This window comes from Bradyrhizobium sp. LHD-71, assembly GCF_031157255.1.
Lineage (GTDB): Bacteria > Pseudomonadota > Alphaproteobacteria > Rhizobiales > Xanthobacteraceae > P52-10.
Window position 1 is genome coordinate 55,403 of record NZ_JAVIFX010000019.1, and the last position, 101,098, is coordinate 156,500.

General features: G+C 62.6%; 80 protein-coding genes (1 of these 80 only partly in view). 43 read left to right on the forward strand and 37 right to left on the reverse strand.

Features of this window, described 5'->3' with window-relative positions:
- The 3 genes from RCO31_RS20910 to RCO31_RS20920 all read right to left on the reverse strand — a co-directional run.
- On the reverse strand, positions 1 to 825 hold the 5' portion of the coding sequence (locus RCO31_RS20910; protein ID WP_308970402.1) for an Ada metal-binding domain-containing protein. 423 nt of this gene lie to the left of the window's left edge; 825 of the gene's 1,248 nt are visible here — the first part of the coding sequence; its start codon is at positions 823 to 825; its stop codon lies off the left edge, out of view.
- 73 nt (positions 826 to 898) lie between these two features.
- On the reverse strand, positions 899 to 1,315 hold the full coding sequence (locus RCO31_RS20915; protein WP_308970403.1) for a hypothetical protein: 417 nt from the start codon (positions 1,313 to 1,315) through the stop codon (positions 899 to 901).
- A gap of 31 nt (positions 1,316 to 1,346) precedes the next feature.
- Positions 1,347 to 2,114 (reverse strand): alpha/beta fold hydrolase, encoded by a 768-nt coding sequence (locus tag RCO31_RS20920; protein ID WP_308970405.1) that lies wholly within the window; start codon positions 2,112 to 2,114, stop codon positions 1,347 to 1,349.
- 264 nt (positions 2,115 to 2,378) lie between these two features.
- Between RCO31_RS20920 and htpX the strand changes: the two genes are divergently transcribed.
- Entirely contained in the window at positions 2,379 to 3,302 is a 924-nt protein-coding gene (gene htpX / locus RCO31_RS20925) for a zinc metalloprotease HtpX (protein ID WP_308970406.1), read from the forward strand.
- 71 nt (positions 3,303 to 3,373) lie between these two features.
- On the opposite strand, the gene RCO31_RS20930 is transcribed toward htpX, so the two are convergent.
- From RCO31_RS20930 to RCO31_RS20935, 3 genes are all read right to left on the reverse strand, one after another.
- Positions 3,374 to 4,405, reverse strand: coding sequence for a molybdopterin-dependent oxidoreductase (locus RCO31_RS20930; RefSeq protein ID WP_308970407.1), 1,032 nt, complete (start codon positions 4,403 to 4,405; stop codon positions 3,374 to 3,376).
- 90 nt (positions 4,406 to 4,495) lie between these two features.
- The gene (locus RCO31_RS34785; protein ID WP_374991516.1) at positions 4,496 to 4,762 is read right to left on the reverse strand and encodes a porin; all 267 of its coding nucleotides are present in this window, start codon (positions 4,760 to 4,762) and stop codon (positions 4,496 to 4,498) included.
- Between the two features lie 41 nt (positions 4,763 to 4,803).
- Positions 4,804 to 5,724, reverse strand: a complete 921-nt coding sequence (locus RCO31_RS20935; RefSeq protein WP_308970409.1) for a helix-turn-helix domain-containing protein — start codon at positions 5,722 to 5,724, stop codon at positions 4,804 to 4,806.
- A 616-nt stretch (positions 5,725 to 6,340) separates the two neighbouring features.
- On the opposite strand from RCO31_RS20935, the gene RCO31_RS20940 reads away from it, so the two are divergent.
- From RCO31_RS20940 to RCO31_RS20950, 3 genes are all read left to right on the forward strand, one after another.
- On the forward strand, positions 6,341 to 7,690 hold the full coding sequence (locus tag RCO31_RS20940) for a DUF3300 domain-containing protein (RefSeq protein WP_308970410.1): 1,350 nt from the start codon (positions 6,341 to 6,343) through the stop codon (positions 7,688 to 7,690).
- Entirely contained in the window at positions 7,687 to 8,658 is a 972-nt protein-coding gene (locus RCO31_RS20945) for a DUF2950 domain-containing protein (RefSeq protein WP_308970411.1), read from the forward strand. The genes RCO31_RS20940 and RCO31_RS20945 overlap by 4 nt, the downstream gene beginning before the upstream one ends.
- A gap of 548 nt (positions 8,659 to 9,206) precedes the next feature.
- Positions 9,207 to 9,485: a hypothetical protein gene (locus tag RCO31_RS20950; protein ID WP_308970412.1), complete on the forward strand. Its 279-nt coding sequence runs from the start codon at positions 9,207 to 9,209 to the stop codon at positions 9,483 to 9,485.
- Positions 9,486 to 9,494: 9 nt separating this feature from the next.
- Here RCO31_RS20950 and RCO31_RS20955 read toward each other — a convergent pair whose 3' ends face one another.
- Positions 9,495 to 10,472 (reverse strand): formylglycine-generating enzyme family protein, encoded by a 978-nt coding sequence (locus tag RCO31_RS20955; protein ID WP_308970413.1) that lies wholly within the window; start codon positions 10,470 to 10,472, stop codon positions 9,495 to 9,497.
- Between the two features lie 246 nt (positions 10,473 to 10,718).
- Positions 10,719 to 12,161, reverse strand: a complete 1,443-nt coding sequence (locus tag RCO31_RS20960; RefSeq protein ID WP_308970414.1) for an HAD family hydrolase — start codon at positions 12,159 to 12,161, stop codon at positions 10,719 to 10,721.
- On the opposite strand from RCO31_RS20960, the gene RCO31_RS20965 reads away from it, so the two are divergent.
- The 3 genes from RCO31_RS20965 to RCO31_RS20975 all read left to right on the forward strand — a co-directional run bounded on the left by RCO31_RS20965 (position 12,130) and on the right by RCO31_RS20975 (position 15,552).
- Positions 12,130 to 12,783, forward strand: coding sequence for a response regulator transcription factor (locus RCO31_RS20965; RefSeq protein WP_308970415.1), 654 nt, complete (start codon positions 12,130 to 12,132; stop codon positions 12,781 to 12,783). The genes RCO31_RS20960 and RCO31_RS20965 overlap by 32 nt on opposite strands.
- Before the next feature lie 247 nt (positions 12,784 to 13,030).
- Positions 13,031 to 14,371: a sensor histidine kinase gene (locus RCO31_RS20970; RefSeq protein WP_308970416.1), complete on the forward strand. Its 1,341-nt coding sequence runs from the start codon at positions 13,031 to 13,033 to the stop codon at positions 14,369 to 14,371.
- Positions 14,372 to 14,448: 77 nt separating this feature from the next.
- Entirely contained in the window at positions 14,449 to 15,552 is a 1,104-nt protein-coding gene (locus RCO31_RS20975; protein ID WP_308970417.1) for a transporter substrate-binding domain-containing protein, read from the forward strand.
- Positions 15,553 to 15,677: 125 nt separating this feature from the next.
- Here RCO31_RS20975 and RCO31_RS20980 read toward each other — a convergent pair whose 3' ends face one another.
- Both RCO31_RS20980 and cobS read right to left on the reverse strand, forming a co-directional pair.
- The gene (locus tag RCO31_RS20980; RefSeq protein ID WP_308970418.1) at positions 15,678 to 16,247 is read right to left on the reverse strand and encodes a histidine phosphatase family protein; all 570 of its coding nucleotides are present in this window, start codon (positions 16,245 to 16,247) and stop codon (positions 15,678 to 15,680) included.
- On the reverse strand, positions 16,244 to 17,020 hold the full coding sequence (gene cobS / locus RCO31_RS20985) for an adenosylcobinamide-GDP ribazoletransferase (RefSeq protein ID WP_308970420.1): 777 nt from the start codon (positions 17,018 to 17,020) through the stop codon (positions 16,244 to 16,246). The genes RCO31_RS20980 and cobS overlap by 4 nt, the downstream gene beginning before the upstream one ends.
- Positions 17,021 to 17,056: 36 nt before the next feature.
- On the opposite strand from cobS, the gene cobT reads away from it, so the two are divergent.
- On the forward strand, positions 17,057 to 18,073 hold the full coding sequence (cobT, locus tag RCO31_RS20990) for a nicotinate-nucleotide--dimethylbenzimidazole phosphoribosyltransferase (protein WP_308970421.1): 1,017 nt from the start codon (positions 17,057 to 17,059) through the stop codon (positions 18,071 to 18,073).
- A 13-nt stretch (positions 18,074 to 18,086) separates the two neighbouring features.
- Here the strand turns inward: cobT and RCO31_RS20995 are convergent, their stop codons facing one another.
- Together RCO31_RS20995 and RCO31_RS21000 are read right to left on the reverse strand one after the other, a co-directional pair.
- The gene (locus RCO31_RS20995) at positions 18,087 to 18,485 is read right to left on the reverse strand and encodes an isoprenylcysteine carboxylmethyltransferase family protein (RefSeq protein WP_308970422.1); all 399 of its coding nucleotides are present in this window, start codon (positions 18,483 to 18,485) and stop codon (positions 18,087 to 18,089) included.
- A 54-nt stretch (positions 18,486 to 18,539) separates the two neighbouring features.
- Positions 18,540 to 18,755, reverse strand: a complete 216-nt coding sequence (locus RCO31_RS21000) for a hypothetical protein (protein ID WP_308970424.1) — start codon at positions 18,753 to 18,755, stop codon at positions 18,540 to 18,542.
- Between the two features lie 154 nt (positions 18,756 to 18,909).
- Here RCO31_RS21000 and RCO31_RS21005 point away from each other — a divergent pair, with 154 nt between their 5' ends.
- Both RCO31_RS21005 and RCO31_RS21010 read left to right on the forward strand, forming a co-directional pair.
- Entirely contained in the window at positions 18,910 to 19,353 is a 444-nt protein-coding gene (locus tag RCO31_RS21005; protein WP_308970425.1) for a hypothetical protein, read from the forward strand.
- A 99-nt stretch (positions 19,354 to 19,452) separates the two neighbouring features.
- A complete protein-coding gene (locus tag RCO31_RS21010; RefSeq protein WP_308970426.1) occupies positions 19,453 to 20,649 on the forward strand; it encodes an FAD-binding domain in 1,197 nt (398 codons plus the stop codon).
- Between the two features lie 47 nt (positions 20,650 to 20,696).
- Here RCO31_RS21010 and RCO31_RS21015 read toward each other — a convergent pair whose 3' ends face one another.
- Positions 20,697 to 22,502, reverse strand: coding sequence for a phospholipase D-like domain-containing protein (locus tag RCO31_RS21015; RefSeq protein WP_308970427.1), 1,806 nt, complete (start codon positions 22,500 to 22,502; stop codon positions 20,697 to 20,699).
- A 140-nt stretch (positions 22,503 to 22,642) separates the two neighbouring features.
- Between RCO31_RS21015 and RCO31_RS21020 the strand changes: the two genes are divergently transcribed.
- Complete coding sequence (locus tag RCO31_RS21020; protein ID WP_308970429.1) at positions 22,643 to 23,626, forward strand: NAD(P)-dependent oxidoreductase; 984 nt, start codon at positions 22,643 to 22,645, stop codon at positions 23,624 to 23,626.
- A gap of 27 nt (positions 23,627 to 23,653) precedes the next feature.
- Here the strand turns inward: RCO31_RS21020 and RCO31_RS21025 are convergent, their stop codons facing one another.
- Together RCO31_RS21025 and RCO31_RS21030 are read right to left on the reverse strand one after the other, a co-directional pair.
- On the reverse strand, positions 23,654 to 24,877 hold the full coding sequence (locus RCO31_RS21025) for an MFS transporter (protein WP_308970431.1): 1,224 nt from the start codon (positions 24,875 to 24,877) through the stop codon (positions 23,654 to 23,656).
- Positions 24,874 to 25,626 (reverse strand): SDR family NAD(P)-dependent oxidoreductase, encoded by a 753-nt coding sequence (locus tag RCO31_RS21030; protein ID WP_374991517.1) that lies wholly within the window; start codon positions 25,624 to 25,626, stop codon positions 24,874 to 24,876. The genes RCO31_RS21025 and RCO31_RS21030 overlap by 4 nt, the downstream gene beginning before the upstream one ends.
- 83 nt (positions 25,627 to 25,709) lie before the next feature.
- Here RCO31_RS21030 and RCO31_RS21035 point away from each other — a divergent pair, with 83 nt between their 5' ends.
- The 9 genes from RCO31_RS21035 to RCO31_RS21075 all read left to right on the forward strand — a co-directional run bounded on the left by RCO31_RS21035 (position 25,710) and on the right by RCO31_RS21075 (position 39,127).
- Entirely contained in the window at positions 25,710 to 26,336 is a 627-nt protein-coding gene (locus tag RCO31_RS21035; RefSeq protein ID WP_308970433.1) for a TetR/AcrR family transcriptional regulator, read from the forward strand.
- 56 nt (positions 26,337 to 26,392) lie between these two features.
- On the forward strand, positions 26,393 to 26,875 hold the full coding sequence (locus RCO31_RS21040; RefSeq protein WP_308970434.1) for a DUF3016 domain-containing protein: 483 nt from the start codon (positions 26,393 to 26,395) through the stop codon (positions 26,873 to 26,875).
- A gap of 297 nt (positions 26,876 to 27,172) precedes the next feature.
- Entirely contained in the window at positions 27,173 to 28,891 is a 1,719-nt protein-coding gene (locus RCO31_RS21045; RefSeq protein ID WP_308970435.1) for an ABC transporter ATP-binding protein, read from the forward strand.
- Positions 28,888 to 30,666, forward strand: a complete 1,779-nt coding sequence (locus tag RCO31_RS21050; RefSeq protein ID WP_308970436.1) for an ABC transporter ATP-binding protein — start codon at positions 28,888 to 28,890, stop codon at positions 30,664 to 30,666. The genes RCO31_RS21045 and RCO31_RS21050 overlap by 4 nt, the downstream gene beginning before the upstream one ends.
- 489 nt (positions 30,667 to 31,155) lie before the next feature.
- A complete protein-coding gene (locus tag RCO31_RS21055) occupies positions 31,156 to 31,758 on the forward strand; it encodes a TetR/AcrR family transcriptional regulator (RefSeq protein ID WP_308970437.1) in 603 nt (200 codons plus the stop codon).
- Between the two features lie 260 nt (positions 31,759 to 32,018).
- Positions 32,019 to 34,358: a TonB-dependent receptor domain-containing protein gene (locus RCO31_RS21060; protein ID WP_308970439.1), complete on the forward strand. Its 2,340-nt coding sequence runs from the start codon at positions 32,019 to 32,021 to the stop codon at positions 34,356 to 34,358.
- Position 34,359: 1 nt separating this feature from the next.
- Complete coding sequence (gene cobN, locus RCO31_RS21065) at positions 34,360 to 38,313, forward strand: cobaltochelatase subunit CobN (RefSeq protein WP_308970440.1); 3,954 nt, start codon at positions 34,360 to 34,362, stop codon at positions 38,311 to 38,313.
- On the forward strand, positions 38,310 to 38,786 hold the full coding sequence (locus RCO31_RS21070) for a MotA/TolQ/ExbB proton channel family protein (RefSeq protein ID WP_308970441.1): 477 nt from the start codon (positions 38,310 to 38,312) through the stop codon (positions 38,784 to 38,786). The genes cobN and RCO31_RS21070 overlap by 4 nt, the downstream gene beginning before the upstream one ends.
- On the forward strand, positions 38,786 to 39,127 hold the full coding sequence (locus RCO31_RS21075; RefSeq protein ID WP_308970442.1) for a DUF2149 domain-containing protein: 342 nt from the start codon (positions 38,786 to 38,788) through the stop codon (positions 39,125 to 39,127). The genes RCO31_RS21070 and RCO31_RS21075 overlap by 1 nt, the downstream gene beginning before the upstream one ends.
- Positions 39,128 to 39,256: 129 nt before the next feature.
- Here the strand turns inward: RCO31_RS21075 and RCO31_RS21080 are convergent, their stop codons facing one another.
- Both RCO31_RS21080 and RCO31_RS21085 read right to left on the reverse strand, forming a co-directional pair.
- The gene (locus tag RCO31_RS21080) at positions 39,257 to 40,087 is read right to left on the reverse strand and encodes an RMD1 family protein (RefSeq protein WP_308970443.1); all 831 of its coding nucleotides are present in this window, start codon (positions 40,085 to 40,087) and stop codon (positions 39,257 to 39,259) included.
- 39 nt (positions 40,088 to 40,126) lie between these two features.
- The gene (locus RCO31_RS21085) at positions 40,127 to 42,217 is read right to left on the reverse strand and encodes a S9 family peptidase (RefSeq protein ID WP_308970444.1); all 2,091 of its coding nucleotides are present in this window, start codon (positions 42,215 to 42,217) and stop codon (positions 40,127 to 40,129) included.
- 540 nt (positions 42,218 to 42,757) lie between these two features.
- On the opposite strand from RCO31_RS21085, the gene RCO31_RS21090 reads away from it, so the two are divergent.
- The gene (locus tag RCO31_RS21090; protein ID WP_308970445.1) at positions 42,758 to 44,065 is read left to right on the forward strand and encodes an MFS transporter; all 1,308 of its coding nucleotides are present in this window, start codon (positions 42,758 to 42,760) and stop codon (positions 44,063 to 44,065) included.
- A 57-nt stretch (positions 44,066 to 44,122) separates the two neighbouring features.
- Positions 44,123 to 44,395 carry a hypothetical protein gene (locus tag RCO31_RS21095; protein WP_308970446.1) on the forward strand — a complete coding sequence of 91 codons (273 nt, stop codon included), beginning with the start codon at positions 44,123 to 44,125 and terminating at the stop codon, positions 44,393 to 44,395.
- 78 nt (positions 44,396 to 44,473) lie between these two features.
- On the opposite strand, the gene RCO31_RS21100 is transcribed toward RCO31_RS21095, so the two are convergent.
- The gene (locus RCO31_RS21100; protein WP_308970447.1) at positions 44,474 to 44,845 is read right to left on the reverse strand and encodes a VOC family protein; all 372 of its coding nucleotides are present in this window, start codon (positions 44,843 to 44,845) and stop codon (positions 44,474 to 44,476) included.
- Between the two features lie 18 nt (positions 44,846 to 44,863).
- Entirely contained in the window at positions 44,864 to 45,268 is a 405-nt protein-coding gene (locus RCO31_RS21105) for an SRPBCC family protein (RefSeq protein ID WP_308970448.1), read from the reverse strand.
- A 406-nt stretch (positions 45,269 to 45,674) separates the two neighbouring features.
- Between RCO31_RS21105 and RCO31_RS21110 the strand changes: the two genes are divergently transcribed.
- From RCO31_RS21110 to RCO31_RS21160, 11 genes are all read left to right on the forward strand, one after another.
- A complete protein-coding gene (locus RCO31_RS21110; RefSeq protein WP_308970449.1) occupies positions 45,675 to 46,544 on the forward strand; it encodes a TauD/TfdA family dioxygenase in 870 nt (289 codons plus the stop codon).
- Between the two features lie 253 nt (positions 46,545 to 46,797).
- On the forward strand, positions 46,798 to 47,784 hold the full coding sequence (locus RCO31_RS21115; RefSeq protein WP_308970451.1) for a TAXI family TRAP transporter solute-binding subunit: 987 nt from the start codon (positions 46,798 to 46,800) through the stop codon (positions 47,782 to 47,784).
- Positions 47,785 to 47,825: 41 nt separating this feature from the next.
- The gene (locus RCO31_RS21120) at positions 47,826 to 49,946 is read left to right on the forward strand and encodes a TRAP transporter fused permease subunit (RefSeq protein ID WP_308970452.1); all 2,121 of its coding nucleotides are present in this window, start codon (positions 47,826 to 47,828) and stop codon (positions 49,944 to 49,946) included.
- 8 nt (positions 49,947 to 49,954) lie between these two features.
- Entirely contained in the window at positions 49,955 to 50,707 is a 753-nt protein-coding gene (gene phnF / locus RCO31_RS21125; protein WP_308970453.1) for a phosphonate metabolism transcriptional regulator PhnF, read from the forward strand.
- Positions 50,708 to 50,790: 83 nt separating this feature from the next.
- The gene (locus RCO31_RS21130; protein ID WP_308970455.1) at positions 50,791 to 51,639 is read left to right on the forward strand and encodes a MipA/OmpV family protein; all 849 of its coding nucleotides are present in this window, start codon (positions 50,791 to 50,793) and stop codon (positions 51,637 to 51,639) included.
- Positions 51,640 to 51,664: 25 nt separating this feature from the next.
- Positions 51,665 to 52,441 (forward strand): DUF3108 domain-containing protein, encoded by a 777-nt coding sequence (locus RCO31_RS21135; protein WP_308970456.1) that lies wholly within the window; start codon positions 51,665 to 51,667, stop codon positions 52,439 to 52,441.
- Between the two features lie 158 nt (positions 52,442 to 52,599).
- Positions 52,600 to 53,199, forward strand: a complete 600-nt coding sequence (locus RCO31_RS21140) for a TetR/AcrR family transcriptional regulator (protein WP_308970458.1) — start codon at positions 52,600 to 52,602, stop codon at positions 53,197 to 53,199.
- A 163-nt stretch (positions 53,200 to 53,362) separates the two neighbouring features.
- Positions 53,363 to 54,553: an efflux RND transporter periplasmic adaptor subunit gene (locus RCO31_RS21145; protein ID WP_308970459.1), complete on the forward strand. Its 1,191-nt coding sequence runs from the start codon at positions 53,363 to 53,365 to the stop codon at positions 54,551 to 54,553.
- Between the two features lie 8 nt (positions 54,554 to 54,561).
- On the forward strand, positions 54,562 to 57,720 hold the full coding sequence (locus RCO31_RS21150; RefSeq protein ID WP_308970461.1) for an efflux RND transporter permease subunit: 3,159 nt from the start codon (positions 54,562 to 54,564) through the stop codon (positions 57,718 to 57,720).
- Between the two features lie 68 nt (positions 57,721 to 57,788).
- On the forward strand, positions 57,789 to 59,063 hold the full coding sequence (locus RCO31_RS21155) for an MFS transporter (RefSeq protein ID WP_308970462.1): 1,275 nt from the start codon (positions 57,789 to 57,791) through the stop codon (positions 59,061 to 59,063).
- A 120-nt stretch (positions 59,064 to 59,183) separates the two neighbouring features.
- The gene (locus tag RCO31_RS21160) at positions 59,184 to 60,206 is read left to right on the forward strand and encodes an alpha/beta fold hydrolase (protein ID WP_308970463.1); all 1,023 of its coding nucleotides are present in this window, start codon (positions 59,184 to 59,186) and stop codon (positions 60,204 to 60,206) included.
- A 30-nt stretch (positions 60,207 to 60,236) separates the two neighbouring features.
- Here RCO31_RS21160 and RCO31_RS21165 read toward each other — a convergent pair whose 3' ends face one another.
- On the reverse strand, positions 60,237 to 61,733 hold the full coding sequence (locus RCO31_RS21165) for an MFS transporter (RefSeq protein ID WP_308970465.1): 1,497 nt from the start codon (positions 61,731 to 61,733) through the stop codon (positions 60,237 to 60,239).
- Between the two features lie 316 nt (positions 61,734 to 62,049).
- On the opposite strand from RCO31_RS21165, the gene RCO31_RS21170 reads away from it, so the two are divergent.
- The 5 genes from RCO31_RS21170 (at position 62,050) to RCO31_RS21190 (ending at position 68,134) form a co-directional block, all read left to right on the forward strand.
- Positions 62,050 to 63,210 (forward strand): alanine--glyoxylate aminotransferase family protein, encoded by a 1,161-nt coding sequence (locus RCO31_RS21170; protein ID WP_308970466.1) that lies wholly within the window; start codon positions 62,050 to 62,052, stop codon positions 63,208 to 63,210.
- A 43-nt stretch (positions 63,211 to 63,253) separates the two neighbouring features.
- The gene (locus RCO31_RS21175; protein WP_308970468.1) at positions 63,254 to 64,258 is read left to right on the forward strand and encodes an extracellular solute-binding protein; all 1,005 of its coding nucleotides are present in this window, start codon (positions 63,254 to 63,256) and stop codon (positions 64,256 to 64,258) included.
- A 112-nt stretch (positions 64,259 to 64,370) separates the two neighbouring features.
- On the forward strand, positions 64,371 to 65,417 hold the full coding sequence (locus RCO31_RS21180; protein WP_308970469.1) for an ABC transporter ATP-binding protein: 1,047 nt from the start codon (positions 64,371 to 64,373) through the stop codon (positions 65,415 to 65,417).
- Positions 65,414 to 67,069 carry an iron ABC transporter permease gene (locus tag RCO31_RS21185; RefSeq protein ID WP_308970470.1) on the forward strand — a complete coding sequence of 552 codons (1,656 nt, stop codon included), beginning with the start codon at positions 65,414 to 65,416 and terminating at the stop codon, positions 67,067 to 67,069. Before RCO31_RS21180 ends, RCO31_RS21185 begins: the two co-directional genes overlap by 4 nt.
- Before the next feature lie 3 nt (positions 67,070 to 67,072).
- On the forward strand, positions 67,073 to 68,134 hold the full coding sequence (locus RCO31_RS21190; RefSeq protein ID WP_308970471.1) for a GntG family PLP-dependent aldolase: 1,062 nt from the start codon (positions 67,073 to 67,075) through the stop codon (positions 68,132 to 68,134).
- Positions 68,135 to 68,309: 175 nt separating this feature from the next.
- Here RCO31_RS21190 and RCO31_RS21195 read toward each other — a convergent pair whose 3' ends face one another.
- On the reverse strand, positions 68,310 to 69,125 hold the full coding sequence (locus RCO31_RS21195) for a helix-turn-helix transcriptional regulator (protein WP_308970472.1): 816 nt from the start codon (positions 69,123 to 69,125) through the stop codon (positions 68,310 to 68,312).
- 143 nt (positions 69,126 to 69,268) lie between these two features.
- Between RCO31_RS21195 and RCO31_RS21200 the strand changes: the two genes are divergently transcribed.
- Positions 69,269 to 70,282 carry a pyridoxamine 5'-phosphate oxidase family protein gene (locus tag RCO31_RS21200; protein WP_308970473.1) on the forward strand — a complete coding sequence of 338 codons (1,014 nt, stop codon included), beginning with the start codon at positions 69,269 to 69,271 and terminating at the stop codon, positions 70,280 to 70,282.
- 59 nt (positions 70,283 to 70,341) lie between these two features.
- On the opposite strand, the gene RCO31_RS21205 is transcribed toward RCO31_RS21200, so the two are convergent.
- The 4 genes from RCO31_RS21205 to RCO31_RS21220 all read right to left on the reverse strand — a co-directional run bounded on the left by RCO31_RS21205 (position 70,342) and on the right by RCO31_RS21220 (position 75,596).
- The gene (locus RCO31_RS21205; protein ID WP_308970474.1) at positions 70,342 to 71,838 is read right to left on the reverse strand and encodes a Na+/H+ antiporter NhaC family protein; all 1,497 of its coding nucleotides are present in this window, start codon (positions 71,836 to 71,838) and stop codon (positions 70,342 to 70,344) included.
- A gap of 19 nt (positions 71,839 to 71,857) precedes the next feature.
- The gene (gene arcA / locus RCO31_RS21210) at positions 71,858 to 73,156 is read right to left on the reverse strand and encodes an arginine deiminase (RefSeq protein WP_308970475.1); all 1,299 of its coding nucleotides are present in this window, start codon (positions 73,154 to 73,156) and stop codon (positions 71,858 to 71,860) included.
- 16 nt (positions 73,157 to 73,172) lie between these two features.
- Complete coding sequence (locus RCO31_RS21215; RefSeq protein WP_308970476.1) at positions 73,173 to 74,612, reverse strand: basic amino acid/polyamine antiporter; 1,440 nt, start codon at positions 74,610 to 74,612, stop codon at positions 73,173 to 73,175.
- 273 nt (positions 74,613 to 74,885) lie between these two features.
- Entirely contained in the window at positions 74,886 to 75,596 is a 711-nt protein-coding gene (locus RCO31_RS21220; RefSeq protein WP_308970477.1) for a cysteine hydrolase, read from the reverse strand.
- Positions 75,597 to 75,833: 237 nt separating this feature from the next.
- Between RCO31_RS21220 and RCO31_RS21225 the strand changes: the two genes are divergently transcribed.
- Positions 75,834 to 76,427 carry a TetR/AcrR family transcriptional regulator gene (locus RCO31_RS21225; protein WP_308970478.1) on the forward strand — a complete coding sequence of 198 codons (594 nt, stop codon included), beginning with the start codon at positions 75,834 to 75,836 and terminating at the stop codon, positions 76,425 to 76,427.
- A 78-nt stretch (positions 76,428 to 76,505) separates the two neighbouring features.
- On the opposite strand, the gene RCO31_RS21230 is transcribed toward RCO31_RS21225, so the two are convergent.
- A complete protein-coding gene (locus RCO31_RS21230; RefSeq protein ID WP_308970480.1) occupies positions 76,506 to 78,209 on the reverse strand; it encodes an ABC transporter ATP-binding protein in 1,704 nt (567 codons plus the stop codon).
- A 192-nt stretch (positions 78,210 to 78,401) separates the two neighbouring features.
- On the opposite strand from RCO31_RS21230, the gene RCO31_RS21235 reads away from it, so the two are divergent.
- Complete coding sequence (locus RCO31_RS21235; protein WP_308970481.1) at positions 78,402 to 79,619, forward strand: alpha/beta hydrolase; 1,218 nt, start codon at positions 78,402 to 78,404, stop codon at positions 79,617 to 79,619.
- Positions 79,620 to 79,722: 103 nt separating this feature from the next.
- On the opposite strand, the gene RCO31_RS21240 is transcribed toward RCO31_RS21235, so the two are convergent.
- The 11 genes from RCO31_RS21240 to RCO31_RS21290 all read right to left on the reverse strand — a co-directional run bounded on the left by RCO31_RS21240 (position 79,723) and on the right by RCO31_RS21290 (position 94,722).
- On the reverse strand, positions 79,723 to 80,091 hold the full coding sequence (locus RCO31_RS21240) for a hypothetical protein (protein ID WP_308970482.1): 369 nt from the start codon (positions 80,089 to 80,091) through the stop codon (positions 79,723 to 79,725).
- Positions 80,092 to 80,380: 289 nt separating this feature from the next.
- Positions 80,381 to 80,887: a hypothetical protein gene (locus RCO31_RS21245; protein WP_308970483.1), complete on the reverse strand. Its 507-nt coding sequence runs from the start codon at positions 80,885 to 80,887 to the stop codon at positions 80,381 to 80,383.
- 157 nt (positions 80,888 to 81,044) lie between these two features.
- Entirely contained in the window at positions 81,045 to 81,623 is a 579-nt protein-coding gene (locus RCO31_RS21250) for a hypothetical protein (RefSeq protein WP_308970484.1), read from the reverse strand.
- A gap of 5 nt (positions 81,624 to 81,628) precedes the next feature.
- Positions 81,629 to 82,213, reverse strand: coding sequence for a hypothetical protein (locus RCO31_RS21255; protein ID WP_308970485.1), 585 nt, complete (start codon positions 82,211 to 82,213; stop codon positions 81,629 to 81,631).
- A 77-nt stretch (positions 82,214 to 82,290) separates the two neighbouring features.
- Positions 82,291 to 83,631 carry a hypothetical protein gene (locus RCO31_RS21260; protein ID WP_308970486.1) on the reverse strand — a complete coding sequence of 447 codons (1,341 nt, stop codon included), beginning with the start codon at positions 83,629 to 83,631 and terminating at the stop codon, positions 82,291 to 82,293.
- Between the two features lie 317 nt (positions 83,632 to 83,948).
- The gene (locus tag RCO31_RS21265) at positions 83,949 to 86,123 is read right to left on the reverse strand and encodes an Ig-like domain-containing protein (RefSeq protein ID WP_308970487.1); all 2,175 of its coding nucleotides are present in this window, start codon (positions 86,121 to 86,123) and stop codon (positions 83,949 to 83,951) included.
- Positions 86,124 to 86,235: 112 nt separating this feature from the next.
- Positions 86,236 to 87,975 carry an Ig-like domain-containing protein gene (locus RCO31_RS21270; RefSeq protein ID WP_308970488.1) on the reverse strand — a complete coding sequence of 580 codons (1,740 nt, stop codon included), beginning with the start codon at positions 87,973 to 87,975 and terminating at the stop codon, positions 86,236 to 86,238.
- Positions 87,976 to 88,066: 91 nt separating this feature from the next.
- The gene (locus tag RCO31_RS21275) at positions 88,067 to 90,118 is read right to left on the reverse strand and encodes an Ig-like domain-containing protein (RefSeq protein WP_308970489.1); all 2,052 of its coding nucleotides are present in this window, start codon (positions 90,116 to 90,118) and stop codon (positions 88,067 to 88,069) included.
- Between the two features lie 454 nt (positions 90,119 to 90,572).
- The gene (locus RCO31_RS21280) at positions 90,573 to 91,007 is read right to left on the reverse strand and encodes a hypothetical protein (RefSeq protein WP_308970490.1); all 435 of its coding nucleotides are present in this window, start codon (positions 91,005 to 91,007) and stop codon (positions 90,573 to 90,575) included.
- A gap of 158 nt (positions 91,008 to 91,165) precedes the next feature.
- Positions 91,166 to 92,902, reverse strand: coding sequence for a hypothetical protein (locus tag RCO31_RS21285; RefSeq protein WP_308970492.1), 1,737 nt, complete (start codon positions 92,900 to 92,902; stop codon positions 91,166 to 91,168).
- Positions 92,903 to 92,991: 89 nt separating this feature from the next.
- A complete protein-coding gene (locus RCO31_RS21290) occupies positions 92,992 to 94,722 on the reverse strand; it encodes a hypothetical protein (RefSeq protein WP_308970493.1) in 1,731 nt (576 codons plus the stop codon).
- 681 nt (positions 94,723 to 95,403) lie between these two features.
- Between RCO31_RS21290 and RCO31_RS21295 the strand changes: the two genes are divergently transcribed.
- Positions 95,404 to 95,853: a transposase gene (locus tag RCO31_RS21295; RefSeq protein WP_308970498.1), complete on the forward strand. Its 450-nt coding sequence runs from the start codon at positions 95,404 to 95,406 to the stop codon at positions 95,851 to 95,853.
- A 756-nt stretch (positions 95,854 to 96,609) separates the two neighbouring features.
- Entirely contained in the window at positions 96,610 to 100,860 is a 4,251-nt protein-coding gene (locus RCO31_RS21300) for an autotransporter outer membrane beta-barrel domain-containing protein (protein ID WP_308970494.1), read from the forward strand.
- Positions 100,861 to 101,098: the final 238 nt, after the last annotated feature.

Consider the following 101,098-nt stretch of genomic DNA (forward strand, 5'->3'; position numbering starts at 1 on the left):
CAATGCCGCAACGGCTGGAAAGCGGATGGTTGCGCGCAGCGCGCCCTGCGGTGCATTGCTCATGCCGACCTCGACCGTCCCGTTGGCGCCGTCCAGCGAGATCCTGCGGCGCCAAATTCCGTTCTCGATCGCGCAGGCTTCGGCGTCAGGGCGCCCGGCAAGCGCATCAAGCATGGCATCCCAATCGTATGGTGGCGCAAACGGCAGCGACAGAACAAGCGCCGAGTCATTCGCCGCAGCATCCGCGTTGGATCGGTCGGATTGCGCTCGTCGGAATTTGCCCGGCGGCCGGCGGTAGAGTTTTTGAAAGAGGGCGTTGAACCGCCGCACGCTGCCGAAACCCGACGCCAGCGCGACATGTGCGAGCGGCATGTCTGTCTCGGCGATCAGCCGTTTGGCGAACAGGACCCGGTTCGTTTGCGCGACCGTGACAGGTGACGCCCCGAGGTGCTGATGGAACAGGCGCCGCAATTGCCGTTCGCCCATGCCGAGCCGCGCTGCAAGACGTTCCACGCTCGCGTCATCCCCGTCGAGCGCGCCCTCGGCGATCAGCGCCAGGGCGCGCGAAACCGTGTTCGACGTGCCACGCCAGATCGCGAGTTGCGGCGAGCACTCGGGACGGCAGCGCAGGCAGGAGCGGAAGCCTGCTTCCTGCGCCGCGGCGGCGGTTGCGAAGAATACGACGTTCTCGCGTTTCGGCGTCCGCGCCGGACAGATCGGGCGGCAGTAAATGCCGGTCGTCTTGACGCCGGTGAAGATGCGGCCGTCGAACCGGGCGTCGCGCGAGGAGACCGCCCGGTAGCAGGCGTCGTGATCGAGATTCATGGTGCGATCCTGCCAGAGACACAGGGCAAAATCTCGCCGTTTTCGGACATGACAGGGGTCGCCCGAGGTGCCGTCAGAAATCCCGGTCGACGATCCGCCGCAGGGCCGGATGGTCCGACCCGAAAAAGACCGCTTCCCCGCCGGTCAGCTCCGCCGAGCGGACCTTGATGGCGCCGATCTTGCCGTCCGTGGAGAAGATCAGCGCCACCTGCTCGTCGCCGCAGGCGTGCGGTTTGCAGCCATAGACGCGGATGAACGGCGTGCCGTCGATCATCATCCCCTCGTCAATGGAGAGCGTCACACCGTCGAGCCGATACAGCCAGGTCGCGTCCGCGAATTCAGCCGGCAGCATAGCCTGATAATTGCGGAATAGCGTCGGATATGCGCGTGCCAGGTCCTGGATGAAATCGATCGCGTGCGCCGACGCGCTGCACCACGCCAACGCAACTGCAAATGGCCACGAATGGGACCATAAGCGGGACCGTGTCATGGCGCTCTCCGGGAGAGCGGCGAATGCTCTCCTAAGCGGCGGGTAGCCTCTCGATGAATCCGACGACGGCGTCGTTGAACGCCTTCGGCTGGTCGATGTTCGAGGCGTGACCGGCATCTTCTATCACGACCTTCTGCGCGCCGGGAATCTTCGAGGCCATGTAGTCGGAGGCCGCGATGAACGGCGTGTCTTTCGAGCCGACCACGACCAGCGACGGTACCTTGATAGCGGGCAGCGAATTGATCACGTCGGCTGTGCGCTGGGTCAGCATGCCGCGCGCCGCCTTGGCAAGGCCCTTCGCATCGCGATGAACCGCATAGGCGCGCTCGGCACTGCCGGATTTCAGCGTCGCCAGGCCATCCTTTTCCAGAGAGACAGCGCGGTTCAGCGCATTCTGGTTCCACGCCTCGCGCGCGTCGTCTTTCTTGAAGCCGGGACCGGTGTCGATGATCAACAGCGAGCGCACGCGCTCGGGATGTTTCCGGTAGAAAGCGAGCGACATGTAGCCGCCGAGTGACAGCCCGCCGACGATGGCTTTCTTCGCGCCGACCTGATCCAGCAGCGCCGCCATGTCGGCCACCGTGTGGTCTTCGCTGTAAGCGGATTGATCGGCCGGATAGTCGCTCTGGCCGTGGCCACGCATGTCCCACAGGATCAGCGTGTGGACCTTCGACAGTGGTTCGATCTGCCCCTTCCACATCTGCGCAGTCGCCGAATAGCCGTGCGTCAGGATCAGCGCCGGGCCGGAGCCGTGCACCTCGTAATAGATATTGACTCCGTCACGGTTGAGTTTTGCCATGGTCGTCGCTCCCTGCTTTTTGGTTTTTGAGGTCATCGGGGACGCGCATCCTAACGGCTTTCAGATGCAAGGGAACCGCCGATCGGCCACGGGTACAGTCTGCCTGCAATGCACGGGCGGCACGCAGAACGATGCCCGGCGGATCAGGTTTCGTGGGCCTGCGCGACGCAGCGCCGCATCGGGCGTTCTTGAAGCCGCCATTGCCGAATAACTATGTCCTGCCGAAGGGCAGCGAGGATTTCCGGCTGCCTTGAGGAGACGACGATGAACTACTTCCGGACTGCCATCCTGCTCGCGGGTCTCACCGGCCTGTTCATGGGCGTTGGCTATCTGATCGGCGGAGCTTCCGGCGCGACCATTGCACTGGTCGTCGCAGCCGGCATGAACCTGTTCGCCTACTGGAATTCCGACCGCATGGTGCTGTCGATGCACGGTGCGCAGGAAGTGGATGCGCGCTCTGCGCCCGATCTCGTGAACCTGGTCGGCCAGCTTGCCCGGAACGCCGGGCTACCGATGCCGCGCGTCTTCATCATGCATGAGGACCAGCCGAACGCATTCGCGACCGGACGGAATCCGCAGAATGCGGCTGTTGCCGTCACGACCGGCCTGGTGAACCAGCTGAGCCGCGAGGAACTCGCCGGCGTGATCGCGCACGAACTCGCGCACATCAAGAATCATGACACGCTGATCATGACGATCACCGCGACGATCGCTGGCGCGATCTCGATGATCGCTCAGTTCGGCATGTTCTTCGGCGGTAATCGCGAGAATGGCCCGGGCATCATCGGCTCGATCGCGATGATGATCCTGGCGCCGCTGGCGGCGATGCTGGTGCAAATGGCAATCAGCCGCACGCGCGAATATGCAGCCGACGACATGGGCGCGCGCATCAGCGGCCAGCCGATGTGGCTGGCCTCGGCGCTGGCCAAGATCTCCAACGCCGCGCACCAGATTCCGAATCCGGAGGCGGAGCGCAATCCGGCGACGGCGCACATGTTCATCATCAATCCGCTGTCGGGGCAGGGGATGGACAACCTTTTTGCCACACATCCCTCGACTGAGAATCGCATCGCCGCGCTGCAGCGCCTCGCTGGTGAATTCGGCGGTCGCGGCGGCTTTACGACGACGGCGCAGGCTGCGCCGCGCGGCCCGTGGAACGGTGGCGGTCGCCGCGGTCCCTGGGGCTGATGCCATAGGCAAGCGTCGCGCAGGCCATTGACGCGGCCTGCGCGCCGACGACTTTTAGAGATGTTGCCGCGTTATCTCACCACCACCTTGACGACATGAATCGCGTTGCGCGCGCCGATGTCCGGCTGCGCGGTGCCGCCGGACTCGATGGCGCGTGCGGATAACCGCGTTTCTCCAGGCGAAGAGGGACGCCACGTCAGCGAGAAACGTTGCCAGGCCCAGCCGCGCCGTTCCTCGAGACTTGCGCGCTGCGTGCTTGCGCCGTCGTCGGTGCTGATTTCGACGCACGCGATGCCGCGGAACGACCATGCCCATCCGGTGATTTCGAAAGGTTCGTTCACCGCAAGCACCGCGTCCGGTGCAGGGGTGACGATGATCGCCTCCGGCGCGATGGCCCACACCGGTCGTTGCGGTGGTTGTCCGGCGGCAACGTCCTCGGCCGAAGCATTGTCGTTGTAGAGCTTCGTGGTGAACAGGCTGTCGGCACGACGGTCTGCAAGGTGCAGCCGCCACAGCCATTTGACACTGTTGGTGCCGTAGTAGCCCGGTACGACAAGGCGGACCGGGAAGCCGTGCTCGGGCGGCAAGGGCGCACCGTTCAACTCATACGCGATCAGGATGTCGCCTGCTGCGAGACGGGCCAGCGGCAGATCTTTGACGAACCAATCGATCGAACTCCCGGCGAATTCGCCGCCATCGAGGCCGTATGACCACAGAAATTTTGCGCGCGGATCGATCCCGAAGTTGTCGAGCAGCTCCGCAAGGTCGACGCCGCCCCAGCGAACGTTGACGGCACGCCGCGTCGCAACTGTCGGTTCAAGAGGACTTCCGCAGCAGTTGTGAACGGCCTCGACGATCTTTCGAGGGCGGCGCTTCAGGTCGACAAGGTCCAGCGTCACTGAGCGTGCGAGCAGGCCGTCGATAGTGAGGCGCCATGCAGCCGGATCCACGTGCGGAATGCCGAGGTGTGCCAGCACGAACACGTCCTTCGTGGCGGTCGCCCTTTCTGTCATCTCGTGCGGCTGAAGCTTGATCTGGCGAACGCCGCCGGCTGGATCCATCGGCGGTCGTGTCGGTTCGGTGCTGCGTTGCGAAGGCGCCATCGGGGAACTCGCGTCCTTTGCAATCTGGCGCAGCGTTGCCCGTGATTTGCTGCGCTCATCCAAACATGCAGGGGTACATCTCTTGCAGAATCAGCGCCTTGTGCCCGAGACGCCGAGATCAGTGCTGACGCCGCCGCTGATGCGGATGCAGGTGTCAGAGCCTGCGAGCCGATAGAAGCCTGCGCCAAATTCTGGACAAGGCTTCATGCCGTCGGCGCGGTCTGCCGGACGTGCGACGGGCGCGTCGCTTTTCTTCTTTACTGCCTTTGCATCCCAAGGCTCTGCATGCGCTCCAGCGATCGGAGCAAGGAGCACAAGCAGGAGGGCGGCGGGAAGGCGGGTCAGGGCGTTCGACATGCTGAACGTATGGCCGCGCCGTGAGGCAATTGTTTGTCGCGTCAACTTGCGCGTTGGAGCGGCATTCCAGCCTTGTACAGTGTTTGCGACGGATATTCCCCGAACAGCGCGGCATAATGATGCGCAAAGCGCCCGTGCTCAAGGAAGCCAAACTCTGTGGCGACGTCAGTTACATGGGTGTTCGACGGGTCACCCTGGCGAAGTCTCGAATGGACCGAGCAAAGGCGATGGTGGCGAAGGAACGCGATTGGGCCGATTCCGAGCACGTCCTGAAAGGCGCGATGGAGGGTCCGGCGGGACGTCTGCAGCATGGCGCAGATCTCGGAAATATGCACCGCTCTGTTCACGTGAAGCTGCAGGTACTCTTCCACCTGGCGCACCAGTCTCAACGCCGACGGGATCGTTTCACCCATCTGGCGGGGCGTCGAACGGACGAAGATCGACGTAAAGGCCTCGATCAGGCACCGCTGCCAGAAGTCCACAGCCGCAGTCGAGAGTCCGGTGTGACGCTCGAGCCACGCGGCGATTTCCAGCACGCGCGTAGCCAGCGTCGCACGGAGGTGCGGCTCGCACGCATAGTGATGGTTCCGTGTCCAGTAGTCGACGTCGGACAAGACAGGTTCGCCGGCAAACATCGACGCGATATCCTGCGGCGAGATGGAAATGCCGGCCATTGCCGACCGCTCTCCCCATACCGCATCGAGATTGTCGCCCGGCGCCGCAACGAACACATCGCCCGACCGCAACTCGCGTGCCCACGATGTCGACCTGCCTTGGCTGTCAAGCAGCATGCAGATTGTCAGGTTGGTCGTGCCTAGAATGCCGGATGTGCGCAGAGGCAGGGAAAAATCGGTTCTGCTGAAGGCCAGCTGAGGAAACGTCGCCTTCGTCAGCGAGCCATCGAGTCGTCCGCGACCAAGCTGGACAATCTCCACCTCGGCATCAGCAATCAGCCGGCGCAAGCCATCAATGCTGTCAATGGCGGCTGTCTGAACTGAAAACGCGTTGTCCGTTGTCGTGTCATCCGGATCAGCCGAATCTTGTTCGTACTCTGGTGGCCGCGCTGCAGTGTCGGGAGCGGAAATATCGTAAGTCGGCGAGGACGTGGGGGCTTCGCGCGCGTTTTGACTAAAATCGGTTTCGTTCAGGAAGGCTGTGCTGGGCCGCATTGGCAGTCAATCCCCCGTTCGATTTGCGTTCTGCCCTCGTCTCGGCGCGCACTTCGGCTCGTCGTCGATGAAGTCACCCCCGCGAATGCGAAAGGCGATGAAGGCGTTTTGCATATGCAATGACCGGCTTCCGGCAGGCCATCGGGCGAAACCCGGAATGTCAGACCGGGATTCTCTGCTTGCCCAGGGGTGATGGCGCTTGCCGAGGGGTGATGACTTGCCGAGCCTTGGCTCGCTGTCCGACGCCGCCTTCCCTTCGAGTTCGGCGCGGCAGCCTGGTCTCGCTTTGCCAAGGGAAGCTGGAATATCCGCAATTGTCCGCAGCGCCTTTCGGGGTCTGCCTCAGTTACCGCGGATCGCCAACACTGCAAGTATCAGGGAGAACGCACGATCTTGGGGGAAGGCAAAAATGGAAGCCTCAACGACGCGTCGGCTGCGTTACGCCACGATGTGTGTGGCCTGCGTCGCATGCCTTGCCCTGCTTGGCATTGCGATCGGCGGGAGCCCTGGGCGCGTGCAAAGCGTGCAGAGCACATCGCTGCCTGTGCCGGCCTCCAGGCAGGTTCTGAACTCTGCCGAGCTCGATCAACTTGTCGCTCCGATAGCGCTCTATCCGGACCCGCTGCTGTCGGAAGTTCTGATGGCGTCCACCTATCCGCTTGAGATCGCCGAAGCGAACCGGTGGTCGAAGTCGAGCGGCGCGCGCGAAGGCGCCGAGCTGAAGGATGCGGCTGCGAACCAAAGATGGGACACTAGTGTAAAGTCGCTGATTGCGGTGCCCGAGGTGCTTGCCATCATGAAAGACAAGCTTCACTGGACGCAGAAGCTTGGTGAGGCCGTTCTGGCAGGGCAGGCCGATGTCATGCAAGCGGTGCAGCGTTTGCGGTGGAGAGCGCAGGACGGTGGCAAGCTGAACTCGAACAGGGAGCAGACGGTGTCTGTCTCCAGGCAGATGGACAAGGACTACATCGCCGTCGCTCCCGCTCAACCGCAGACGATCCATGTCCCCTATTACGATCCGGCCGTCGTCTATGGCGCGTGGCCGCATCCGGCCTATCCGCCTTATGTCTTCGAGCCTCCCGGTGATCTCGCTGCGGCAGTCGGGCGTGGAGTTGCGTTTGCGACCGGCGCGGGGGTCGGCGCCTGGGCCGTTGAAAGCACCCCGTGGGGCGGCAGCTTCAACTGGGGAGGCAACAACATCTATGTCCGCAACAACATCAGCAAAGCCAGTCGCGATACCTGGGTGCACAACCCTGAACATCGCCGCGGCGTGCGCTACGCCAGTAGCACTATGCGGCAGAAATATGCGCATCAGCCCGCGGGCGACGTGAATCAGCGGATGGCGTTTCGCGGGCATGAGAGTCAAGACGCGCTGCAGCAGCGTGACGACGACACCGGGCGGGAGCTGCAGGCGTTCGCACGTTACGATGATCGTCGCGCAAAGCCGGGCAAGGCTGTGAAGAACAGCCGGCCAAAGCAAACGGTGCGTGCTGGCCGTGCGAAAGCCATGAAACGGCCGGCTGCAGGTCGCGTGCAGGCGAGGTTTCCACGCCAAGGTCATGTAGGCGGCGCGTTCACGGGGCTCGAACGCGGCACTCTTAACCCGCTTCAGGCTGGGCCCGGCGCGCCGAGCGCCGAGAGCCATGGGAGTTTTATGGACGCGTTGCGATCGAGCTTCGGCGCAGCCGATCCCGGGATCAACCATCGTCAGCGAGTAAACGGTGGATATGCGTTGCCTGCGGGCAGAAGCAAGCCATGAGCTCTCGGTCAAGCCAATCCGCGCTGTGCGGTTGTTCCAAAACAGCGAGAGCGGCCGCGACCACGGTCCTGGTGTCGCTGACTTTGGCGTCGGCAACAGTTGCGATCGCGCAGGAACGATTCAAGTCGCCTGAGGACGCTGTGGCGGCGCTGGTCTCGGCCGTACGCGCCGGCAAGGCGCGCGACATCGCCCAGGTCCTTGGACCCAGCGGCCGCGAGATCACGCTGTCGGGTGACAAGGTTGCCGGCCGAAAGGCTCGTGCCGCCTTCCTGCTCGCTTTTGGTGTTCGGCATCAGATCGTGAAGGCAGGCAATATGGCTGAACTGCAGGTTGGTCTGCAGGATTGGACGCTGCCGATTCCCATCGTGGCGTCAGATGGAACGTGGCGGTTCGACGCTGATAGAGGCCGCGAGGAAATTCTCCATCGACGGATCGGCCGCAATGAGTCGAATGCGGTCCAGGTGATCCTCGCCTATGTGGACGCGCAAAACGACTACGCAGAAGCCAATCCGCAACGTAGTCGCGTTCCGGGCTACGCTCAGCGAGTCGCGAGTTCGCCGAACAAGAAGGATGGGCTGTATTGGCCGGCGGTCGCGAACGAGCCGCGCAGTCCACTTGGCGAGGCGATGGCCATCGCGACGTTGGAGCGAGAAGGATCCGGTCGGGAACCACGACCGTATCACGGCTACTATTACAAGATACTCACGCGTCAGGGCCCATCAGCTCCCGGCGGCGCGGCCGACTACATCGTTGATGGCAATATGATCGGTGGGTTTGCCCTGCTGGCTCATCCCGCCGAATATGGGATTTCCGGCATCAAGACTTTCCTCGTTAACCACGAGGGAACAGTCTTCCAAAAGGATCTCGGTGCCGAGACCATGTCGCTCGCCTCACGCATGACGTTGTTCGATCCGGATCACACCTGGACGAACGTGGGCCCGCGTGATCTCGCCCACAGCCAACGCTGACGCGCCGAAAACCGCTCTCACGAGTCATTTCATCGCCGCCGTGAGAGGATCTTGCGGCGGACGCAGCTTGTCGTTGCCCGCTCCTCCGCTGCTGCGACCTACCTCTCCACCGAGGTTCGCCCCTTGCGATTTGGAGGATCCTTGAGCCCCGATTGGGGGTTTGGCCCGATAGTCCGGGGGACGCTATCGGGCGAGATTGCAAGCGCGACGGCGACACGTGTCGCCCCTCGCACGATGCCCACCCGGGCGTTTCCTCCCTGCACTTGCCGCTCACCTGACCCCGGTGAGCGGCATTTTTCTTTTTTGGGCGCGTGTCCGGAAAGCGACATGCGGACACGCCCAACGCCCGGTAGATTCGGGGGCTAGCCGATGAGCGCCACCTGCAGCGCCGCGACGCGTGTCAGGATTTGCGGATAGGTGATTGTTTTCACGCTGATTTTGCGGCAAAGGCGCGGGCGCGATGGGGGTGTATGCAACACGCAGGGCTTGTACAGTTGGGAAATTACGCGCATGATTCTTGAGCTGCTTCGAGTCGCAGGAGAACCAGCATGGGGCCCGTCATGCCGATCCCGGTTGCGAAGAAGTCCGTGTCGAACTCAAGATCGCCGGGTCTCGCGCCTCATCTCGATCGGGCGCTTGGTTTGGCGCTTGACCTCCTGCTCGGGCTCGCCATCGCTGCCGGCGCAATGTTGCTGCTGAGCATCGCACTGATCAAACCAGCCAATGCTGCGGCGGGTGGGGCGCCGTTCCATCTCCAGAACTCCACCACGCTGGGCGGGCATGTCGTTGCGAGCACATCGCGGGTGCTGAAGCACGCGAGTGACTGATCGCCGACGTCAATCGTTTGCGCAGCGAAATCCGATGTGACACGTGGACGTATCGACCGGCTGCGCCATACGTGCGGCCGGCCGGTACCGCAGGCAATAGTTCGGGGCGCAGAGATACGAGCCGCCCTTTATCACCCGGCGCGGTATCCGACTGTCGGGGTTGCGAGGATCGCAGCTGTGCTCACGTGAGCCTCCGCGCGGGTCGTCGATGGTGTCGCGGACGCTCTTGATCCGCGCATGGTCCTGATACCAGTCCGACGTCAGCTCCCAGACATTGCCGGCCATATCGTAGAGTCCGTACCCGTTGGCCGGAAACGACCCGACCGGTGAAGTCCAGGCGTGGCCGTCAAACTCAAGATTCTGCCAGGGGAATTCGCCTTGCCAGGTATTCGCCATCTGGCGGCCGTCCGGCGCAAAGATGTCGCCCCACGCATATTCGGCGCCGTCGATGCCGCCGCGTGCCGCGAACTCCCATTCCGCTTCCGTTGGCAGTCGTTTGCCCGCCCATCGTGCATACGCCGACGCATCATCATAGGTGACGTGCACCACCGGATGGTCGTCGAGGCCGTCGATCGAGCTGCCAGGCCCTTGCGGATGCCGCCAATCGGCTCCCTGAACGTAGGTCCACCAGTTGTAGGGGTTGCGGAGGTCGACGCCGTGCATCGCCCTCCTGAACACCGCTGACGACGGCGCAAGCAGTACGGGATTTGCGCCGGGATAATCGTCGGGATTGGCGGGCTTCTCCGCGGATGTGACATAGCCGGTCGTCGCGACGAATTCTGCGAACGCCTGGTTGGTGACCGGACGCCTGTCCATCCAGAAGCCCTTGATCCTGACCAGGTGTGCGGGAGCCTCCTCTCGATAATGGTCGTTCGACCCCATCATGAAAGTCCCGCCTGGAATCCAGACGAGGCCGGGGCGGCATTCTTTGGAGGGTGCGTTGGTCGGCCGAATGTCTGGCTTCTTCAACAGGGCTTCCAGGCTCATCACGTTCTCCGCCCGTTGGGATCAGGGCAATTGCGGCTCGCCGAGACGGTCTCAGCGATATCCGGTCTTCGACATCCGCAACTCGTCTGAAACTTGCCGCGGGAAATACTCTGCCATCGGGCGGCACAGTGAAGCGCGTCGTATGGCAGAGAGTTCGATCGTTCTGCGACGATCCGTGGAGCGAACCGTCGACCGAAGGGGCTCGCTGTGCATTCCCGTCTCGTGCTCATCGCCTCTTCGTCTCAGTCAATGGATTTCCGGTAAGCGACGGGTCGGCTTATCGAGCGGAGCGCCCGCTTCGGGAGCCAGGGGCGCTTCGACGGGCGGAAATCCGTCGTCGAACACGATTCGCCAATCTCGCTTCATGCTGACGATTGTGATGCCGTAATCGCCAGCCTTGTCGAGCGCTTTGGACAGCGGACTTACCTTGAACCGGCGGTCGTAGGCGAACTCGCGATCTGCATCGTCGTGATGGATCAGAAGCGCAAGGCGTGGCCCCGGCCCGGTCCGGGCATAGCGCAGCATCGGCAGGTCGGCATCGGAGTTTCCGAAGGCGAAGATGGGACGCCGGCCGATATGCAACGCGATATTTTGCGGCTTCACCTCCTGGTCGACGAAGTTGTGAATGGCCGCAAGTTTGGCGAGCACCACCCGTTCGTCGCGAACTTCGAAGCGGCTCTTGACGCTGGAGCCTATGACCTGCTCGCGCGGAACGCCGTAGATTTCTTCGGCGAAGGCGCGGATCAGGTCGATATCGCCGCTGGATACGATAAAGGCCTTGAATCCGTTCACGCGCAGAAACGAGAGAAGCTCCTTCTGCGGGCGATAAGTCAGCTCGGTGAACGGTCGGCCGAGTTGCGGATGCGGGGTCGAGGCCAGCCAGTTTCTTGCATGTCGATCGAAGTCCTCTTCTGTCATGCCGGCGTGCGTCGTCGCGGCAACCTCGAAGAAGCCGGCCTTACCGAGCTTGCGGATTGTCCTGATGTCGTGTTCGAGGAATGCCTTGAACGGCTGGCGCTGCCTCAAATCAGGAACCTGCATCGCGAACTGTTCAAGCCGGGCAAGGCCGAAGAAGAACTGCACTTGCATCGGCTGCTCGCACCATAGTGTGCCATCGTTGTCGAAGGTGGCGATGCGCTCGGCCGGGCGGACATAGTCCGGTCCGCCTGCGCGGGTCACGCGGGCGACGAAGTCGATGATCGTCGATTTCGCGGCACAGTCATTCCAGGACGGAAGCGGATCGTGCGCCATTCTTGACCTCTCTTCGCACGCGGCCTCGTAAGCCGAGTGAAGGCGGTCCAGAACGCAATCGGCGCGGAAGCGGTCCTGCGCCCGACATGCGCCGCTAGTGCCTTCCGGCGAAGCTGCGGTGAAACATTGCATGGGCCCCCTGTCGGCAGACTCGTGATCTGTCTGCAGCATGCCCAGGCGGCAATTCCGTACTATCGGGTCTAGACCCGATAGTGAGATGGGCTCATCCCGTGGGTTGAGGCAGGACGGCCAGGGCGACAATTGACGGCTTGAGCTAAAATCTTCCCGAAATTCTTCACGGAGCCCTAGGACTTCACCCTGAATAAGCTGGTCAAACGGGATTGAGCGGTGCACGCCTCGTTCTGTTGGGTTGGCGATAGCATTTTGGAAGGTAGCGGCACCGGCAATGCCAGCGGCGACGACGTCAGCGAAACGCATCTTCATCGCCGACGACCATGAGGTCGTCCGGTCAGGCTTGCGATCGATCCTGGAAAGCCACGAGGGTTGGGACGTCGTCGGCGAAGCGGAAAACGGCAGGGACGCGATCAGCCTCATCATGGACAAGGCGCCGGATGTTGCAATCGTCGACTACTCGCTTCCGCTGATCAACGGCCTCGAAGTGACGCGCAGCGTCAAGGCGCGTCAGCTTGCGACCGAGATCTTGATCTTCACCATGCATGACAATGATGATTTGGTGAAGGAGTCGTTCAAGGCAGGAGCAAAGGCGTTCCTGCTGAAATCCGACGCGAAGCGTTTGCTGCTGACCGCCGTTGAATCGCTTGTGCTTCACAAGCCCTTCTTCACCGGCATCGTTTCGGAGAAGATGCTGGCGAGCTTTTTGTCGACTAATGAAGCACCGAAAGTCGCGATCTCGCCGCGCGAGCGTATGGTCATTCAGTTGATCTCGGAAGGCTACAGCAACAAGGGTATGAGCAAGATTCTCAACCTGAGCATCAAGACCATCGAGACCCATCGCGCGTCCGCGATGCGGAAGCTGGAGGTCAACTCGACTGCGGGACTGGTTCGATATGCCATCCGCAACCGCTTGGTCGAACCCTAAGCGGGACCGGCGCGGTCGACGGCCTTCATCATTTGTTGGCCATGAGCGACGCAAAGTTTTCTTGAAAAACGCTTCGAAAGTGACCCGGCTGCTTAGCTTTTGGTCAGCCATGCGTCGAGTTTGATAGCGACACGCGCCCGCATCTAGGACAAGTTGTAATCACAACTGATGCAACAGTTGAGACGGCGCGGCTGGGGAAGTCTGAAAAAGAAGCAGGGGGAGTGCGAGAAAAAAGTGAGTGCAGGGAATGCAAGACCGCTCGATCTTTCTATACATCGTCGAGGCGATGTCGCAGCCGGGCTGGCGGACCGCAGCGCTCGCGGTGGCCATCGTCACGATTGGGCTCTTCATCAGCACGACGTATCGGATGAAGGCCAGTCAGAGGCCGTCGAAACAACGTCGACCAGCGCCGGTCAATAGCGGGACCACTTACGATTTCACGGCGAACCGCCGGCCGGAGCCGCCGCGGGTCAACAGCAGGTTTCAATACGTCGATTTTCAGGAGTCGCTCGGCCTACTGCATATGATCCTGGAATCGCTGAACGCGCGAACCGCAATTCTCGATAGTTCGGGCCACGTGATCGAAGCCAATGCCGGCTGGCAGAAATTTGCACGCGAGTCACACATTCCGCGCGATGAGACAGCAGAGCTTACAATAACCAGACTGCAGCTGCCGCCCGAGCAGCCGGTGAGCGAGGCGATCCTCGCTGTCGTCAAGCAGGTCGTCGACGGCACGCGCGACAAGTACAAGGTCACATATCATTCGCAGGAGCATGGTCTGGAGAAGGTCTACGAATTCTCCGCGGCGCGGATTGCTGCGCACGGCACGGCGCACATCCTGGTCAGCCACGAAGACGTCACCGATATGCGCGAAGCGACGGTCGCGATCCGCGAGCTATCGAAACATGTCACCGAAATCGAGCAGGAAGAGCGGCAGCGCATCGCCGGCGAATTGCACGACGTCACCGGTCAGCACCTGATCGCCATCAGCCTCAACCTGATGAACTTGCGGCGGGAGATGAAGATCTCGCGCAAGGGCGAGCGGTTGATCGAGGACATCGAGCGCTCCACCGAGGAGGCGCAGCGGGAAATTCGGTTGCTCAGCTACCTTTTGTACCCGCCGCAGCTCGAGCACGACGGCGCGAAGGTGACGATCGAGCACTATATCGACGGCTTCGCGCGCCGGGCGGGCTTGCAGGTCAGGCAGACCATCGCGGAGGAGGTCGACACGCTGCCGATCGAGCTGCAGCGCTCGGTTTTGCGCATCATTCAGGAAGCGATGGCCAACGTGCATCGCCATGCCCAGGCGACGTCGGTGGCGGTCAAGGTCAAGACCGATCCCAGAGGGCTCTATGTCGAGGTCAAGGACAACGGACGCGGCATGCCGCAGTGGGACGCGTCGCGCAGCGATCAGCAGCCCCGGATCGGCGTCGGCATCTCGGGAATGAAAGCCCGCCTCCGGCAGTTCAACGGGACGCTACAGATCGAAAGTTCGAGCGCAGGCACAATCTTGCGGGCGCAGATTCCCTCGGCTGGGACGCCGACCCTCGCCGGCCGGATCGCATCCGGTTCGCGGACGCTGCAGTAGAGGACGCGACGCGACGGCCGACCATTTGAATCACGCATCGGTGCCGCCATTGATCGCCTCCTCTTGACGGGATTCGCTTGAAGCGCGCTGCAACGATACTGGTCGCCTTCGCCATGCTGCTCTTGCCCTCGTTTGCGGGCGCGCAAGCCACGGTCGGCGTCGGTATTTCACCGCAGGGTGTCCTCAATGTCGGTGTGAAGGACGCACCGCCGTTCGCGATGAAGCGGCCGGATGGGGACTGGCAAGGCATCAGCATCGATCTCTGGCGGAAGCTCGCGCAGGATGCCGGCCTCGCGTTTCGCTTCGTGGAAGCGCCGACGGTCAACGGCCTGATCGAAGGAGCAGCTAACGGCAGCTTCGACATTGCGGTCGCCGCATTGACGGTCACTGCCGGTCGGGAGCGTGTCGTCGATTTCACGCACAGCTATTACGTCAGTGGCCTCGGCATCGCCGTTCCAGCGGAAGGCGTGATGAGCTGGACGCCGGTGGTGCGCGCGATCACGTCCTTCGGCTTTATTCAGGCCGTCCTCGCCCTGGTTGGACTGGCACTGGCGACGGGATTCGCCGTCTGGCTTTGCGAGCGGCGCCGGAACGAGAGCTTTTCGGGCGGCGTCGCCAGGGGGCTGACGTCGAGCGTGTGGTGGTCGACGCTGGCGATGACGCAGCGCTCGCCGACAGGTTCAGGACCGATGACCCTGCCGGGCCGATTGATCGCAATCATCTGGATGGTCACCTCGATCGTCGCGCTCGCGGTGTTCACGGCGGGCGTCACCTCGGTGCTGACCACCAGGCAGTTGCAGGGCGCGGTGAACGGCGTCGGCGATCTTGGCTCGGTTCACGTCGGCACGGTGGCGGGGACCGCGGCGGAAGAGACGCTGGCGCGAATGAATGTTGGCAATGTCGGCTTTGCGACGCCGATCGACGGCCTGAAGGCGCTCCGGCGAGGAGAGATCGACGCGTTCGTCTACGACCGACCGTTGCTCGCCTGGCATATCCGCCAGGGGGACGCCGGGTCGGTCAGTGCGATCAGGCTCCTCGATGTGCTGTTCGATCCGCAGAGCTATGCGTTCGCGCTGCCGAACGGCAGTCCCCTGCGCGAGCAGCTCTCGATTGCCATCCTGAGCGATCTGCAAAGCGACTGGTGGACACAGACGCGCTCGCGTTATCTCGGCGCGAATTGAAGTACGTCGGCACCGGCGCAAATCTCTGCGAGCCGCCGAGCGGGATTCCGGGACGCGATCGACGGCATTGAACAGGGGCTCTTCTCGGAGTCCTCTTTACGAGCCTCGTCTTCGGAGTGACTGAGTCATGCCCGGTAGTTGACGGTGTCGATGCGCCAGCCGTCGATGAGCCGGTCGATCCGCGTTATCGACAAGGGATCGATGACGAAGCGCAAGGCGTTTTCGGCGGCGAGATCCAGTGCAATCGCGAGTGCGGCCCGGATCGTGCCCGAGTGAACGATGAGAATCACATCGCCGGCAGGAAGCGCCGCCAGCCCCGCGGCAACCCGTTCGATCTGATCGACGAAGCTCTCGCCGCCCGGCGGCCGGTTGTCGGCGGGCGCACGCCAGAATTCCTCATAGGCGCTGCCAAGCTCGCGTGCGAGTTCGTCGTGGCGACGCCCTGTCCATGTGCCGAAATCCTGTTCGCGAAAGGTCGCGTTCTTGGTGGGACTCAAGCCAAGCGCCAGCGCTGTCTCCCAGGTCCGGCGTGCGGGACTGCAGAACGCCGAACCCGCAGCGGGCAGCTCGCGCCGCACGGCGTCGAAATGCGCGGTGTCGCCAAGGTCTGCCGGTGTGCCAGGGGCATGGATCACGCCGCGTGGTCCTGCCACGGGCGCGTGCCGAACAAGCCAGAGTCTGGACTCCGCGCTCATGCCGGATGCGGCGCCAGCGCCGCCGCCATCAGCAGCAGGATCGCGGTCTCGGCGACTTGTTCCGCGCCGCCGAGCACATCGCCGGTCTGCCCGTTGATCTGTCGTTGCGCCAACATTGCCATGCCGCAAGCGCTCGCGGTTGCGGCAAGCGCAGCCACCACCGCAGCCGGCCACGGCAACACGAGGAAGGCGATCAGGAGTGCGGACGTCACGGCGCCTGCGGCGGTCGCGCGCGTCGGTGTGCCGGCCGTCGCGGCGAGCCCGTCCTGACGTGCATTTGGCAAAGCTCTGACCATGACGGGAAGAATGCCACGCGCCAGCGCGTGGCAGGCTACGAGGACAGGCAAGACGGTTGTCTCGGGCAACGCAGCGAGCGCCGACAACTTGACGGCGAAGCTGACGAGCAGGATCAGCGCGCCATAGGTGCCGAGCCGGCTGTCGCGCATGATCTCGAGCTTCGAGGCCTTGTCGTGGCCGCCGCCGAAGCCGTCCGCGACATCGGCAAGCCCGTCCTCGTGCAAGGCGCCCGTGAGCAGCGCGCTGATTCCCAGCGCAAGCGCGGCGGCTGCCGCTCGCGGCAGATCGAGCGCAACCAACGCGAGGTAGCAGATACCCACCGCAAATCCGATGGCCGCGCCGACGATGGGGAAGACGCGATGCGCGCGCACGAAATTGACGGGCGTCGGCCCGTCCGGATGTGGCATCGGCAGGCGCGTGAGGAAGGCAATTGCCGTGCGAAGATCGCTGAGCAATTCCGTTGTGATAGAGGTCATCAGCCGGCCATTTTGATTCTGCAACAACGGAAAGTCATGCGATTCGATAGTCTAGACGATATTGCCGCGTTTTGTCGTGACTTGCCGCGGGGCAACGCGGCCGCCGCATCGGTTGCCGCTGCGCGTCAGGCGAAGCTGACCAAGCCTCCGGGGAGTCTCGGCCGCCTTGAGAGCCTGGTCGAATGGATGGCGCGCTGGCAGGGCAGCGAAATGCCGCATCTCGAACGTGCCGCGGTCGCAGTGTTTGCCGGCAATCACGGCGTCGTTGCACGCGGCGTTTCCGCCTATCCGCAACAGGTCACCGAGCAGATGGTGCAGAATTTCGCCGCGGGAGGGGCTGCGATCAACCAGATCGCGCGACTGGCCGACGCGGTGCTGCGCGTCGTGCCGATCGATCTTGCGCGGCCGACGAGCGACTTCACCCTTGCTCCGGCGATGGACGTCGACGAGTTCCTGACAGCGGTCGACATCGGCTACTGCACGGTCGAGCCTGACGACGACCTGCTTGCCGTCGGTGAAATGGGGATTGGCAACACGACGGCGGCTTCGGCCTTGTGTGCGGCGCTGCTCGGCGGTGACACGGCGCGCTGGATCGGCCGTGGCACGGGCGTGAATGATGACGGCCTGGAGCGCAAGCGCGCTGCGGTGGCGGCGGCGCTCTCCTGCCACGCGGCCATTCTCGGCAGCCCGCTGCAGGTCGCTGTCGCACTGGGCGGGCGTGAACTGGCCGCGATCGCCGGCGCCGTGCTCGCCGCGCGACAGTACGGCATCCCGGTCCTGCTTGACGGCTTCGTTGCCACCGCAGCGATGCTGCCGCTCGCGCGGCTCGATCCAGGCATTTTGGACCATTGCCGCGCGGCGCATGTCTCAGCTGAGGCCGGCCACCGGTTGCTGTTGCGCGAACTCGGCCTGACGCCTTTGCTCGATCTTGACATGAGGCTGGGCGAAGCGTCGGGCGCCGCCACGGCGATCCTGCTGCTGCGCGCGGCGCTCGCGTGCCACGCGGGCATGGCTACATTTTCGCAGGCCGGCGTTACCGACTCAAATGGATGACGCTTGACGTGCCTTACCAGACGAACGGGATGAACCGGTAGCGCACACGCGCGGCGTAGTCGTCGTAGCCGCTGAGCTCGTTGCGCAGGGTGCGCTCCTCGTGGACAGCGCGCCAGGCGATGCCCAGCATGAACAGCACGGAAAGTGCGACGCCGCGCCACGAGCCGAGCAACAGCGCGATGCCGGGAAAGAGAAACAACGTACCGGCGTACATGGGATGACGCACGATCGCGTATGGACCGGTGTCGATCACTTTCTGGTTCTCCTGCAGCTTCACCACCGGCGCGGCAAAGGCGTTCTCGCGAAACGTCCACCACGTGCAGAATCCATAAAGCAATACCCCAAGGGCGCCCAGGAACTGCAGCCATGGCGGCACCGCGGCGAAGTTCGTGCGCGCTGCGTCCCAACCCATGAACGCCATCCAGCCGCAGAAGGCCAGGATGAAAAGACTGAGCCAGACCCGGTCTCAGGGCTTCTGCGCCCGCTGAATTGGCGATGACATGCGCTCGCGCAACAGGCTCGGGCTATGCTTGGAGAGCCAGAGAGCCATTGCCACGCCGCCCACGGCAAACAGGCCGATGAGTGTCCATGCGCCGGGAAATGCCAGCGTGCCGGCTGGCCAAAAGATCAAGACGGCGAGCAGGGCCGTCCAGATCAGCATCTGTAGCAGAATCAAGATCATCGTGCGCCTTCCCACGAGTTTGCGCGCCTCGTCTGCATCCTGCGTCGGCGCGCAAAGGCAGGCTCCAGTATCGCTCTGCCCGAAGCCGCCCTGAGGTGGACGGCTCGATAATTGGTGTTATATTCGGTATATGCCGAATATGTCAAACAAACGGATGGCCGCATCGGAGGCCCGATTCATCGAAGATATCGCCCGGCTTCTGCTGCCGTGGGGCGTGCCGTCGACCGCGGCGCGCCTCTACGGTTACCTTTTGCTCAGCGCGGAGCCGGCCGACCTGGATCGCATCGCGCGCGACCTTGAGATCGGCAAGAGCAGCGCCAGTGTCGCCGCGCGGCTCCTCGAGAAATACATGCTTGTGCGTCGCCTCGGCGTGCGCGGCAGCAAGCGCGTCCTTTACGAGGTCTCCGACAACTATGTCGACATGCTGGCCGAGCAGAACCGCCTGCTGCAGGCGCTCGCGGACGTGCTGCGGGCGGGCACCCGCGTCACCAGATCCCGTGCGACACGCGATCGTCTTGCCGAGATGGCGGATTTCTATCTGGTCGTGCGTCAGGGCATGGACGCCACGTTCGATCGCTGGCGCGCGAAAAAGCGATAAGCGCTGGGGCGTGCGGGACCGGTCTTTCGTCGTTGCACGCGATGGAGCAAGACCGCGGGCTGTGCGTTGGTCGATTGTGCTTCAGCGGGAGGCTCCGACGTGAAGATTGCCATTAACGGTGCAGGTGTCGCCGGTCCCACGCTTGCCTACTGGCTGCGCCGGTACGGACACGAGCCGGTGCTGATCGAAGTGGCGCCGCGCCTGCGAACGGGCGGCTACGTCATCGACTGCTGGGGTACCGGCTACGACGTCGTCGAAAAGATGGGGTTGCTGCCGATGCTTCGCGAACAGGCCTACAATGTCGGCGAGTGGCGGCTGGTGGATGGCGAAGGCCACAGGACGGGCGGCATTTCCACCTCGACGCTCAATCATCTCACGCACGGCCGAGCCATGACGCTGCAGCGAGGAGCGCTGGCATCGACGATCTACGGCGCGGTGTCGAATGACGTCGAAACGATCTTCGGCGATTCGGTCGCCGCGATCGAGGAAAATGGAGACGGCGTTCGCGTCAGCTTCGATCGCCATCCGGCGCGGGATTTCGATCTCGTCATCGGCGCGGATGGGCTGCATTCCCGCGTCCGCGAGATTGCCTTCGGCCCCGAGAGCGCGTTCGAGATCGGCCTTGGCTACCATGTCGCCGCCTTCGAGGTGACGGGGTATCGGCCGCGCGACGAACTTGCGTATGTCAGCCACAATGTGCCTGGGCGGCAGATATCGCGCTTCGCGCTTCGCAACGACAAAACGATCTTTCTGCTGGTGTTCGACACCGCCTTGATGGGCGGCCGCTCGCCGTCCACGCCCGGCGAACGCAAGGCCGTGCTGCGCGACGTCTTTGGCGGCGTGGCTTGGGAAGCGCCGCAGATCCTCGCCGCGATGGAGGCTGACGATGACATCTATTTCGATCGCGTCAGTCAGATCCGCATGGAGCAATGGTGGAAAGGCCGTGCCGCCCTGATCGGCGATGCCGCGGCGGCCGTCAGTCTGCTGGCTGGTGAGGGCACGGGGCTCGGCATGGCCGAAGCCTACGTGCTCGCCGGCGAGCTGAGCGCAGCTGCCGATGACCACGCCACGGGCTTTCGTCGTTATGCGGAGGTCATCGGCGCCTTCGTCCGTCGCAAGCAGGACAACGCGAAGGCGATGGCCGCGTCGATGGTTCCGAAGAGCGCATTACGGATCAAGCTGCGCGATGTCGCCACGCGCCTGATGGCCATACCGTTTCTCGCCGATTATTTCATCGGTCGCGACATGAGGGAGAGCATCGATCTTCCCGACTATTCGAAATGGCTGGCGAGATGACCGGGCGTCCGTAAAGACGTCCTTTCGCGGGTCTGCGGAAGCCGGGTCTACGAGAGCATCTTTGCATTCGCCATACTCACGAATATCTCAACTCGCTTGCGACGAAGCTTCCCCGGCTTGTACTTGTCCAGCCAATCATCGCTCTCCCTGAGAAACAGGCTGCTTTCCGCGGCAGCGCCTGACGGGCGGCCATCGCCCAAGCTGGCCTGCTGGATAGAGCGGAAGTAGTAGTGAAAGAACAGCCGATTGAATTCAGTGAAGTAGATATCGGCGACGCGCTCATTGCCCCGGATCAGCAACATGTTCTCGTCATTGTCGTTGATGGACGGATCGGAGAAATTGGCAGATCCCGTGATGACGATCGGATCTTCCCCCAGCGGATCCTTCAGCAAGAACTTCGAATGGACATAGCTGACATGGGTGTTGAGGCTCAGTGTCCGCGCATTCGTTTCTCGCGTCCATTGGTAAAGGGCGTCCCGCAGATACGATCCCCACGCCTGATAGACATTGTGGGAAACCTTCAGCTCGATAAACGGGGCTTTTGAGCGGGGATTTGGCTTGTCCTGCTTTTCGAGAAGCAGGAAGCTGACATGGCTGTCGGCGTCGTTGTCGACCAGTTTGTCCTTGAAGCGCTTGTTGACGCCGAATGCGAGCGTGACGCATGCGACGCTGTCCGCTTGATCAAGCGCCGCAGCATACATCTCGAGCACCTCGTCGCCCCTTCGCGGGCTGAAGACGGCTGAGGTGCCCTCCGGGATATCCTGCCACGTCTGGGGCACCTCTCGTAGTTCCATAACGGCTTCGCGAAATTTCGTTTTTCTTGCAGTGGACGTCTTCCGATCATCGCCGTCTTTTGAGCCCGGATCTGTCTGAAGAAGATTCCAGTAGTCACGAAACGCAGCGGCGATCTCGGCATTTCGCACCCAATGACCGACATTGGTCTGTCCGTGAATCCCGCCGACGGAAAGATTGGTCGATCCGGTCCATACTTCCGCAGGTGTCTCGGCCGACCCGCGCAGCAGGATCATGAACTTATTGTGCTGAATGCTGCTTGGATTGTTCTTGCGCCAACGCGCTATTGCGCTCGCCGGCAACTTGGCCGCCTTCACCGTCCGTTTGTTCTCTTCCTTCGGGAAGCTCTCTTTGTGCTTGCCGTCCTTATCGGTCGATTCGTTGTCCTTGGCGTCGAGAATGAGGCGGACGGTGATGCCGCGATCAATCGCCTGCTTCAGCCTCTGTGCGACAGCCAAATAGCGAAACTCGTAGAAGCAGCCGAGGATGGTGTCGCCAGGCCTTGCGCCATCGATGAATCTCAGCAGAGCATCATCCAGGTCGCGGCTCAACCACTGCAATGCCTCTTCACGTTTCTTCGGATCCTCAATTTCATCCGGCGACTTGTTGTCGAATCTGCGACTATAAGCTTGGCTGCTCGCGACGCCGCGATTGAAAAATATGTCGTGCTCCCCATCGGAGAACAACGGCTCGGTCTGCACGGCGATGCGGATGGGCTCTGCACCACGGTCGATATTCTTTGGTTTGCCCTTCAAGGGATGAAAATAATAGACGTAGTCACGACCTTCCTTTGCGGTGAAGTCATCCCAAACGAAGCTTTGGATGGGGTGGTCGTACGTGCTGACGCTCGTCGTCTCGTCCGGCCGTGGGATGACCGATCTGAAAACCTTCATGCCGTAGACGTAGTAGCGCTGATCTTCCTTTGGATCATGACGCTCTACCGCGAATCCCAACAGGCCCTCAGGATCCGCCTCACGGAAATCAATGGCGAATGACACCGTATTGATGCCGGTTACCGCGTAAACGCGATAGCCGCCGGTTTTCTCCGAAACGAAATGCATTGCTCGCCCCTGCTGAGCACGGCGGGAAGCGATTGAAAATGCCGGTTCCGGCCGATATGACAACCGTACCGTCAGGTTGTGACGAACTTATCTCATGATGGACGCTGGCGTTCCCGTCGCTTGTGGAGGAACAGAGCAGGATGAAGGTGCTGGTCACCGGCAGCAGCGGTCACCTCGGCGAGGCGCTGATGCGAACCTTTCGAGCCGAGAACCGATCCGCGCTCGGAGTGGATATCAAGCCGTCGCCGTTCACGGATCGGGTCGGTACCCTCTGCGACCGCGACTTCGTGCGGAGATGCATGGAGGGTGTTGGCGCCGTCATCCATGCCGCGACGTTGCACAAGCCGCATGTGGCGACCCACAGCCGACAGGCCTTTGTCGACACCAACATCACCGCCACGCTGAACCTTCTTGAGGAAGCCGTCACGTCGGGGGTGACGGCCTTCATCTTCACCAGCACCACGAGCGTTTTCGGTTCCGCGCTGACGCCGGCGCCGGACGAGCCCGCCGCTTGGGTGACGGAGGATGTCGCACCGATTCCGAAGAACATCTACGGGGTGACGAAAACCGCGGCCGAAAGCCTCTGCGAGCTGTTTGCACGCAAGCACGGCCTGCCGGCGATCGTGCTGCGGACGTCGCGCTTCTTCCCCGAAGCTGATGACGATGCCGCGATCCGGCAGGCGTACGAAACGGCGAACGTCCAGGCGAACGAGATGCTGAACCGTCGTGTCGACATCAAGGACGTGGTGAGCGCCCACCTGCTGGCACTGGAGAAGGCGGCAAGCATCGGCTTTCGCCGCTACATCATTTCGGCGACAACCCCCTTTACGCACGACGACCTGGCAGAACTTCGTCGGCACGCGCCGGCCGTGGTGTGGCGCTTGTTTCCCAAAGGCGAAGCGCTCTTCAACGCGCGCGGATGGCGGCTTTTTCCGAAGATCGACCGTGTCTACGTCAACGAGCGCGCCAGGAGGGAGCTCGGCTGGCAACCGACCTATGACTTTGGGCAGATGCTGGACTGTCTTCGGGCAGACCAGGACTTTCGCAGCCCTTTGGCGCGAGAGGTGGGCAGCAAGGGCTACCACGAACGCGTCTTCAAGGATGAGCCCTATCCCGTCGCGTAGCTCGTGCGCAGCGCCGGGTGTGCGCGATCAGCGCCGCGCGCACGTTACGCTCGGTGAGCGAAGTCGAGTTGCCGCCTTCAGCCCGACAGCGATGACCAGGGCCGCTGCCGCAGCGGCGGCACCGCCGTAGCCGATGGCTTCGACGCCGGCGTGGTCGACGATATGTCCGCCGACCGACGCGCCGACGCCGATACCCAGATTGCAGACCGAGATGTTCAAGGAGGAAGCGAAGGCTGGCGCCTCGGGGGCGGCCGCCAAGGTGCGGACCTGACTGATGACGAAAGCCGCCATGTGTGCCGTTCCCCACAAGCCGAGAACGAGCGTAAGCAAGCGCGGCTCCTTCGCCGCGGGAGCGATTGCCGCCATGGCCAGCATGAGTGTGAGCGCCACCCACGCCGTGGCGTTGAGTGGATCGCGATCGACGCTGCGTCCAGCGAGCCAGTTCCCGAATATGCCGGCGATGCCAAACCCGATCAGCGCCCAGGCGACTGCCGCCTCGCCGAGGCCGACGACGGTGCCGAGAAAACCGGCGACATAGGTATAGCCGACAAACATCGCTGCAAACAAAGCACCCGACAGCAACAGATGCGTCAGGAAGACCGGCTGCCACAGCAGCGAGGCCTCGGCCAGGATCGATGGCGGCGTTTCCGCGTCCACGCGCGGAAACCAGACGATGATGAGAAACGCCGACGCGACCCCGAGCGATGCGAGGACGGCAAAGCTCGTGGTCCAGCCCGCCATGTCGGCGACGAGCACGCCAGCGGGGACGCCGAGCACCGTCGCGGCGACGACGCCGATATTGACGATCGAGACGGCCCACCCCTCCCGCCCGGTGCCCGCGAGGCGCGCCGCGGCGACGATGGCGACGCTGACGCCTGTGGGCAGCACGCAACCCTGCAAGAGGCGAACGGCAATGACGACGGAATAGTCCGGTATCAGCGCGATTGCGAGATTCCCCACGGCGAACACAATTGCTGCCACGACGAGAACATGGCGCGGATCGCGCCGGCCGGCCAGCATCGTCAGTGGCGGACCGATCAGCGCTCCAGCAAGCGCGAACGATGTGACGAACCAGCCGGTATCGGCGAGCGAGACCTCAAGGTCGCTCGCCATGCCCGGCAGTAGTCCGACGACGGCGAACTCCGTCGTGACAATCACGAAGAGCGCAAACGCGAGCAGCGCCACGGTGCGGCGGAAACCTTGCGCCGGCGGCGCTGCTTCCGCCGAAACTTCGGCGACTTCGCCGCTCATGCGTTGGCGCCGCCGTCGATCGTGAATGCGGCTCCCGTCACCGCACGGCTTTCGTCGCTCGCGAGCCAGGCGACAACGTTTGCGACGTCGCGCGGTTCGCCGAAGCGCGGGATGGCCATCAGGCTCCGCTGCGCGTCGGCATGCTCGCCATTGGCAGGATTCATGTCCGTATCGGTCGATCCCGGATGCACGATGTTGGCGGTGATGCCGCGCGGCCCGAGGTCGCGCGCCATGCCCTTGGTCAGTCCGATGAGCGCGGCCTTGCTGAGGCTGTAGAGGCTGAGGCCCGGTCCGGGCACGCGTTCGGCGAGGTTGCTTCCGATCGAAATGATGCGCGCGCCTTCGCGCATGTGGACGGCTGCGGCCTGGGAGGCGACGAACACCGCGCGCGTGTTGATGGCAACTGTCTGCTCGAAGTCGTCCAACGTCAGGGCGTCGAGCGGTTTGGCGACGAAGATGCCGGCATTGTTGACGAGGATGTCGAGTCGCCCGAACTGGGCGACCGTTCGCTCCACGGCCGCCCGCACCGCGGCGGGATCCGTATTGTCTGCGGCAATTGCAAGACCTCGCCGTCCGGCACGTTCGATCTCGGCGACGGTACTGCGCGCCTTGTCTGGGGTGCTGACGTAGGTCAGCGCGACGTTGGCTCCTTCCTGCGCAAGACGCCTGGCGATCGCTGCGCCCAGCCCGCGGCTGCCGCCCGTCACCAGCGCCACCTTGTCCTTCAATCCAGTCACTGGAACCTCCATTTTGTAATGATCGACACAGAAATAGAGGTCTTGCAGGAGAAGATCAAGCGATTTATTTATCGGACGATACAAAAAGGAATGACATGGCAGAACGAGGCCGCCCGCGCAGCTTTGATCGCGCAGCCGCTTTGCGGCAGGCGATGGAGGTGTTTTGGGCCAAGGGCTATTCCGGCACGTCGATGGCCGACCTGACAGCGGCGATGAAGATCAATTCGCCGAGCATCTATGCCGCCTTCGGCTGCAAGGAGGAATTGTTCCGCGAAGCCGTGGTGCTGTATGGCGCAACGGAAGGTGCGCGAATCTGGGAGCGGATGACGGCCGCGCCGTCGGCGCGGGCGGCGATCGAGACCATGCTGCGCGTCAGCGCCGAGGACTACACGCGACCCGGCAAGCCGCGCGGCTGCCTTGTCGTGCTCGGCGCCATCCATGCCGACGACGGCAATGATGCAGTTCAGCGCGAGTTGCGACAGAAGCGGGTGCATAACGTCGACCTGCTCGCCCGGCGGCTCGAGCGCGCGGTCGCGGAAGGCGAGCTGCCGGAAGGGGTGGACTGCCGCGCCGTCGCGACATTCTACGCAACCGTCCAGCACGGCATGTCAATTCAGGCGCGCGACGGCGTGTCGCGCAAAAGCCTTCTCAACGTCGCTGATTGTGCCATGGTTGCATGGGACGGTCTCGTCGCTGCGCGCGGTAACACGGGCAAATCCTGACGGGCTGGCCACGCGACGGCAGCACGTGGGTGTCCCGCCAGCCTAGGAGGCACACAATGATTCGGACAGCGCTTGTCGGAGCAGCCGTTGCAGCGATCCTGTTTGCGCCGATGCCGAGCCTCGCGAGCGTGAAAGTTCGCTTTGTCAATCCGGAGCGCTACACCGACGCGGGCACCTTCGACGCCGGATCGCGGGAGGCGACGCTCGCGGAGCTGCGCGCGTATCTCGAGCGGCTGGGCGAGAGGTTTCTCGCACCGGGCGAGGCGTTGATGATCGATGTGTTGAACGTCGATCTCGCCGGTCATCGTGAGCCGTGGCGGCGCAGCTTCTCGGACGTGAGGATCATGCGGGACGTCACGCCGCCGAGGATCAAGTTGCGCTACGTGCTGAGCGAGAAGGGAAAGCGCAGGCGGAGCGGCGAGCAGGATCTCACAGACATCAACTACCAGATGAACAGTGCCCGCGCGTCAGGCGATCGTTATGGTTATGAAAAAGCGCTGCTGGCCGATTGGTTTCGGCAAAACTTCGCCAGGCGCTAGTGTCCCGAATCCGAAGTTCGCCGTACCTTGCAGCGAGTTCAGAGCGAACTTCGGATTCGATCAGGACACTAGCAAGTTTATGATTCTAGTGTCGTTTATGGATCGGAAATTCGCGACTCGCGGCAACGATGGTGTGAATTTCTGATCCACGACACTAGCCGCCGCGACACCGGTCACCATTCGGCGGATTGAACTCGTCAGTTAGAGGCAATCTAACATACCAGTCACGCGTGCGAATTGACAATCGACCGACGGTCAGTCGATCCTGCTCCAGGCACCGAACCGGAGGACAGGGTCGTGAACAGACAATTGTTGGGGCTGGCCGGCCCCGTCAGGTGGCGGATCGTGTTGAGCGCCGTCCTCGGCCTTATGGTGACGGCCTGCTATGTGCTGCAGGCTATTTTCCTTAGCTTCGCGCTCGCTGCGTTGTTCGCCGATGCCCACATCGAAACTGTGGTCTGGTGGATCGCGGCGTTTGCGGTCGTGGTCGTGGCCCGGGGCGCGCTCGTGTGGCTCGTCGAGCTTGCGGCGCAAGCCATCGCGCAGCGCACCAAGGAACATCTTCGTCTGCAACTGCTCTCGCGCTTGATCGAGATCGGCCCCGGCATGCTGCTGCGGCGTCAGACGGGAGATCTGCAGGCAACGATCGTTGCCGGCGTCGAAGCGCTTGAGTCCTATTACAGCCGCTACACGCCATCGATCTTCGTGGCGATCTTCGGTTGCCTTGGCGTCGTCGCCTGCCTCGCCTGGGTGGACTGGATGTCCGCCCTGCTGCTCGGCGCCTTCGTCGCCGCCTTTCCGATTGCAGACACGCTCTGGCTGCGCTGGCGTATGCCGACGTCGTCCGGCATCTTTGCCGCCATGGGCGCTTTCGGCGCGTATCTGCTCGACAGCCTGCAGGGCATCGTCACGCTGAAGGCGTTCAACGCCACGGCCGCTCGCCGCGCGAGCCTCGCCCGACGCGCTGCAGACCTGCGCCATGAAGCCATGACGGCGCTGTCGGTGACGCTGATGCGCACGGGCCTCACCGGCTTCATCACGCTGGGCGGCACCGCGCTGGTGCTCTCCGTCAACGCCTGGCGTGTCGCCGCCGGCGAACTCGCTCCGGTCGCGCTGTTCATGACGCTGTTCCTTGCGCGCGAAGCGTTTCGACCGCTCGATCGGCTGGAGAAGGAATTCCACACCGCCTGGGCCGCGAGCGGCGCGGCCGCGCCGATCACGGAGCTGCTCGCCACTGCGCCGGAGGTGGCCGAACCGGCGCGCCCGGTCACCGCGCCCCTGGCCAGCGACATTGCCTTCGAGCAGGTGAGTTTCGCCTACGGTGACGGCGAGCCGCAGGCGCTGTCCGCGGTGTCGCTCGTCGCGCGCGAGAACGAGTTCGTTGCCCTGGTCGGTCCGTCGGGCGCAGGCAAGTCGACGGTGATCGCACTCCTTCTTCGCTTCTTCGATCCGACGTCGGGCTGCATTCGGATCGGTGGCACGGACATCCGCAAACTCTCGCGTGAGACGTTGCGCTCGCGCGTCAGCGTCGTGTCGCAGGACAGCTACCTGTTCCACGGCACCATTGCCGACAACCTGAGGATCGCCAAGGCGGATGCGACAGCCGACGACATTCGTGCGGCTGCCAAGGCGGCGCACATCCACGACTTCATCGAGAGCCTGCCGCGCGGCTACGACACCGAGATAGGCGAACGCGGCGCGCAACTGTCCGGCGGTCAGCGCCAGCGCTTGTCGATTGCGCGGGCGCTGTTAAAGGATGCGCCGATCCTTTTGCTGGACGAAGCGACCTCCAGCGTTGATCCACGCAGCGAGCAAGCGATCAGGGAAGCGCTCGATGTGCTCGTCGGCCGCCGCACCACGCTGGTGATCGCGCACCGCCTCTCCACCATCCGCAAGGCGGACCGCATCCTGGTGTTCGATGCGGGACGGATCGTCGAGGAAGGCAATCACCGCAGCCTTGAAGAGGCCGGTCGGCTCTATTCCAGGCTGATGCAGGCGCAGAGGGAAGCCGCATGACGGACCTATCGATTGAGACAGCATCCGCACCTCCACCGGAGCGCGAGCGCGCGAGCGGACTCCTCGGGCTGATACCGCTGGTGCGCAATCGCCGCATGGTGCTGACGCTCACGATCCTGTCCGGAATCCTCGCACAAGCGGCGACGCTCGCGAGTCTCGCCGTCGGTGCCTGGCTCGTCGGCCGTGCCGTCACCGGTACGGCCGGCGAACACCTCGTGCCGGGCTTCTGGCTGCTGGGCGCACTCGTCGTCGTCGCCGCAGGCGCGCGCTGGTGGCAGGCCTACATCTCGCACGACCTCGCTTTCGCGCTGATCGAGACGCTGCAGGTCGGCATCTATGACGGCCTTGAGCGCGCTGCGCCGGGCTACGTACTCGGACGGCGCACCGGCGAACTGGCGTCAGTCGCAACGAACGATGCGGAGCTGATGGAGTTCTTCTACGCGCATACGCTCGCCGACTATGTCGGTGCCGTGGTCGTGCCGCTGGCAGCACTGGCGGCATTGTATGTCATTCACCCGCTCGTGGCGCTGGCGCTGCTGCCGTTCCTGCCGCTCGTTGCGTCGGTGCCGTTCTGGCTGGCTCGTCGCGCCGGCGAGCAGGGCGCGCGGGTCATGGAGAGGCTCGGCCTTCTCAACGCGGAGACGGTGGAGATGATCCAGGGCCAGCGCGAACTTGCCGTCTTCGGCCGTGCGCGCGATTTCCTTGACCGGTTGATGGCGCGGACGAAGGCGCTGGCCGTAGCGCAACGTCGCTACGGCTCGCGTGCCGGCCTCGAGCACGCCGCCATCGATATTCTGACCGCGCTGGCGGTGCTCGCGGTGGCTCTGGTCGGGGTTGTTCTTGTCGCGCGCGGCGGCCTCGATCGCGCGCTGTTTCCGCTGGTGATCGTACTGGCCGGAGGAGCGCTCGCGCCAGTCGTCGAGGTCACGCAGACTGCGCGCAAGCTCGGGGAATTGCGGGCCGGCGCGGCGCGCGTCCTCGCCATCTTTCACCAGCGGCCAGCGATCGCCGATCGAGGTCGGGACGCGCGTCCGGCGGATACCACCGTCCGCTTTGAAAATGTCGGCTTCGCCTATGCTGACAGCAGTCGCGGCGCTGTCCTCAACGACGTGGATTTCGTCGTGCAACCCGGCGAGACCGTGGCGCTGGTTGGCCGTTCCGGCGCTGGCAAGAGCACTTGCGCGAATCTGCTGCTGCGCTTCTGGGATGTCGGCACCGGCCGCATCAGCATCGGCGGCCACGACATCCGCGAACTGCCGCTGAGCTTACTTCGCAAGCTCGTCGCCTACGTGCCGCAGGACGTGCATCTCTTCAACGAGACGGTCGCAGGCAATATCCGGCTCGGCATGCGCGGGGCATCTTTGGCTGAAGTCGAGCGCGCGGCGCGGCTCGCACAGGCGCATGACTTCATTATCGACCTGCCCGATGGATACGACACCATCTGCAGTGAGCGCGGCGCCCGTCTTTCGGGCGGCCAGCGCCAGCGCGTCGCCATTGCGCGGGCGCTGCTTGTCGAGGCGCCCATCCTCGTGCTCGACGAAGCCTCATCGAGCCTCGACACGGAAAACGAGCGCGCGCTGCAGGCTGCGATGGACGAGTTGCGGCGCGACCGCGCGGTGCTCGTCATCGCCCATCGCCTCTCCACGATCCGCAGTGCAGACCGCATCGTCGTGCTCGACGGCGGCCGCGTCGTGGAGGAGGGCGGTCACGACGACCTTCTGGCCCGCGGCGGCGCCTACGCGGGCCTCGTTGCGTCTTCCGAGGAGTTCCAGTGAACGGTTGACTTATGGTCGGTCACGGAACAATCCGTGGATCCTTGAAAAGAAGGCGTCAGTGGACGCAAGCGAGGCCGGCTAGTGTCCCGAATCCGAAGTTCGCTATACTTTGCAGCGAGCTCAGAGCGAACTTCGGATTCGATCAGGACACTAGCAAGTTTATGATTCTAGTGTCGTTTATGGATCAGAACTTCGCATGACGGACACGCGGCGACGATGGTGCGAATTTCTGATCCACGACACTAGTGTCCCGAATCCGAAGTTCGCCATACTTTGCAGCGAGCTCAGAGCGAACTTCGGATTCGATCAGGACACTAGCAAGTTTATGATTCTAGTGTCGTTTATGGATCAGAAATTCGCACGATGGACTCGCGGCAACGATGGTGCGAACTTCTGATCCACGACACTAGTGTTCCTTACGTTTCCGAAGTTCGCATGTAGAGTGTGCCGTGAAGCGAAGCGAACGTCGGAAGCGGAGCACTAGTCACGATGAGCGTTACGACCCTGAAGCGCCCGCGCACCAAGCCCGCGGAAATCCGCCGCGAAGAGCTGATCGATGCGGCGCAGGCCCTGTTCCTCAGCAAGGGCTTTGACGCGACGAGCGTCGATGAAATCGTCAGGGCGGCGGACGTCGCCAAAGGCACGTTCTACTTTTACTTCAAAACCAAGGACGAGGTCCTGCAGGCGCTGCGGACGCGGTTCATCGAGGGATTCTGCTCGCGCGTCGAGGCGGCGGTCGAGCGTTGCGCAGCGGATGACTGGACCGGGCGCCTCGACGCGTGGATCGAGGCCGGCGTCAACGGCTACCTCGACGAATTCAAGCTGCATGACCTGGTCTTTCACGAATTCCACCCTTCGAACCGCCGCATGAAGCATGACAACCCGGTGATTGTGCATCTGAGAGCGCTGATCGAAGGCGGTGCGCGCGCGCGTGCATGGAGCGTCAAGCACCCGCACCTGACGGCCGTCATGTTGTTCAATGCACTTCATGGCGCCGTCGATGATGCGATCGTCTCGCCGACCAAGGTCGCGCGAAAGCCGTTGATCGCGGCGGTGCTGTCGTTCTGCCACCGCGCGCTCGGCCGGGAGTGAGGTTCGACAAAGCGCTTCGGGTGAAGCGTCTTCGGAAGACCTCGGGTTCTCGCGACCATTCCCGAAGACCCGGGGTGCCGCGGCCGCGGCCGAGGTCGGCCTGACGCTGTAGATTGCTGACGTACCGCCGGCTCCAATTCCTCCAAGGATTCTCCGTTGACACTGGGCTTCCTCAGAAGCTACGAGGGAGATGTTATATTATAACATAACATCCACGACCCATCGGGGTGATGCGGTCGCAGTCGGTCACGGGGGCGCGAATGAGCCGGAGTTTCACCTCTGCTCTGGGGCAGCACGCTGCTGCAATTGAGCCGGTCGGCAGGCGGGCGTGGAAGCTGCGCAACAGTTCTTCGCGAGCGTGGCGTTCAGTGCTGCTTTCGAGCGCGGCCATCATCGCCATCGGCGGACCTGCTTACGGTCAGAGCGTGCCACCCAATGCGGGTGATCAGAACGCGGTGCTGCTGGAAACCATCACCGTCACGGCTCCGGGACAAACTGCTGCAGCGCCGGCCGGCGCCGCGAGCGAGGTCTTCAACCCACCGACCTTCCAGTCCCAACAGCGACGGTTCATGCGTCGCCCCGGCGCGGAGACGGTTGTGTCCGTCACCGAGCGGGATCCGGGCAAGCTGACCAGTTTGGGCGACGTGTTCGAGAAGACGCCTGGCGTGTTTGTGTCAGAAGGCGGCAATTTCATCTCGATGCGCGGCAGCGACATCGCAACCGACGGATCGCGCAGTGGTCGCGGGATCCGCGCCTATCTCGACGGCTTTCCGCTCGGCCGGACGGAGGCCGGCTTTACCAATCCGCTGATCGACCTGCTCGCGACCGATTACGTCGAGGTCTATCGTGGCGGCAACAGCCTCCGCTATGGCGCGATCGCAACGGGCGGCGCCCTCAACTTCGTCTCCAAGACCGGGCGCACTGCGCCAGGCAGCGGCGTGAGCCTGTTCGGTGGCAGCTTCGGCACTTTCCAGAGCCAGGTCGAGAACGGCGGCGTCAAAGGGCCCTTCGACTGGTACGCGCAAGGCAACTTCTTCAGCACCGATAGTTTTCGTCAGCACACCGGTGAGGACAACTACCGCTTCAGCGGCAATGTCGGATGGCGTCCGGCGCCCAATATCGAGACCCGCACGTTCTTCGCCGCCGGCAAGGCGAAGCGCGACCTGGCCGAACCCATTCCGCTCGATCAGCTCGACGAGATACGCCGCATCGCGCCGGCCAACTCCTACCTCTTCAATGAACGCCTCGACTTCGCCTACCAGCGCCTCGCCAATCGCACGGTCATCCGTGACGGCGACACGACCTATGAGGCGGGCGCGTATTTTCTCAACACGGCGCTCGATCATCTGCCATCGCCTTTTGCCGGCATCATCGATTACGGCTGGCGTGAGGGCGGTCTGTCGGGCCGGATCGAGCACAAGACATCGCTCGCCGGCCTGCCAACCGAGCTCGTCGGCGGTGTGCGCCTCGGCTATACGGCCGGCGACTTCGATCGCTACCAGCATCGCAACGCAGGCACCGACAAGGGCCGCCAGACTTACGACTGGGCGTTTTCATCGTGGCTCGTCGAAAGCTACGGCGAGAGCGCCATCGAGGTGCTGCCGCGTGTGCGCCTGTTCACCGGCCTTCAGGGCGTGTTTACGACACGCACGCTTGACGACGAATACAGAGGCGGGGCTGTTGCCGCAGTCGGGCCGACTGCGTCGGGCGGGCCACAGCCGGGGCGCATCGCCGGCCTCTTGGAATATGAGCGCGATTTTCAGGCGCTCAATCCAAAGATCGGGGTCAACTGGGAATATGCCCGGGACCATTTCATATTCGCGAATGTGACGCGCAGCTATGAGGTGCCGGGCGGCGCCGATCTGAGCAACGTGCTGGAGACGCAAGGTCGAACCGGGAGAGTGCTGCCGGCCGTCGAAGCTCAGTCAGCCTGGACGTGGGAAACCGGCCTGCGCGGCGGCTGGGAGCGTTTCAAATACGACGTCACGTTCTATCATATGAAGCTGCGCAACGAGATCCTTACGCGGTGCGCAACCGAAATCAGTCCTGCCTGCACCACGACGATTGCCTTCAACGCAGGCCGCACCGTTCACAACGGCGTCGAGCTCGGCCTGAAGACCGTTCCGTTCGTCGACGTCGTCCGGCCCGGCGACAGGATCTTCGCCAATGTCGTGTGGAATTATACGGATTTCCGCTTCGACGACGATCCGCGTTTCGGCGACCAGCAAATGCCGGTTATTCCAAGGCACCAGCTGTTCGGCGAGCTCGGATATCAGGATGCATCCGGATTCTATGCGTCGGTGAACGTGCGCCACCAGGGCGACCGGCGAGCAACGTTCGACGGCTCGGGCGGCAACGCTTTCGTCGTTCCGGCCTATACGTTGCTCGGCGCGAAGGTCGGCTGGCACGCACCGGACGGCGTGTGGTCCGTGTTCGTCGAGGGCCGCAATCTGACGGATGTGGCCTACGTCTCGGAATTCGCCGCAACCCCGACCGTTCCCCTGACGCAGCAGGGCCCGCGGCTTGTAGCGAGCACCTCGCCGCAGGTGCGGCCGGGCGATGGGCGCGCCGTCTATGCCGGCATGTCGGTTCGTTTCTGACATGTCGCCCGTGCACCGTTGCCTGTTGATCCTGACCGTCCTGCTCGGCGGATGGATGAATACACCAGCCATCGCACAAGGCGCTGCGATCTCGGCGAAGCCGCGCGTCCGCATCGTCACGGTTGATTTCGTGCTGCCGGGGAAGTTCGACAAGCTCGCCCGTTTCGCGGCAAGCGCAGGTCTCGACCTCGAACGCGTCTCTGTCGACAGCGCGACCGGGCAGCCGAAGGATTGGCAACCGAAGGATTGGCTGTCCGATGCGGATCTCGTCATCCTCGACACGCCGCGCCCGATGGACATGGCGAAGGTCCAGGAGCGGCTCGCTTCAGTCCTCGGCGGGAGCCGTGTGCCCTGGATCCGTGTCGGCGGAGCTCCGCCGACGTTCGGCAATCTGTCGGCGCAGCATGCACAGCGCCTCATCGCCTATTATGCCAACGGCGGCGAGAGAAATCTGCGCACGCTCTTCGCCTATGTCAGGGCCTTTCGGGACGGTGCGGATGTCGGTGCAATGCCACAGCCTGCTGCGCTGCCGGCGACCGGTTTCTATCACCCCGGAGCGCCCGCCATCTTCGACAACCCGGACGCCTATCTGCAGTGGGGGAGGGATCGCTGGAAAGCGGACGCGCCCCGGGTGGCCTTCGCGATCTATGGGGGCCTGATCGCCGGCATGGAAACCCGGGTGATCGACGCGCTGGTCGCCAGGAGCGAAGCGCAAGGCATGCTGCCACTGGTCTTCTGGTTCGAGGCGGCCGATCCGGATGCGCTCCAGAAGCTGCTTCGGCCCGCCAAAGCGGACGTTCTCGTCATCGCGACCCATCTGCAGAACGGTCCTGCGCGCAAGCAGGAATTTCTGAAGCTGAACATCCCGGTGCTGCAGACCGTCAGTTATCGTGAGGGGGACGCGAATGCCTGGGCCATGGCGGCCAGCGGCATGCCGTCGCGCCTCGTTGCACCGTTCCTGGCTTTGCCTGAAAGCTGGGGTGTCAGCGATCCGATGGTGATCGACGCGGTGCAGAACGGCGAGCCGGTGCCGATGCCCGACCAGCTCGAGGCGTTGCTCGCGAAAGCCGCACGGCTTGCCGCGCTTCGGCGTAAGCCTGCGGTGGACAAGCGCCTGGCCTTGATGTTCTGGAATTATCCGCCTGGTGAGAAGAATGTCTCCGCGTCGAACCTCAACGTTCCGCGAAGTCTCGAAAAGCTTAGCCGTGCGCTTGCGGATGCCGGCTACGATGTGCCGCCAACCCCCGAGGCACGGTTGATCCACGCGGCGCAATCGATGCTCGGCGCAGTGTACCGTCCTGAAAAGCTCGAAGGCCTGCTCGCCGATGGGCTGGCTGTCACCGTGTCCCTCGCTCGCTATCGCGCCTGGCTCGAGTCTCTGCCGGCGCGACGGAGGGATGAGATCCTGGCGCGCTGGGGCGCGCCCGAGACCGCGGCCGATGTCATCGATGTCGGCGGCGAAAAGCAGTTCATCATCCCGCGTCTTGAGATCGGCAAGCTCGTGATCATGCCCCAGCTCCCGCGCAGCGGCCGTCCGGGCGCCGACTACCACGATGCCGGCCTGCCGCCTGGCCATGCCTACCTGGCCGCGTATCTCTACGTGCGCGAGATCGCCGAAGCCGACGCGCTGATTCACTTTGGCACCCACGGCACACAGGAATGGACGCCCGGTAAAGATCGGGGACTTGCAGTCAACGACTACCCCTACGTCGCTGTCGGCGACCTGCCGGTGTTTTATCCCTATATCCAGGACAACATCGCCGAGGCGATCCAGGCCAAGCGACGCGGACGCGCGGTCACGGTCAGCCATCAGACGCCGCCCTTCGCGCCGGCGGGGCTCTATGACGAGCTGCGCGATCTGCACGCCAGGATCCACGAATATGTCCAACTCGACGAGGGCGCCGTCCGCGACCGCACGGCGGCTCAAATTCGCGAGCTCGCGATCCGCAGCAATTTGCATCGCGACATGAGCTGGGATGAGGCGGCGATTGAAAGAGATTTCCAGGCGTTCCTGTCGGCGCTGCACGACCACGTGCACGATCTCGCGCGCCAGGCCATGCCGCTCGGTCTGCACACGTTCGGCGAGGCCGCCGCGCCCGAGCATCGTCTGATGACGGTGATGCAGCAACTCGGCGAACCGTTCTACCGGAGCGTGGGTGCTGAACCGGATGAGTTCTTCGCCGTCGACTTCAAGGCGTTGCAGAACAGCGCGCCATACCGGCTGTTGCAGCGCCATCTCCGCGACGCGGTCCCCACCACGGAGATCGCCGATGTCGAGCTCCGCGCACAGCTCGAGCGCGCGGCCGGGCTTGACCGCCATCTTGCGCAAACGGGCGAGATCGAGGCGCTGCTGTCAGGGCTCGCCGGAGGCCTTGTCGTTCCGGGACCGGGCGGCGATCCGATCCGCAATCCGGAGGTGCCGAGCGGACGCAACCTCTTTCCGTTCGAGCCGGACAAGATTCCGACGCAGGCTGCATATGAGGCTGGCGGCAAGGCATTGCAGCAGCTGCTTGCCGCCTATCAGGCCGAACACAACGGAGCGATGCCGGAAAAACTCGCGTTCAGCCTGTGGTCCGGAGAAACCATGCGCCATCTCGGGGTCGTCGAGAGCCAGATTCTGCATGCGCTTGGCTTGCGTCCGGTCTGGAATGAGGGCGGGCGCGTCACCGCTATTGAGATCATTCCGGTCAGTGAGCTCGGGCGGCCGCGCATCGACGCCGTGCTTCAGGTGACGAGCGTCTATCGCGATCAGTTCGATGGCTTCATGCGTCTCCTGGCGGGGGCGATCGAAAGGCTTGCAGCGTTACCCGAACCGGATAGCGTCATCACGCGCAATACGATGGCGGTCGCAAGGACGCTTCAAGCAGGCGGCATGAACGCACCGCGCGCTACGCAGCTCGCAGCGCTGCGCATCTTCAGCAACGAGGCTGGCGATTACGGCACGAGCTTGCCCGGTGCGACGCTCAACTCGACATCGTGGGACGAGGAGGCGCCGCTCGCGAGAGCCTTCCTGTCGAAATTGCAACATGCCTACGGCAGCAAGGACTGGGGCGTGCGGATCGAAGGCGGAAATCTCTTTGCCGAGCAGTTGAAGGGGACACAGGCGGCCGTCCTGTCCCGCTCGTCGAAACTTCACGGCATCCTGTCCACCGACCACCCGTTTGAATATCTCGGCGGACTGTCGCTCGCGGTCCGCCACCTGGATGGGCGCAGCCCGTCCCTCTACGTCGCCGATCTGCGTGAGCAGACATCTCGCGTGACCTCGGCCGCGCGGTTTCTCGCCGACGAGATGCGCACGCGCTATTTGAGCCCTCACTGGATCACCGCCATGCAGCGCGAGGGATACGCCGGCACGCTCGAAGTCCTCAACGCCGTCAACAATCTCTGGGGTTGGCAGGTGACGGATCCGGTAACGGTGCGCGCGGATCAATGGCAATCGGTGCACGATACCTTCGTCCGCGATATGCGCCATCTCGATGTGCCCGAGTGGTTCGCGCAGCATAATCCGACCGCGCAGGCGCAGGTGATCGAACGGATGGTCGAGGCGATCCGCAAGGGCTATTGGGACGCCGCCGAACAGACGCGTCGCGAACTCGTCGAGCGCTGGCGCGAGCTCAGCGAGCGTCACGCCGTCAATGTCGGCGAGCCGGCGACGCGTGCCTTCATTGCAGAGATGGCTTCGGGCTTTGGCCTGCAGCCCGCTTCGATTGCCGGCCCTGCGCCGGCCCGAACCACGGATGCTGCGAATGACGGGGCGGTCAGCGGCGGCCATCAGGTTCGCGGCGCTGTGTTGCAGCCCTCGCCGCCGTCGGCGGGTCGCGGCGCCTCGGACTGGCCGACCCAACTCGCTCTGGCGCTGCTGCTGATCTGCCTGTTCGCAGGCGCGGCCGCGCAATTGAGATCCAATGCACAGTTGAACAATTCACAGTTGAATTCAGCAGGACTGAAGACGTGACGACGCTGGAATCCGGACTCTTCGAACTCTCCAAGCTCTTTCTGGCTCCGGTGCTGACGCTGATCGTTCTGGCGCTCGCCTACGCGTTCATCGTCCTCGGCGCTTTCGTGACCGAAGCATGGCAGCGCCAAAGAGGAACGTATCGCTCGCGTCTCGCCGCCTATCAGGCGGCAAGCCAGGTCGGCAGCGACGATCTCGAACTCTGGATCCTGCAGCGGCTGGAATGGCTGCGGATCGTTTCGCGCAGCACGCCGATGCTTGGGCTCGTTGCCACGATGATTCCGATGGGGCCGGCGCTGCTGGCGCTTTCCAACAACGATGCCAAGGCGATCGGCGAAAATCTCGTGGTCGCGTTCTCGGCGGTGATCCTGGCCTTGATCAGCGCCTCCATCACTTTCGTCATCTCGACCGTGCGCCGCCGCTGGTTGCTGCAGGAGCTGCGCGCGATCGAGCGCAAGCGGGAGGCGAGCTGATGCGATTTCTCACGGAAGACGACGGCGACGATCCCATTCTCTCGCTCGTCAACATGATCGACATCTTTCTCGTCGTCGTGGCGATGCTGATGGTCATCATCGTGAACAATCCGCTCAATCCGTTCAGCAGCAAGAACGTCGTGGTGGTCGAAAATCCCGGCCAGGCGGATATGCGAATCAACATCAAGGAGGGCGAGGTGCTGGCGCGCTATGAGTCCAGCGGCGAGATCGGCGAGGGGAAGGGCGTGCGCGCCGGTGTCACCTACCGACTTTCTGACGGACGCATGATCTACGTCCCGGAGACGCGTCCGGAGTCCGACTCTGGTTCGTCCAAACGCTAGAGCATTTTCCGGAAAAGTGGATACCGGTTTTCCGCAGAAATGCGATCAAACAAACGAATCTAGAGCGCTTTCCGATCCGACTTAATCGGAAAGCGCTCTAGGGCGCGCTACGGAGTGTTGGTCGCGATATCAGTGGCCGCCACCGAAAGCGAGCTGATAGATGGTCATGATGACTTCGAACACGATGAGAAGCACGATGGCCCATTCGAGGCGGAGCGAACGTCGTGTATCGATCAGGTCCGTCAGCGCATTTGCTGTGACCGTGATCACGGTGAGCTTTCGTTCCAGGGCTTCGACGCGCTCGACGAGTTCGAACTCGTCGGCGAGCCTTTCATAAAGCCGCTCGAGATCGGGCCGATCCCACAGCGCATCCGGCTTTTCGGATATGGCGACACGACCGGAAACCTGTTGATGCACCAGGAGTGCATTGCCGATGATCTTCAGCATCTCGGTGCGCTTTCGCGGTGCGCGTCCGGTTTCGGCAAGGCTGCGGGCATGCGGATCGATGACATCGAACACGGCCCCGACGACATGCTCGATGTGTGCCAGCAAGGTACTTTTCGCCAGCGCGTCCGCGATCAGCAGAATTCGGTCATGGCTGAGGGAGTTCAGACAGATCGGGCCGCCGGGGCGCACGGTATCGGTTGGATCGTCGCGCAACTCGACGCCGATCGTTTCTTCCTCGAACGTCGGCTTGGGGTTCTGTATTCTCGGCGCCAGCGCCTGCAGGAAGGCATGCTCTCCGCTGCCATCGAAGCCGACCAAGACGACGACGCCATATCGGAACAGAACCGCAATTCGTCCGCCTTTCAACTTCAGGGCAAGCGGCGAACTCGAAATGACGTCCTCGCTGCGAAAGCCGGTGGTGTCGATGCGCTCGCCGACATAGAACGCGCGAACGGCGACCCGCGTGGGTGCCTGGACCTCCGGAGACGTCTTTGGCGCGACCGTATCAAGCATGCCTATGAAACGTGCGCGGCGGCACGTCGGTTCCTTACGTTATGGGCCGGCCCGGCCGACACACCACAGCGCAAACGCATAGGCGAGTGCAACCTCGTCGAGGCGGTTGAATCGCCCGGACGCACCCCCGTGCCCGGCACCCATGTTGGTGCGAAGCAGAACCGGCCCACCGCCGGTCATCGTTGAGCGCAGGCGCGCGATCCACTTCGCCGGTTCCCAATAGGTGACGCGCGGGTCGGTCAGTCCGCCCATCGCCAGAATGGCGGGGTAATTCTTCGCCGCCACGTTGTCGTAGGGGGAATAGCCGAGGATGGTGCGAAACGCCTGCGCGTCGGTGATCGGGTTGCCCCATTCGGGCCATTCGGGCGGTGTGAGCGGCAGCGAGTCGTCGAGCATGGTGTTCAGCACGTCGACGAAGGGCACCTCAGCGATGAAACCCGCGAACAGATCGCCGGCCCGATTGGCGACCGCTCCCATCAGCATGCCGCCTGCGCTGCCGCCATGGGCTACGATTCCGCCGACGGACGTGTAGTTCGCGTCGATCAGCGCTTTTGCGGCCGCTGCGAAATCGTCGAACGTATTGACCTTCTTCTCGCGCTTGCCGTCGAGATACCAGCCCCAGCCCTTGTCGGACCCGCCGCGAACATGAGCGATCGCGTAGACGAAGCCGCGATCCACCAGCGAAAGCCGGTTGGAGGCGAATGATGCCGGAATCGCGTGGCCGTACGAACCATAGCCGTAGAGCAGCAATGGCGCCTTGCCATCGCGGGCGAGGTCCCGACGGTGGAGGATCGAGACCGGCACCTCCGCGCCGTCATGCGACTTGGCCATGATCCGGGTGACGAAGTAGTCGGCGGGATTGTGACCGGATGGAATCTCCTGTCGCTTGCGCAATATGCGTTCGCGGCTCTCCATGTCGTAGTCGTACACTTCCGTCGGTGTCGTCATCGACGAATAGGCATAGCGCAGCCGCGTCGTTTCGAACTCGTAGCCGCCGATCGTACCGAGCGAGTAGGCCGCTTCATCGAAGCGAACGGCATGCTCGTCACCGGTGCGGAGGTCGCGGATGACGACGGAGGGAAGCGCATTCGCGCGCTCGAGCCGCACCAGATGATTGGCATAAAGTTCGACATCCAGGATGTAGACGCCGTCACGGTGCGGGATCAGACCGCGCCAACTGGCACGGCCGGATGACGAGAGCGGCGTCTCGACGATCTTGAAGTCGATGGCGCCGTCCGCATTGGTGAGAATGTACAGCGTGTCGCCGCGATCATAGACGGAATACTGGAGACCGGTCTCGCGCGGCGCAATCAGGCGCGGCGGCGCCGTAGGTTCGCGAAGATCGATCAGACGCTGCTCGGAGGTTTCGTGGTCGCCGCCAGCGATGACGCAATAGCGCCCGCTGGCGCTCTCGTGGATGTGCGTGAACCAGCCGACGTCCTTTTCCTCGTAGACAAGCGTGTCTTCGGATTGCGCGGCGCCGATCCGATGAAGATAGACTTGTCGCGGGCGGTGGTTGTCGTCGAGCCTGACATAGAAGAAAGCTGTAGAATCGGCGGTCCAGACCGCCTCGCCGCTGGTTTGCTCCACGGTATCGTCGGTGTCGATTGACGTTTCCCAGTCGCGGACGCGGATGGTGAAATACTCCGATCCATTGACGTCGGCGCTCCAGGCTTCCAGCCGGTGGTCGTTGGAATGCCGCGCGCCGCCAAAGCGAAAGTAGCTCGATTTGGCCGCGAGCGCGTCGCCATCGATCAGGATGCAGGTATCGCTGCCGTCGCGGCGCGAGCGGCCGATCATCTCGTGCTGGCCGCCCTCGCGGTATCGTTGGAAGTACTCGAACGGACCATCCGGTGACGGCACACTCGAGTCGTCCTCCTTGATCCGGCCGCGCATCTCGGCGACCAGTGTGGATTGCAGCGCAGCGGTGCCGCCGAGCACCGCGTCGGTGTACACGTTCTCGGCCTCGAGGTAACTGCGGATTTCTGCGTTCAGGAGCGAGGGATCGCGCAGCACGTCCTGCCAGCGATCGTCTTTCAGCCAGGCGTAGTCGTCGGTGATGGTGATCCCGTGCCGTGTAAAACTCTTCGGGTGACGCGGCGCGAGGGGAGGTTGGGGCTGTTTGACCACGATTGCCTTTTTGGGTTTGTTGGTACACAGGTCGAAACTATGACGAAAGTCAGGGTCGAAAAATTCGAGCATGCCCAAAATGCACGATATTTCTGGCTTACATTGATCGACCTTCGAACGAGGTCCGACTCAATGAATACGCTCACCGTCACGACCAAGGGTCAAGTAGCGCTCGGTAAAGATGTTCTGAAACATCTCGGTATGCGTCTCGGCGAATAAGCCAGCGTGGACGGCTTCCCGACGGTCGGATCGAGAAGACCGACGCCTTCAGCTTGCTGAAGGGAAAGGGGTCCATCCTTGTCGATCGCGGAGATGAACAGGATTCCGTCGCGCGGCTGGGTGGCTAGGAGATAATAAGAGATAACAGGTGATTCCAATGTCGTTCAGGACGCGGTCGTCCTCGCACTGAACAAATCTCGCAGCTGTTGATTGAATTGCGGCGGGCAAGCCTGCAATGCCGTCCGAAGATGGCAGAGCGGCGCAAACACGGTCGAAGATTCGTGAAAGGTTCCCATGCCAGCGGAAGGAGAGTCCATTCGAATGCAGCGGAGCTTGCGCTTGCGCCCGATCGTGTCGCTGCTGATGGGGCTGGCGTTCCTGCTGTCGGGAGCCGGGCTGCAGTTCACGCTGTTGCCGCTGCGCGGTCGTGCCGAAGATTTTGGCGACTTTGCGCTCGGCGCCATCGGCTCGGCCTACTACGTTGGCTTCGTCAGCGGCTGCCTGCTCGCGCCTTATCTGATCCTACGTGCGGGACACATCCGCGCATTCACGGCCATGGTGGCAGTCGCCGCCGCCGCCGCCCTTGCCTACGCGCTCGCTCCGGCAGTCCCGGCCTGGGTGGTGTTCCGCATCATCTCCGGCCTCTGCATCGCCGGTCTCTATCTGGTGGTCGAGAGCTGGCTCAATGATCACGCCACCAACGAGACTCGCGGGCGGGTGCTGTCGACTTACGTGGTGGTCAATTACGTTGCTCTCACATTTGGCCAGGCTCTGGTGACGCTCTATCCGATCGATCAGGCGGGCAACTTCATGGTGGCCGCCATGTTGACCTCGTTGGCGATCGTGCCGGTCGCTCTGACCCGCTCGGTACAGCCCGCGCCGATCACAATCGTCAGCTTTCGCCCCGGCCAGTTGTTCCGTGCAGCGCCGGTCGCGATGGTCGCAAGCTTCATGATCGGCGTCGCCAACGGCTCGTTCTGGAGTCTGGCGCCGCTGTCGGTGGCCGGCAGCGGCCTCAGCGTCGATCAGGTGGCGCTCTTCATGAGCACCGCCGTGCTGGCAGGAGCGATTGTGCAGTGGCCGGTGGGCCGTCTGTCCGATCGCGTCGACCGTCGTCGCGTGCTGCTCGTCCTTTTGATCGGGGCGGCCGCCGCCGGTGTCGTCCCATGGCTGATCTCCGCCTCCGGGATGACGCTGCTGCTGTTCGGCATTCTTTTCGGCGCGCTTGCACTGCCCGGTTATTCGCTGGCAGCGGCCCATGCCTACGACAAGACTCCGGCAAGTGACGTCGTGCCGATCGCCGCCACGGTCCTGCTTACCAACGGCCTTGGTTCGGTCGTCGGCCCGCTCATCGCCTCTGGCTTCATGTCGGTCGAAGGGCCGCGCGGCCTGTTCCTGTTCACCGCGCTCGCCCAGGCGCTGCTCGCGGTCTACGTGTTCCATCGCGTGCGGGTCCAGGCCTCGCTGGCTACCCCGGAGAAGACCGAGTTCGATCTTGCCTCGAGCGCGCTGGTCGGCGGTGTGGTGACGCCCGATGCACCGGATCCGTCCGACCCGTCTGTCGTCGTCCCGGAGACCGACGCACCGGTGGCGGCCACGGGAGGAGCCGCCCCGGCATCGATGCGTTGACCCTTGTTTGCGCCTGCGTCATGGTTACGTCACGGACGGATCATTGGGATACCGCTCATGCGCATTCAGGTAGAAGCCCGGGCTGGTCACCGTGACATGCCGATGCCGCGGGCACTTTGCTTCGACGGCCGTCGGCTCGATGTGGTCGAAACGCTCGATCAGTGGTTCGGGCCCGACCATCGCTACGTGAAGGTCCGAACCCACGACGAAGCCTTGTACATCCTGAGATACGACGAGTTACGGGCTCACTGGGAACTGACCATGTTCGAGCGGCCAGGGCTCTCGATGGTCGATCGACCGCAAACGCGAAAGCGCGGAACGCTTATGTAGCGGCCAAATCACGCTCCGTGAAAAGACGCAGGCGGTGAGACCTTGGCAGGGAAAATGAGGGCTGCGCGGCGCGCGCTCTTATTTGTCCGACCAGACCGCGAGTTCGTAGCCGTCCAGATCGGCGAAGTGAAAACGGCGGCCGCCCGGGAACGCGTAGATGGGTTTCACGATCTTTGCGCCCGCGCTTTCCAGTCGCTGTTGGGTTGCGGCGAGATCATTGGCGTAAAGGATCACCAAAGGGCCGCCGGCTTTGTTCGCGCCGCCAGGATTGTGCTCGCTCTCGAGCGCAAAACCGCCGGTCAGACGGCCGTCGTTGAATTCGCAGTAGCTCGGGCCGTAATCCTTGAAGGACCAGCCGAACGCCTTGCCATAGAACTCGCGTGAGCGAGCGATGTCGGCAACAGAAAACTCGACGTAGTCGATGCGTTGGTCGTCCCCCGATTTGGCCATCTTTCTGCCTTCCGCGATTCATCTGTGCTGCAGCAACGCCTTCAGCGTATGGAGATCCCGCTCCACCGCGGCTGCGTCCGCTGCGAAAAGCTGCTCCGTCATCGAGGGCGCTCTCAAGACCGTAAACATGATCTCTGCGCCGGTGCCGTTTGCGACGACGCGCATGGCGTTGCGAGTCTCGGTGCCGTCCGCGGCAATGACGGTGTGATCGAGGACGCCGAATTCGTTCGGCGGAGAGAAACGGATGCGGATCGGCTGTCCGTCCGGATCTTCGGCGATCCATTCTGCGCCCGCCTTCTCGAACCGGCTGCCGAGGCCGGCCGCCCAGCGCGGGAAGTTCTCCGGAATCGACACGAAGTCATAGACTTCGCACCAGTCGCGGTCGATCGATACGGCAATCGTGCGGGCTGGATGGATTGTCATGGCAAGACCTAAACAGGTTGTATCGCTTTAGGGTTCCGCCCTGTGCTTACAATGTCGAGTTGCCTTGCGCGCCGCCACAGATTTGAAGGTTTCGAGTGCGCACGCGTTCAGCATCCGTCTTCCAGCCTGGGCTGGTTTCGTTTCTCTCCCAGCCGAAGCGCCCAGCTCCAACCTAACACCGCGTCGTCCATGAGCCGACGCGCGCCATCACCGCTCACGCGCCTTGTGGTCGCGGCCTCTGCTTTCGCAGCGACACCCTGAATGCCGATCGTCGACGTGCCTGCCACAAGCTGTCGCAGGGCAATCGCGCTCTATCACACAATCGAAACTGACCAGTCACACGGGCGTCACCTGCTCAAGTTAAGAGGTATGTACAACTCAGTTGTCGGGCAAAGAGAGGTTGGTCATGACAGTAACCGTTAATATCCTTGGTCCAGGATTCGTCGGCGAAGTCATGGGAGTTACTTCCAGATTACTTGACGATAGTGACATTCTTTCGTCGATACACGCAGCGTACCTTAGCCATAAAGTGATCGTCATTCGGGACTTCCCGATCGCTGCCGACCCGCTCGTCAGGATTTCGGAGCTTTTCGGTCCAGCGGATCCGCATCATGTTGCTGCCGTTCGCCACCCTGACCAGCCGAAGATCACAATTCTATCGAACCAGGACGAGCCCGGTCGAAAGCCCGAGATGAAGAAGTTCGGAGCCGGCTGGCACTCGGACTATTCGTATATGCGCCGGCCGTCGAACGCGACGCTGCTGCTCGGCGCCGAAGTCCCTGGCGAGGGCGGAGATACGTTGTTCGCGGACACTGCGCGGGCGTTCGACACGCTTTCCGATGAGATGAAGCGGAAGATCATCGGGCTGAAGGTACGCCACGAATATCGGTTCACCAAGGATCGCACGCATCCGGGCGCGCGCTGGAATTTCCTGAGCGAGGCGGAACAGGCGGCGACGCCGGAGGTCGTTCACCCGCTCGTCATCCGGCATCCGGAAACCGGCGCCCATTGCCTGTTCATCGCGCCGAGTTCCGTATCCGGCGTCAAGGGCATCGTCGGAATGGATGATGCGGAGAGCGATGCGTTGCTCGCCGGTTTGTTCGCGCACATGACATCGGAGCGTCTGGTCTATCGCCACAAGTGGCGCCCGGGCGACCTCGTGATTTGGGACAATCGCTCGACCATCCATTCCGCGACGACCGATCAACTGCCGTCTCACCAGGTCAGGCGAATGTATCGCATCACGACCAACGGCAGCGAACCGCTCGCGGCCTAGTGTCGTGGATCAGAAATTCGCACCATCGTTGCCGCGAGTCCATCGTGCGAATTGCTGATCCATAAACGACACTAGAATCATAAACTTTCTAGTGTCCTGATCGAATCCGAAGTTCGCTCTGAGCTCGCTGCAAAGTATGGCGAACTTCGGATTCGGGACACTAGATCCGGCCAGCCACCAATCGCTTCGTTTCCGCGTGCGGTGAAGCCGCGACGCGAAAGCCTCATCCCGCCTGCAAGCCAAGGAGCCGATGATGACCCGTCCGCTGTCCCAACTCTCGCGGAGAGACTTTATATCTGCGTCTGCTGCTGCAGCGGCCACAGCCGTCGTTGCACCGGCAACAGTAGCGAGGGCGGCGGAATTCGTCACCATCGGCAGTGGTCACTCCGGCGGCTCCTTCTATCCGGTCGGCGTGGCCGTCGCCAATGCCGTTGGCGCCGGCCTTCGTGATGTGCGCGTACAGGTGCAGCAGACCGGCGGGTCGCATGAGAACATCCAGCTTGTCACGCGCGGACGAGCAGAGCTCGGCCTTGCGCTCGCAGACACGTTGTCGATGGCCCATCGCGGTTCCGAGCCGAAGCGTTATCCCAAACCGCTTCCCGACCTGCGCGGCATCGCCGCGATCTTCCCGAGCTATGTCCATCTGCTGGTGCGGGCGGATTCGGGCATCAAGCGGATCGAGGATCTGCGCGGGCGCAACATCACGGTTGGCGCTCCGGGCGGTGGCAGTGAGACCAACGCGCGTGCAATCCTGGCGGCAGCGGGCATGTCGTTTGCTGATCTTGGCCGCGTTGAGTTTTTGTCCGGCGACGATACAGGCGACGCCATTCGCAACCGTCGCATCGATGGTTTCTTTCTCTCGACAGGACTTGGCGCGTCGGCCGTGCGAGAGTTGGAGACCAGCGTCGAGCTCGCTGCCGTGCCGATTCTGGCGTCCGTGGTCGCAGCGATCGGCGATGGCGCATATATCTCCAGTGAAATGCAGGCTGGAGCGTATCGTGTTCAGGGCCTGCCGGCGCCGAGCGTCGTCATCTGGACACATCTGTTCTGCGACGAGAAGCAGCCGAGCGAGAAGATTCAGAGCTATCTCGCGGCTGTCTTCGACAAGCTCGATGCCTTCCGGTCCACTCATGCCTCGTTGCGGGAGTTTTCCATCGAACGCGCCGTCATGGGCATGCCGATCCCGTTCCATGAAGGAGCAAAAGCGTTCTTCGCCTCGCGCGGCGTGAAGATCGGTTGAGCGATGGCTGCGACCGTGACGGGATGGACGGAACGCGGATGATGACGAGAGCTGTCGCAGCGCCCGTCGCCGATCGTCTCTCCGCGGCGGACGCGCTGGAGATGAAGCTCGAGGGCGCCGCCGACATCGGACTCGGCGTCACGCGATGGTCGATCATCGCGCTCGCCATGGCTTTCGCGGCCTTCCAGCTATGGACGGCATTGTTCAACTCGCTTGCTGCGATCACGCTGCGCAGCGTTCACGCATCCTTCCTCGTCCTGTTGTGCCTCTTGATCTTTTCCGCCGGTCAGCGCCCCCGGACAGGACAGGCGCCGTGGTATGACTGGCTGCTCGCCGGTCTCGCCACCTTGTGTGGCGTCTATTTCTACCTGGAGGCCGAGCAGTTCGGCTTTCGGGTCGGTTTCCCGACCTCGGTTGACCTCGTTGTCGGCTCGCTATTCGTCGTCCTTGTATTCGAAGCCACGCGGCGGGCAACGGGCTATGCCTTGCCCTTGCTCTGCGGCGCCGTTCTGCTGTGGGGTTTCTTCGGTCAATATCTGCCGGGCGCGCTCGCGCATCGCGGTTACGATTACGATCAGATTGTCGGCCAGCTGGTGATCGGCACCGAAGGTCTGTTCGGCACGGCCACGGCCGTTTCGGCGACCTACATCTTTCTCTTCGTCCTGTTCGCCGCCTTCCTGCAGCAGTCGGGCATCCTCACGCTCTTCAATGACATCGCGATCAGGCTGGTCGGCGGATGGCGATCGGGGCCGGCGCAGGCCTGCATCGTGTCTTCGGCCCTCATGGGCACGATCAGCGGCTCGGGCATCGCCAATGTCGTCACGTCAGGTCAGGTGACCATCCCCCTGATGCGACGCTATGGCTACCGATCGGAGTTCGCTGCCGGCGTGGAAGTGTCGTCCAGCATGGGCGGGCAGATCATGCCGCCGGTCATGGGCGCCGGGGCGTTCATCATGGCCGAGATGCTCGGAATTCCCTATGCGACGATCGCCATGGCTGCGGTCATCCCGGCGATTCTTTACTTCCTCGGCATCGCCTGGGTCTCGTACCTGGAAGCGCGGCGTCTCGACCTTTCGATTATGGGCGAGCGAAGCGACGCCGCGCTTCGAACAGCTATGGGGATGTCGCAGGCAACGCTGAGGGGCCGGCTGCACCTGCTGCTTCCCCTCGCCGTCATCATTGCGCTCCTGTTCGGAGGCTATACGCCAATCTATTCGGCGCTCGCCGCGCTCGGGTTCACCATCATCCTGATTTTGTCGACGTCGCTTGCGCCACTCGTCGTGCCGAAGCTTCGCTGGCTGATCTACGTGGTGACGCTGGGGGTCGCATCCGCCTTGCTTTATTGGTCGGACTCCCGTGCGCTGATCGTCTTGATCGCCGCACTCGGGCTTGCATGCGCGGTCTTTCCGTCCGGCCGCGCCACGCTCTTGCTCTGCTTCAGAAGCGCCTATCACGGTACGATCAATGCCGTTGCCGTCGGTATCACCTGTGTCATCGTCGGCGTCTTCGACGGAATATTCGGCCTCAGCGGCGTGATGCTCGAGGTCGCGTCGAGCATCGTTGCACTCGGGGCTGACCATCTCTGGCTCAGCCTCGTTCTGGCCATGGCGATCTGTCTCGTGCTGGGACTGGGGCTGCCGACGGTTCCAAGCTACGTCATCTGTGCTGTGGTCGTCACGCCTGCGCTCGCAAAGCTCGGCGTTGCGGCGCTCGTGTCGCACATGTTCGTATTCTATTTCTCGGTGCTCGCGCAGTTGACGCCGCCGGTCGCCTTGGCGGCGATTGCCGCGTTGCCTTTTGCCGGCCCCAATGCGTCGTCATTGCGCATCTCGGTCATCGGCACCATGCTTGCCTTGTCCGGCGTGCTCGTTCCGTTCGTGGCGGTCTACTCTCCGGAGTTGCTGCTGATCGAAGGTGCCTGGTCGGACACGATCCTCGCGACGCTCCGTGTGCTGCTGGCCGTTGGCTATTCCGGCGTTGCGATGATCGGGTATTTCCGTGTCGCGGTTGGCGCCGGCGGCCGTCTTGCGCTGGCGATCGGTGCGTTGCTTCTTGTTTCCACGGATTTCCTGTGGTTCAGCACCGGCGCCGTGCTTGGATTGTTCGTTCTCACGGCGAATGCCTGGGAGCGCCCCAGGCAACTGATCAGCTCGGGAGGCTAGCAGGATCAATGGTCAAAACGCCCGTCGCGCCGCAGACCGGAAATCGGTCGATCTGGTCTCATCTGAAGACTGAGCTGCGTGAAGAGATCGTCTCAGGCCGTTTCGCACAGCGCGAGCAATTGCCGAGCGAGAACGATCTTGCCGAGCTGTTTGGTGTCCACCGGCACACCGTCAGAAAGGTGATCCGGGCGCTCGAAAGCGAAGGTCTGCTGCGTGTCCAACATGGCAGCGGCACCTTCGTGAACAGGGAGTTTCTCGATTACCATATCGGCGTGCGGACCCGCTTCACGGAAAATGTCGAGCGTCAGGGCCTGACGACCGTCGGTCAGCTTCTGGCCAGCACCGAAGAGGCAGCCTCCGGCGAGGTTGCAAAGATCCTGGCGCTCAAAGCCGGCGAGCAGGTGGTGCGTCTCGACCTGCTGCGCCACGTCGAGGAGCAGCCGGTCTCGTTCGCGACGCACTTCCTGCCGGCAGCGCGATTTAAGGGCATAGCCGAGGCTTTTGTCCGTTTGAGATCCCTCACAAGCGCCCTCAAGCATTTCGGCATCGAGGACTATGTGCGCGTCGAAACGGTCGTCGTCGCGCGCTTGCCGACGGACGAAGAGGCAAGACACCTGAACCAAACGCACAACTCACCGATCTTTGAGCTTCAGGGTCATAATGCTGATGTCAGAGGCAAGGTCTTCCTGTATTCGGTAACCCGGATGTCGTCGCTGCGCGTCCAGCTCCGCTTCGGCAGCCGCGCCGGCGAAGCCGACTAATTCATTTGAGTGTAACCCTCGTTCCTATAAAAGACCGATTTCCGGTGCGAGTATGCGTCCGGCTACCACGGGACTATGGGTTCATGAACTGCACCGGAAGATTTGCTCTGCCGCTCGTCTGCCTATCGCTATTCTCGCTACCGGCTTTTGCTCAATCGCCGCGACAGGAGCAGCAGGGTCTGTCGGGGCCTGCGTCAAGCGAATGGCTGGTGACGGTGGGTGCGTGGACATATGCGCAACCAGAATTCGAGGGCTCGAACGACCTGACCTTCGGGGCGAGCCCCATCATCAATATCCGTCGCCGCGGTGAGCGCGAGTGGCTGTCGCTTCCCAACGATCATGGTGGTCCGACGCTTTTCTCGACCGCCAACTTTCGCTTCGGGCCGTCGTTCAACTTCGTCCGGGAGCGCGATGACGACGACGCGTTGCGTGGACTCGGCAGCGTCGACTGGGCTTTGGAGGTGGGCGCCTTCGCCGAGTTCTGGCCGGCCGACTTCTTTCGGACGCGCGTCGAGGTCAGGCGCGGTTTCAACGGTCACGAGGGATTTGTAGCCGATTTGTCGGCCGATGCCGTCTGGCGCCTGGCGCCGGCCTGGACCCTGACCGCCGGTCCGCGCCTGTCAGTCGCCGATGGCGAATATATGAGCACCTACTTTTCGGTCTCGCCTTTCCAATCCATCACGTCGGGTCTCGCACGGTATGATGCCAAGGGCGGCTTTAAGTCCGCGGGAGTGGGATCAAGCCTGACCTACCAATGGACGCCCGCGGTCGCCACGACCGCGTTCGTCGAATATGAGCGGCTGCTCGGCGATGCGGCGAAGAGCCCGATCGTCGAAGATCGCGGCTCGCCGGATCAGCTCACTGTCGGCATGGGCGTCAAATACACGTTCAGTGTCGTTACGGCGAACTGGCCGCTCTTTTCCGGTCGCTGAACGCGGTTTCGGAGCAGGCCGGATCATGATGCGTCGACGGTTCATCGCGGCGTCCACCATCTGTCTTGCGTTTCCCTGCTATTCAAACGCGTTGTCGGCAGCCGACACCGAACATCGTTATTCGATCAGGCTCGCTGGACTGCCGATCGGCAGTGCGACCCTTGAACCATCGCTGATGCCGGAGCGATATGCCGCGAAGGTGCGCGCCGAGGCCGGATGGTTGGGCGTCGGATACCGCATTGAAGGGGAAGCCGGTGGACTGCGGTCCGGCCCGGCGCTCACACCGGAAACCTTCCGAATGGTGATCTCGGGGCGCACGTCCACCCCCACCACCATCTCCATGCGGTTTGCCGGGCAGACCGTTGTGGACTACGCGATGACACCACCCGCCGCCGCTAACGATCTGCAGAACCGGGTGCCGATTACCGCGGATCAACTGAAGCGCGTAATGGATCCGCTTTCGGCGCTGATCTCGGCGTCGCTGGTGCTGGACGGCGATTCCGGCCAGCTTTGTCGGAAATCGACGAACGTGTTTGTCGGGTTTGCACGATTCGATCTCCAGCTCGAACCGAAGGCGCAACCCGCAACGAAAGGCGATGCGCCGCAGTCGGTGATTTGCCGGGCCAGATACAAGCCGGTCGCCGGACACAGGCCGGATGCGCCTGCCCTGGTGCGGCTCGCCGCGAGCCAGGACATCGAGGTCACGTTCCAGCGGAACAGGCAGGACGGCCTCTGGGTCATGTTGCGCATTGCTCTTCCGACTTCGGTGGGACAGCTCGTCGTGCAGCGTCGCGGCCCGTAATTGGCCGAACGGCGTAGCCGCTGAGGGTTGAATTATCCGTCGAAACATACCATACGGATGGTTTGTTAGGCGGGCAGAAAGGTATTATCCATGGCGCCCTCGATCCGGGCCGGTCTGGGCATGGTTCGCGTTGCCATCATCGTTGGCGGAGTCCCGTCGTGAATGAGTCCAGTGTCAGGGCGCATCGAACGATGGAAAACCTTCACAGGCGCAAGAAGCAGCCGGACGTCGTGCGTCGCAATCTCCTGGATTGCGCGGCGCGACTTGCCGCGGAACACGGTCTTGCCAGCCTGACGATCCAGGCGGTCTCCGACGCGGCGGGAGTCACGAAGGGGGGCCTGCTGCACCATTTTCCCAACAAGCAGGCGCTCGTCGAGGCCGTGTTCTTCGATCTCCTGGAGCAGCTCGACCACGACATCGATACGCGAATGGCGGCCGACCCCGAGTCGCGTGGCCGTTTCACCAGAGCCTATCTGGGTGCTTGCTTCTTCGATCGCCCCGATGCGGACGAGCGGAGAATCTGGTCAGCCCTGTCGGTCACCTCGATCACCGATCCAATGATGCGGCGGCTTTGGTCGCAATGGCTGGAAGCCAGGCTTGAGCGGCATCGTGAAACTGACACCGGACTCGTGTTCGATATGGTGAGACTCGCCGCCGACGGCATCTGGCTCGCCTACGTCGTCGAGGCAGAGCACAAGGTCTCGACGGATCTGCCGAGTTTGCGCGCGCGGCTCATCGCCATGACGCGAGACGGATGAGGCGCCACACAAGTCCTCCACGGAACACGCCAGGACTACGCCCTCGCACCGCAATCCCGACGATCCCTCGCGAATGCGCGCGATCTCAGCCTCCGCGTGGCGATAGACGGATCAATCGTTTGAGACGAGACAACTGCGCCACGACGCACAACGGAACTAGAGTATGACTAACGTCGCAACGCCGTCTTTGACATTGACCGCGCTTGTCCTTGTCGCCGCACTTTCGTCCTTGCAGCGAAGCGCCGTCGCGCAGGGTGGAGGAGGAGATGCGCCGCCTCCGACTGTAAGCGTCCTGACTCTGCAGAAGAGTGCGGTGCCGGTTATGAGCGAATTGCCAGGGCGCGTTGCTGCGACCCGCGCATCGGAAGTTCGCGCGCGCGTCTCTGGAATTCTGCAGCAACGCATCTTCGCGCAGGGCAGCCTTGTGAAGGAGGGGGACGTTCTCTACCGCATCGACCCCATGCTCTTCCGTGTGCGCGTTGCGAGCGCCGAGGCAACGTTGCAGAAGGCGCGGGCCACACAGGCCTTTGCCCGCCAGCAATATGAGCGCCAGAAGACGTTGCGCGAGCGCGACTATGCCAGCGCCGCCGCCTATGACTCTGCGGCCGCCACGCTTGCGCAGGCCGAGGCCGATGTTGCGCTCGCTCAAGCCGCACTCGATGAAGCCCGGATCAATCTCGGCTACACCGACGTGCGTGCACCGATCACCGGTATCATCGGCGGCGCACTCGTCACGGAAGGTACGCTGGTGACGGCGGAGGGCGCCCAGAACCTCGCGCTCATCGAGCAGATCGATCCGGTCTATGTCGATTTCACGCAATCGTCATCCGAACTGCTGGCGCTCCGCCGTGCGGTCGACGAGGGCAAGCTTGCAAGCCCGGCTCCCGGTGAAGCTCGCGTCGAACTCGTCTTTGACGATGGCTCCCTCTACCGCCTGCCTGGCAAGCTTCTGTTTGCAAGCGCAAGAGTCGATGCGGCCACAGGTCAGGTCACGTTGCGGGCGGAATTCCCGAACCCGCGTGGCGAACTCCTTCCCGGTCTCTATGTGCGCGTACGCATCGAGCAGGCGGTTCGTCAGGGAGCGATCTCGATCCCACAACGCTCGGTCAGTCGAACCGCGGACGGACACGCACAGGTCTATGTGGTTTCGAAGGACGGGATTGCGCAGCCGCGTGATGTTCGGCTTGGGCAGGCGCTGGATGCAAATTGGACGGTCGAATCGGGCTTGCAGGCCGGTGAACAGATCGTCGTCGACGGTGTCCAAAAGGTGCAGCCGGGGAGCAAGGTCGTCTCCGAACCCTGGCAGCCCGCCACGACCCATCGCACCTCAACCTCCACCCAGGCGACGGAATAGGCGCTCCGATGGCTCAGTTCTTCATCGACCGGCCCGTTCTGGCCTGGGTCTTCGCGCTGTTCATTTCGATCGGGGGCATGATCGCGTTGCCGTTCCTGCCGATCGCGCAATATCCGAAAGTCGCTCCGCCGCAACTGACCGTTTCGACCGTCTATCCTGGTGCCTCGCCGCAGGACATTTATCAGGGTGTGACGCGACAGATCGAGGAAGAGCTCAACGGCGTCGACAATCTCCTCTATTTCGAATCGACGTCCGATACCTCGGGCTCCATGAGCATCACGGTGACGTTCAAGCCGGGAACGGATATCGAGCAGGCCTCCGTCGACGTGCAGAATCGGATTCGGCGTGTCGAACCGCGACTGCCGCAGACGGTCAGATCGCAGGGCATCACGGTGGAGGAAGCTGGTGTCGGCTTTCTCCTCTTCGTCATGCTGACGTCGACTGACGGAAAGCTGGATGAAGTTGCGCTCGGCGATTACGTCAGTCGCAACATCATCGGTGAACTGCGCCGGCTCGAGGGGGTTGGGCGCGCGCAGCTCTTCTCCGCACAGCGTGCCATGCGCGTCTGGATCGATCCGGCCAAGATGGTCGGATACAATCTCACCGCATCGGATATCGGCGCGGCGATCACCGCGCAGAACGCTCAGGTTGCGGCAGGTCAGATCGGTGCTGCGCCCAATCCGGTCGGTCAGGACCTCACCGCCACCGTGCTCGTCAAAGGCCAGTTGAGCGACCCGAAAGAGTTCGGCGAAATCATCCTGCGCGCCAATCCGGACGGATCGACAGTTCGCCTTCACGACGTCGCCCGGCTCGAGCTCGGTGCCGAGAACTACAATTTCTCAAGCCGACTCGACGGCAAGCCCAGCGCAGCTCTCGCAATCCAGCTGTCGTCGACCGGCAACGCGGTGGCGACGTCGCAAGCCGTTAACGCGAAGATGAAGGAGCTGTCGCGCTATTTCCCGCGTGGGGTCGAATATTCGGTTCCTTACGACACCAGTCCATTCGTATCGGCCTCGATCAGCAAAGTGGTCCGTACGCTTGTCGAGGCGATGATCCTGGTGTTCGTCGTGATGTTCGTGTTTCTGCAGAACTTCCGCTACACCATCATTCCGACCCTGGTCGTTCCCGTCGCGCTGCTCGGTACGCTCGCGGTGATGTTCGCAACGGGCTTCTCGATCAACGTGCTGACCATGTTTGCCATGGTGCTTGCCATCGGCATTCTCGTCGATGATGCCATCGTTGTCGTAGAGAATGTCGAGCGTCTCATGGCTGAGGAGGGTCTCTCTCCGAAGGCCGCCACCAGGAAGGCGATGAAGCAGATCACAGGCGCTATTCTCGGCATTACGCTGGTGCTCGCTTCGGTCTTCATTCCGATGGCCTTCTTCCCGGGGTCGACGGGCATCATCTACCGCCAGTTCAGCCTGACCATGGTTGTATCGATCCTGTTCTCGGCGTTCCTGGCTTTGTCACTGACGCCGGCGCTCTGCGCCTCCTTTTTGAGGCCGGTAGCCAAAGGTCATCAGCAAAAGAAAGGGCTCGGCGGTTGGTTCAACCGCGGTTTCGAGCGCCTCACTGCCGGCTACGCGGGTGCGGTGACCGCCATGCTGCGACGGACCGGCAGGATGATGATCGTCTACCTCGCTCTTTTCGCGGGTCTCGGTTATCTGTTTCTCAACCTGCCGGGCGCTTTCGTGCCCGACGAGGATCAGGGCTTCATCATCGTCGATGTCCAGGGCCCGCCGGAAGCGAGCCACAACCGAACGGTGGCCTCGCTCGAACGGATCGAGGCCATATTCAAGGCGGAGCCCGCGGTCGCCAATGTCGTTGCGGTGCAGGGTTTCAGCTTCTCCGGCAATGGACCGAATGCGGCGATTGCATTCGTCACGCTGAAGGATTGGGCCGAACGCGGGCCCGGAAGCTCGGCCAAGGAGATTGCCGACCGCGCGAACATGCAGCTCTTCGCTCTCAAGGATGCGACGACATTTGCTCTCTCGCCTCCGCCGATCGAAGGCTTTGGCACGACGAACGGCTTCAGCTTCCGTCTGCAGGATCGCGGCGGCAAGGGACAGGCGGCGCTCAACGCCGCAGCCGGCGAGCTGATGGCGAAGGCTGCCCAAAGCGGTGTCATTGTCGGGATCAGGCCAGAGAGCATGCCGGAATCGGCGCAAGTCGTGCTGACGATTGATCGCGAGAAGGCCAATGCCTTCGGCGTGACCTTCGCCGACATCAATAACACCATAACCGCCAATCTCGGCTCGACCTACATCAACGATTATCCGAACACCGGACGCATGCAGCGCGTTGTCGTACAGGCGCAGGATCGCAGCCGCCTCCAGGCGGAGGACCTGCTGAAGTTGAACGTGCGCAATGCGAATGGCGGCATGGTGCCGCTTTCCTCCTTCGCCCTGATCACGTGGCGTAAGGGGCCGTCGCAAATCGTCGGATACAACGGCTATCCCTCTGTCCGTATTGCCGGCGCACCGGCTCCCGGCTTTTCATCGGGTACTGCGATCGCCGAAATGGAACGGCTGGCTTCGCAGCTTCCGGAAGGCTTCGGCTTCGAATGGACAGGACAATCGCTGGAGGAGATCAAGTCAGGCGCACAGGCTCCCTTCCTGTTGGCGCTCAGTATCCTTTTCGTGTTTCTGCTGCTCGCGGGACTCTATGAGAGCTGGTCAATCCCGCTCTCAGTGATTCTGGTCGTGCCGCTCGGTGTGATCGGCTCGGTTCTGGCGGTCATGCTTCGGGACATGTCAAATGATCTCTACTTCAAGGTTGGCTTGATCGCGATCATCGGTCTTTCGGCCAAGAACGCGATCCTGATCGTTGAGTTTGCCAAGGACTACTATGCGCAGGGCAAGTCGTTGCGCGAGTCTGCCATTGCCGCCGCGCGCCTCCGATTCCGTCCGATCGTCATGACGTCGTTGGCTTTTGCGCTCGGCGTCGTGCCGCTCGCCATCGCGGCCGGTCCCAGCGCCGCCAGCCAGAATGCCATCGGCACCGGCGTCCTCGGCGGCATGATCTCGGCAACGGTTCTCGCGGTCTTCTTCGTTCCCGCTTTCTTCGTTTTCATCCTGAATGCCCTCTCGACGAGGCGACCGAAATCCGATGTTGAGACGGTGGAGGCGCCTGAACGTCCCTTCGTCTCTCAGGTGCAATCACGTTGACGAACTCACGATCCGATCATCAGTCGCAACGCGCCGCACATTGAGGTCCATGACGTAGCCGAACGGCCATGAGCGATCGCATTCGCAAGCCATCCATCGGACGTACCTCCGGTGAAATTTTTGAGCCGGGCCCTCATTGGCGGCCTCGATACTGGTCGATCTTTGTCGGCCAGGCGTTCTCACTCATCGGCTCGGCTCTCACGCAATTCGTACTGCTGTGGTGGATCACCGACACCACTGGCAGCGTCTCTGCGCTTGCAACCGCCGGCCTTGTGGCGCTGCTGCCTCAGGCGCTGCTCGCCCCCTTTGGTGGAACGCTGGCCGATCGATTGAGTCGCCGTTTGCTGATGATTGCGGCCGATGTCGTCAGTGCGCTCTGCATGGTCGTGCTCATTGCTTTGTTCCTGACGCAGCAGGTCGAGCTTTGGCATGTCTATACGATGATGTTTATCCGCAGCGCGATGCAGGCATTTCAAGCGCCAGCTGCAGCAGCGAGTACGGCCATGCTCGTTCCGCAGAGTTTTATACCTCGGGCGGCCGGACTCAATCAGACGGTGCAGGGATTGATGTCGGTTGCGGCTGCGCCTTTAGGTGCGCTTGCGATAAGCGTAATGCCCATCGGCCTGGCCCTCGGCATCGATGTTCTGACCGCTGTGCTGGGTATCGTGCCGCTTCTCATCTATCGCATCCCCCAGCCGCAGGATCCTGCAGACCGACGGACGAGCCTCTGGGGAGAATTCCGCGCAGGTGTGCAACTGGTGTGGCACGATGCCGGCCTGCTTCACCTCTTTGGCCTGCTGGGCGCAGTCGTCCTCGTCGTCATGCCGACGGCAATGCTCGTACCTTTGCTGGTCAAAGAACATTTCGGAGGCGGAGCGCCGCAGGTGGCCGTCATGGAGGCGCTCTGGGGCCTCGGGATGTTGGCGGGGGGAACGGTGGTCGCCGTGCTCGCGCCACGCCGTTTCGTGCGCTGGACCATCTGGGGCTTTGCCGTTTCGTGTTTCACTTTCGCGATCGCCGCCGTCATGCCGCCGGCTCTCTTCTGGATCGCCCTGATGTGGTGGACGCTGAGTGGCGTAACCTTTGTCATGGGCAATGCCCCGCTCACCGCGCTGCTGCAAACCGCCGTCCCCAATCATCTGCAGGGTCGCGTGCTGTCGCTGTTGAGTACCGTCATGGGATTGGCAGGTCCCGTCGGACTCGCACTCGCAACGCCGCTTGGGGAACTGATCGGCATTCGCTGGTTGTTCGTCGCGACGGGCGTCGCTGGCGGAATCGTCAGCCTTCTGGGTTTCTTTTCAGGGCCCTTACGACATATGGATCGTCAAGACCGCTCCGCCTGAGGCCTGCGCGCGGCGCCGCAGGGCCGTGCGGAGTCCCGGAGCTTGTCCGCCCTTTTATCGCCGCCATCATGATCCAGGGATCATCAACGGGGGCGGGTCGTTTTTCTTTGAAGGTCCCGCGTGGTCATTCGACGCTTGCTGCAACACGAGGCGACTGTGTCGCGCCGCACGCTCCTGCGCGGGCTTGCATCTACGGCTGGTGCGCTCGCGCTCGGCGGATGCGCCGGCCTGGGCGCGACAGGCGCGCGCTTCGACGCGTCCTCGCTTTCGGCAGATCCGACGCTGCTCGTCGCAACCACCCGCAAGCGGGTGAACGGCGGCCGTTCGAAACCATGGTTCGGGCCGGAGCGGGCTCCTGCGATGAGCGTGGGGCGCGCGAAGCTCGTGCCGCCCGATGACAGTCGCTTCTCGCTCGCGGCGGCCGGTCTCGCCAGCTGGCGGCTTGACCGGGTCGAGCCTGTCGCAGGAGAGATCGGCGATCTTCTCACGCACCCCGGCGGCGCGTCGGACGTCCTGATCTACGTGCACGGCTTCAAACAAAACTTCGAAACAGCCGCGCTCGACGCCGCGCAGCTGTCCGACGGCATCAGGTTCCGTGGCCAGACAATGGTCTTCTCCTGGCCGTCGAAGGATGGCTTGTTCGACTACGCCTACGATCGCGACAGCGCGATGTGGTCCCGCGATGGCTTCGAAAGCGTGCTTCAGTCGATCGTGGCGACCCCTGGCTCCGGCCGTGTCCATATTGTCGCGCACAGCATGGGAACCATGCTGACACTGGAAAGCCTGCGCCAGCTCCACGCACGCTATGGCGACGCCGTCGTGGACAGGATTGGCGCCGTGGTGTTTGCCGCGCCGGACATCGACATGGACGTCTTCTCGTCTGCGATCAACCGCATCGGTCCGCTCGCGCGCAAGATCACCGTCATCGCGGCAACGAACGATCGCGCGCTGGCGCTGTCGGGGCGACTGGCCGGAGGAATGACGCGGGTCGGCGCCGCCGAGAAGGCCGCCATCGAGCGACTCGGGGTGCGGGTGATCGATGCGTCCCACGAAGGCTGGGGCGTCATCAACCACGACCTGTTCCTGACGAACGCCGAAGTTCGACAGGTGATACGTCGCTCGATCGATGCCACGACCGCATGAAGCGCGTTTGCGCTTAGCGAGAAGCGCCGGTCAGTTCCGCCCGACCTGGTCGAGCTTCGTACCTCTGGTTTCGATCCGCCAGAACCACGTGACAATCGCGCCGAGAAGAGAAGCGCCCATCAGGATGTGAAGCAAGGTCTGCGTGCCAATGTCGACGAGCAGGATCGGAAACAGGAACGCGGTGATGACGGCTCCGATCTTGGCAAACGATGCAGCAAAGCCCGCACCCTTGCCGCGAATCGAGGTCGGAAAGACTTCGCCCGCGATGAGGTAGGTTTGTGCGTTGGGACCGATGTTGTTCATGAAATTGAACAGCATGAAGCCCGCAAAGATCAGCACGGTGTTTTCGGTGCCGGTGAAATGGGTCGACATGGTCGCGATCAGCAGGCCGACGGCGCAACCGACGAAGCCGAAGATCTGCAGCCTGATCCGGCCGAGCTTGTCCGTCAGAGCCACGGCGAAAGCAATGCCGACGATGAGCAGGAGGTCGATCAGGGCCGCGCCTTTGGCCGCAAGGAGATCGTTCTGAACGATATCGGCGATGGCAGTGGCATGCGCCTTCTCGTGACCGATCGAAGCGGCCAGGATGGTCGGGGTGAAAATGCCGATGCCATAGGTGCTGAGATCCTGAAGAAACCACGGCACTGCGGCGAGGGTGGTGGAGCCGCGATTTCTGTCATCAAAAAGGGTGCGCCAGCCGGGCGTTGCGCTCTCCTGCCCGATACGATCGCCATCGGCGACTGCTCCGCCTGACAACCTGATCTGTTTCGGATACGGCGGTTCACGCGTGAGAAGCTTGACGGTCTCGTGCTCGGCCTCCTGGGTGCGGCCGCGCGACATCAGCCATTGCGGGCTTTCGGTGATGTAGAAACGGCCGATGATGACGAGGAGAGCGGGAATGATTGCGGTTGCGTACATCCAGCGCCAGGCTTCCGGGTTCGGCGCATTGGCAAGGATCAGATAGCCGATCACCGTCCCCGTCAGGGCGCCGACAGCCTGAAAAGCGAACGCCGACAGCACCAGTCTCCCACGCATCTGCGATGGAATTGCCTCCGACACGACCATATGCGCGGTCGGATAGTCGCAGCCGAGTGCAAGACCAAGGCCGAAGAGACAGACGGCGAGCCAAGTGAAATTCGGACTGAAGCAGATCAGAACCAGGAAGACGGTAAATATCATCATCTCGGTGATGAACATGCGCTTGCGTCCGAACCGGTCGGCGAGGCTGCCGAGCATGGTCGCGCCGACCAAAATCCCGAGCAGCGAAGCTGCAGCGACGACCCCATGTCCCCATGCGCCCAGGCTGAACTCTTTCGATACGAGCGGCAGCGCTACGCCCGTCATGAAGACGACCATGCCCTCGAAGAACTTGCCGGCGGCCGCCTGGCTCCAGATGCGCCATTGCATCCTGGTCAGTGGTATCGTCGGCGTCGCAGTGCCATCAGCCCAGATGGGATGTTCGTCGATGTATTGCTGGACGGACTTGCCCTTGACCGCGGAATTCAGATCGCCTGGTGTCTGATCCATTTCGCTCTCGGTTGAATGCGCCGTCAGAGCCGCTGCCGAGTTCAAGGTCGATCAGCGCATTGACGATGCGTAACCCTCGCGCCGTTGATGTTGCGTTGAAGTGAAAGCGATCATTGTCTTCATCGATGGACACACGCCATCGCTTCAAATGAAAAACGTTTGACATCGAACTGTCACAGGGCCTGGCGATGCCGCTGCGAGCTCAACAGCCGGTCCGCGGCCCGGCCCAGACATCACCGCTGATAACCGTCTGGATGCGTGCGATAAGCGCAATACGATTTGCGATCTCTCCGCGTTCCGTTAGTCTGGCCGTCCCATGTTGACCATCCCTGACTATCGCCTCCGCCTTCCCGGTCCGACTGCTGTCCCCGAACGCGTCCGCCAGGCCACCGCGCTGCCGGTCCTCAACCACCGCGGCGCCGAATTCAAAGCCATGCTGGCGGAATGCCAGCAGCGGTTGAAACCGATCTTCGGCACGAGACATGACGTTCTGCTTTTCGCAGGCTCGGGAACGGCGATGATGGAAGCAGCCGTCGCCAACGTTGTCAGCCCCGGCGATGCGGTCCTCATCGTCGTTGCCGGCCAGTTCGGCGATCGTTTCGTGTCGATCGCCAAAGCCCTTGGCGCAACTGTCGACACGATCGATGTCGAATGGGGTGGCGCGCTCGATGCGCAACGTGTGGCTGAGCGGCTCAAAAGCCGCTCGTACCGCGCGGTCGTGATGGTTCATAACGAGAGCTCTACCGGCGTCGCCTACGACATCGCCGCCGTCGGAGCGGTCGTGCGGGATACGCCGGCGCTGCTCATCGTCGATTCGGTCAGCGGCCTTGCCGGCATCGAGATGAAGATGGATGCCTGGGGTGCGGACATCGTAGTGTCGGCCTCGCAGAAATCGCTGATGTGCGCGCCGGGCCTCGGCTTCGCCGCGGTCAGTGCCAAGGCATGGAAGGTGATCGACCGTGACGGGCGCGTGCCCAGCTTTTTCGCCGATTTCCGCCGTGCCAAGGCCTCGCTCGAGAAAGACGGCACACCGTTCACGCCACCGGTGACGCTGGTCTATGGCCTGCTCGAGGCGTTGCACATGATCGACGAGGAGGGGCTGGCAAACGTCCTCAGGCGCCACAGCAGGCTTGCCGCCGCCTTGCGCGCCGGCGTCCAGGCGCTTGGCGTCGAGCTCTACAACCAGCCGGATATTTCGTCTTCGACGGTCGTTGCCATGAAAGTCCCCCGAGGACTCGAAGGCGGCGCCATCGTCCAGCGCCTGCGCGAGCGCTATCGTACGGTCATCGCCGGCGCGCGGCACCCCAGCCAGACCGGCAAGGTCTTCCGCATCGGAACGATGGGTGCGGTCAGCGAGACGGACATCATCACTGACCTTCGCCATCTCGAAGCTACCTTGAAGGATCTCGGCAAACCCGCTCCGACCCAGCATGCCGGAGTGCGCGCAGCGCTCGACGCCCTTGCCGCCAGCGCTTAAGCTCTTCCCCAAAGCGACCGAGGCGAGGGGATGGAGTGCGATCATGAAGCGTTTGGTCACGAATATCGCGGCGGCTGCAGTGGCGGTCACTCTGGGTTGGACAGGCAGTGCCGAGGCGCAGCAGCGCATCGTCATCTATTCGTCGAATGACGCGACGCTGAACAAGCTCGTCGCCACCGAGTTCACCAAGGCGACTGGCATTGCCGCCGACGTCATCTCGGCCGGCTCGGGCGTCGTGATCAAGCGTGTCGAAACGGAGAAGGACCGGCCGCAGGGCGATATCGTCTGGGGCATCAGCCGGGCGTTGCTGCAGACCAATGCGCAGTATTTCGACTCCTACGCCTCGCAGCACAAGGATGCGATTCCAGCTGAGTACCGCGATCCGCAGGATCGTTGGATCGGCACCAATCTGCACCTGCTCGTGGTGCTGCAGAACACCAAGTCGGTGCCGGTGGAGCAGGGGCCCCGGAGCTGGGAGGACCTGACCGACAAGAAGTGGAAGGGCAACGTCGCCTTCACCGATCCGGCCAACTCCGGTTCAGCCTATTCCAACATTACCTTTCTGGTCGACACCTGGGGCGGTGGCAGTGCCGGCTGGGACAAGGTCTCCAAGCTCATCGGCAATGCCAAGATGCTCAACCGCTCGTCGCTGGTCTTCCAGGGTGTCGGCAACGGTGAATACGGCTTGGGCATCTCGCTTGAATACGCGGGCTACCTGTGGGCCAACAACGGCGCGCCGGTGCAGGTGGTCTATCCGTCCGACGGCACCATCGCTCAGATGGAAGGCGTCGCCATCATCAAGAACGGTCCGAACACCTCGGGCGCCCGTCAATTCGTCGACTACGTCAACCGCAAGGATGTTCGCGAGATGATCCTCAAGGAGACGTTCCGTCGGCCGGCACGCCAGGATCTCGATCTGCCCAACCTGCCGGGAAAGATGCCCAAGCTGTCCGACATCAAGCTCTTGAAGTACGACGAGGAAGCTTGGACCCAGAAGCGCTCCGAAACGATGGATCGCATCAAGGACGTGATTCAGGCCACTCGCTGACGCGCGTCGACCTCGTCGTCCAGGACGGCTGCGCCGAACCGGCGCGGTCTTCCGGGATGAGGAGCTTATTGTTTCCGGGGGGCAGTTTTTGACAGCAATTTCGATTGACCACGTGTCGCGATCGTTCGGGACGGTGCGCGCCGTCGACGACGTGTCGCTCGAAATCCAGGACGGCGAGTTCTTCACGCTGCTTGGACCTTCGGGTTGCGGCAAGACCACGCTGCTGCGCACGATCGCCGGCTTCGCCGACCTCAGTGCCGGCCAGATCCGTTTTGGCCAAAAACGCATCGACACGTTGCCGCCGCATCGTCGCAACACCGGCATGGTGTTCCAGAACTATGCGATCTTCCCCAACCTCACCGTCGGAGGGAATGTGGCCTACGGCCTCAAGGCACGCAGTGTGCCCGAGGTGCAGATCAAGGAGCGCGTGGCTCGCGTTCTCAGGCTCGTGCATCTCGACACGTATGGCGATCGCTGGCCGCACCAGCTCTCGGGCGGCCAGCTTCAGCGCGTCGCCATTGCCAGATGCCTGGTGATCGAGCCCGAGGTGCTGCTGCTCGACGAGCCGCTCTCCAACCTCGACGCCAAGCTGCGCGTAGAAATGCGTGCCGAGATCCGCGAGCTCCAGCAGCAACTGAAGATCACGGCCATTTACGTCACGCACGATCAGGAAGAGGCGCTGGCGATGTCCGACCGCATCGCCGTGATGCGCGCGGGCAAGCTCGAGCAGGTGGCGAGGCCGCAGGATATCTATCGCGCGCCGGCGACGCCGTTCGTTGCCGAGTTCATGGGAACCACCAACCTGCTCCGCGGCACGGTCGCCGGCCGCGCCGGCGAGGCGTTGCGCATCCGCGTCGGCCAGCAGGAGTTCTGCGCCGCCGGCAAGGCAGGCGAGGGTGAAAGCGTCAGTTTCTCCCTCAGGCCCGAGACCATCCGCCTCCTCGGTCCGGGCGAAACGCCGCCGACAGGCTGGGGGGCGTTCGAAGCAAGGCTCGGCTCGGTCGAATTTCTGGGCGCGATCACCCGCATCGAGCTCCAGATCGGCAATGACACCATGCTGCGCGTTGCCAGCCTCGACGTGCTGCCTGATGAACTGAAGGCGCGCGGCCGTATCGCCGCCGCATATGATCCGCGGCGCATCACGGTGTTTCGCGGATGATCGCCATCTCTCGCCGCGACACGTTCCCGCTGGCCATCGCGATCCTGGCCTTCGCCTTTCTCGGACTGTTTTTGCTTTACCCGCTGCTCAATGTCTTCGGCGCGAGCTTCCTCGACCGCACAGGCACGCACTTTACGCTCGCGAACTATGCCCGCATGCTGTCGAGCAGCTTCTACCTTGGCAGCCTGTCCAACAGCCTGATCCTGGGCGCGCTGTCGACACTGCTGACGATCGTGCTGGGGGTGCCGTTGGCCTTCTGCCTTGCTCGGCTGCCGATCCCGGGCAAATCGCTGCTGCTCGCACTGGCGTCGTTGCCGCTGGTGCTTCCCTCCTTCGTTGCGGCCTATGCGCTTGTGCTGCTGCTCGGCCGCGCCGGCGTCATCACGCGTTTCCTGCGCGATAGCGGCATCCCCTTCACCTCGATCTACGGCATGACGGGGATGACCATCGTTTTCACGATGACGCTTTTCCCCTTCGTTGTCTTTCCCGCGCTGGCGGCGTTCAAAGCGATCGACGTTTCGGTCGAGGAGGCGGGGCAGAATCTCGGCTCATCGCGCTGGCGCACCTTCTGGACGGTCACTCTGCCGGTTGTCATGCCCGCAGTGCTTGCCGGCGGATTGCTGGTCTTCATCGACGTGATCGAGAGCTTCGGTGTGCCCTTCGTGCTGGCCGAGGACAAGCCGATCCTGGCGGTCGAGGCCTATAAGCTGTTCGTCGGCGAGACCGGCGGCAATCCCGCCTCGGCAGGCGTGCTCGGCGTGCTGTTGATCGTCTGCACCGCCATCGCGCTCCTTATCCAGCGTTACTATCTCGGCCGCCGGCGCTTTTCGACTGCGGCCCGCCGCGCACCGCCTGAGCTGGTGGTGAAACCCTGGCTGCGCCGACTGGCCTCCGTCTATTCCTGGGGCGTGGTGTTGATCGCGCTCGTGCCGTTCTTTGCCATCATCGTGATCTCCTTCATGGAGTTCCGCGGCCCGGTGATGCATCCGAACCTCAGCCTCGACAACTTCCGCGACCTGCTCAATCAGTCCTGGCGGCCGCTCATCAACACGCTCACTTTGTCCACCGCCGCTGCGATCATGGCTGCCGCGATCGGCGTCCCTATCGGCTTCGCCATCACCCGCTTTCGCTCCAGGATCTCGGACCTGCTCGACGTCATTGCCATGACGCCTTTTGCCGTGGCGGGAACGGTGCTGGCCATCGGCCTGATCATTTCGTTCAACAGTGGCTGGCTGGTGCTGACCGGCGGCTGGTTGATCCTCGTCATCGCCTGGGTGGTGCGGAAGATCCCGTTCAACGTGCGCGCCTCGGCGGCCATCCTCCATCAGATCGATCCGAGCCTCGAGGAGGCGTCGATCAATCTTGGTGTCTCGCCGCTGATGACTTTCGCACGACTGACCGTGCCGCTGATGATGGGCGGCATCATCGGCGGCATGGTGCTGACCTGGGTGACCGTTGCTTCCGAGCTCAGCTCCACCGTCGTCCTCTATAGCGGGCCGTGGGCCACGATGACCGTCGTCATGTTCCAGGCGCTCGAGAGCACGGGTGCGGGCGTTGCCTCGGCCGCGGCGACCGTGCTGATCGTCTTCACCGTACTGCCGGTAGCGCTGATCTACCGGCTTCTTCGCCGCCACGAACTCGGTATGATGTGAGCCATGATCGACCTGCGCAGCGACACCATCACCCAGCCAACGCCTGAAATGCTCGACGCCATGCAGGCTGCGCGCCTCGGCGACGATTCACGCGACGGCGACCCGACTGTGGGCGAACTTGAAGCCCTTGCTGCCAAACGCACGGGCAAGGACGCTGCGATATTCGTGCCGAGCGGCACGATGGGCAATCTCGTCGCCATGATGGCTCACACCGGGCGCGGCGGCGAATTGCTGCTGGAAGAAGGCTCTCACATCCTCAAGAGCGAAATGGGTGCGGTCGCCCAGGTCGCGGGCCTGTTCCATCGCACCATCCGCGGTGAATCCGGAGCGATGGATGTCGGCACGCTGGCCGAGACCATCAGCGCCCAGATGAAGCCCAACAAGCTCGCTACGGCGCTGATCGAGATGGAAACGACCCACAACGGCGCCGGCGGCACCGTGCTGCCGCTCGATCACATGGCCAAGGTCCACGCACTCGGCCGACAGCACGGCATTCCAGTACACACCGATGGCGCCCGGCTGTTCAACGCCGCCGTTGCGCTCGGCGTGCCGGCGGAGCGCATCGCGCGCCACACTGACAGCATCACGTTCTGTGTTTCCAAGGGTCTGAGCGCGCCGATTGGTTCTCTGCTCTGCGGCCCGAAAGAGTTCATCACCCGTGCGCGCGGTTTCCGCCGCATGCTCGGTGGCAATCTTCGCCAGGCCGGCATGCTGGCTGCCGCCGGCATCGTCGCGCTGGACAGCATGGTCGAGCGTCTGGCCGACGATCATGCGACGGCGAAGCAGCTTGCCGACGGCTTGCACCGCATTGCGCCGGCGCTGGTCGACCCAGAATCGATCACGACCAATATCGTGCGCGTCGATACGACCGTCAGCGGTTGGCCGGCCGAGACTTGGGCGACGGCGCTGCAGTCGCGCGACGTGCGCGTCTCGCCCGGCGGGCCGATGCAGCTCCGCTTCGTCACTCACCGGCATATCTCGACGGCGGATGTCGAAACTGCGCTGCAGGCGTTCCGCGAGCTATGGAGCGAGGTGCCCGGACCAGCGGCGGCCCGCGCCGGCTGAACCGGCCCGGCCCTAGTGTCGTGGATCAGAAATTCGCGCCATCGTTGCCGCGAGTCCATCGTGCGAATTTCTGATCCATAAACGACACTAGAATCATAACTTGCTAGTGTCCTGATCGAATCCGAAGTTCGCTCTGAGCTCGCTGCAAAGTACGGCGAACTTCGGATTCGGGACACTAGTCGCCGGCGGGCGTCCCCTGCCGTTCAGCCATGTAGCGGCCAGGGGATGTGCCGAGTGCTTTCCTGAACATGGTCGTGAAGCTGCTCGCGCTCTCATAGCCAAGATCGATGGCGACTTGCTGAATGGTTGCGCCGGCGGCCAGCCATTGCAGTGCGAGCATGATGTTGAGCTGCTGGCGCCAACGGCTGAAGGTCATGCCGGTCTCGTGAGCGATCATGCGGGCAAGCGTTCGCTCGCTAAGTCCGGCGCGCCTGGCCCAGACTTCCATCGTCTCCTGATCGGAAGGATCGGCCATCATCATGTCGACGATCTTGCGCAGCCGATGATCGGTCGGCATCGGCAGGTGCAGCTTGCCGATTTGCGCCATGGCGATTTCATCGAGCAGGAGCGCGACAAGGTGCGTTTCCATGCCGCCTTCGGGGTAGGCCAGCGGAAAGCTAGCCGACCGGATCAAGAGCTCCCGCAGGAGCGGCGTGACTGAGATCGTGCAGCAGTTCGGCGGGAGGTTCGTCACGATCCTCGGTTCGATGAAGGCATTATAGCCTTCGATCGCGCCCGCAGCCCTGATGCTGTGCGACAGGCCGCCGGGAATCCAGATCGCGGATTGCGGTGGGACGATCCAAAGGCCGCCTTCCAGCTCACAGGTGAGAACGCCCCGCATCGACAGAAGCAACTGCGCCTTCCGGTGATGGTGAAAATCGAGCTCGATCCCGGTCGTGACCATCGTGAGGCCGACGGTGACCACGGTCCGTGCCACGTCATCCGGGTCGGTGAAGTCGGCGGGAAGGCGCAGATCAGTCAGAATTGGCATTTCAGTTGATCGTCCGAATGTCTCGGCAGGAAGTAGGGCTTGGCAGAAAATCAAACTATTTTGTCAGACTACGGCAATGCTGCCAATCGCTCGAAAGTCTATTGGGTGGGGACCATACACCCAGCTCCGCGAGGGCCCTTTTCATGAATGAGCCGATCACCTCGGTGGCGGACCTTGAGGCGGTCATCGGCAAGACGCCACTGCCGATGACCCTCAAAGTGATCGATCATCTTGATGAGGGGGCGCTGCGCTGGATCCGGCTGTCGCCCCTGATGGTCGCCGCTTTCGGCGATGGCGCGGTCGTGGCGGTGACGCTGGCCGGCGGAGAAGCTGGGTTCGCAGCCGGCAGCACCCGCGAATTGCGGCTTCCCATCGCGTTGCTCGATGATCCGGCCTCGGCGCGGCCGGGAGCAGCGGTCGGCTCGCTGTTTCCACTTCCGGGCGTCACCGAAACCTTGCGAGTCAACGGACGCGTAACAGACGTGCGCAACGGCGAGATCCACATCGCAGTGGAGGAATGCTTCGGCCATTGCGGCAAGGCGCTGATCCGCTCGGATTTCTGGACGGCTGCGCCGCTCGCGGTGCCGCCGGCCGACATCTCAGCGTTCGTCGCGGAATGCCGTTTCATGGCGTTGGCAACAATCGATGCGCAGGGTCGTGCTGATCTCAGCCCCAAGGGTGATCCGGCTGGCATGATGGCGCAGCTTGATGGTTCGCGGCTCTGGTTCGCCGACCGGCCGGGAAACCGTCGCGTCGACAGTTTCCGGAATATCATCACCCAGCCTCGCGTGGCTGCGGCGCTGCTGATCCCTGGTTCAACTCATTTCCTGAGGCTGTCCGGCGTCGCCCGCATGACCAGCGATGAAGCCGTGCGCGCGCAATTCAGAGTGCAGGACAAGACGCCTGCGCTCGCCACGTTGATCGATGATCTCAGCGTTACGATGTCCGAAAGCTCCGCTCTCGTCCGCGCGCGAATCTGGCCTGTGGCTGGTCGTCCGGCCGGTATCGAGCCGGCGAAGATCTTCGCCGAGCATATCAAGCTCAACAAGGCCAAGGGACTTGGGGCTCGGCTAACGAGCGCTGCGCTGTCTGTCCCCGGCACGACGGGCCTCCTGCAGAAGGTCCTGGAGAAGGAATACAAAGACAATCTCTACTAGCGCACCGCATACGAGCTTGTTCACTTTCGAGTGCTCTATCGGCGCATCAGCCCGCCTTGTCAGAGACCCGTGGACGGGCCGGAGCCAGGCCCGACGGGCTTCGATGCCGATGAGCTCTCGGTTCTGTTCGGGTTTCGCAACATCCGTATGCCGGCGAAGGCGGCCATCATCACCAGGAGTGGGCTGACCAGGCTGAAGATCGCATATGGGGCGTAGCTGAACGTCGCGACGCCAAGGGTGGCGGCCATGTAGGCGCCGCAGCTGTTCCAGGGGACCAATGCCGAGGTCGGCGTCGCGGCGCCGCCGACGGTGCGCGACAGGACGACTGGCGCAAAGTCGCGTGTGGCGAAAGCGGTCTTGAACATCCGCCCGGGCAGCACGATGGCGATATACTGGTCGGCGGTGATGATATTCGTCGCGAACACGGCAGCGACCATGGACGCAATCAGCGCGCCAGTCGATTTCACTGCCGCGATGACAGGAGTTATGAGCTTGTCGAGGACACCGGCCTTCTCGACAACGCCGCCGAAGGCAAGCGCCGCGATCACGAGCCAGATGGTGTCGAGCATGCTGCTCATGCCGCCGCGCGACAGGAGGTGGTCGATATGGTCGATACCTGTCGTAGACACATATCCGCTTGCGAAGGCCAGCCACGTGCCCTTGAGCAGGGCCAGGCCTGCCGGCAGGTCGTCGCGCCCGGCGAACGCGATGACGCGCTCCGGCGCGACAATGACGGCAAGAACGCACGCCGTGATCGCGCCGAGAAAGATCGATGTGAACGGCGGAATCCTCAGCAGCGCCAACGCCACGACGACAACGAGCGGCAGGAACAACACCGGCGAGATGTTGAACAGACGCTCAATATCGGAAACCTGACTGCTCGTATCGAATTCAACCGGCCTTCCGAGGGCCCAGAAGACGGCGAGCGAAACAGCGAGCGCCACGGATGACGTCATGGCTACCTCGCGAACATGCTCGTAGAGATTGACGCCCGCCATCCCCGCCGCAAGGTTGGCCGAGTCGGAAAGCGGTGAGACGGTGTCGCCGAAATACGCCCCCGAGATCACAGCCCCGGCGGTTATGGCCGGGTCCATGCCGATCTCGAACGCGATACCCATCAAGCCGATGCCGATCGTGCCGACGACGGTCCATGAACTGCCGATGCAGAACGAGATCACGGCGCAAATCAGTGCTGCCGCCATATAGAAATAGGTGGGGCTGAGCAACTGCATTCCGTAGTAGATGATGGCGATCAGCGTGCCGCTCAGCGCCCAACTGCCGATCAGCGCTCCGACTGCAAAGAGAATGAAGATGGCGCCGAGGCCGGAGCTGACGCTCTCGGCCGCCGCCGCATTGAGCGAGGCGAGCGAGTGGCCGCGCCGCCAGGCTATGAACACGGCGACCATCGTCGCCGCGACGACGGCGACCTGCGTCGGCCCGGAAGCGCTCGCTGCGCCGAACAGATAATACGCGAGTCCGATAAGAACGATGAGGCAGACGACCGGAACCAGCGCTTCGGCGAAGTTAAGGGGTTGCGGCTGATCAGGTCGGCTCATGCGCCTCCTCCAGCCGCTCTTATTCGACCGCGTCGCGAGCCAGCGGACAGGTCATGCAGTGCCCACCCCCGCGACCACGGCCAAGTTCTGCTCCGATGATCGTGATCACCTCGACACCCTGCTTGCGCAAGAGCGTGTTTGAGTAAGTGTTGCGGTCATAGGCGAGGACGACACCGGGCGAGATCGCGACGTAGTTGTTGCCGCTATCCCACTGCTGACGTTCCGTTGCGTAGGAATCCCCTCCAGTCTCGACGACACGAAGCTTCTTGAGCTTCAAGGCCTCGGCAACCACGTCCAGGAATGGCTTCTTCTCGACAGTCACCTCAACGCCAGTCGATCCGCCACCGGGTCGCAGGGAGATGGCGTGAATGCTGTTCACGATGTTCGGAAAGACGGAGACGAGGTCCCGGTCGCAGAACGTGAACACCGTGTCGAGATGCATTGCAGAACGAAGCTTTGGCATCGCCGCGACGATGACATGCTTGGCTGCTCCCTTCTCGAACAGCGTCGAGGCGAGCTGCGTGATGGCCTGGCGTGACGTGCGCTCGCTCATGCCGATGAGCACGACGCCGTTGCCGGGAATGAGGACATCGCCGCCTTCGAGCGTGGCGGACCCGAAGTTCTGGGTCGGGTCCCCCCACCACACATTCACCTTGCCGGCGAAATCCGGGTGAAACTTGTAGATGGAGGTCGTGAGCAGCGTCTCCTCGCGACGAACCGGCCAATACAGCGGATTGAGGGTTACGCCGCCATAGATCCAGCAGGTCGTGTCGCGCGTGTAGAGGGTGTTTGGCAGAGGCGGGAGCAGATATTCGCGCGAACCCGTCGATTCCTGCACCATGGCAAGGTACTTCGAGCTGTATTTGTCGGGCACGTCCGTTGCAGCCAGACCGCCGATCATGAATTCGGCAAGCTCACGCGGTGCGAGACTGTCAAGAAACGCGCGCGTGTCTTCGACAAGGCCGAGGCCGACCTCGTTGGCAATGATCTGTCGATCGAGCAGCCATTTCCTGGCTTCGGGAATTGCGAGTGTCTCGGCCAGCGCATGGTGCATCTCGACGACATCGACGCCGCGTTCGTGCATCTTCGTGATGAAGTCGAAATGGTCGCGTTTGGCATTCTGCACCCACAGCACATCGTCGAACAGCAATTCATCGCAGTTCGTCGGTGTGAGGCGCGAATGGGCAAGTCCGGGTGAGCAGACCAGAACCTTGCGCAACGTGCCGACCTCGGAATGCACTCCGTATTCACCAGAGGATTTTGGCTTGACGGACTTTGCTTTATCGGTCGGCTTGGGATCGGCCTTTACGCTCGTCATGGCAGGTCTCCGTTCCCTAAATTGTAATGTAACCGCTTGCGAGCCCGGCAATGCCGAGCACACATCCGAGGACTGCGGCGATGAACAGTCCCCAATCGACCGGCCGCGTGAAGAGCACGCTCCTTCCCTGCTCACCGCGCGCCCAGAAATACAGCAGTGTCCCAGGCCCGTAGAGGATCGCCGAAAGCAGCAGGAACTTCAGGCCTCCGGCAAATATGAGCCAGAGCGTGTAGATGACTGCGATGCCGGTGATGATGACATCGCGTCTACGTTCCTGCGGGCGCACCTCGTAGGTCTCTCCCCGGTTGGCGATCAAGGCGCCGTATGCGGCCACCAGCAAGAAGGGGATCAGCGACATGACGCTGGTCAGGTTGAGCATGAGCGCGAACGCATCGTTCGACCAATAGGTGCTGATGACGAAGAGCTGCACGATGATGTTGGTCGCCCACAGTGCTGCGGCCGGCACCTTGTTGGCGTTCTCGGTGGCGAAAACCTTCGGCATGTCCTCCGACCGGGCCGCCGCAGAGAGCACCTCTGCACAGATCAGCGACCAGGCGAGGTAGGCGCCGAGGACCGACACCATCAGCCCGATACTGACAAAAACCGCACCCCAGTGCCCGACAACCGCCTCGAGCACCGCCGCCATGGATGGCTGCCGCATTTCGGCGATGTCGGCGCGCTCCAGGACGGCATAGGGCAGGAGGGTGACCAGCACCATCAGGGTCGTCACGCCGAGAAACCCGGCAATGGTCGCGACGCCCACGTGCGAGCGCTCTCGCGCGTAGCGCGAATAGACACTGGCGCCTTCGATGCCGAGGAATACGAACACGGCGACGAGCATCGTCGCTCGGACCTGTTCGAAAAGGCTTGTTTCCGGCATGCCCTCGCCACCCCAAAAATTCGCGCGGAAAAGATCGGCCTTGAAGGCGAAGATCAGGATGGCGATGAAGACCAGGATGGGGACGATTTTCGCGACCGTCACGATCGCATTGATGAACGCGGCCTGCTGCACTCCGCGCAGGATCATGAAATGGAAGAGCCAGATGCCTATGGAGGCGACGACGATTGCAATGAGCGTGTTGCCGTCGCCGAAGACAGGAAAGAACGCGCCGAGGGTCGACTTGATCAGCACCCAGTAGGAGACGTTACCGATGCAGCTGCCGATCCAGTACCCGAATGCCGACAGGAAGCCCGGATAGTCGCCGAAGCCGGCTCTCGCATAAGCGAACACGCCGGCATCGAGATCTGGCCTGCGCTCGGCCAGCGTCTGGAATATCCGCGCGAGCAGGTACATGCCCGTCCCTGCGACGATCCAGGCGATGATCGCGCCGAAAGGACCGGTTGCGATGCCGAAGGTGCGCGGCAGAGAGAAAATGCCCGCGCCGACCATTGAGCCAACCACCATCGCAGTCAGAGCGAAAAGAGAGAGTTTCTGCACTGACTCGGACGACGCCATTGATTATCTTCCGTCTGGATCCCGGGAAACCCTGCAGTCCCGAAGGAGTTCCAGCATCCCCACACCGGTGCGCAGCGCGCGAAGCCGCTATTCGATCGGCATCAACGAACGAGTATGGTGGCCCGCCGATCAACAAAGGACTTCGGCGCGCGGACAGTATCTTTGAAAGATCGATTCAAAACATTTCCGCGGACGTGGACCGATTGAAGGCTGAGTGTCTGCGGTTAACGCCACGAAAGAGCCGGGACCGATGGGATCCCGGCTCCTGGGTCTTCAGTTGCCGACACGAGCCGCGCCGTCACGCATTTGAGCGATCAACTTCTTGGACGCGATCCCTTCGCCAAAGTGGTGAAGCACGTGTCGTTCGAAATAGGCTTGCTGCTCGGGTTCGAAGGACGCGACGCCGTCGCTGACGACGTAGACGTTGTAGCCCATGTCGTGGGCCTGCCGCAGCGTCGACTCGATGCAGACGTGGGTCGCAAAACCCATCAGGATGATGGTGTCGATACCGTTGTTTCGCAGATAGGCGTCGAGCGTCGAATTGGTGAGCACGCTCGCACCGGAACGGCCACGCAGGACGAATTCGTTCTCGCGCGGCACGAACGGCGCAACGAAGCGCGATCCGCTCGCCTGCCAGGTCTTGAGTCGCGGGATCGCTGCACGCAAGCCCAGCTTTTCTTCGCCGCGCCCGAAGAGCAAGTAGTTCGGATCGTTGCTGAGATCGAGCGGCGCATGAACCACGTTCCATCCGCTGACCCGAGCCGCCTCGAGCACGTTGGCTGCAGCGGTTGTGGCACGCACCATGCCCTGCTTGTCCTTGACGAGCTCATTCGTAAGGACGGGGTTCTGGCCGATCCACTCGTCCTGAAACTCGACGAAGACGAGGGCGGCGCGATTTTTGTCGATCATGTGGGACTGTGCCTGCGCGTCCGACGACCGCAAGGCCGCCGGGATCAGGACAATGAACGTGAGCATCGGCATCATTATTGATTTCCACATTCCGGTCATTCTCCTCTTATGAGCGTGATCCGTTGGCTTGGCGTCAGGTTGCGCCGACACCGTTTCGGCCTGTTGCATTCGGGACTCCTTTCTTTCGGTTGATCGCACCCGAGGCGATCCGAACCGAGTGGCCTCAATGGAACGAAACGAGCCGTTTCGTTATGGCTTGATTTAAACGAGCCGTTTCGTTATTTCAAGGGGTGCCTGGCAAAGGAGCCTCACGTGTCCGTTACCCCGAAATCCATGTCGATCCGTCGCACCTCTATCGGGGCGCGGCGCAATCCGGAATCCGAGGCAGCCGTCCTTCAGGCGGCCCGACAGCTGCTGCTGGAGAAGGGATACGCGGGCTTTTCGATCGAGGAAGTCGCGCGACGGGCGGGTGCCGGCAAACCGACGATCTATCGCTGGTGGCCGACCAAGGCCGATCTGTTTATTGCGATCTACGGCGCGGAAAAAAGCGCGACGGTCGTTCTGCCCGATCACGGTGATCTGGCCCGTGATCTTACCCATTACACGGCTGATCTCTGGCGCTTCTGGCGCGACCATCCGGCCGGCAGCACCTTCAAGGGACTTATCGCCGAGGCACAGGGCAGCGAGGCCGCGCTCGACGCCTTGCGCACGAAGTTCCTGCCGGAACGACTGGAGCCGGTCCGGACGTTGTTCGAACGCGCTGCGGCGCGCGGCGAGTTGCGCAAATCCGAGATCGCGGATCGCGTGCAGCTATGGGTCGGCTTCAGCTGGTTTCGCCTCTTGACCGACCAGATCAATGACGACGACCGGCTCATCCGGCGGGTGATGACGTTGCTCGCGCGGTGATGTCAGTGGAGCGGGCCACCGCGGCCGGCGCTGATGCGGAGAGCAGGCCGCACGATCGGGCCACCGCTCTTGCCGCGTTCACGTTCCGACTGCAGTGAGCGGGTTGGCGCGCGGTTGCCTCGCTGCCTGGCCGCTTGCCAGACGAATGATCATGTCCTCCGATCGGATCACGCCGGTCCGATGCGTGATCGCAACGACAGTGACTTCCGCAGCCAATGCGCGGACATTGTCCATGATCTCGCGCTCGGTCGTATCATCGAGCGCGGAGCTCGCCTCGTCGAGGAAGAGGATTTCCGGATCCGCATACAGCGCCCGGGCGATGGCGATCCGTTGCCGCTCGCCGCCTGACAGCTTCAGCCCGCGTTCCCCGACCCTGGTGTCAAAGCCCTCCGGCAATCCCTGGATGAAATCCAGGATTGCGGCCCTTTCCGTTGCCCTGCGCAGCCGCTGCGCGTCCAGCTCGCGACCCAGTACAATATTCGTCGCAAGTGAATCATTAAGGAGCATCACGTCCTGCGGGACGACACCGATCCGGGTAAACCACTCGGCCCGCGAGATGTCGCGAAGGTCGATGTCATCGACCGTGATGCGGCCCGCTTGCGGTTCGATAGACTTCAGGGCGAGGCGGAATAGCGTTGATTTTCCTGCCCCGGTCTCGCCGGTGATGAATGTGATCCGCCCGCGCTTCGCTTCGAGCGTCAAGTCGCTGATACCGCGCGCGCCCTCATAGGCGAAGGTCACGTGATCGAATCTTAAGGTTCCCTGCACGAGGTCAAGGCGACGATCGATCGGCGCGTCGGCTTCTTCAGGTGCTGACCACATCCTGGCGAAAGGCAGAAGGCGTGAATAGGAGCGTACGACATCGTCGATCGCGCGGCCGATCATCTCGAAGGGGTGATTGAGCTGCAGCAACAGGCCGTTGAACAGGACGATATCGCCGAGGCTCAGCGTGCCGGCCCGATAGCGGGGCAAGAGAAGCGCGAACGTGATCGTGAACTGGACTGCCAAGGCAAGCCCGAAAATGCCGGCGTAGACGATGCGCTGGAGGCAAAAGGTCCGCCAGTTCTCAAAGACTTCGCGCGCCTTTGCGGAAAAGCGCTCGCTCATCCATCGATCTGCGCCGAACTGCCGCAGTGTCTCCATCGCGTTGATGGCATTGCCGACAAACTTGGCATTCTCCTGCGTTGCGGCAATTGCTGCATCGAGATAGGGGCGGGACCATTTGTTGGCGAAATAGGTGAGCGCGATGAACACGGCGCCGTACACGAAGACGATTGCGACGACTGTCGGGCTGATGATCGCTCCGAGAACGACCAGGGAAAGCACGATCTGCGTGAGACCGGGAATAAGAACAATGAGGCCAAGCTGGACGATAATGTTCAGGGCCTGCTGGCCGCTGGCTTGCGCACTTTGAATCTCCGACGGATTGTGGTCGATGAAGAAGGTGATCTGCTTTTTCACCAGCCGCTCAAAGAACGCCGTTCCGGCAATGAAGCCGAGATTCTCTGAACTGATGAACGACAGGTACAGCGCTGCGTGCTGAAGCGCGACGGACGCTCCGAGCAGGATCGCATAAATGGCGAAGGCATAGGCGGCGATGTCCCACGAGTCGCTGCTCAGTCGGTCGATGAGGCGCGAGAACACATACGGCGCGCTGACCGAGGCGATCGAAGAAAGGAAGACCACGATCGCGACCAGCGCGATGGTCCCCCGCGAAACCGCCCAGAATTTTCCGAGAATGGCCGTCAGCGGCTGGACGACATCATGCAAACCACGTTTCATGCGAGTTCTCGGACATATCGATGACGGCCCAGCGATATGCCAGCATTTCTCGGCGCGATATAGATCTCACGTAAAGCATAGAACCGTTCTTCGACCGGTTCCTTGCGCTGTGTCCTGGCGTGGGGCGATGACAAGGCGCGCCGTTGCGACCATATCAGTCGGAAACGGCCGAGAGGTCCGGACTCGCAGAACATGGCACGATTCTTCAGAAACGACCTGCACGAGGAGTTCGGGACATGGCCGCTCGGCTATACTGCGTATGGCGGCGCCGATGTCGGCGAGATCATCGCCATTGCGGATGCCGTAGGCACGGGTGGCGACACGGCCTATTTAGATGCCTGGGTCGCAGCCGGCGACCGGCTCGCGGCCGAGGCAACGGCTGCACTCAGCCGTGAGTCGCGTTTCAGCGCATGCGAACTCTACCTGCGCGCCAGCAGCTTTTATGCGACTTCGTATCATCCCCTTTACGGTGAACCGGTGGATGGTCGGCTGGTCTCCGCATTCCGGAAGCAAATGGCCGCCTTCGACAAGGGCTTGGCACTGCGTCCCAGTCCGGTCACCCCGCTGCGGATCCCTTTCGAGGGCACGAGCCTGCCAGCCTATCTCATCCCGGCCGACGGCTTGGTGACCGAGCGCCGTCCGTTGATCATCCTGACCAACGGCTATGATGCGACAGTCACCGAGATGTATTTCGCCTCGGCCGTGGCCGCCTGTGGGCGGGGATACCATTGCCTGATCTTCGACGGTCCGGGACAGGGCGAGATGCTGATCGAGCATGGCATCCGCCTTCGCGCGGACTGGGATTCAGTGGTGCGCGCGGTCGTCGACTGTGCGCTGACGATGGACATCGTCGATCCCGACCGGATCGCTCTCAGCGGATGGAGTCTCGGTGGCTTCCTGGCGCCGCGCGCGGTCGCGGGAGAACCCCGGGTCGCCGCCTGCATTGCCGATCCCGGAAGCCCAGGCATCGCTCCGGGCCTGCGCGGCTTCGCGATGAAACTCGGGCTGAGCGCACAGGAGGCCGACCACCTCGACACGGCGGACCAGAGCGTTTTCGACCGGATGCAGAAAATCATCGACAGCGAGCCGAAACTGCGATGGGCCATCGTGCAGCGCGGCTTCTGGGTTCACGGGGTCGACAATCTTCGGGACTATTTCCGAGCAGCAGCGGACTTCACGCTGGAAGGATGGGTCGAGAAGATCCGCTGCCCGACCTTGTTCACTGCTGCCGAGAACGATCCGCTGGCGAGCGGAACCGAGGCTCTGTTTGCGAGGCTGCAATGCCCGAAAGATCTCGCCCGCTTTACCGCAGCCGAAGGCGCAGGCGACCATTGTGAAATGCAAAACCGTTCGCTGTTGAATCGCCGCGTTCTCGATTGGCTGGATGTGACGTTCAAAATGAACAGATGACGGGGCGGATCGCTCAGCGCTTCTAAAAATCGCCGTCGCGACCATGTCATTCGGAAATGACCGAGAGCTCTGGATTGCAGACGCCGTAAGGATATACGCACGCTCAGCGTGCGCATATCCGGAAATCGGAGCCATCCCAACAGGCGGGGTCACTCTTCGCGCGACGTGCTTCGCCCCAGCGCGAGTTGATACCTGCGCGCGTCAAACCGCGCACCTCAGCCGCGTCAGGTGAGATGATCGAGACTGACATCGTCAGGATATCGCCGAGCAGCGGCTTGTTGCGGTCGGCGTTCTCCAGCCCGAACGAGCCGCCGCTCTCCGCCATGAACCGGCACGGGCCGTTCAACGCAACCTTGCCGCCGGACTCTATCCGGCATTGCACGAGCCGGTCTTTGCTCTGCGCCTCAGCCTCGGTACCGATCGCAAGCATGAGCATCGAGAGCGCGAAAGCGGAATGCAGTTTTGTCACCATCGTACTTCCCTACTTGAACGGCAAGGCACAGCAAGGGACATCAAACTTGTAGGAGACGCCTGCACAAATGTCGCGGGCTGCTCGCCGACGGAACAAGAACGTGGTGCATACCGCGTCAACGATCGATGCGAAGTCCAGCGGCCATTATATGTCGGGTCGATAGCGGCCTGCCATCTCAACGGGCCGCGCCTGAGACAGTTGCAGGCAAGTCCATGCCCCATAGTTAAGAACTGACGAATTCGGAGTGCGCCACTTTAGGCGTGCGCCGCTTGCCGCCGGCGATCTTCGCTCAGCGCTTTCGCAAAAATCGCAGGTACATCGGCCGCTCTGCCGCGACGCTGAGCGTCGGGGTGACATCATCGAATGCGGCGCGCGGCAGGATGAAGCTTTCCGTGACGGTGAACTGCGCGCCCGGCTGTGGCTTCGACAAAATCACGGTGTTGCAGCTTGTGGTCGTTATCCGCTTTCCGTCCGGCGACCGGACTGCCGCGGGAAGGAAGGTCGGCAGCCATTGCCTGCCCTGCGCGTCACGCAGCACAAGTTTACACGGCAGACGCGTCGTCATTCCACCTTCGCCGACAACCGCCTCGAGCTGCACCAACGCGACGGCCGAACCATCAGGGCGTTCGGCCGCGAGCCTGATATCCGCGAGCCGCCATTCCGCGCCGCCGAGTTGCGCCCTGGTGCCGGCCATCACCGGTCTCTCGATGAGCTCGCTCGATTGCCACCACTCACGCGCGTCGTCATACGCCTTGACTGCGACGACAAGGGGAATGGCGACGAGCAACGCCCACAAGGAACGTCGTCGCCACCGCCGTTCTGTGACGCTCATAGGTGAGCGAAGCGACGCCGTTCTTCGACCGGCTATAGACGAGCGAAGCGATGCCGTGTCTTGAACGGCCGCGGGACCCGTCATGGCGATTGCGGCCGTCGGCGTGTCGGTTGATGCGTGATCAGTCATCCGGAATTCCATTCACGTCGAGCGTGTCGGTGATCGCCGCCGTTCCCGTTGCCACACTCGAAAGCGATATGTGCGCTTCTGAATCGAGCCGCGGCCAGTTCGTCTCGGAAACGAGCAGGGTCGCATCGGCGATCTGATCGGCAGGAATCTCGAAGATCATGAGTCCGCGCTGTGGCGGCAAGCCGGGTTCGAAGCGGCGACCGAGAAGCGCGCCTGGCGCGTTCTCGGCGCGGCTGCTGGCGATATAGCGAAGCCCCGTCGGGCCTCGCCACGTTGCGCCGTTGACGGTGACGGACTCATCTCGCGCGGCGAGCCTGGCAGTGACCACCGCCCAGACGCCCGTCGTATCCCGCTCGTGGGTGCGCCCGTAACGTGTGAAACGCAGGCGTCGCGCAAAGCGGACCGTTTCCAGCGTGACGTCGAACCGTCGCGTCTCGATGAGGTCGCCGATCCGGCCGGCCTCCGGAATTGGGCCCGTCAGTTCGGCATAACCGGGCGTTGACCGCTGCATCGCAAGCAGCAGGCCGGCCGCGGCGGCGATGGCGATGAGATATGCAAACGGTCGGGTCATGCGACTCAATCCGATCCCGTGACCGGCAGCGTCACGGTGGCAACCTTCGTCGGGTTGAACCATCCCGGCGCGCCATAGAGATTGTCGCGCGGCTTGTAGGTCTTTGCCGTGATGGTCAGGCGAACATGCGTCGGGATGGCGGCATTTTCAGCCAGCGGCCACATGGCTGCAACACGTTCGGTCATGTTCGGGTGCAAGGTGCTCAGGATCGCCTTGTCGCGCATGAGATAGAATGTCGGCGTGCCTTCCATCCTGGCGCCGAGCGGCTCCGCCGCCAGCACGGAAGCAAAGTCGTTGCGCGATGATGCCGTCTGGTTCGTCATATCAAGCTCGATGACCAGCGCACGTGTTCCCTTGGACACGGGGTTGCCATCGGGCCGACGCATCTGGATCGCCGCTTGCAACGGCACCACCTGCCAGGCACCCGCAGCGATGGGAGCGCTGGGCTCGACTTGCGGGATCTGCGCGCTCGGAACAGCTTCCACGATCGCATACCCGGTCGAGACGATCACGGCAATCGCTCCGCCTATCCCAGTGACGATGCGTGTCGCGAGGCCTTGCCTCAGGCCAGAAATGTTGAGCAGCGGCATGTCACCTCAACGCATCTGAAGGAATGGGGATCGAAGCGCACGATAGCTCTCATCGTCTCCCCCGGAAAGCGGCTCACTCATGCCCGGCGCTCCGATGTCGAGAGCGCACATTTGACGATCGCTGCAAGGAAGCAGATCCGCACAACCTCGAAGATCACGCCCCTTCCGGGTTCGGCCGGTCCGCCAATGAACACTGAAAGGAGATCGGCAATCACCTGCCACAGCCCGATCTCGTGGGGGCCGACCAGGCGGCTCATTGCAAGCCACGTCCACGCCGCCGTCCAATCGAGCGCCCGATAGCCGACGATCAACGTGATCAACAGAAGCGGACTTGCGGTCAGTGTCCGCCACACGGTCTCGATCACCGGCAGATAGCGGGAGCGATAGCCGCTGACGAAATGATCGATGAACCGGCGGGCGGTGAGCGGCAACGATGCATAGCGCTTCGACAGTCCGCCGATATGACGCTGGCGCCCGATCGCGGAGGTTGTCGCGAGATCATAACCGCAGATGAGCGCAGCCATCACCAGCCAGACGACAGGCAAGAGCGCATAGAAGAACAGGCTCCGTGCCGTCGCGACAAGCCCTGGCTCCACCTGTTCGACCGGCACGAAGGAGCTGGCCCACGCCGCCGTCACGAACGGATCGATCCAGATCTGCAGCCATTGCCAGAGCTGCCACAATCCCCCTGATCCGATCCACTCCCAGACCTGATCCTTCCACCGGCTGAGAACATACAGACCGATAAAGATCCAGTTCGTGTCGCAGGCGACGATCACGAATTGCCAGGGTGCAGCCTTCGTCCGGTTCCGCATCGACTTGGCGAACCAGCGCACGGCCCAGGACAAGGCGACCGAGAGCAGGAGCCATCGTGAGTCGAGGACGTCGAGGATGCTGCCCTTCGGAGCATCCGCATCGAACGGGTTGAATCGGCTCAGTGCGATCCGCGAATATTCGCGGACCGTATCGCCAAGGAATCCCCAGGCGGCGTAATACGCGAAAAACGGAACAAGGACGTGAGCGGTGACGGTTCCCAGGCTCATGGCCGACAGACCGCCGCGCGCAGGCCCGTCGGCACGCGACACTTCCTCTACGCCTTCGTCGGAGGGCTGCATGACTGCCCAGATGATCTGGAACATCAGCACGATGACGACGAGCTTCGTCAGCACGACGAGCGACAGCACCCCCAGTCCTGCGAGACGGTTGACCAGCCCGACGCTGACCGAGAGCGACAGCAGACTATCGCTCACCAGCCTGCCAAGCAGTGCCAACAAGAGGAGCTGAGGCCAGAGCCGCAGGGCAAGCCGCAAGGTCAGTTCCAGGGGCGCCAAGACGTACGCTTTGACCAGATGCGCCCGTCCGGGACGAGCGGCGGCGACGCCCTCGTGCCCCGCATTTCGAAGTTCGTATTCCATCACGATGATGTCTTACACGAACTTGCTATTTGCTTCAGTCCTTTTCAGCATGACAACAGGCGAGAGCGCTGATTATTGCGAGCCATGGCCGTCCGAAGAACGGTGTCGCTTCGCTCGCCCCATAGCCGTTCGAAGAACGGCGTCGCTTCGCTCGCCCCATGGCCGTTCGAAGAACGGCGTCGCTTCGCTCGCCTATGGACCCCGCTTAGGACGGCGATGCGTCCCTGATCGGGATGGCCGGATTCCGACTCGCCCTACGGGCTACGCGGGGGTAAGCAAACCCGGCAACGATGAGCCCGCGCACCGTTCCTCAACGACGCTCAGGACGGCACTCTGATGATCTTGAAGTAACACGTGCTGTCGGGGCTGGTATGATCGGCCGCGAGCACGTTGATGCCACCCAGTTGAAGGGTATGGGTTCTCGAGACATACGGCAGGCTCTGCAGGCCGGTGTTCTGAAGGGTGACTTTCGAATCGCCATCCTCGTAGTTGATGCGAAAACCCGATGTGCCGTCTTGCAGCGACCATCCGGACGTGGCGATCAGGTATGGCACATCGAAATCATCACTGACCGTGCTTGACGCCACGTCCAGGTTCAGGCCATCTTGAGCGGCGATTTGACCGCCGGTGTGGGATGAGACCGTAAACTTGCAGAGGTCGTCCGGTTGCGCCTTGTCGCAAGCAACGATATGGCCCGAGTCGTAGGTTCCATACTCCGGCGCCAGGCTGACATAGGTTCCGATATCCGTGACCAGATAGATCGTGCTCGAGACGGATGCGAACGTGAAGTCCTGAGTGTCGTTGAAGTTCGGAAAATCCTTCAGCGCGCCCTGGACTTTGACGTCCTCTGCGTTGGTGTCCGTGAAGGAGGCGTTGGCGATGTCCTTGCCCAAGGTTGAATCGTAATGTGTCTGGACATAGAGCGTCTGGCCGGTGGAGCCGGGCTGGATATTGGGGTCCCCGGTCAATACGAACGTGGCCGAGCCGCTCAGGAAATCGAATGTCACCACCACGGGATCTGAGAGGCGACCGCCATTGTCGGTGACCACGACCTGCGCCTCGTCCGGCGTGCTTCCGTCGGCGGCCTGGTTGTTTGCGAGCGGCGGGTCGGTGAAGGTGAGCTCGTAACTGGGGGCGGCCGTGAACTGGAATGGCAGCGATGGCGGGATCGACTTGACGTTTTGATCCTGTTGCAGGGCGGCACTGATGGTCACCGTCTCGACCTTGCTGTCGACGAACGAAACCTTCGCATATCCGCCCGATGTTCCGACGACGGTGGTCTGTCCGCCGGTCAAGAACTGTGCCGATGAGGACTGATTCAGGCTGAACTGAATCGCTGTGCCGTCGGAGACGACGGCGCCGTCGCGGGTGACCGGTCCCACCTGCGCCACGTCCGGCGTCGTGCCGTCTGCTGCCGCATTGTTGGCGACCGGGGTCAAAGGCAGCGACCAGACCGCCTTGAAGGTGAAGGGCCGGGCAGGAGGCTGCTTTGCAAGGCCGCTTTGCAACTGGGCGTTCAGATTGACGGTCTCGCCGAACTCGTTGGCGTCGGTGAAGGCGACGGTGGCATAGCCGCCGACCGTCTCCACGGTGGCTTGCTTTGAGCCATCGGGAAAGGTCGCCGATTTGTCGGCTGGCAGAGTGAAGATCACGTTCTGTTGCTGGCCCGGATCGGTGACTACCGTGCCATTCGAGCTCTCGAGCGTTGCTTCGGCAGTGTTCTGCTGCGTGCCGTCGGCATAGACGTTGTTGGTCACAGGGCTCAGCAGTAGCAGGTACAGCGAGGCCTGGCCGAAGGTCGGGTTGGCATCCTGATATTTGCGGCCGCACCAGATGTCGACGGTGATCGTTCCCTGGTCGGGGTAGGTGACGCTGCAACTCGCCTGCCCGTTCGGATCCGTTTGCGTGATCGGCGGATCGATCGTTGCCCCGTTCGGGCCGTAGAAGGCAACCCAGGCATTCGGAATGCCTTGGCCGTTCGCATCATAGACGGTGACCTCGATGCCGTCGGTGCCGCCGGGAGGCTGGTTGTTGGGATTGATGGTCGGCGTGCCGATGTGGTCGACAACGACACCCTGCCTGTCGGGAGAGTTGACGATCGTGACCGATGTAGTGGGCGAACAGAACACCGTTCCGCCCGAGAGCGTCTCGGTGATCGTGTAAAAGACCTTGTACTGTCCGTCTGGCAGCTCGCCGGCTTTGAAGTAGAAGGGATAGGGCTGGCCGTCCGGCGGGTTGGTGTTGGGATCGATCATCCAGCTTTGCGGTGGGGCGTCGCCGAAATAGACGGTGATGACGTCTTCGGTCGTGAAACTGTTCTCGAGCTGATCGACGTTGACAATGATGTCACCGTCCGTGTCCAGGCCCCAGCGCCAGTCGTCGAGGACACCGTTTGCGTCAGCTTGTGGAAGTGCAGGTGCAGTCCGGTGCGGATCCGGAATGCACTGCACGCTGTCGGATCGTGCTTGGGCTTGCGCATGTCTCTTCTGTGCCATTGGTATGTTCTCCATCGGTGCAGCTTGGACCTGACGGCTGTGTGGTGTACGTCGGCACAGTCGTCATTTCGTCACGGTCAGGTCCCGCTCGACCATCCGAGTCGGAAGGCGTTTAACGCCCGCCGCCCCGCGTCTCGGGAGGATTCCTGATAGTCACGGAGATCTTGACGGGCGTGACGCTCGGCACATCCGGTAGCGACACGTCGACGATCCCGAACGCAAACGTGACCGACCCGACCCCGCATTCTGCTCTGGTCTTGCCATCTTCGGACTGCGCTTTCACTGTGACCCAACCGCTGCCCTGGTCGACGATCTCGTCGGAGGAGCCAATCGACAACCCGGAGGGGTTCTCGAGTTGAAACTTCACCTTGGTCCCGATCGGCGCGTTGACCCCATTGAGGGTGAGGTCGACCCAGGCGTGGGCCGCCGACTGGTCGGCCGTTCCCGGAATATGGCCTGGCGTCAGCACCCAGCCCGCGCCTTGATTTGTGCTGAACTGGAACGGCAGCGAGGGCGGGATCGCCTTGACGTTTTGATCCTGCTGCAGGACCGCGCTGATGGTGACGGTCTCGACTTTGCTGTCGACGAAGGAGGCTTTCGCATATCCACCCGATGTTGCGACGACAGTGGTTTTCCCGCCGCCGACAAAATTCGCCGACGAGGACGCGTTGAGCTGGAATTCGATCATCGTGTTGTCGGGAACGGTCGCGCCATCGCGGGTGACCGGCCCCACCTGTGCCACATCCGGCGTGCTGCCGTCCGCCGGCGCATTGTTGGTGATCGAGGCCAAAGGCAGTGACCAGACCGCCTTGAAGGTGAACGGGAGTGGGGGAGGCGGCGCGGCGTCCCCGCTTTGCAGCTGGGCGTTCAGGTTGACGGTTTCGCCGAACTCGTTGCTGTCGGTGAAGGCGATACTGGCATAGCCGCCGACCGTCTTCACCGTGGCTTGCTTTGAGCCGCCGGGGAAGGTCGCTGATTTGTCGGACGGCAGGGTGAAGATCACGTTCTGCTGCTGGCCGGGATCGGTGACCACCATGCCGTTCGAATTTTCGAGCGTCGCCTCGGCGGCGTTCTGCTGCGTGCCGTCGGCATAGACGTTGTTCGTCACCGGGCTCAGCAGCAGCAGATATTGCGAGGCCTCTCCGAACACCGGATTGGCGTCCTGGTATTTGCGGCCGCACCAGATGTCGATGGTGATCGTCCCGTCGTCAGGATAGGTGACGCTGCAGCTCGCCTGCCCGCTCGCATCCGTCTGCGTGACCGGCGGATCGATCGTCGCTTCGCTCGGGCCGTAGAAGACGACCCATGCATTCGGAATCCCTTGGCCGTTCGCGTCATAGACGGTCACCTGGATGCCGTCGGGACTGCCGGGCGTGGCGTTGTTGGGATTGATTGTCGGCGTGCCGATGTGGTCGACCACGACACCCTGCCTGTCAGGTGAGTTGACGATGGTGACGGGCGTCGTAGGTGAGCAGAACACGGTTCCGCCCGAGAGTGTCTCCGTGATTGTGTAGAAGACTTTGTATTGTCCGTCGGGCAACTCGCCGGCTTTGAAATAGAAGGGATAGGGCTGGTCGTCGGGCGGGTTGGTGTTGGGATCGACCACCCAGCTCTGCGGCGGGGCATCACCGAAATACACGATGATAATGTCTTCGGTGGTGAAACTGTTGTTGATCTGGTCGACATTGACGACGATGTCGCCGTTCGTATCCAGGCCCCAGCGCCAGTTGTCGAGGACGTTGTTGCCGTCCGCCTGCAGAATCTTCGGCGCGGTCCGGTGTGGATCGGGAATGCAATTCACGCTCCCGATCTTTGTTTGAGCTTGCGTGTGGGGGTATGTCCGCCGTTTCATCGATATTTCTCCATCTGTGGTTCGGCGAACTGATCGTTGCCGCTCTTTTCGTGATGCCTTCACATTCCCAGAACAGGCCTTCGTCCTGTCGTCATGACGACGAGAACGTTATGGTGCCCGTGGCAGCTTGCCCCGCCACGTCGACGAGCGTCGCAGCGACCTCGAGCTGTTCTGCTTTAGTGTCATGAACCCAGACGGTCTTTGGATCGTAAGAGGGATCCTTGACGATCTGGCAGCATTTCGGATTGATGACCGTGAACTCGGTATTGGCCGGATCGAAGTAGGCCGAGCTCGTCGCGGCCAATGTCAGTCGGAGCAGATGGGGATTGCTGTCGCTGCCGCCGACGTCGGACGGCACATAAAAAACATCGACCAATGCCGGCCAGCCATTCGCCACGCCAGGGGCCGCGCCCGGCGGATTGACGTTATACGGCCAGAACTCACCGACGAATGTGAACGGCAGCGAGGCCGGGGCCGCTGATCCGTCCTGCAACGTTGCGGTCAACAGGACCTTTTCGCCATTGTAAGCGCTGCTGGTGAAAGATACGTCGGCGAATCCGGCAGTGGCGGCCACTTCCTTACGCTTCGGATCGCTGGAGTCCAGGAAGGATGCCGAGCTTTGAGCGGGCAGGGTGAAGACCACGGTGCCGGTGTAGGACGTGTCCACCTGACCGGAGCCGTCCGTAACGCAAACGAGCGCGCGGTTTTGCGTCGTCGCGTCCCCTTGCACGGCCCCCCAAGCCCAATCCATGGCGGCATAGAGCTGCATGGTGTGCGGCAGGCCGCTCTTGAACTGGAAAGGCAGCGATGGAGGGGTGGACAGGACATCGGGATACGTCTCGAGCCAGGCGCTGACGCTCACCAACTCCGCCTTGCTGTCGACAAAGGAGGCCTGCGCATAGCCATTCAGTGTTTTGACGATGGTGTCCTTTCCTCCACCGACAAAGTTGGCCGATGAGGTCGAGTTGAGCTGGAAGTGGATCCGCGTGCCGTTCGTGACACCGGCACCGTCACGCGTGACAAGTCCCACTTGCGCCACGTTGGGTGTCCCGCTGCCCGCCGCTGCATTGTTGGTGACCGGCGTCAAAGGTAGTGACCAGACTGCCTGGAACGTGAAAGGCAGCGCAGGAGGCGGCTTTGCGAGACCGCTTTGCAACTGCGCGTTCAGATCGACGTTTTCGCCGAGCTCGTTGCTGTCGGTGAAGGCGATGGTGGCATAGCCGCCGACGGTCGGAATCGTGGCTTGCTTTGAGCCGTCGAGGAAGGTGGCTGATTTGTCAGGCGGCAGCGTGAAGATCACATTCTGCTGCTGGCTGGGATTGGTGACCACCGTGCCGTTGGCATATTCGAGCGTGGCCTTGGCCTGGTTCTGCTGCGTGCCGTCGGCATAGGCGTTGTTGGCCACAGGGTTCAGCGGCAGCAGGTAGAGCGAGGCCTGCCCGAAGACCGGGTTGGCGTCCTGATATTTGCGGCCGCACCAGATGTCGACGGTGATCGTTCCCTGGTCGGGGTAGGTGACGCTGCAGCTTGCTTGCCCGCTTGAATTCGTCTGTGTGACCGGCGGATCGATCGTCGCCTCGCTCGGGCCGTAGAAGGCGACCCACGCATTTGGAATCCCGACATTGTTCGCATCGTAGACGGTCACCTGGATGCCGTCGGTGCCGCTGGGAGGCTGGTTGTTGGGATTGATGGTCGGCGTGCCGATGTGGTCGACGACGACACCCTGCCTGTCGGGTGAGTTGACGATGGTGACGGGTGTGTTCGGCGAACAGAACACGTTTCCGCCCGAGAGCGTCTCCGTGACCGTGTAGAAGACGTTGTATTGTCCGTCGGGCAGTTCGCCGGCCTTGAAGTAGAAGGGATAGGGCTGGCCATCCGGCGGGTTGGTATTTGGATCGATGATCCACTGTTGCGGCGGGGCGTCGCCGAAATAGACGGTGATGACATCCTGGTTGGTGAAATTGTTCTCGAGCTGATCGACATTGACGAGGATGTCGCCCTCCATATCCAGGCCCCAACGCCAGTCATCGACGACGCCATTTGCATCAGCTTGTGGAAGCGCAGGCGGGATCAGGCGCGAATCGGGAATGCATTGCACGCTTTTCGATCGTGCTTGAGTTTGCGCATGTATCTTCGATGTCATCGCAGTGTCTCCGCTGGTCGCGAACGACGTCGTGTGTTTCGTCGTGCCTCACATCCACAATAGCCAGGGCGCGCGCTGGAGCTATTCGATTCGCTTTGCGTGGTTTCGTGCGCGTGAAACGGATGTTCGTTATCGAATATCGATGGCGCGCTGCGCTTCACTCATTCGTCATTGCGAGCCATAGCCGTTCGAAGAACGGCGTCGCTTCGCTCGCCTGTAGCGGCGCGGCAATCCAGAACGGCGTCGCCGCGCGTGCGGCGCTTCAGACTGGATTGCTTCGCTTCGCTCACAATGACGGGTCTGGTTGCGCGCGACGATGCCTTGCCGTCATTGCGAGCCGCGTAGCGGCGCGGCAATCCAGAACGGCCACGCCGCGCGTGCGGCGCTTCAAACTGGATTGCTTCGCTTCGCTCGCAATGACGTTTGGGGTATGTTCGGAGAAACCCGATCCGCCTTACAGCGTTCGCTGCAGATCGATCTCGCCGAGCCGCATGTCGGTTCGACCGGCGCAATTGACGACCAGCACGGACACGGACGGCGACGTGCATGAGAGACCGCCGAAGCATGACCGCTCCTGGACTCTGTAGTAGACGCCGTATCTGCCGTCCGGCAGATCGTCGGCCGCGAAGCGGAACGTGTAGGGAATGTGAGGCGGCGGATCGGCCCGGGCATCGACGATGTGCTGTCGCATGCGGCCGCCGAAACAGACGGTGATGGTGTCGCCGTCTATGAAGCGGTTGACGACGCGCTCGACCTGGACGGCGATGTGATCGCCGTCGCCGTCACGCGCCGGAAGGCCGCGTTCGATGACATTGGTCCGGTTCGCCTGCGGCAGAATCGGAGGCGTAAAATCGGGGCCGGCATGATCAGCCGCGGATTTCCTTTCCATTGCGGCGTTCCTCCAAATGAAAGAGCGACAACTCAAAAGCCACGAGAGAAGTCGGCGCTTCTCGATCCATGAGGTCGTCCCCGAATATCGCTGTCGCTCATGCGGGCTACAGACTAGAAAAATCAGCCGCTGCATCGCGGCGGCTGATCGTCTCTGCCTCAATAGGGGTAGGCGGTGTTGAGGACGGTCCGGTAAACATTGGAGTAGTCGACCGCGACGTTGTCTATCAAATCCCAATAGACGACGAAGAATCCGGCATCGTCCATCACGCCGGCGCCGTAGTCGTAACCGGCAACCACATTTTGCGGCCAGGGGATATCCAGATAACCCGGATTCGAAGGCACGACAGTCGGGGTCTTCAACAGGTCGAATTGGTCCCGTCTTTTCGTCGCGGCGTGTGTGTAGGTGCGGTCCGTCGCGAGGCCATTCTGATAGACCTTTCCCTGAACCGTTTTCCCGACAACAGACGGATCCTTGATCCTGATGACCAGCCCTCCCTGCAGGATCGTGGCGACCGTGATTGCGGTCGGCGGCACAAGCGGATTGCCGATCGGGACAAGCTGGCCATTGACGAGTTGTCCTTGATAAACCTCCACGGAAGCATAGACAGAATTCGGTGGATCGGGCTCGTTCAGGATCTCGGCGTCGAGATAGGCCGATGCGGTCTGCGAATAGCCAGCGATATTGTCACGCTTCAAATAGAGATAGCTGATGCTGTTGAGATCGGACGGCACGCATTTTCCGCAGTTGTGCTGATCCGTAGTTGCTGCGCAGACATTGAGGTTCGCCAGAGGGACGGTAAATTTGACCTGCTTCTGGCCGTTGTAGAGTTCGATATCGGCGTCCTCGGAAAGCTGTGCCGCCAGCATCGCCGGCGCTCCGCCGCCCACCTGATTCATCAGGGCATAGCACACGAGGGCCACATCGGGATCACTGGGGATCCAGATGGTCGCGCTTGTGTCGTGTTCTCTCGGCTCCAGGCAAAGACCGTTCGTCAGTTCGATGTTGGGTGAGCCCGGAAGCGCTTGATCATCCGGCTGCTTTTGCGCTTTCAGAATGAAGACGCCAGGTGATTGCTGGTCGGCGTCTGCCAGCATGCCGATCACCTCCACATAGCCTTGCTGGAGAAGCCCGCTGTTCTGGGGTGCTTTGGGCTTGAAGGTGAAGGAAAGGGAGCCAAAACTATCCACGATGGGAAGGCGAAATGCCGTGTAGGAGTTGTAGTTGTACTCCACGGGGTAGGCTTGTGGAGTCAGCAAGGTATCGCCGCTGTCGTCATAGACATCGACATAGGTCTTGAAAGCGTCGTCGCCGTCGTAGAAGCCCCGTGCGAGGATGATGACTTCTATTCCCACGTAAGTGTTGGCCAGGTCCTGGGTTGTGATCTGCGTGACGGCTGACACGGAAGGCCGTGGGCTCGTTCCATCCCAGGCAGGGATGAGACTGCTGCCGATGTTGAAGCTGAGGGATGCTTCATTGATCGGCGTCAGTGGTCCTGACAGGAAATTCGGGTTGAGCTTTGCCTGTCCGGCATCGTTGGCTTGAGCCGCGAAGCCGATCGTTTGGCCCGCCACTGCTGTTGGCGCGGTTGCCAGCATGAATGTTGCCGTGCCGGCTTGCGGGTTTTTCGGATCCGGCACCACATAGACCGTCGCCGATTGCGCGGTGGAATCGCCATATTGCGAGCCGCCGGAATTGGGGTCGGCGTTCCACAGGTAGCAGTTGGTGAAACTGCTGACAGTGACCTGAATCGTGTTGGGCTGAATCGTCGTACTCGACGAATAGTTCAGCGCGACGGTCGTGCCGTCCTTGCCGATGCTGGACGGCATCAGCATGCCGTTCTGCCAGTTATCCGGCAAAGTCAGGCTCGGTCCGGATGTGAGGATTGCTTGCATCGCAATGTACCTTCGAGAAGGGAAATCCGATTGAACTGGATGTCGAAAAAAGATCAGCCGCCGTTTTGCGGCGGCTGATCTTGCGCAGGTTAGAGATAGGACGAGTCCAGGATCGTCCTGTACACGTTCGAGTAGCTGCCCGGTGTGTTGGCGCCAACCACATCCCAGAACACGACGAAGAAGCCGGCATCGGACATCTCGCCGCCGCCGTAATCGTAGCCAGCGACCTGATCGGCGGGCCACGGGATATCAAGCGTTCCGGTGCCTGACGCCGCTTGCGGCGTCTGCAGCAGATTGAAGATGTCCCGCCTCTGCTTCTGCTTTCCGTTACTCCAGGCGCCAAGGCCGTTCTGGTACACCTGTCCCTGAACCTTCTTGTTGGCCACCTGCTGGTCACTGATCCGGATGACAAGCCCGCCGCCCAGAAGGCTTTGGGGTGTAATCGCCGTGCCGGGCAGGATCGGATGAGTTTCGTCGGCAACGAGCTGGTTGCTCACCATCTTGCCTTGGAACAGCAGAGGCGCTGCGTAAACCTGGGTGGGCGGGTGCGGTATGTTCAGAACCGTCGTATCCAGCCAGACGCCTGTCGAATCCGAGTACGTGCCTTGGCCGAGGGTGTCGCAGTACATGAAGCTCAAGGTGTTCAGGTCGGCATTTGTGCAATTCTCGCACCCGTGATCGTCGGAGGCCGTTGCACAGACGGCGAGGTTGGCCAGCGGAATCTGGAATTTGACCTGCTGCACGCCGTTATACACTTCGATATCGGCATCATCAGGCAGCTGTGCCGCCAGGATGGTTGGAGTCTGCGTGCCCTTCTGGCCGATCAACGCATAGCATCCGAGATTCAGGTCGTTGCTGAGTGGAATCCAGATCGTTGCGGCGGTGTCGGTCGCGAACGGCTTGAGGCAAAGACCCGTGACTCGCTCGACTTCGGGGGAGTCGCTGATGGTGTTGCCAGACGGATTCTGCGCGTTCAGAACATAGAGACCGGGCGATCTCACCTGGGATGACGCGAACATGCCGACCATGTCCACGAATCCCTGGATTGGCAGGTCGCCGGTCTGTGGCGCCTTGGGCTTCAGGTAGACGTAGACCTTGCCGAAATTTCGATCGCCCTGCAGCCGGTAGGTCGTATAGGTGTTGCCCTGATACGTGGCCTTGTATGGCGAGGGCGTCAGTTTGGTGTTGCCGGTGTTGTCGTAAACATCGACATATTGCGCGAAGGCATCGATGCCTTCGGCAAACCCCTGCGCGATCAGGATTACATCGACCCCGGGATATTTCGTGGCACCATCAGTGCTCGTGAGCCTGGCGATTGCCTGTACGGAGGGCGCTTCGCCAGTTCCGTTCCAGGACGGCAGGTAGCTGGTATCGATGCCGAACAGCGCCACACCCGAGGCGGTCTCGGTCATGGGCGCCGATGCGAAGTCCGGAGTCAGCTTTGTCGACGCGGAATCATTGACCTGGGCCGAGAAGCCTGCGACGGCGCCTACAGCTCCCCGTGTGCCCATCAGGAATGTTGCCGTGCCCTTCGTTGGATCGCTTCCGGGTACGACGGCGGCTGTCGCCTGTGTCGCGAACGGGTCCGCCGACTTGGTCGCATCCCACAGGTAGCAATTCGAAAAGTTGCTGACGGTCACCGTGGTGTTGTTTGGGATGTTCGCGGTGTCCGTATAGAGGAACGTGATGGTCGTGCCGTTCTCGCCGATGCCCACCGGCATTTGCATGCCGTTGGTAACGGGCGCCTGCAACGTAAGCGTCGGGCTGGCCAGTGTCGCCACGCCCGTTGTGGTTTTGGCTCTGCTCATTACTGAAGTCATTGATGTCTCCTTGTCGTGACCTGTTCGTTGATCGAACTGCATGGCTCAACGATCATGCGCATTCACCGTGCCACCTCGTTGCAGCGTGCGCGACTCGTTTCCCCAAAGAGCGTTAGGCAAGCGCTAGCTTGATGATTGGTGATAGATGACGGATGTCAGATGGCGGAATGTCATCCGCGTCCAGCGCCATCGCTCAAATGTAGCCCGCATGAGCGAAGCGACATGCGGGAGCAGCGCAGGCCGGGCATTGGGAAATGCGTTTGCCGGATGATGAGATGCCGTTCGCACGAGCAAGGCGTACATACGCCGGCGCTGTTGAGTGATCGTGCAAACCTCCCCGCATATCGCTGCGCTCATGCGGGCTACGATGCTGCACCGGGTCACTTCGTCCTCATGAGACGCTTGGCGCACGCGTGCGCCAGACATGTAGCCCGCATGAGCGCAGTGACATGCGGGGAGCGACGCACGTCAACCATTGGCAAACGCGTTGCCGGATGATGAGATGCCGTTCGCGGAGCAAAACGATAACGCGCGCGCTACTGTGTAAACCTCCCGCATCTCGCTGCGCTCATGCGGGCTACAACGATTCAAAGGTGAGCCGCGGTTCGGTACCGGCGAAACTTCGTTCCCGGCGCGACCTATTTCTTTACTGTGACGCTGGCGGATTGACGGTCATCCGCGCTGGTCGATCACGTCGACCCTCTGCGCGAGTCGTTTCGCACGGCTGCGCGGGAGCGTCCGTTTGCGATCGATGCGATCGTGATTCTGCCTGATCATCTGCATGCAATCTTCACCTTGCCGGAAGAGGATGCGGATTTTTCGGGCCGGTGGCGGCGGATCAAGGGACATTTCAGCAACCAGTTGGTCGTCGCGGGTGCGGCGACCAGGCGCCGCGCCAGCGGAGCCCTGGTGCTTTGGCAGCCGCGCTTCTGGGAGCACACGATCCGCGATGAAACCGATTTCGAGCACCACGTCGATTACATCCACTTCAATCCCGTGAAGCATGGCCTTGTGACCCGCGTGCGCGATTGGCCGCGTTCCTCGTTTCACGCCTATGTGCGCCGCGGCCTGTTGCCCGACGATTGGGCCGGCGACGCTCGCGAGGCCGCGACAGGCTACGGCGAGCCGTAATCTGTAGCCCGCATGAGCGCAGCGACATGCGGGAACGGCGCCGGCACCATCCGTTTCGCACTGGCAAAACACGTTGCCGGTGATGGAATGGCACTCCATGAGCAAATGAACATGCTAGCGGCGGATGCCGGCCGACTGCGCGGGCATTCCCGCATGTCGCTGCGCTCATGCGGGCTACGATGCTGAGGTTGCCATTTGCGAATCAGCATCTGTCCGTGCTGGCGGTTGTGGCTTCAAGGCAACGCTTCGACGAATTCCTGTGTCGGTGCGGAGTCGATCATCGGCGGGCCCTCAATCGCATGGCGCCAGTAGGCGGCATCCGGCGGGCAAGAAGCGCCCGGTGGGGACGTGCGATAGGTCGTAAGGTGATGTTCGTCCAACGTTTTTGTGGCAGGCGGCGAGGAGACATGAAGGCAGCGCGCACCGTCATGGGCTCGCGCCGCCGGAGCCCGCTGCTCGCATCGTCCGCCGCAACGTCAGGTAGCCCGTTTATTGTAGCGCAAGTTTTTTACGCTATCATAGGTTGTGATTTGAATCGATCGTCGGCGGGCAGCGCCGAAGAGACGCGTTGCGCTGCCTTTAAGGCCGATGATGTCATTGGGGGAACTGCGCGGGCGCGGCGCAGCGGGCGGCATGATCGCACGTCGGAATGCAGAAGCGGCTGGTCTTCAAGGTCTTTGCGATCAGCGCGTCCCATCGCGCCTGTGCGGCGGCCCCGATGTCAAAGACACCCCTGTCAAATGTGTAAAACGGCTGTTGCTCTCGGCCTTGTCCTCACTCGTGCTGATGCAGGCGATGGTCGGATTGGCGGCGACCGCGGGCGGAATTGCTGTCCTTGGCGTCACGTCCGCATCAGCTCAAAGCGTTGGCGGCACGGGTGGTGGCGCAGCAAACAACTCCGGCGGTGGGGCAGGAGGCGATCTTCTGTCCCTACCGCAAGGCGGAGTCGGGGCGAATTTTACTCCTAACGTCCCTAATTCCGGAGCTGCGGGCGGCGGCGGTGGCGGCCCTGGCGGCGGCGACGGCGGCAAGGGCGGAGACGGTTTTATCATTGCCAATCCACCCGCCGGCGCTGGGGGAGCCGGCGGCGACGTGTCAAACGGTGGAATTGGACAGAACGGACAGAACGTTAGCGTAAATGCAACACAGAACAACGGTAACTCTGCTGGCGGCGCCGGCGGTGGGGGACGCGGTGGCCTGCATGGGACGGCGCTCGCTCCGACCGGAGCGATCGGCGGGGTTGGCGGCAATGGTGGTATGGCTACCTCGACCGGTACCTATAATAATGGCAACGGTTCAGCGAGTGGCGGCGGAGCTGGTGGCGGGGGAAGCGGCGGCTATGGCTGGGTGCTGACCGGCACATCCTCGAATGTACCTACGACACTCAACATCACAGGCGGCAATGGCGGCAATGGCGGGAATGGCGGGGCCGCCGACACGACCGGGACGACGATCACGGGGGGTGGCTTAGGTGGCGGAGCGGCTCTCGGCGGATTTGGCGGCAATGGAGGGGATGGCGGAGTTGGCGCCTATCTTGCAAGCCCGGCCGCAGGCGCCGCATTCACCAACACCGTGACGATAACGGGCGGAGATGGCGGGATCGGCGGTGATGGCGGGACGGCCGCAGCTTCGGCAAGCGCTGACGGTCCGGTTCAGGGCGCCGGCGGTAATGGAGGCGCTGGTGGCGTTGGCCTGCTGGTCGACAACACGGCAAACGTTACCGTAACGATCAACAATAGTGCCACCATCCAGGGCGGCAACGGCAACCGGGGCGGGGCAGGTTCTGGATTTTTCCAGACGAGTCCACCGAGTGTTGCCAATGGCGGCGCCGGCGGGCATGGCATTTCCGGATCCTCTCTCACCATCGTTAATGCCGGCGGAGCGACGATCGCCGGCGGCAGCGGCGGTAACGGTGGTGCGAACGCCGGCGGTGCCGCTATCGCCAGCAATGGCGGCGACGGCGGCGAGGGCATCGCGGGATCCAACCTCATAATCACCAACGCGGGCACGATCTCTGGCAACACTGGTGGCGCCGGCGGCAACGGCACCGGGGGCAATGGCGGTGACGGCGGCGACGGTATTGCAGGGACCAATATCACCATCGTCAACAGCGGCGCGATCTCTGCCGGCGCCGGCGGCGCGGCTGACGGCAGCGGCACGGCCGGCGCCGCCGGCGCCGCCATCCGATTCACCGGCGGCACCAACACGCTGGAAATCCAGTCGGGCTCCACCATCACCGGCAATGTGGTCGCCTTTAGCACCGCCGATACCTTCCGGCTCGGTGGCGCGACCAGCGACAGTTTCGCTGTCTCGCAGATCGGCCCGGCCGCGCAGTATCAAGGCTTCGGTATCTTCGAAAAGACCGGTGCCAGCACCTGGACGCTGACCGGAACGACGACGGCGGTGACGCCCTGGACGATCACGCAGGGCACGCTGGCGATCTCGTCCGACGGCAATCTCGGCGCGACTTCGGGCGCGCTCACGCTGAACGGCGGCACGCTGCAGACGACGGCGGATATCACGACATCGCGCAATGTGCTGATCAACAGCACGGGCGGCGCAATCAATACCAATTCAGCGACTACACTGCAGATCGACGGCACGATCGGCGATGGCACCGGCTCCCCCGCCGGGGTGCTGACCAAGACCGGCGCCGGCACGCTGGTCCTGACCGGCAGCAACACCTATTCCGGCGGGACCTCCATCGCGGGCGGTACAGTGTCGATCTCGTCAGCCGGCAATCTCGGTACCGGCCCGCTTAGCTTCAATGTCGACCCCAACCAGCCCAACCTCACCCGCACGCTGCAGACCACGGGTGCGACGCCCATCGTCTTTGGGCAGACCGTGACCTTCAATACGGACGGCACCCTCAATACCGGAGTCGATCTGACGCTGAGCAACACGATCGGCGGAACGGGCAGCCTCACGAAACAGGGCAGCGCCAACCTGATCCTCACCGGCGACAACAGTTCTTATGCGGGCAACATCACGGTCTCCGACGGTTCGCTGCAGGTGGGAAATGGCGGCAACAGCGGCACGCTCGGCACCGGCAACGTCGCGCTGACCAATGCGGACAACACACTTATTTTCAATCGCTCCGGCTCCTACGCGTATAACGGCCAGATCACAGGCAATGGCGGTGTGGTCCAATCCGGCGGTGCCGGCAGCGTGATTACATTGGGCGGCGCCAACAGCTATGCGGGCGGCACCACCATCAATAGCGGGACAGTGTCGGTTTCGTCGGCGGGCAATCTCGGCACAGGCGGCCTCACCTTCAATGGCGGTACGCTGCAGGCCACGCAGAGCTTCACGCTCGATGCCTCGCGCACAGTGACGATAAATTCCGGCGGCGGCACATTCGACACCTCACCCGTCGCAACGACCCTGACAGTCGCCGGCCAGGTGACCGGCGCGGGCGGGCTCACGAAATCCGGCGCCGGCACGCTCGTCTTGGCCAATGCCGGCAACGATTACCAGGGCGCGACCAACATCAATGCCGGCACGCTGCAGGTGGACGGCGCGATCACGCAATCGGCGGTGAACGTGAACAGCGGCGGCACGTTGAGCGGCATCGGTACGCTCGGCGGGCCGGTGACGAATGCAGGCAACATCGCGCCGGGTCATGGCGGCCCCGCCGGTGCGCTCACCTTGACCGGCGCCTACACCGGCGCCGGCGGCACGCTGACCATCCGCACCGCCTTTGCCGGCAGCAGCGCGTCGACATCGCAGCTCGTGCTGAGCGGCGCGGGCGCCTCGGCAAGCGGCTCGACCAGCGTCGCCGTGGTCACCAGCGGTGTCGGCAACGTGACCTCGGGCAACGGCATCCAGATCATCGCCGCACAGAACGGCGCGACCACCGCGGCCAATGCGTTTGCGCTTGGCGGGCCGGTGGTGGCCGGCGCCTTTCAGTATCAATTCGGCCGCGGCACCTCTGGCGGCGCCGACGAGCTGAATTCCTGGTATCTGCGCTCGCACATCGATCCGCCTGTCCCACCGCCGGGACCTGGGCCTGGTCCTGGCCCCGGTCCTGCGCCGCAGCCCATTCCGCTCTATCGCCCGGAGGCGTCGCTGTTCTCCGCCGCGCCCGGCATGGCGCGCGAGCTCGCGCGCAACACCGTCGGCACCTTCCACGATTACAACGGCGATCAAGGCCTTCTGCGGGGTGGCGGCGCACCGGGACCGGTGTGGGCCCGCGCGTTCGGGCAATCGACGAAGCACAGCCATTCCGGCACGCTGGGTACGAGCTTCGACGGCCATAGCTGGGGCATCCAGAGCGGCATCGATCTGTTCCGCAGCGGCATCGCCGACACCTTCAACGACCGCTTCGGCATCTTCATGGGTTATGCCGAGGCCAAGGGCGACGTGAACGGCTTCGCCCTCGGCGCGCAGAACGCCTTCACCGGCTCGCCGTCGCTCGAAGCCGTCAGCGTCGGCGGCTATGCGACGCGCGTCGGCCCGACCGGCTGGTATCTCGATGCACGGGTGATCGGCACGCGCTATTCCGCCGGCGGCGTCTCCGAGGTCAACAAGATCGCGATCGAGACCAAGGGCTGGGGCGTCACCGCATCGCTCGAAGGCGGCTATCCGATCCCGCTCGGTTACGGCATCACGCTCGAGCCGCAGGTGCAGGTGATCTACTCGACGCTCGACCTGTCGGGCTTCGATCGCGCCAGCAGTGTCGAGTACCGTTTGCCCGACGCCGTGTACGGCCGCATCGGCGTCCGCCTCGCCGGCAACCAGTTCTTCGGCATGCCGAACGTGCGGCCCTATCTGAAAGCCAACGTCTGGCAGGATTTCGTCGGCACCGATCGGGCGATCTTCGACAATGCGCACGTCATCGAAGCACGCCAGCGCCTGACGGCCGTGGAACTCGGCGGCGGCTTTGTCGCCCAGCTCACGCAAAACATCGGCGTATGGGCGGCGGTCGACTACACCACCGACGTCGCCGGCGACGACGGCGACCGCGAGGTGATCCGCGGCAACGGCGGCCTGCGCGTCGTGTGGTGAGAGTCTGATCCGCGCCTCGTGATTGCGACCAGGCTTAGCCCCTTCGGTTGCGCCATACTCGTCATTGCGAGCCGCGAAGCGGCGCGGCAATCCAGTCTGAGCTTGCCGCAAATGCCGCGCTGGATTGCTTCGTCGCTTCGCTCCTTGTATTGGCGCGCCCCGCTATAATCCGACTGTTCCGAGAGGAACGACCCGCTTCGGGCGGCCACCCGAAGCGGGTCGCCGATCGTCGGATCGA

What these genes read in the sequence shown, in the direction of transcription:
- RCO31_RS20915 (WP_308970403.1), bottom strand. Translation starts at nt 1,315, where the DNA reads ATGACACGGTCCCGCTTATGGTCCCATTCGTGGCCATTTGCAGTTGCG.
- RCO31_RS20920 (WP_308970405.1), bottom strand. Translation starts at nt 2,114, where the DNA reads ATGGCAAAACTCAACCGTGACGGAGTCAATATCTATTACGAGGTGCAC.
- htpX (WP_308970406.1), top strand. Translation starts at nt 2,379, where the DNA reads ATGAACTACTTCCGGACTGCCATCCTGCTCGCGGGTCTCACCGGCCTG.
- RCO31_RS20930 (WP_308970407.1), bottom strand. Translation starts at nt 4,405, where the DNA reads ATGGCGCCTTCGCAACGCAGCACCGAACCGACACGACCGCCGATGGAT.
- RCO31_RS34785 (WP_374991516.1), bottom strand. Translation starts at nt 4,762, where the DNA reads ATGTCGAACGCCCTGACCCGCCTTCCCGCCGCCCTCCTGCTTGTGCTC.
- RCO31_RS20940 (WP_308970410.1), top strand. Translation starts at nt 6,341, where the DNA reads ATGGAAGCCTCAACGACGCGTCGGCTGCGTTACGCCACGATGTGTGTG.
- RCO31_RS20945 (WP_308970411.1), top strand. Translation starts at nt 7,687, where the DNA reads ATGAGCTCTCGGTCAAGCCAATCCGCGCTGTGCGGTTGTTCCAAAACA.
- RCO31_RS20950 (WP_308970412.1), top strand. Translation starts at nt 9,207, where the DNA reads ATGGGGCCCGTCATGCCGATCCCGGTTGCGAAGAAGTCCGTGTCGAAC.
- RCO31_RS20955 (WP_308970413.1), bottom strand. Translation starts at nt 10,472, where the DNA reads ATGAGCCTGGAAGCCCTGTTGAAGAAGCCAGACATTCGGCCGACCAAC.
- RCO31_RS20965 (WP_308970415.1), top strand. Translation starts at nt 12,130, where the DNA reads ATGCCAGCGGCGACGACGTCAGCGAAACGCATCTTCATCGCCGACGAC.
- RCO31_RS20960 (WP_308970414.1), bottom strand. Translation starts at nt 12,161, where the DNA reads ATGCGTTTCGCTGACGTCGTCGCCGCTGGCATTGCCGGTGCCGCTACC.
- RCO31_RS20970 (WP_308970416.1), top strand. Translation starts at nt 13,031, where the DNA reads ATGCAAGACCGCTCGATCTTTCTATACATCGTCGAGGCGATGTCGCAG.
- RCO31_RS20980 (WP_308970418.1), bottom strand. Translation starts at nt 16,247, where the DNA reads ATGAGCGCGGAGTCCAGACTCTGGCTTGTTCGGCACGCGCCCGTGGCA.
- cobS (WP_308970420.1), bottom strand. Translation starts at nt 17,020, where the DNA reads ATGACCTCTATCACAACGGAATTGCTCAGCGATCTTCGCACGGCAATT.
- cobT (WP_308970421.1), top strand. Translation starts at nt 17,057, where the DNA reads ATGCGATTCGATAGTCTAGACGATATTGCCGCGTTTTGTCGTGACTTG.
- RCO31_RS20995 (WP_308970422.1), bottom strand. Translation starts at nt 18,485, where the DNA reads ATGGGTTGGGACGCAGCGCGCACGAACTTCGCCGCGGTGCCGCCATGG.
- RCO31_RS21000 (WP_308970424.1), bottom strand. Translation starts at nt 18,755, where the DNA reads ATGATCTTGATTCTGCTACAGATGCTGATCTGGACGGCCCTGCTCGCC.
- RCO31_RS21005 (WP_308970425.1), top strand. Translation starts at nt 18,910, where the DNA reads ATGGCCGCATCGGAGGCCCGATTCATCGAAGATATCGCCCGGCTTCTG.
- RCO31_RS21015 (WP_308970427.1), bottom strand. Translation starts at nt 22,502, where the DNA reads ATGCATTTCGTTTCGGAGAAAACCGGCGGCTATCGCGTTTACGCGGTA.
- RCO31_RS21020 (WP_308970429.1), top strand. Translation starts at nt 22,643, where the DNA reads ATGAAGGTGCTGGTCACCGGCAGCAGCGGTCACCTCGGCGAGGCGCTG.
- RCO31_RS21025 (WP_308970431.1), bottom strand. Translation starts at nt 24,877, where the DNA reads ATGAGCGGCGAAGTCGCCGAAGTTTCGGCGGAAGCAGCGCCGCCGGCG.
- RCO31_RS21030 (WP_374991517.1), bottom strand. Translation starts at nt 25,626, where the DNA reads ATGGAGGTTCCAGTGACTGGATTGAAGGACAAGGTGGCGCTGGTGACG.
- RCO31_RS21035 (WP_308970433.1), top strand. Translation starts at nt 25,710, where the DNA reads ATGGCAGAACGAGGCCGCCCGCGCAGCTTTGATCGCGCAGCCGCTTTG.
- RCO31_RS21040 (WP_308970434.1), top strand. Translation starts at nt 26,393, where the DNA reads ATGATTCGGACAGCGCTTGTCGGAGCAGCCGTTGCAGCGATCCTGTTT.
- RCO31_RS21050 (WP_308970436.1), top strand. Translation starts at nt 28,888, where the DNA reads ATGACGGACCTATCGATTGAGACAGCATCCGCACCTCCACCGGAGCGC.
- RCO31_RS21055 (WP_308970437.1), top strand. Translation starts at nt 31,156, where the DNA reads ATGAGCGTTACGACCCTGAAGCGCCCGCGCACCAAGCCCGCGGAAATC.
- RCO31_RS21060 (WP_308970439.1), top strand. Translation starts at nt 32,019, where the DNA reads ATGAGCCGGAGTTTCACCTCTGCTCTGGGGCAGCACGCTGCTGCAATT.
- cobN (WP_308970440.1), top strand. Translation starts at nt 34,360, where the DNA reads ATGTCGCCCGTGCACCGTTGCCTGTTGATCCTGACCGTCCTGCTCGGC.
- RCO31_RS21075 (WP_308970442.1), top strand. Translation starts at nt 38,786, where the DNA reads ATGCGATTTCTCACGGAAGACGACGGCGACGATCCCATTCTCTCGCTC.
- RCO31_RS21080 (WP_308970443.1), bottom strand. Translation starts at nt 40,087, where the DNA reads ATGCTTGATACGGTCGCGCCAAAGACGTCTCCGGAGGTCCAGGCACCC.
- RCO31_RS21090 (WP_308970445.1), top strand. Translation starts at nt 42,758, where the DNA reads ATGCAGCGGAGCTTGCGCTTGCGCCCGATCGTGTCGCTGCTGATGGGG.
- RCO31_RS21095 (WP_308970446.1), top strand. Translation starts at nt 44,123, where the DNA reads ATGCGCATTCAGGTAGAAGCCCGGGCTGGTCACCGTGACATGCCGATG.
- RCO31_RS21100 (WP_308970447.1), bottom strand. Translation starts at nt 44,845, where the DNA reads ATGGCCAAATCGGGGGACGACCAACGCATCGACTACGTCGAGTTTTCT.
- RCO31_RS21105 (WP_308970448.1), bottom strand. Translation starts at nt 45,268, where the DNA reads ATGACAATCCATCCAGCCCGCACGATTGCCGTATCGATCGACCGCGAC.
- RCO31_RS21110 (WP_308970449.1), top strand. Translation starts at nt 45,675, where the DNA reads ATGACAGTAACCGTTAATATCCTTGGTCCAGGATTCGTCGGCGAAGTC.
- RCO31_RS21115 (WP_308970451.1), top strand. Translation starts at nt 46,798, where the DNA reads ATGACCCGTCCGCTGTCCCAACTCTCGCGGAGAGACTTTATATCTGCG.
- RCO31_RS21120 (WP_308970452.1), top strand. Translation starts at nt 47,826, where the DNA reads ATGACGAGAGCTGTCGCAGCGCCCGTCGCCGATCGTCTCTCCGCGGCG.
- phnF (WP_308970453.1), top strand. Translation starts at nt 49,955, where the DNA reads ATGGTCAAAACGCCCGTCGCGCCGCAGACCGGAAATCGGTCGATCTGG.
- RCO31_RS21130 (WP_308970455.1), top strand. Translation starts at nt 50,791, where the DNA reads ATGAACTGCACCGGAAGATTTGCTCTGCCGCTCGTCTGCCTATCGCTA.
- RCO31_RS21135 (WP_308970456.1), top strand. Translation starts at nt 51,665, where the DNA reads ATGATGCGTCGACGGTTCATCGCGGCGTCCACCATCTGTCTTGCGTTT.
- RCO31_RS21145 (WP_308970459.1), top strand. Translation starts at nt 53,363, where the DNA reads ATGACTAACGTCGCAACGCCGTCTTTGACATTGACCGCGCTTGTCCTT.
- RCO31_RS21150 (WP_308970461.1), top strand. Translation starts at nt 54,562, where the DNA reads ATGGCTCAGTTCTTCATCGACCGGCCCGTTCTGGCCTGGGTCTTCGCG.
- RCO31_RS21155 (WP_308970462.1), top strand. Translation starts at nt 57,789, where the DNA reads ATGAGCGATCGCATTCGCAAGCCATCCATCGGACGTACCTCCGGTGAA.
- RCO31_RS21165 (WP_308970465.1), bottom strand. Translation starts at nt 61,733, where the DNA reads ATGGATCAGACACCAGGCGATCTGAATTCCGCGGTCAAGGGCAAGTCC.
- RCO31_RS21170 (WP_308970466.1), top strand. Translation starts at nt 62,050, where the DNA reads ATGTTGACCATCCCTGACTATCGCCTCCGCCTTCCCGGTCCGACTGCT.
- RCO31_RS21175 (WP_308970468.1), top strand. Translation starts at nt 63,254, where the DNA reads ATGAAGCGTTTGGTCACGAATATCGCGGCGGCTGCAGTGGCGGTCACT.
- RCO31_RS21185 (WP_308970470.1), top strand. Translation starts at nt 65,414, where the DNA reads ATGATCGCCATCTCTCGCCGCGACACGTTCCCGCTGGCCATCGCGATC.
- RCO31_RS21190 (WP_308970471.1), top strand. Translation starts at nt 67,073, where the DNA reads ATGATCGACCTGCGCAGCGACACCATCACCCAGCCAACGCCTGAAATG.
- RCO31_RS21195 (WP_308970472.1), bottom strand. Translation starts at nt 69,125, where the DNA reads ATGCCAATTCTGACTGATCTGCGCCTTCCCGCCGACTTCACCGACCCG.
- RCO31_RS21200 (WP_308970473.1), top strand. Translation starts at nt 69,269, where the DNA reads ATGAATGAGCCGATCACCTCGGTGGCGGACCTTGAGGCGGTCATCGGC.
- RCO31_RS21205 (WP_308970474.1), bottom strand. Translation starts at nt 71,838, where the DNA reads ATGAGCCGACCTGATCAGCCGCAACCCCTTAACTTCGCCGAAGCGCTG.
- arcA (WP_308970475.1), bottom strand. Translation starts at nt 73,156, where the DNA reads ATGACGAGCGTAAAGGCCGATCCCAAGCCGACCGATAAAGCAAAGTCC.
- RCO31_RS21215 (WP_308970476.1), bottom strand. Translation starts at nt 74,612, where the DNA reads ATGGCGTCGTCCGAGTCAGTGCAGAAACTCTCTCTTTTCGCTCTGACT.
- RCO31_RS21220 (WP_308970477.1), bottom strand. Translation starts at nt 75,596, where the DNA reads ATGATGCCGATGCTCACGTTCATTGTCCTGATCCCGGCGGCCTTGCGG.
- RCO31_RS21230 (WP_308970480.1), bottom strand. Translation starts at nt 78,209, where the DNA reads ATGAAACGTGGTTTGCATGATGTCGTCCAGCCGCTGACGGCCATTCTC.
- RCO31_RS21235 (WP_308970481.1), top strand. Translation starts at nt 78,402, where the DNA reads ATGGCACGATTCTTCAGAAACGACCTGCACGAGGAGTTCGGGACATGG.
- RCO31_RS21240 (WP_308970482.1), bottom strand. Translation starts at nt 80,091, where the DNA reads ATGGTGACAAAACTGCATTCCGCTTTCGCGCTCTCGATGCTCATGCTT.
- RCO31_RS21250 (WP_308970484.1), bottom strand. Translation starts at nt 81,623, where the DNA reads ATGACCCGACCGTTTGCATATCTCATCGCCATCGCCGCCGCGGCCGGC.
- RCO31_RS21255 (WP_308970485.1), bottom strand. Translation starts at nt 82,213, where the DNA reads ATGCCGCTGCTCAACATTTCTGGCCTGAGGCAAGGCCTCGCGACACGC.
- RCO31_RS21265 (WP_308970487.1), bottom strand. Translation starts at nt 86,123, where the DNA reads ATGGCACAGAAGAGACATGCGCAAGCCCAAGCACGATCCGACAGCGTG.
- RCO31_RS21270 (WP_308970488.1), bottom strand. Translation starts at nt 87,975, where the DNA reads ATGAAACGGCGGACATACCCCCACACGCAAGCTCAAACAAAGATCGGG.
- RCO31_RS21275 (WP_308970489.1), bottom strand. Translation starts at nt 90,118, where the DNA reads ATGACATCGAAGATACATGCGCAAACTCAAGCACGATCGAAAAGCGTG.
- RCO31_RS21280 (WP_308970490.1), bottom strand. Translation starts at nt 91,007, where the DNA reads ATGGAAAGGAAATCCGCGGCTGATCATGCCGGCCCCGATTTTACGCCT.
- RCO31_RS21285 (WP_308970492.1), bottom strand. Translation starts at nt 92,902, where the DNA reads ATGCAAGCAATCCTCACATCCGGACCGAGCCTGACTTTGCCGGATAAC.
- RCO31_RS21290 (WP_308970493.1), bottom strand. Translation starts at nt 94,722, where the DNA reads ATGACTTCAGTAATGAGCAGAGCCAAAACCACAACGGGCGTGGCGACA.